The following is a 115,343-nucleotide window of genomic DNA, read 5'->3' on the forward strand; positions in this document are numbered from 1 at the left end:
GACCCTGGCCAAGACCCGTTCGCGCAATCGCTATCAGTTCTATATCGCCAGCGTCGACAGCGAAATGCGCCGTCGCCGCGAACTGGAAAAAGACCTGCGCGATGCCCTCACCCGCAATCAGTTCTATCTGGTTTATCAACCGCAGATCAGTTACCGCGATCAGCGGGTGGTCGGTGTCGAGGCGCTGATTCGCTGGCAACACCCGGAACATGGGCTGGTGCCGCCGGATCTGTTCATTCCGCTGGCCGAGCAGAACGGCACGATCATCGCCATCGGCGAATGGGTGCTGGACCAGGCCTGCCGACAACTGCGTGAATGGCACGACCAGGGGTTCAGCGACCTGCGCATGGCGGTCAACCTGTCCACTGTGCAACTGCACCACGCCGAGTTGCCGCGGGTCATCAACAACCTGATGCAAATGTATCGCCTGCCGCCGCGCAGCCTCGAGCTGGAAGTCACCGAGACCGGCTTGATGGAAGACATCAGCACCGCCGCACAACACCTGCTCAGCCTGCGCCGTTCGGGGGCCTTGATCGCTATCGACGACTTCGGGACCGGCTACTCATCGCTGAGTTATCTGAAAAGCCTGCCGCTGGACAAGATCAAGATCGACAAGAGCTTCGTTCAGGACCTGCTCGACGACGATGACGATGCAACTATCGTTCGCGCGATCATCCAGCTCGGCAAAAGCCTTGGCATGCAGGTGATCGCCGAGGGGGTGGAAACGGTCGAACAAGAGGCTTACATCATCTCTGAAGGCTGTCACGAAGGTCAGGGCTATTTCTACAGCAAACCGCTGCCTGCGCGAGAGCTGGCCGCTTATCTGAAACAGGCCCAACGCAGTAATGCGTTGATCTCGTGAGCTGACTCTATCCTGTAGCAGCTGCCGAAGGCTGCGTTCGGCTCGGTCCGCGCTCGGGCGCAGCAGTCGTAAACCCTGACGCCGCGATTAGCCTGACACAACGCATTACCTGATTTCACGACTGCTGCGCAGCCGAACGCCGGCTGCGCCAGCTGCTACAGGTGATGTGCAGGTGATTGCAGGTCATGTGCAGGCGCTACTGCGCTCCTAAACAAGACATATTTCCATCCGCGGCCCTTTACACATAATGCGAAAGATTTGCATTATGTCGCAGTTTTGCGCACCCCCGCGCCTGTCCATTATTTACCGAAGCAGGATGTTCGCCATGATTCGTATGCCTCTGGCTACCGCCAGTTTGCTGGCCATCGCTATTTCCCTCGCCGGTTGCGGCGAAGGTAAAGACAAGGCTGCTGCTCCTCAAGCGCCTACTCCGGCCACCAGCACTTCGGCACCTGCTGCGCCTGCCGCTACCGGAAAAGTCGATGAAGCCGCTGGCAAAGCCGTTGTCGCGCACTACGCCGACATGGTTTTTGCGGTCTTCAGCGATGCCGAATCCACTGCGAAAACCCTGCAAACGGCCATCGACGCCTTCCTCGCCAAACCGAATGCCGAGACCCTGAAAGCCGCTCGCGCAGCCTGGGTCGCTGCACGCGTGCCTTACCTGCAGAGTGAAGTATTCCGCTTCGGCAACACCATCATTGACGATTGGGAAGGTCAGGTTAACGCCTGGCCGCTCGACGAAGGCCTGATCGACTACGTCGACAAGAGCTACGAGCACGCATTGGGTAACCCGGGGGCCAACGCCAACATCATCGCCAACCCGATCATCCAGGTGGGCGAAGACAAGATCGACGTGACTGACATCACGCCGGAAAAACTCGCCAGCCTGAACGAACTGGGCGGTTCCGAAGCGAACGTCGCGACGGGTTATCACGCCATCGAATTCCTGCTCTGGGGCCAGGACCTGAACGGCACCGGCCCTGGTGCCGGCAACCGTCCGGCGTCGGACTACCTGGAAGGCGCCGGCGCTACCGGTGGCCACAACGATCGTCGTCGCGCTTACCTGAAAGCCGTGACCCAGTTGCTGGTCAGCGACCTGGAAGAAATGGTCGGCAACTGGAAGCCGAACGTGCCCGACAACTACCGCGCCGAGCTGGAAGCAGAACCGGCTGAAAGCGGTTTGCGCAAAATGCTCTTCGGCATGGGTAGCCTCTCGCTGGGCGAACTGGCGGGCGAGCGCATGAAAGTTTCCCTGGAAGCCAACTCCCCGGAAGACGAACAGGACTGCTTCAGCGACAACACCCACAACTCGCACTTCTACGATGCCAAAGGCATTCGTAACGTGTACCTGGGCGAATACACCCGCACCGACGGCACCAAAATGACCGGCGCCAGCCTGTCGTCGCTGGTGGCCAAAGCCGACCCGGCTGCCGATGCTGCGCTCAAGGCTGACCTGGCCACCACCGAGGCCAAAATCCAGGTCATGGTTGATCACGCCAACAAGGGTGAGCACTACGACCAGTTGATCGCTGCCGGTAATACCGCGGGCAACCAGATCGTGCGTGACGCCATTGCGGCTCTGGTCAAGCAGACCAGTGCAATCGAACTGGCTGCCGGCAAACTGGGCATCAGCGACCTGAACCCGGACAACGCCGATCACGATTTCTGATTAACGCTGACCGACCAATAAGGCGACCTTCGGGTCGCCTTTTTTATACCTGCTGCTTGCCCTGTAGGAGCAAGGCTTGCCCGCGATGAACGATAACGCGGTCAATCCGATGCACCGAGGCGCCTGCATCGCGAGCAAGCTTTGCTCCTACAAATGGGAGCAAACGATAATTCCTCTTATTCAAACTCCGCGGCCCTGTTAGACTTTGCGCCCTTGTTTGGCTCGTCTTTCAGGATTGCCGATGCCCTCGCTGCCTCTTCGCTTGTCTGCACTGCTTCTGGCCCTGGGCCTGAGTGCCTGCGATGACGCCCCGCGTTTCACCAAGGCCGAACCCGGTGAAGCCCGCTCCGGTGGCGCAGCGACCGTCAGAAAGACCGACCAGAATGCGTTCTCCCTGCCTTCAGCCAACCTCTCGCCGACCCGTCGGCTGGACTTCAGCGTCGGCAACAGTTTTTTCCGCAGCCCTTGGGTGATCGCCCCCTCGACCACCACCGCCCGCGATGGCCTCGGTCCGCTGTTCAACACCAACGCCTGCCAGAACTGCCATATCAAGGACGGTCGCGGTCATCCGCCGACGGCCGATTCCAATAATGCCGTGTCGATGCTGGTGCGTCTGTCGATCCCCAACGAGCCGGCCTATGCCAAGGTCATCGAGCACATGGGCGTGGTGCCTGAGCCGGTCTACGGCGGGCAACTCCAGGACATGGCCGTGCCCGGCGTCGCCCCCGAAGGCAAGGTTCGAGTCGACTATGATCCGCTCCCGGTGCGCTTTACCGACGGCACTGAAATCGAACTGCGTAAACCCAGGCTGCTGATCACCCAACTGGGCTACGGCCCGATGCATCCCGACACGCTTTTTTCCGCTCGGGTCGCCCCGCCGATGATTGGCCTCGGACTGCTCGAAGCCATCTCCGACGCAGATATCCTGGCCAACGCCGACGCCCAGGCTAAAGCCAAAAACGGCATCGCCGGACGTCCGAATCGGGTGTGGGATGACGCGCAACAAAAGACCGTTTTGGGGCGCTTTGGCTGGAAAGCCGGGCAACCGAATCTCAATCAGCAAAACGTTCACGCGTTTTCCGGTGATATGGGCCTTACGACCAGTCTGAGACCGTTCGATGATTGCACCCCGGCCCAGACCGACTGCCTGCAGGCGCCTAACGGCAATGGCCCGGATGGCGAGCCGGAAGTCAGCGACAACATCTTGCGCCTGGTGCTGTTCTATAGCCGTAACCTCGCCGTCCCGGCCCGCCGTGACGTCAACGGAGCGCAGGTTCTGGCCGGCAAAAACCTGTTCTATCAGGCCGGTTGCCAATCGTGCCACACGCCGAAATTCACCACCGCCGCGAATGCCGCAGAACCTGAACTGGCCAATCAAGTGATTCGCCCCTACAGCGACCTGCTGTTGCATGACATGGGCGAAGGCCTGGCCGATAACCGTAGCGAATTCCAGGCTTCAGGCCGCGACTGGCGCACCCCGCCGTTGTGGGGCATTGGCCTGACGCAAGCGGTCAGTGGCCACACGCAGTTTCTGCATGACGGCCGCGCCCGCAACCTGCTCGAAGCCGTGCTCTGGCACGGCGGTGAAGCACGCGCAGCGCAGCAGCAGGTTTTAGCGTTCAATGCCGAGCAGCGCGCTGCGTTGCTGGCCTTTTTGAATTCTCTTTGACGCATTTCCCATACGCTTTTGCCCATAAAAAGGGAGCCCGACATGTTCCGCCCCAAGCTGTTGTTCACCAGCCTTGCCGCACTCGTCCTGGGTGCCTGCTCGCCCCAGGACCCTCAAGCCGTCACCTCGGCAGCCATCGCCAAGCAAGTGATTCTGCCGACCTACAGTCGCTGGGTTGAAGCCGACCGCCAATTGGCCGCCAGTGCGCTGGCCTACTGCGAAGGCAAGGCAGACCTTGCAACAGCTCGCGCCGATTTCCTCCATGCACAAAAGGCCTGGGCACAATTGCAACCGCTGCTGGTTGGCCCACTGGCCGAAGGCAATCGCTCCTGGCAGGTGCAGTTCTGGCCGGACAAGAAAAACCTGGTCGGCCGTCAGGTCGAACAATTGGTCACCGCACAACCGCAGATCGATGCCGCTGCGCTGGCCAAATCCAGCGTCGTCGTGCAGGGCCTCTCGGCCTATGAGTACATTCTGTTCGACGAAAAAACCAACGTGGCCGACGCCGCGCAAAAAGCCCGTTACTGCCCACTGCTGACGGCCATCGGCGAGCGTCAGAAACAGCTGGCCGAAGAGATCCTCGCGAGCTGGAACAGCACCGACGGCATGCTGGCCCAGATGAGCAAATTCCCGAACCAGCGTTACGCCGACTCTCACGAAGCCATCGCCGATCTGCTCCGCGCTCAAGTGACGGCACTGGATACCCTGAAGAAAAAACTCGGCACGCCGATGGGGCGCCAGACCAAGGGCATTCCACAGCCGTTCCAGGCCGATGCATGGCGCAGTCATTCGTCGCTGCAAAGCATGCAATCGAGCCTGGCTGCCGCCCGGACGGTCTGGGTCGGTGTCGACAACAAGGGCCTGCGTGGCCTGTTGCCGGCCGAGCAAAAGCCGCTGGCGGACAAGATCGATGCCGCCTACGCCGCGTCGTTGAAACTGTTTGAAAGCAGCCAGCGCTCGCTGACCGAAATGCTCACCGACGATGCCGGTCGCCAGCAACTCAACGACCTTTACGACAGCCTCAACGTCGTCCATCGCCTGCACGAAGGTGAACTGGCCAAGGCGCTGGGCATCCAACTCGGCTTCAACGCCAACGACGGTGACTGATGAGGGGTAGCGCCATGCTGCGACGTCAGGCTCTGACATTAGGCAGTTTGTTGCTGGGCGCCGTGACGCTGGGCGGCTGGAAGCTGTTCAAGCAAAAGGACCACGGTCCTTTGCTGCTTTCGGCGCGCGACGACAGCGACGGCAAACATTACGCCGTCGGCTATCGGCTGGACGGCACTCGAGTGTTCGCCACCGAAGTCGGCCAACGCTGCCACGACATCATCAACCACCCAGCTCTGCCAATGGCCCTGTTCGTCGCGCGGCGGCCGGGCACCGAGAGTTATCTGGTCGATCTGCGTGACGGTGCGCTGCTGCAAACCGTGGTGTCGCAACCGAACCGGCACTTCTACGGTCACGCGGTTATTCATAAAAGCGGCGACTGGCTCTACGCCACCGAAAACGACACCAGCGACCCGGGTCGCGGCCTGCTCGGGGTGTACCGTTTCGAGGGTCAGCGATTGATTCACAGCGGTGAGATTTCCACCCACGGCATCGGCCCGCATCAAGTGTCATGGATGCCCGACGGTGAAACCCTGGTGGTGGCCAACGGCGGGATTCGTACCGAAGCCGAGAGCCGGGTCGAGATGAACCTCGACGCCATGCAACCCAGCCTGGTGCTGATGCAGCGCGATGGCACCCTGCTGAGCAAGGAAACCCTGGCCCAGCAGATGAACAGCGTGCGTCACATGGGGATCGCCAGCGACGGCACCATCGTCACCGGCCAGCAGTTCATGGGCGCCGCCCATGAATCATCCGAGCTGTTGGCGATCAAGCGTCCCGGCCAGCCCTTCGTCGCGTTCCCGGTCGCCGAGCACCAGTTGCAGGCCATGGGGCACTACACCGCAAGCGTCGCGGTGCACAGTGACTTGCGGCTGGTGGCGCTCACCGCACCACGCGGCAACCGTTTTTTCATCTGGGACCTGGACAGCGGCGAAGTGCGCCTCGATGCACCGCTGCCCGACTGCGCCGGTGTCGGGGCAGTGGCCGATGGCTTTGTCGTGACCTCGGGGCAAGGGCGTTGCCGTTTCTATGATTGTCGCCAGACACCGCTGCTGGCCAAGCCCCTCGAACTCCCCGCAGGGCTTTGGGATAACCACCTGCATCTGGTTTGAAACCTGCGCTGCCAAATTGATCGTTCCCACTCTCAATCTGGCCTGATACCCCTGTAGCAGCTGGCGCAGCCTGCGTTCGAGCGCGAAGCGGTCGTAAATCCTGCAGCCACGGTTGAGCCTGACACACCGCGGCGCATGATTTTACGACTGCTGCGCCCGAGCGCGGACCGAGCCGAACGCAGCCTTCGGCAGCTGCTACGGGTCAGGTGTGACCGCCGAGAGAATGCTGTCTGGAATCACCCGCATACACGGAGTAATGTCTGGTCTGTCTCGCCTGATTTTTTCCAAGGAAGTGGAATATGCTGCGTCGCCGCATGCTGATCATGTTGGGTGTCGTGCTGTTGATCATCCTGATGCTGGGAGGCTACAAGGCCTTCTCCATCTACAAGATGATCCAGACCTTCGCTGTGCCAAGACCACCGGTGAGCGTTGCCGTGGCCACGGCCACCGAACGGCCCTGGCAATCGCGCTTGCCCACGGTCGGCACACTCAAGGCGCTGCAAGGGGTCAACCTGAGCCTGGAGATTGCCGGTACGGTCAAGGACGTGCAGTTCGAATCCGGGCAGAAGGTCAAGGCCGGCCAACCGCTCGTGCAACTCGACAGCGCCGTTGAAAGCGCCCTGCTGGAAACCGCCCAGGCCGACCTGGGCCTGGCGCAACTCGATTACGGCCGCGGCAGCCAACTGGTCGGCAGTCAGGCGATCTCCAAGGGCGAGTTCGACCGGCTCACCGCGGTGCTCGCCAAGAACAAGGCCACCGTCAATCAGCTCAAGGCTGCGCTGGCGAAGAAACACATCGTTGCGCCCTTCAGCGGCACCATCGGCATTCGTCAGGTGGACGTCGGCGACTTCCTGCCCAGCGGCACGGTCATCGCCACCCTGCAGAACTTGAGTAGCCTTTACGTCGACTTCTTCGTACCGGAACAAATGGTGCCGAAAATCGCCCTCGGCCAGGCGGTTCAAGTCGCGGTCCCGGCCTACCCGACACAGAACTTCCCCGGTGCCATCAGCGCGATCAACCCCAAGGTCGAAAGCAGCACCCGCAACGTGCAGGTACGTGCCACCCTGGCCAACCCGGACGGCACATTGCTGCCGGGCATGTTCGCCAGCCTGCAGGTCATGTTGCCGGACCCGCAACCCAGAATCGTCGTACCGGAAGGCGCGATCACCTACACCCTCTATGGCAACTCTCTCTACGTGGTCGCCCAGAAGAAGGACGCGAACGGCAACGTCGAGAAAGACGACCAGGGCCAGCCGATCCTGATCGCCGAACGGCGCTTCATCGAAACCGGCGAGCGTCGCGAAGGCCTGGTGATGATCAACAAAGGCTTGCAGAACGGCGAGCAAGTGGTCAGTGCCGGTCAGATCAAACTCGACAACGGCACGCACATTGTCGTCAGCCCCGACAAGAACCTGCCAACTGAACAGACCAGCCAACCGCGCACGAACTGATCAAGGAATTCCCATGGCTTTTACCGATCCGTTCATTCGCCGCCCGGTGCTCGCCACCGTGGTCAGCCTGCTGATTGTGCTGCTGGGTTTCCAGGCCTGGAGCAAACTACCGCTGCGCCAATATCCGCAAATGGAAAACGCGCTGATCACGGTGACCACGGCCTACCCCGGCGCCAACGCCGAAACCATTCAGGGCTACATCACCCAACCCTTGCAGCAAAGCCTGGCCAGCGCCGAAGGCATCGACTACATGACTTCGGTCAGCCGCCAGAACTTCTCGGTGATTTCAATCTATGCGCGCATCGGCTCCAACAGCGACCGGTTGTTCACCGAGCTGCTGGCCAAGGCCAACGAGGTCAAGAACAAGCTGCCCAAAGACGCTGAAGACCCGGTGCTGAGCAAGGAGGCCGCAGGTGCCTCGGCGCTGATGTACATGAGTTTTTACAGCAAGGAATTGAGCAACCCGCAGATCACCGACTACCTGTCGCGGGTGATCCAGCCCAAGCTCGCCACCCTTCCCGGCATGGCTGAAGCCGCCATTCTCGGCAATCAGGTGTTTGCCATGCGCCTTTGGCTAGACCCGGTAAAACTCGCCGGTTTCGGCTTGAGCGCCAGTGATGTCGGTAATGCAGTGCGCCAGTACAACTTTCTGTCCGCTGCCGGTGAAGTCAAAGGCGAGTACGTCGTCACCAGCATCAATGCCAACACTGAATTGAAGAGCGCCGAAGCCTTCGCCGCCATTCCGCTGAAAATCGACGGCGACAGCCGGGTACTGCTCAGCGACGTGGCGCGCGTGGAAATGGGCGCCGAGAACTACAACTCCGTCAGCTCCTTTGGCGGTACGCCGTCGGTGTACATCGGGATCAAGGCCACACCAGCTGCCAACCCGCTGGACGTCATCAAGGAAGTGCGCAAGCTCATGCCGGAGCTGGAATCCCAGCTGCCCCCCACTCTCAAGGCTGAAATCGCCTACGACGCCACGTTGTTCATTCAGGCCTCGATCAACGAAGTGGTGAAAACCCTCTTCGAAGCCGTGCTGATCGTGATTGTCGTGGTGTTCCTGTTCCTTGGCGCGCTGCGTTCGGTATTGATCCCGGTGGTGACCATTCCGTTGTCGATGATCGGTGTGATGTTCTTCATGCAACTGATGGGCTACTCGATCAACCTGCTGACGTTGCTGGCGATGGTGCTGGCCATCGGCCTGGTGGTGGACGACGCCATCGTCGTGGTCGAAAACATTCACCGACACATAGAAGAAGGTAAATCGCCGCTGAGCGCTGCCCTCGAAGGCGCCCGGGAAATCGCCATGCCGGTGGTCTCGATGACCATCACCCTGGCGGCGGTCTATGCGCCCATCGGCTTTCTGACGGGCCTGACCGGTGCTCTGTTCAAGGAGTTCGCGCTGACCCTGGCCGGCGCCGTGGTGATCTCCGGGATCGTTGCCCTGACGCTGTCGCCAATGATGTGCGCACTGCTTTTGCGTCACGATGAAAACCCGTCCGGCCTGGCCCATCGCCTCGATCTGATTTTCGAAGGGCTCAAGCGTCGTTATCAAAGTGTCCTGCACGGCACGCTCAATACCCGGCCGGTGGTGCTGGTGTTCGCCGTGATCGTGCTGTGCCTGATCCCGGTACTGCTCAAGTTCACCAAGTCGGAATTGGCACCGGATGAAGACCAGGGCGTCATTTTCATGATGGCCAACGCCCCGCAAACGGCCAACCTGGATTACCTGAATACCTACACCGACGAATTCCTCGCGATATTCAAGGTGTTTCCCGAGTACTACTCGTCCTTCCAGATCAACGGATTCAATGGCGTGCAGTCAGGTATTGGCGGTTTCCTGCTCAAACCCTGGAATGAGCGCAAACGAACCCAGATGCAGATTCTGCCTGAGGTGCAGCAAAAGCTTTCGAGCATCGCCGGCCTACAAATCTTCGGCTTCAACCTGCCCTCTCTTCCGGGCACGGGTGAAGGCTTGCCGTTCCAGTTTGTGATCAACACCGCCAATGACTACGAGCCATTGCTGGAGCTGGTCAATCGGGTGAAGAAGCGTGCCCTGGAGTCCGGCAAGTTCGCGTTCCTCGACATCGACCTGGCCTTCGACAAGCCCGAAGTGGTGGTGGATATCGACCGCGCCAAGGCCGCTCAAATGGGCGTCTCGATGGAGGATCTGGGCGTGACACTGTCGACGTTGCTGGCAGAAGCCGAGATCAACCGCTTCACCATCGAGGGGCGCAGTTACAAGGTCATCGCCCAGGTCGAACGGCCTTACCGGGACAATCCCGAGTGGCTGAGCAGCTACTACGTTAAAAACACCAAGGGTGAACTGTTGCCCCTGTCGACCTTGATCAACATCAGTGACCGCGCACGACCGCGACAGCTGAATCAGTTCCAGCAACTCAACTCAGCGATTCTTTCCGGCGTTTCGACGGTCAGCATGGGTGAGGCAATCGATACCGTGCGCCAGATCGCCAAAGAGGAAGCACCACCGGGTTATGCTTTCGATTACGGCGGCGCCTCGCGGCAGTTCGTTCAGGAAGGCAGCGCCTTGTGGGTGACCTTTGCCTTGGCACTGGCGATCATTTTCCTGGTGCTGGCGGCGCAGTTCGAAAGTTTCCGCGATCCATTGGTGATTCTGGTGACCGTGCCACTGTCGATTTGCGGTGCACTGATCCCGTTGTTCCTGGGCTGGTCGAGCATGAACATCTACACCCAGGTCGGGCTGGTGACCTTGATCGGACTGATCAGCAAACACGGGATCCTGATCGTCCAGTTCGCCAACCAGTTGCGCAGGGACAAGGGCCTGACGCCCCGCGAAGCCGTGGAGCAAGCGGCAGCCATTCGCCTGCGTCCGGTATTGATGACCACGGCCGCCATGGTCTTCGGCATGGTGCCGTTGATCATCGCCACTGGCGCGGGAGCCGTCAGCCGCTACGATATCGGGATGGTGATCGCCACGGGCATGTCGATCGGGACACTGTTCACGCTGTTCGTGCTGCCCTGCATCTACACGCTGCTGGCCAAGCCCGACAAACCGTAAATACGGACTCCGCGCAGGAGATTATGCGTTACGGCGGTTGAGCCATCTCAAAAGCAAAAAGCCTCGCGCATGCGAGGCCTTTGATGTGGGCCAAGAGGTTTCAACTCTGGTGTTTCATTCCCTGAGTCATGCCAAGCATGAACAAGAACAGCTCATCATTTTCGGAGTGGGTCACTGTGGATGACTTCGTAGTCCGTGGTAGCGGACAATGCACGCCGCCATTCTTTGCACTGAGAACTTGCGTACGTGGCTGCTCCAGGCCGACCACCGCCAATGAAACAACTGCCAAGGCTCCTGCCAAAAATAGCCCCCTAGCAATTTCTAGTTTCATCGCTACAAACCTTTGATAGAGCTGCCAAACGCCTTCTTATAAAAATAGATGAGCTTCGCCCAATCCGCCGAGCCCCACGACGAGTGGCGGCGCAGCTGTTTCATGTCATGCGAAGCCGCTTGCTGGCGAGTCAGGCGCTGACGGCACTTCTCCAGATCGAGTAACGCCACTTCGGCCCTGGCGGCGTCACCTTCACCGGTCACGCGCACAAAAACATGCTTGATATACAAGCAGCTATGCTGCCAGCGCCCCTTGTGCATCCGCGCCAGGTTCTCGGCCAGGTCTTGCAGCACCCGCTCATGCAACGCCTCACCATGACGCTCGCGCCCACCGCTGGCATACCAGTCTTCAATCTCGACAAAGCCGTCCAGTGCGGCAGTCACCAACAACGCTCGCCACTGATGCACCGGATCACGCTGGGCGCCACAGAACACCAGCTCAGGCACTCGAACATTCAGCGAACGGAGGCCGTTCAGCGCATCAAGCTCACGTAACACCGTCGGACGACCAAACGGGTGCAACCAGCTACGGTAAATATGCCCTGTCTGGCGCTTGGCATAGAGCAGCCGGTCATGGGGGGCACGAATCCGCTGTACGCCACTTTCCCCGCCTCTCCGCACGTTGGGCTCTTCCACCCATTCACCGCGCTGATTCCAGAAATAATTGAAGCGGTCTGCAGGAGCGACTTCCATTTCCGATGCCTGTTCAACTGCCATCCTTCTACCTCTTTCGTAATATATAAACGCGCCGCATGCCATAGAGCGGGATACAGTCCAAATGTTCCTGAACCCGAAAATCCGCCTGCTTGAACTCCGCTTCTACGGTCGCGACCGTGGCATCAAGCGTCCGGCTTGCCCAGCTCGACATAAAAGCGGCAGCCGTTGGGCTCCATGGTGCTGAGACTGACGCTCCAGCCCTGGTTTTCACAAATTCTCTGCACCAGCGACAGGCCCAGCCCAAGCCCGTCCCCACGCTTCTCGCCACCGCGTACAAACGGCTCGAACATCGCTTCACGCTTCTCTTCGGGAATACCGACGCCGCTGTCTTCGACCAGAAAACCGCAGGGCAGAATGGTCAAGCGAATAAACCCGCTGTCGGTGTAGTGCAAGGCATTACGCAACAGGTTGCCCATGACCGCGTGCAGGAATGTCGCGTTATAGCGCGTATCCGTCGGGTTGCCGGGTTCATAAAACAGCGTGAGACCCTTGTCTTCGATCGGCTCGCGCCACAGGCCGAGCAAGTCCTCGGCCACCTGCCCCAGGGTCTGTTGCGGCGACATGCTGGCATCTTCGCGCTGGGCGCGGGCGAGCATCAGGAAGGTCTGGACCAGTTCGCGCATCTCTTCACAGGCACGAGCAATCCTCTCGACCTGGTTGCGACTGCGCTGATCGAGGTCCGGGTTCTCCAGCAACAGCTCACAGGAGCTGGCCAATACCATCAACGGGGTGCGCAGTTCGTGACTGACGTCGCTGGTGAACAGCCGTTCGCGACTCAGCGCCTGGCGCAATCGGCCCAGCGTGGCGTCGAAGGCGACGGCCAGTTCACCGACTTCATCAGCGGCATAGTCCGGCGCCAGGGGCGGTGCCAGGCCGAGCAGTTGATCGCGGTGACGCACCTGGCGCGCCAGCCGGACCACCGGCGCCATGACCTTGCGCGCGAGCACCCAGCCGAGGAACACCGCCAATGCCAGACTTAATACAAACCCCACCAGTACCACGGCAAACAGCACTCGCTCGCGCTCTTCGAAATCGCTTTGATCCTGCAGCAGGACGTAACGTCGGCCGTCAACGATCTCGACGAGCGCGTGGTATGACAGTTGCTCGCGAAATACTTCATGAAAGCCCGCATTCAGATGCCGCAGGTCCCTGGGCAAGTCAAAGTCGCCAGGGCCGCCACTGAAGTAGAACAACTGATCGGGTTCGGGACGATGACTCCAGTCGGCCATACTGTCCATCAACAGCAACCGCTGTAAATCGCCACCCAGGCCTGCTGAAATCAGCTTTTCTTCGACCAGATGCACGGTCGCCACGATGCCAATGGCGAATGCCCCCGCCACCAACGCACTCATCAAGGCAAAGGCAATAATGATCCGCTGAGCAAGGCTCTGCTTAAACTCCATCACGCCCCTCGGCCAGGCGATAGCCGACGCCGTGCACGGTTTGCAGCAAGGGTTTGGCGAACGGCTTGTCGATCACCTGACGCAACTGATGGACGTGACTGCGCAGGCTGTCGCTGTCTGGACAGTCGTCACCCCAAAGGGCTTCTTCGAGTATTTCGCGACGCAAGACGTGCGGGCTTTTCTGCATCAACACCGCCAGCAGCTTGAGGCCTACCGGGTTGAGTTTCAGCAGACGACCTTCGCGGGTCACTTCCAGCGTGTCGAGGTCGTAGCTCAGATCGCCAACCTGCAGGGCACGGCGACCGCCACCCTGGGTACGGCGCATGACCGCCTCGATGCGCGCCGCCAGTTCAGACAGGGCAAACGGTTTGACCAGGTAATCATCGGCGCCGGACTTGAAGCCCTGCAACCGGTCATCCAGTTGGTCACGGGCGGTCAGCATGATCACCGGGGTATCGCGCCGGGCATCTTCACGCAGGCGTTTGCACAGGGTGTAACCATCGATACCGGGCAGCATGATGTCGAGCACGATCAGGTCGTAATGCTCGGTGGCCGCCAGGTGCAGACCTGACAAACCGTCCTGCGCGCAATCCACGGTATAGCCTTTAAGCCCCAGGTAATCAGCCAGATTGGCGAGGATGTCGCGGTTGTCTTCAACCAATAGAATTCGCATGGGCACTTGCTCCGTACACAGTTACGGCCGTCTTGGACCGCGCAGCTTAAGGCCAAGAGTGGCTCAGGGATAGATCTGTTGATCCAAACCCTGTCAGGGAAGGTACTGCAGACCCCTGCCGATATGTTACAGCCATAAAAAAACCCCGCAGGCTTTACGCCAGCGGGGTTTTTTCGTACAGGGTAAGGCTGGCTTACATCATGCCGCCCATGCCGCCCATACCGCCCATGTCTGGCATGCCGCCGCCAGCTGGTGCGTCTTCCTTGATCTCGGCGATCATGGCTTCGGTGGTGATCATCAGGCTGGCAATCGACGAAGCCGCTTGCAGAGCCGAACGAGTCACTTTAGCCGGGTCCAGGATACCCATTTCGATCATGTCGCCGTATTCGCCGGTAGCAGCGTTGTAACCGTAGTTACCCTTGCCCTGCTTGACCTTGTCGACTACAACGCTTGGCTCGTCGCCGGAGTTGGCAACGATCTGGCGCAGTGGCGCTTCAACAGCGCGACGCAGCAACTGGATGCCGACGTTCTGGTCATCGTTGTCGCCTTTCAGCTCGGAGATCGCTTGCAGAGCGCGAACCAGTGCCACGCCACCGCCAGGTACCACGCCTTCTTCAACGGCTGCACGGGTAGCGTGCAGGGCGTCTTCAACGCGGGCTTTCTTCTCTTTCATTTCAACTTCGGAACCAGCGCCAACCTTGATCACTGCAACGCCGCCGGACAGCTTGGCCAGACGCTCTTGCAGTTTTTCACGGTCGTAGTCTGACGAAGTGTCAGCCACTTGTTGACGGATCTGCACAACGCGAGCCTGGATGTCAGCCTCAACGCCAGCACCGTCGATGATGGTGGTGTTTTCTTTGGACAGGATCACGCGCTTGGCATTACCCAGGTGTTCCAGGGTAGTGCTTTCCAGGCTCAGGCCGATCTCTTCGGAGATAACGGTACCGCCAGTCAGAACAGCGATGTCCTGCAGCATGGCCTTGCGACGGTCGCCGAAGCCTGGGGCTTTGACGGCAGCCACTTTAACGATGCCGCGCATGTTGTTCACAACCAGAGTCGCCAGGGCTTCGCCTTCAACGTCTTCGGCAACGATCAGCAGAGGACGGCCGGCTTTGGCAACGGCTTCCAGTACTGGCAGCATTTCGCGGATGTTCGAGATCTTTTTGTCGACCAGCAGGATCAGCGGACCGTCCAGTTCGGCAGTCATGGTCTCTGGCTTGTTGACGAAGTACGGGGACAGGTAGCCACGGTCGAACTGCATGCCTTCTACAACCGACAGTTCGTTTTCCAGGCCCGAGCCTTCTTCAACGGTGATCACGCCTTCTTTACCGACTTTTTCCATGGCTTCGGCAATGATGTCGCCGATGGAGCTGTCGGAGTTGGCCGAGATGGTGCCGACCTGAGCGATTGCCTTGGTGTCAGCGCATGGCTTGGACAGGGCTTTGAGCTCTTTGACGATAGCGATGGTCGCTTTGTCGATACCGCGTTTCAGGTCCATCGGGTTCATGCCGGCAGCGACGGCTTTCAGGCCTTCGTTGACGATCGACTGAGCCAGAACGGTCGCGGTGGTGGTGCCGTCGCCTGCGTCATCGTTGGCACGGGAGGCAACGTCTTTGACCAGCTGCGCGCCCATGTTTTCGAAACGGTCTTTGAGTTCGATTTCTTTGGCTACGGAAACGCCGTCCTTGGTGATGGTCGGAGCGCCGAAGCTCTTCTCGATGATCACGTTACGGCCTTTAGGGCCCAGGGTCGCTTTTACTGCGTCAGCCAGGACGTTGACACCGGCGAGCATTTTCTTACGGGCGGAATCGCCGAATTTAACTTCTTTAGCAGCCATGATCGATATTCCTTAAATACTTTTGTAGTAGCGGGAAATTGAGCGCAAATCAGCCTTCGATAACAGCGAGAATCTCGTTCTCAGCCATTACCAGCAGGTCTTCACCGTCGACTTTCACAGTGTTGCTGCCGGAGTACGGGCCGAACACAACCTTGTCACCCACTTTCACGGCCAGCGCACGCACTTCACCGTTGTCCAGCACGCGGCCGGTACCTACAGCGAGGACTTCACCGCTGTTGGCTTTTTCGGCAGCCGAACCTGGCAGAACGATACCGCCAGCGGTTTTCTTTTCTTCTTCGCTGCGACGGATGACGACGCGGTCATGCAGAGGACGAAGCTTCATTGTCGATCTCTCCTAATTGTGGTTTTCAGCGGCCGGTGTAATCCCGGCGGGTTAAATTCCGGCGTTGCCGGTTGCGGCTCGTCAAGCGAACCGCGGAAGTCTGTCTGGTGATCTTCACCAGAAACCTTGCGGTGACCGTTACATAAGGGCGCATAAGCTTATTACAAGGGCTGGGCAGTGAATTTTTTTACGGCACCGACCACAGAAACGAACACGGCACCCGAAGGTGCCGTGTCAATGAAACAGTTATTTGGAGTCGCGGTGCTCGAACTCGCCCTCGATCACGTTCGGTTCACGGCCCAACGGTTGACGCGGAGCCGGGCCGCCACGCGGTTGCAGATCATCGGCAAAGGCACGCTGACGAATTGCCTGCTCCTCGGCGCGCTTGCGCATCGCGTTGGCCAGCAACCGACGGGTGATCGGCAAGATCATGATCAGACCGATCACGCTGCTGACGAAACCTGGCAGGATCAACAGACCGCCGCCCAAGGCGAGCATCAGGCCTTCAAGCATGGTCTGCGCTGGCAACTCGCCGCGGTTCAGGCTTTCACGAGCACGCAATGCGGTAGCCAGGCCGGCGATGCGCAGCACGAACACACCGAACATCGAGCCGAGAATGATCAGCAGCAGCGCCGGGAAAAACCCGATGGCCGCGCTGACCTTGACGAATACGAACAGCTCCAACACCGGGAACAGCAGAAAGAGCAACAAAAAAGGGCGCATCAAATGGTTCCTCAACGCAAGAATGCCTTGCAAGTAGAACGTAGATGACGTCGCCGTTTCGTGATTTCAAGCGTCGGCTGTCGCATTTTTCGGCCATTGCTCGGCGTGAGCCAATAAAACCAAGGCTTCGCGTACTTGTGTCGGCGTATTACACACTTCCGGGAACGGTAACCAGTACAGCCCCTGGCCAATGCGCAGGTGCATGCCTTCGGCGTCGATGCCCGCCAACTGAGCGGGTGCGGTTTTCGGCAGGCCGGCCAGCTCGACGTAATGGGCGATGGCCTTGGCGTGGTCGGCGTTCATGTGTTCGATCATGCTCGCTTCGGCCTTGCCGGCGAATGGGTTGGCCAGGGTCAATTGGTCGACCCAGTGAATCGCACCGAAACCGCCGATGTAGCGATGCCGTATCGGTTTGAGTACCCAGAAGTCGAAATCATGCGCCTTGTGATAATTCTGCGAATCCGGGAAATAGCGGTAATAACGCTCGGCGGCGGCATCGATGGCGGCCTGATCCTGAATTTTTTCCGCTTCGGCCAGGTAGGTCAGGCGACCAACGGCCTGTACGTCTTCAGCCTCCCGCTCACCCACCAGCAATGAACATTTGGGGTCTTTTTGCAGATTGTGGGTGTGCTGGGCGATCCGGCTGATCAGGATCAGCGGCCGGCCCTGCTCGTCCAGGCAATAAGGAACCACTGAGCCGAACGGGAAACCGGGCATTGCCTTGGAGTGCGTCGAGAGCACTCCGCGGTATTCCTTGAGCAACAATTCTCGGGCATGCTTGGCAGCTTCAACGCTCAATTTATGACTCCCTATATAGAATCCGTCAAAAAAACGGACAGGCTCCTGGGACAAAGTTCCAGCAACGCCATCGGGGCAGTTCTCATGTGCAGCCAGGCCACATCAGGTGCAGATCGAGAGGCTCTCTAAAAGGAAACCACTCTGACCTGCCATTTGGGGCATGCGAATGAAACTCACTGACAAAGTAATCATTATCACCGGCGGTTGCCAGGGTTTAGGCCGTTCGATGGCCGAGTATTTCGCCGCCAAGGGCGCAAAACTGGCACTGGTCGATCTCAACCAGGAAAAGCTAGACCAGGCCGTCGCCGCCTGCAAAGCCGCCGGTGTCGAAGCTCGCGCTTATCTGTGCAACGTTGCCAATGAAGAACAGGTGACGCACATGGTCGCCCAGGTTGCCGAAGACTTCGGCGCGATCCATGGCCTGATCAACAACGCCGGGATTCTGCGCGATGGCCTGCTGATCAAGGTCAAGGATGGCGAAATGACCAAAATGAGCCTGGCCCAGTGGCAGGCCGTGATCGACGTCAACCTGACCGGCGTGTTCCTCTGCACCCGTGAAGTGGCGGCGAAAATGATCGAGCTGAAGACCGGCGGCGCGATCGTCAACATCTCCTCGATTTCCCGCGCCGGCAACGTCGGCCAGACCAACTACTCCGCCGCCAAGGCCGGGGTTGCTGCGGCCACCGTGACCTGGGCCAAGGAACTCGCGCGCTATGGCATTCGCGTGGCCGGTATTGCGCCGGGCTTCATCGAAACCGAAATGACCCTGAGCATGAAGCCTGAAGCGCTGGAGAAAATGACCTCCGGGATTCCGCTCAAACGCATGGGCAAGCCCGAAGAGATCGCCCATTCGGCGGCGTACATCTTCGAGAACGACTACTACACCGGCCGGATCCTGGAAATGGATGGCGGTTTGCGGATTTAAAGTTCAGCACAAAACCCTGTGGCGAGGGGGCTTGTCGGAACGCCGCACCGCCCCGTTCGGCTGCGAAGCAGTCGTAAACCGGTTGACGCGCTTTTACAGGGAGAGAACGCCGACCAGTATTGGGGTGGCTTCGCCACCCAACGGGGGCAAGCCCCCTCGCCACAAAAGCAGGTCCTCCATTTACCCAATCAATCGTCACTGACGGTGATGTTCGGCATCGCTGGCGTGGCGGCTTCCTGCAAGACAATCCGCGCACCGACATGACGGGCCAGTTCCTGGTAGACCATGGCGATCTGGCTGTCCGGCTCGGCAATCACTGTTGGCTTGCCGCCGTCAGCCTGCTCACGGATCAACATCGACAGCGGCAGCGATGCCAGCAGTTCGACGCCATATTGGCTGGCCAGCTTCTCGCCGCCGCCTTCACCGAACAGGTGCTCGGCATGACCGCAGTTGGAGCAGATGTGCACAGCCATGTTTTCCACCACGCCGAGCACTGGAATGTTGACCTTGCGGAACATCTCCACGCCTTTGCGGGCGTCCAGCAATGCCAGATCCTGCGGCGTGGTGACGATCACCGCCCCCGCCACCGGGACTTTTTGCGCCAGGGTCAACTGAATGTCACCGGTACCCGGCGGCATGTCGATCACCAGATAATCCAGATCGCTCCAGGCGGTCTGTGTCACCAGTTGCAGCAAGGCGCCGGAGACCATCGGGCCACGCCAGACCATCGGCGTGTTGTCGTCGGTCAAAAACGCCATGGACATGACTTCAACGCCATGCGACTCGATCGGCACGAACCACTTCTGGTCCTTGATCTTCGGTCGGGTGCCTTCCGGGATGCCGAACATGATGCCCTGGCTCGGGCCGTAGATATCGGCATCGAGGATCCCGACCTTGGCGCCTTCGCGGGCCAGCGCCAGCGCAAGGTTGGCGGCGGTGGTGGATTTGCCCACGCCGCCCTTGCCGGACGCCACCGCGACCACGTTCTTGACGTTGGCCAAACCCGGGATCTGCGCCTGCGCCTTGTGCGCGGCAATCACGGTGCTGATGTCGACTTTGGCCGAGGTCACGCCCTCCAGTCCTTCGATCGCCATTTGCAGCATTTGCGCCCAGCCACTCTTGAACAGGCCGGCGGCGTAGCCCAGTTCCAGCTGAACGCTGACGCGGTCGCCCTGAATGTCGATGCTGCGCAGGCAACCGGCGCTGACCGGATCCTGGTTCAAGTAAGGGTCGGTGTACTGACGAAGGACGGCTTCCACCGCTGCGCGATTGACGGCGCTCATGGGCAACTCCGATAACAAGGCTGGAAAATCAGACGGGTATCCTACGCCGGACACTCATTTGTGGCGAGGGAGCTTGCTCCCGCTCGGGTGCGCAGCAGCCGTAATTTTATTGACGCGGCGATGCTGTCCGCTCGGCGTCGCCTTATATGGGGCGGCTTCGCCACCCAGCGGGAGCAAGCTCCCTCGCCACAGATATTCGCAGCGACGCATCGGGAAACAGGCCTGAAGGGTGAAAAATATGCGCCGGCGCTTTATAGTGGCCGACCTCCGTTTCATCAAGTAGCCGAGCCCCATGTCCGAGCCACGCAAGATCCTCGTCACCAGCGCCCTGCCCTATGCCAATGGTTCAATCCACCTTGGCCATATGCTTGAGTACATCCAGACCGATATGTGGGTGCGCTTCCAGAAGCATCGCGGCAATCAATGCACGTATGTCTGCGCGGACGACGCCCACGGTTCGGCCATCATGCTGCGCGCAGAAAAAGAAGGCATCACCCCGGAACAACTGATCGCCAACGTCCAGGCTGAACACAGCGCCGACTTTGCCGAGTTCCTGGTGGACTTCGACAACTTCCACTCCACTCACGCTGAAGAAAACCGTGAGCTGTCGAGCCAGATCTACCTGAAGCTGCGTGACGCCGGGCACATCGCCACGCGCTCGATCACCCAGTATTTCGACCCGGAAAAGAAAATGTTCCTGGCCGACCGCTTCATCAAGGGCACCTGCCCGAAGTGCGGCACTGAAGACCAGTACGGCGACAACTGCGAAAAGTGCGGTGCCACTTACGCGCCGACCGACCTGAAAGATCCGAAGTCGGCGATCTCGGGCGCCACACCGGTGCTCAAGGATTCCCAACACTTCTTCTTCAAGCTGCCGGACTTCCAGCAGATGCTGCAGGAATGGACCCGCAGCGGCACCCTGCAAGACGCAGTCGCGAACAAGATCGCCGAATGGCTGGATGTCGGCCTGCAACAGTGGGATATCTCCCGCGATGCGCCGTATTTCGGTTTCGAAATCCCCGACGAGCCAGGCAAGTACTTCTATGTCTGGCTCGACGCGCCAATCGGCTACATGGCGAGCTTCAAGAACCTCTGCGCACGTCGTCCTGAACTGGACTTCGACGCGTACTGGGCCAAGGACTCCACCGCCGAGCTGTACCACTTCATCGGCAAGGACATCGTCAATTTCCACGCGCTGTTCTGGCCAGCCATGCTCGAAGGCGCGGGCTACCGCAAGCCGACCGGTATCAACGTACACGGCTACCTGACCGTCAATGGCCAGAAAATGTCCAAGTCCCGCGGCACCTTCATCAAGGCCCGGACCTACCTGGACCACCTGTCGCCGGAATACCTGCGTTACTACTACGCCTCCAAACTCGGCCGTGGCGTCGACGACCTGGACCTGAACCTCGAAGACTTCGTGCAGAAGGTCAACTCCGACCTGGTCGGCAAAGTCGTCAACATCGCCAGCCGCTGCGCCGGCTTCATCCACAAAGGCAACGCCGGTGTGCTGGTGGCCGGTAATGCCGCGCCAGAACTGACCGACGCGTTCCTGGCCGCCGCGCCGAGCATCGCCGAGGCCTATGAGGCTCGCGACTTCGCCCGTGCCATGCGCGAAATCATGGGCCTGGCCGACCGCGCCAACGCCTGGATCGCCGACAAGGCGCCATGGTCGCTGAACAAGCAGGAAGGCAAGCAAGACGAAGTCCAGGCGATCTGCGCCCTGGGCGTCAACCTGTTCCGCCAACTGGTGATCTTCCTCAAGCCTGTGCTGCCGTTGCTCGCCGCCGACGCCGAGGCGTTCCTCAACGTCGCACCGCTGACCTGGAACGATCACGCGACCCTGCTCAGCAACCATCAACTGAACGAGTTCAAACCGCTGATGACCCGTATCGACCCAGTCAAGGTGCAAGCCATGACCGACGCTTCGAAAGAAGACCTGGCCGCCAGCCAGACCGACACCGGCGATGCCGCCCCACAAGGGAATGGCGAACTGGCCAAGGATCCGCTGTCGCCAGAGATCGAGTTCGATACCTTTGCCGCGGTTGACCTGCGGGTGGCGCTGATCCTCAAGGCCGAAGCCGTGGAAGGCGCGGACAAGCTGCTGCGCCTGACCCTGGATATCGGTGACGAGCAACGCAACGTGTTCTCCGGCATCAAGAGCGCATATCCAGACCCGGCCAAGCTTGAAGGTCGTCTGACGATGATGATCGCCAACCTCAAGCCACGCAAAATGCGTTTCGGGATCTCCGAAGGCATGGTCATGGCGGCAGGCCCTGGCGGCGAAGAAATCTACCTGTTGAGCCCGGACAGCGGCGCCAAGCCGGGTCAGCGCATCAAGTAAGTTGCCTGACTGAACCGATCCCACCGTCGCGTTGACTCGCGGCGGTGGGATTTTCATATCTGCTTGCCGGATAATGCCTAATCTTTATGCACAGGCCCGTTCGCTCAACCCGGCACGCCCATGACCGACATTCTGCTCACGCTCATCAGCACCGCCCTGATCAATAACTTCATCGTGCACTGGCCGCTGGGTGTCGATCCGTTGATGCAATCGACGCGTGAGCCTGCCATCGAACGTCGTCAGGTTCATGCCCTGGGCATTGCAACCACCTGCCTGATGTTGCTCAGCGGCGTTCTGGGTTACGCGGCCTATTACTGGTTGCTGATACTGCTCGGGCTGACGTCCTTGTACCTGTTTGTGTTTTTGCCCTTGAGCGTACTGCTGATTACCCCGCTGCTGAATCTGCTGACGCGTGCCCTGCCGCAGTTACCGTTCAACGGCTTGTGGCCGTTATTGCTGGGCAACGCTGGCGTGCTGGGGCTGAGCCTGTTCGGCATGCAGAGTGACAAAGGCTTTGGCTATCACGTAGCGCTATGTCTTGGCGCCGGGCTGGGTTTCTGGCTGGTGCTGAGTCTGTTCAGCGACCTGCGCCAGCGCATTCTCAATAACGATGTGCCCCTGCCCTTTCGTGGCCTGCCGATCGACCTGATCAGCGCCGGACTGATCGCAGTGGCATTTCTCGGCTTCAGCGGACTGATCAAAACATGAGTCTGATTCAACGTATCGACGCACTCCTGCCGCAGACCCAATGCGGCAAATGCGGCCACCCCGGATGCAAGCCCTACGCTGAAGGCATCGCCAATGGCGAGGCAATCAACAAGTGCCCACCGGGCGGCAACGAGACCATTTCAGCGTTGGCCGAACTGCTGAAAATCCCGGTGTTGGAACTGGACACCAGCCGTGGCTCGGCACCGGCGCAAATTGCATTTATCCGTGAAGCCGAATGCATCGGCTGCACCAAGTGCATTCAGGCCTGCCCGATAGACGCAATTGTCGGCGCAGCAAAACTGATGCACACGGTGCTGATCGACGAATGCACTGGTTGCGATCTGTGCGTAGCACCCTGCCCGGTGGATTGCATCGAAATGCATCCTTTACCCTCGACCCAGGTGCTGCCGATTATCGGTGGTCTGGCGTTCACGCCCGAAGAACTGCAAGCACGCAACGCCAAACGCGATCACGCAAGGCAGCGCTTCGAACAGCGCAATGCACGCCTGCGTCGTGAGGAAGAGCAAAAGCACGCTGAACGACTGGCCCGCGCGCAAAAAGCCGCTCAACACAGCGATGCCAGCAATACCCCGCTGCAGGACGCCATTGCCCGGGTTCAGGCCCAAAAAGCCGCAGCCGCCGATGCCGCGCTGAAAAAAGCCAAGATCGATGTGGCGATGAGCCGCGCGCAACTGAACAAATCGCTGAAAGCTTTTGGGCATCCTCCGACCTTCGAACAGCAGTCGCAGCTGATCATTTTGCAGCAGCAATTCGAAGCCGCCGAGCAAGCTCTGACGCAGCTCGAAAGCACAGTCCCGTCAGCACCTGTGCAACCGACGGCGCCGGCCAACGATGCCGAACTCAAACGCGCGAAAATCCAGCTGGCGATGCGTCGCGCCGAGCTGAAAAAAGCCCAGGCCAGCGAAGCACCGGCCGAGCAACTGGAAGCGCTCAGCGCGGCCCTCGCTCAAGCGGAGCAGGCGCTGCACGCTGCCGAGGGAGCCAGCGAAAAACCGGCACCCGACCTGGTACGCGTCGAAAAACGTCCCATCGACGCTCAACTGCGGCAACTGAAAACCGAGCTGGCTTATGCCCGCGCCGATGTCAGCAAGCTCGAGCGGGGTCCTGATACACCGGCGGAGCTCCTGGCCAAGGCCCGCGAACGGCTCTGCGAAGCCGAGCGCCAGGTAAACGCCTATGTCGCCCCTTGAACCGGTCGATGATCGCCTGCAACAGGCGATGAAACGGGTGTTACTGGCCACCGTGCCGGGCATGCTGGTGTTGTTCTGGTTATCTGGCTGGGGTGTTCTGATCAATCTGCTGCTGGCCTGCGGCAGCGCGTTAGCCGTTGAAGCGCTGGTGTTGCGCTTGCGCAAGTACCCGCTCAAGCCTGCGCTAAGCGACGGCAGCGCGTTGGTCAGCGCTACCTTGCTGGCACTGGCGTTACCACCTTACTGTCCATGGTGGTTGACGGTCAGCGCTGCGGTATTCGCGATGTTTTTCGGCAAGCACCTTTATGGTGGCGTTGGCAAAAACCCGTTCAATCCGGCCATGCTCGGTTTTGCGCTGGTACTGGTGTGTTTCCCGCGACAGATGACCCACTGGCCGACGTCCCACGGGATGAATCTGCTCGCCGGCCTGCAACAGATTTTCGGTTTCAATTTCAGCGGTGCCGAGCAGCCCGACGCCTGGGTGACGGCCACGGCGCTGGATAGCCTGCGAATCAACAAAAGCCTGACCATGGACGAACTCTTCGCCGGCAACCCGGCGTTTGGCCACATGGGTGGTAAAGGTATCGAATGGGTGAATCTGGCTTTCCTCGCCGGCGGCGCGTTCCTGTTACAGCAGCGGGTGTTCAGCTGGCATGCGCCGGTCGGCATGCTCGGCAGTCTGTTCGTCATCAGCCTGTTGTGCTGGAACGGCTCAGGTTCGGACTCCCACGGCTCCCCACTCTTTCACTTGCTGACGGGTGCGAGCATGCTCGGGGCATTCTTTATCGTGACCGAACCGGTATCGGGAGCGAAAAGTCCAAAAGCCCGCCTGATGTTCGGCGCGGGCGTCGGCCTGCTGACCTACCTGATTCGAACCTGGGGCGGCTATCCCGACGGGGTGGCCTTTGCGGTGCTGCTGATGAATCTCTGCGTACCGGCCCTGGAACGCCTCGCTGCTGCACAACCAGAGCCTCGTACACCATGAAGCGGAATTTCAGTGTGCTGATGCTGGTGGTCGTGGCCGGATTGGGCGCAGGCGCTACATTTTTCCTGCAACACGCCACCGCGCCGCAGATATCGGCTGAACAGCGCTTGATCGAAAGCCGCAAGCTGTTCGACATGCTGCCAGTCGGCAGCTACGACAATCAGCCTTTGGACCAGCGACTCGCGTTCAAGGATATCGCGCTGAGCAACAGCACCTTACTGGGCGGTTACCTGGCCACAGCAGGCGGAAAACCCAGTGCAGTGATATTACGCAGCCAGGTGACGGGTTACGAAAATGCGATCGAACTGCTGATCGTGATCGACATCAACGGCAAGTTGCTGGGAGTCAAAACCCTCAAGCAATCGGAAACACCAGGGCTGGGCGGGAGAATCGCCGACCAGCCCAATCCCTGGCTTCAGGGCTTTTTCGGCAAGTCGCGCAACGACCCTGGTGACAGTGGCTGGGCGCTGAAAAAAGATCAGGGGCAATTCGACCAGTTGATCGGCGCAACCGTCACTTCCAGGGCGGTGATCAGCGCGATCCATGATGCGTTACGCTATTTCGACGAGCATCAGCCACAACTGATCGGGAGCGGACAATGAACCAGTCCTCGATGCTGCAGAACTCGCTGATATTGACCCCGTTGATCGGCGCCAGTGACTCCTTGGTAAAAGCCTTGGGTCTGTCGCTGTTATCGCTGCTGGTCATTGGTGTTTACGGCCTGAAGATGAGTGTATTGCGGCCGCGAATCGTCCCGTCCATGCAGTTGATCACCTGCATTGCACTCGCCGCCACATTGACCAGCCTGGCAACATTGGCATTACAGGCCTGGGCCTTTGAACTGCATCAGCAACTGGGAATGTATGCCGGACTGATTGCCCTGCAGTGCATTGTGCTGGAGTACAGCGGCTTTTTTACCCAGGCGAGCATGATCGACCGGACTCGCCTGTCCAGCCTGTTTTTTGGGCTGATGGTTGTACTGGGCGTGTTGCGAGAAGCCCTTGGCAATGGGTCATTCGCCAGCCATGTGTCCTGGTTGAGCGGAATTATTGATTCCAGCGGGCAAGGCTGGCTGTTTGCCGCTGATGGCGGCATACGACTGGCCATCCTCGCCCCCGGCGGATTTATCCTGCTGGGACTGCTCATAGCCGCCAAACAAGCCTGGCCCGGCGCCTCGACCTCACACTGACCGCCTTCAAGGAACTGCTCTGCCCATGAATGCTGCAAAACGCCTGGAAATTTTCCGTCGGCTTCACGAAGACAATCCGGAACCGAAAACCGAACTGGCCTACTCGTCGCCCTTCGAATTGCTGATCGCCGTGATCCTTTCCGCGCAGTCCACGGACGTAGGCGTCAACAAGGCCACCGCCAAGCTGTTTCCGGTGGCCAATACTCCGGCAGCGATGTATGCGCTGGGTGTAGAAGGATTGTCCGAGTACATCAAGACCATCGGCCTGTACAACAGCAAGGCAAAAAACGTCATAGAAACCTGCCGAATGCTGGTAGAGCTTCATGGCGGCGAAGTACCGCAAACCCGTGAGGAGCTGGAAGCGCTGCCCGGGGTCGGTAGAAAGACCGCGAACGTGGTGCTCAATACGGCTTTTCGCCAGCTGACCATGGCCGTCGACACGCACATTTTCCGGGTCAGCAACCGCACAGGGTTAGCGCCAGGCAAGAATGTCGTCGAGGTGGAAAAAAAACTGATGAAGTTTGTTCCCAAGGAGTATCTGCTCGACTCCCATCACTGGCTGATCCTCCACGGACGCTACGTTTGCCTGGCTCGCAAGCCCCGTTGTGGCAGCTGCCGTATCGAAGACCTGTGCGAATACAAGCAAAAGACCTCCGACGATTGAGGTTCTATTAGATTTATTGATTTACCGATTGAAAAAATCTTTTTTACCCGCCGGGAGAATGTCGATATAAGAAGCGCCAATGGCATTCTTAGCCTGGAGTTAACCTTATGAGCACTGGCAAAGAACAACTGGACACAGAAGACGACTTCATCTCTGTTGAGGCCGATGATGCCGAGCCTGTGGTAGAGGTAGCAAAGACCAACCTGAGCAAACGTCGCACCATCGATAATCTCCTGGAGGAGCGCCGCTTGCAAAAGCAACTGGCCGATTACGACTTTGACCTTTAACACCTGAAAGCCTCCCGAAATGGAGGCTTTTCAGCACTCCCTCAACCGCTGGGCAATGCTCTCTGATTCATCAATGAGTCCGGCGCGGCGGAGACATCAGGGCAAGCCATCCGGCGACTCAAAATCCGATCAGACTCCGCTTACCTTCAGACGCTTTCCATGCACAAAGCACTACTCGCCCGGAGAGATTCAAACCAGACCATTACGCTGCGCAAGCTCGATAAGGTCTACCAGCGAGCGGGCATTGAGCTTCAATAGCAGACGCGTTTTGTAAGTACTCACGGTTTTGTTGCTGAGGAACATTCCATCGGCAATTTCCTTGTTGGTCTTTCCTCGGGCCAACTGTTGTAAAACCATCATCTCCCTTCCTGACAGACGATCCACCATGTCGGCTTCACTCGCGTTCCCCAAACTTGAGCGAACCGAGTGCAACGCCTGATTCGGAAAGTAGCTATATCCTGACAATACAGCCTTGATTGCACTGAGCAACTCGGTGAGGTCCTGCTGTTTGCAGACATACCCGGCTGCCCCTGCCTGCATGCAACGCATTGAAAAGTGACCGGGGGCCTGCGACGTCAAGACCAGCACTTTCAAAGGCATGGTGGTCGAGGTCAAGCGTGCAATAACTTCCAGGCCATCCAGTTTCGGAATACCGATATCCAGTATCACGATATCCGGCATCTGTTCACGGGCAAGTTGCAAGGCATCGACACCATTGTCCGTTTCGGCAATGACTTCATAGCCATGACGTTCCATTAGCATACGTACAGCAAGACGAATGACGGGGTGATCATCCACGATCAGCACTTTATTCATGGGCAAGTCCAATTTCGCTGTTCGAATTTTTAGAGCCCGCACAATAGCGTAGTCGTTTCGACCTTGGGATGCTGCCCACCCCAACCACCTACACCGAGAGACAATCCCTACAAACAACAGGGATTCCCCCTACAGGATTTCATAAAAAACAATGTCGCTTAAAGTTTATTCGAGGCGCCCACCTCTCTGGTCACCGGTATTTTTTCTGTGGACATCTAAGAAACCAGCTGACAATACACACTCTATCCCGGCCATTAATTAAACATACGTCTATTATCAAAAAACAACCCGCTTTCACCCGCTTACATGAATCACGTTAAAACAAGGCTATTGATCCGTTAAAAATAGTGATAAAACTGCAAAGCAGACCGATCCATAAACCCTTTACAAAAACTAATAAATCAATACCGAACCACCACGACCACTTAACATTTTCACCCACAAGGAATCACTATAGATCACTATTTAACGAGTAATAAAAATGACAAAAATTCAAAAAAAAATATCCAACCCGATGACCATAATTGCGATATTTGCGACGCTCTCCGAAACTTCGGCAGCCGTATCGTTGCCCTTTCTCGACAACGAGGAGCGCCAGACGTACATCTGGTTTCTGATCAGCTTCCCCTTTTACCTGCTCTTTTTATTTTTTATCACACTCAACTTTAACTACAAATCACTGTATGCACCTTCTGATTTTCAAAAGAGCAAACAGTTTGTAAAAGTCATCGACGATGCTGCTCGACCAGAAAAAAACAGAAACACCGCTCTTAACGACCCCGCTGAAGAGGAGAATCAACCCAATTCAATCAAAGGACATAAACCCGACTATCTGCTTCCGAGCACGCCCGCTCCACCCGCCTATATAACCTTCATCACGAACCTTACAACCCAACAGCCAGTGTCTTTACCGGCGTCGATACATGGCATGCAGATCATTGATGCACGATGGATTCGCAAAAAGAAAGATGTCGGCAGTTTGATGAACGCGCTCTATTCAAGGAAACATCATGACCGTGAAGTGATCGTCTTCCTGACAAGCGGTGAGTCGGAACATTTGATTAACGAAAGAGCACTCAAAAAATCAGGTGCAAGATCCCTGAAGCCCAAAGAGTCTTTTTACATGAGTTATAACTTGAGTACTTTGGCAGTGACCGTCGTCAGCCAGCACTGACACAGACACAGACACAGACAGAACAGAAGGGGGGGGTACAGACAATCCAGGAAGTTAACAACCAGGACCTGGTGACGCAGATTCAGGAGACAAACCACACACGAATGCTTCGATCACATTGTGGCCCCGTTACAAACGGGGCCACAATCGTTGATCACGCCAACAACATCAGAACAGCTTGCGGCCTTTGTTTGCGGCAATGCGCATACGCAGAGCGTTCAGCTTGATGAAGCCGGCTGCATCAGCCTGGTTGTAAGCGCCGCCATCTTCTTCGAAGGTAGCAATGTTGGCGTCGAACAACGATTCGTCAGACTTGCGACCGGTAACGATCACGTTGCCTTTGTACAGCTTCAGGCGAACCACACCGTTCACATGCGCCTGGGAAGCATCGATCATCTGTTGCAGCATCAGACGCTCAGGGCTCCACCAGTAACCGGTGTAGATCAGGCTGGCATATTTAGGCATCAGCTCGTCTTTGAGGTGAGCCACTTCACGGTCCAGAGTGATCGACTCGATCGCCCGGTGAGCACGCAGCATGATGGTGCCGCCTGGGGTTTCGTAGCAACCACGGGACTTCATGCCGACGTAACGGTTCTCGACGATGTCCAGACGGCCGATGCCGTGCTCGCCACCGATACGGTTCAGGGTCGCCAGCACGGTAGCCGGAGTCATTTCGACGCCGTCCAGTGCAACGATGTCGCCGTTGCGGTAAGTCAGTTCCAGGTACTGCGGCTTGTCAGGAGCGTTCTCCGGGGAGACGGTCCAGCGCCACATATCTTCTTCGTGCTCGGTCCAGGTATCTTCCAGCACGCCGCCTTCATAGGAGATGTGCAGCAGGTTGGCGTCCATCGAGTACGGGGATTTTTTCTTGCCGTGACGTTCGATCGGGATCGCGTGCTTCGCCGCATAATCCATCAGCTTCTCGCGGGACAGCAGGTCCCACTCGCGCCAAGGGGCGATCACTTTCACGCCAGGCTTGAGTGCATAGGCACCCAGTTCAAAACGAACCTGGTCGTTGCCCTTGCCGGTCGCGCCATGGGAAATGGCGTCAGCGCCGGTTTCGTTGGCGATTTCGATCAGGCGTTTGGCGATCAACGGACGAGCGATGGAAGTACCCAGCAGGTACTCGCCTTCGTAAACGGTGTTGGCACGGAACATCGGGAAAACGAAATCACGCACGAATTCTTCGCGCAGATCGTCGATGTAGATTTCTTTTACGCCCATGGCTTGTGCCTTGGCGCGGGCCGGCTCGACCTCTTCACCCTGACCCAGGTCAGCGGTAAAGGTCACCACTTCACAGTTATAAGTATCCTGCAGCCACTTGAGGATCACCGAAGTGTCCAGGCCGCCGGAATACGCCAGAACGACCTTGTTTACGTCCGCCATGCCATCACTCCACGGGGTTCTACGGAAAGCCGAGAAGTCTACCGCTGCGAGCGGATAAATTACAGAGGCGCGACAGCTTATGATGACGAAGCGACAGATTATGTCGAGCGGGCGACGATTTCAGCCGGTTCAGGAGGTCGTCGCGGCACTGCTTGCCGAGCTGACTTGCGGAGCCGGTTTATCGGTGGGTGCAACGCGCTCAAGATGAACGTTGACCCGGCGATTCCTGGCCCGATTGGCGGTGTTGGTGTTAGGGGCCAACGGATAGCGTTCGCCGTGAAAACGCATCGTGATCTGTGATTCCTGAATGCCATTGGCCTTGAAGAAGTCCATCACCGCCAACGCCCTGCGCCGAGACAGATCACGGTTGGTCAGGCGATTGCCGCTGTTATCGGAATGGCCGTCGAGTTCGATGTGATTGACCGTCGGGTCGGCCTTCATGAAGTTCAGCATAACCTGCAGCTTGGCCTTGGCCTGCGCGTCCAGATCGATACCACCGCCCGGAAAACCAACCTCAGCCTGCTTAACCTGCTCGTAATTCATCGGCAGCAACTTGGCGACACACGCCTGATAATCGGCGTAGGCCTTGCTGAAGCTGACCGGTAACAAACGGACTTCCGACACACCGCCATCGCGCGAATAATGGCGAATCAGCGGACTGCGACCGTCCATCAAACCGCCGATAAGGCGTCCGGCCTGGAGTTGCGAGCTGTTGAACAGCACATCACCGCTGCCAACCTTGACCGCCCCCAGATTGATATCGCCGCGCCCCGGCTGCCAAGGAGCAGCGGCGGCCAGCAACGTCGCCGAGCCGCCGCTGATCATCGGGTTGTAGGCCTTCAGACGAAAGGTGGCCTGCTCGCCTGCGCGCCGCACGAACTCGCCCGAACCGAAATCGGTAATCGGCTGGCTCAGGCGACATTCGAACTTGTCGCCTTCGACCGTCCACTCGATGCTCTCCAGACGCGTCTGGAAAGTGAGCGCCATCGCAGGAAGGCTGGCAAACACGCTGAGCAAGGCTAAATAACGCTGGCGCACGGGAGGCTCCACTGGCTTCTACAACAAAAAGACCGATACATATAATTACGGCATACCTTTGTCATATCGGAAGCTTGCTGCAAAACTTGATAGCGAGTGCCTGGATGAGTCTTTTCCGGTAGCATTCCCTTGAGTTTGACCCGCCTGGAATCCCCAATGTCCGACCGCCTGACCCTGCTGCGTCCCGACGACTGGCATATTCATCTTCGCGATGGTGCTGTGTTGCCCAATACTGTCGCGGATGTCGCGCGCACCTTTGGTCGCGCGATCATCATGCCTAACCTGGTACCACCGGTGCGTAACGCCGCTGAAGCCGACGCCTATCGCCAGCGCATTCTCGCTGCGCGCCCGGCCGGCAGCCGTTTCGAACCGCTGATGGTGCTCTACCTGACCGACCGGACTACACCCGATGAAATTCGCGAGGCCAAGGCCAGCGGTTTCGTTCACGCCGCCAAGCTGTATCCGGCTGGCGCGACCACCAACTCGGACTCCGGTGTTACCAGCATCGACAAGATCTTCCCCGCGATCGAGGCCATGGCCGAGGTCGGGATGCCCTTGTTGATTCACGGTGAAATCACCCGCGGCGACGTCGATGTCTTCGACCGCGAAAAAATCTTCATCGACGAGCACATGCGTCGGGTCGTGGAGCGTTTCCCAACGCTCAAAGTGGTGTTCGAACACATCACCACCAGCGATGCCGTGCAGTTCGTCAACGAGGCTTCGGCCAACGTTGGCGCGACCATCACCGCTCACCACCTGCTGTATAACCGCAACCACATGCTGGTGGGCGGGATTCGTCCGCACTTCTATTGCTTGCCGATTCTCAAGCGCAATACGCATCAGGTCGCCCTGCTTGACGCCGCTACCAGCGGCAGCGAGAAGTTCTTCCTGGGCACGGACTCGGCTCCGCATGCCCAACACGCCAAAGAAGCCGCGTGTGGCTGTGCCGGTTGCTACACCGCTTATGCCGCGATCGAGATGTACGCCGAAGCCTTTGAACAGCGCAATGCGCTGGACAAGCTCGAAGCCTTCGCCAGCCTCAACGGCCCGCGCTTCTACGGCCTGCCGGCGAACACCGACCGCATTACCCTGGTCCGCGAAGAATGGACCGCCCCAACCAGCCTGCCGTTCGGCGAGCTGACTGTCATCCCGCTGCGCGCCGGTGAAAAACTGCGCTGGCGCCTGCTGGAGGAACACGCGTGAGTGAAGACCATTTCGACGACGAACAGGAAAGTTCAGGCGGAGGTGGTTCACGTCACCCGATGGCAGCCAGGTTCCGTGGATACTTGCCCGTTGTCGTCGACGTTGAAACCGGTGGTTTCAACTGTGCCACTGACGCCTTGCTGGAAATTGCCGCCACGACCATCAGCATGGACGAAAAAGGTTTTGTGTACCCCGATCACACCTATTTCTTCCGTGTAGAACCGTTCGAAGGCGCCAACATCGAAGCCGCGGCGCTGGAGTTCACCGGGATCAAGCTCGATCACCCACTGCGCATGGCCGTGAGTGAAGAAGCGGCACTGACCGACATCTTCCGTGGCATACGCAAAGCGCTGAAAGCCAACGGCTGCAAACGGGCGATCCTGGTCGGCCATAACAGCAGCTTTGACCTGGGCTTCCTCAATGCCGCCGTTGCGCGCCTGGACATGAAGCGCAATCCGTTTCACCCGTTCTCCAGCTTCGACACCGCGACACTGGCCGGTCTGGCGTATGGTCAAACGGTCCTGGCCAAGGCGTGCCAGGCTGCCGATATCGACTTCGACGGTCGCGAGGCCCACTCGGCTCGCTACGACACCGAGAAGACTGCCGAGCTGTTCTGCGGCATCGTCAATCGCTGGAAACAAATGGGCGGCTGGGAAGATTTCAACGACTGATTCAGTCGCAGGATTTATCCCGCCCATAAAAAAACCGGCCTCAGCGGCCGGTTTTTTTATGCCTGACGCGTGGCTTACAGCTTGCCAGCGTTCTCGGTCAGGTAAGCCGCAACGCCTTCTGGCGAAGCAGTCATGCCCTTGTCGCCTTTTTTCCAGTTGGCCGGGCAAACTTCGCCGTGCTCTTCGTGGAATTGCAGGGCGTCGACCAGGCGAATCAGCTCTTCCATGTTACGGCCCAGTGGCAGGTCGTTGACGATCTGCGAGCGAACAACACCTTTGTCGTCGATCAGGAATGCGCCACGGAAAGCCACGCCGCCTTCGGACTCAACGTCGTAGGCCTTGGCGATGTCGTGCTTCATGTCAGCAGCCATGATGTACTGAACCTGACCGATGCCGCCGGCATTGATCGGGGTGTTGCGCCAGGCGTTGTGAGTGAAGTGCGAGTCGATCGAAACAGCGATCACTTCAACGTTGCGAGCCTTGAAGTCAGCCATGCGGTGGTCCAGAGCGATCAGCTCGGACGGGCAGACGAAGGTGAAGTCCAGTGGGTAGAAGAACACCAGGCCGTATTTGCCTTTGATGGCCGAGGACAGAGTGAAGCTGTCAACGATTTCGCCATTGCCGAGTACGGCCGGTACGGTGAAGTCAGGGGCTTGTTTGCCTACGAGTACGCTCATTGGATATCTCCTGGTGTGGTGGCGTGAAGAACGGCATCGAACCAGTCTGTCGCCAATAAACGACAGGTTCATGACTCGAGTGCCCTTCGCAAAGACCGCACATCATACACCGCGTTTTTCGCCTGTCCTTAGCGCTTTTTACAACGACATCAAAAACCTCGGCGCAGGCTTGATGACACTGTCCCGGGCGCATTATGCCGTTCGTCAGGCTGTCGCTGTTCTGGCGCAAAGCGTGCCGAAACCACTTTGACAATCATTCTCGTTAACATTAAGATCCATCGCAACCGAGCCATAACCCACGACGGTTCTCAATTTATGTATGTCTGCCTTTGCACTGGTGTCACCGACGGAAAAATCCGCGATGCGATCTATGAAGGTTGCTGCAGCTACCGCGAGGTACGCCAAGCTACCGGCGTTGCCGGCCAATGTGGAAAATGCGCCTGCCTTGCCAAACAAGTGGTGCGCGAAACCCTGGCCGAGTTGCAATTAAGCCAGGCGGCGATCCCCTACCCTGTAGAATTTTCGGCAGCGTAAATAGAACATTTGAAAGAACCGGACTTAGCGTCCGGTTTTTTTATGCCTGTAATTCAATCGCTTAGCGCTAGGATGCGGAACACAAACATTCTTATTCCGATTAATTTTCATATAGTATTCAATAACTTAGGTTTGACACTAACAACTGCCCGGCTCAAACTTCGCCGCTTAATAGGGTAATTAAAGGGCAGGACCCCACATGAAAGGCGACATCACGGTTATCCAGCACCTCAACAAGATTCTTGGCAATGAGCTGGTCGCAATCAATCAGTATTTCCTGCATGCGCGCATGTATGAAGATTGGGGCCTGAACAAGCTCGGCAAGCACGAGTACCACGAATCCATCGACGAGATGAAACACGCGGACAAGCTGATCAAGCGCATCCTGTTCCTCGAAGGCCTGCCAAACGTCCAGGACCTGGGCAAGCTGCACATCGGCGAGCACACCAAGGAAATGCTTGAGTGCGACCTGAGCATCGAGCGTACCGGCCATGCCGACCTCAAAGTGGCTATCGCTCATTGCGAAACCGTCGGGGACTTCGGCAGCCGTGAACTGCTCGAAGATATTCTCGAATCCGAAGAAGAACATATCGACTGGCTGGAAACTCAACTGAGCCTGATCGATAAAGTCGGTCTTGAGAACTATCTGCAATCGCAGATGGGCGACGAATAACTTCTACAGCGCTAATCTCGACTCAATAAAAAGCCCCGCCCTCTTACGAGAGGCGGGGCTTTTTATTACCAGCAGGAGCGGCCGGACGGCCGCTTCTGCCTATAAATCAGGCTTCGGTCTTGCCAGCAGCAGCTTTGGCCGCAGCGTCTTTGATCAGGGCCTGCAACGAACCGTCAGCGGCCATTTCAGTCATGATGTCGCTACCACCGACCAGCTCACCAGCAACCCACAATTGCGGGAAGGTTGGCCAGTTGGCGTACTTTGGCAGGTTGGCACGGATTTCCGGGTTCTGCAGGATGTCCACGTAAGCGAACTTCTCACCACAGCCCATGACGGCCTGAGCGGCTTTCGCGGAGAAGCCACACTGTGGGGCATTCGGCGAGCCTTTCATGTAAAGCAGAATGGTGTTGTTAGCAATCTGCTCTTTAATAGTTTCGATGATATCCATGAAGCACCTCGGCTGAACTTTCCGACTCAGTTGTCGGCACGGTGACGCATTGTAACGGAAAGCCGAGCGCCATGCTCGGTCTCCCCGACAGACACTTACGCTGCCGCGACGGTCACCGGTACACCATTAAGCGCCGCGTTTCCTGACAACTCATCGAGCTGGCGCTCATCGGTCAGGTCATTGGCGCTGGAGCCTGGTTGGCCCATGGCAATGGTCATCTGCACGCCCGGCCGGGCATGGCCCCAACCGTGCGGCAGGCTGACCACGCCTTTCATCATCTCGACACTGCTCAGCACTTCGACTTCGATCACCCCGACCCGTGAACTGACCCGCACCCGTTGCCCATCGCTGAGCCCGCGACTGGAAAGATCGTCCGGGTGCATCAGCAACTGATGACGCGGTTTACCTTTCACCAGACGGTGGTAGTTATGCATCCACGAGTTATTGCTGCGCACATGGCGGCGGCCGATCATCAATAGCTCATCGGCAACCGGTGCCTGCAATGCGGAAAATCGTGCAAGATCAGCCAGGATCGCCGGTGGCGCCGCCTGCACGCGCTGGTTGGCGGTTTTCAGACGTGGCGCCAGGTTTGCCTGAAGAGCGCCCAGATCGACCCCGTGAGGATGATCGAACAAGGTCGCCACCGACAGTTTGTGCGGCGACGCATCACCATAGCGCCCGGCTCGCAAACCGAGGTCGATCATCTTCGCCGGGGGCATCGTCGGCTTCAGCTCTTTGCCGGTTTTCGCCGCAAAGGCCTGGGCCAGGCCGACGAAAATCTCCCAATCGTGCAGCGCACCGTCGGGCTTGGGCAGGATTGCCCGGTTGAAACGGCTGACGTTGCGCACCGCGAACATATTGAACGTGGTGTCGTAGTGATCGTTTTCCAGCGCCGAGGTCGACGGCAGAATCAAGTCGGCATAACGCGTGGTCTCGTTGATATACAGGTCGATGCTGAGCATGAATTCCAGCCCGTCCAGCGCCTGCTCCAGTTGTCGACCATTGGGTGTAGACAACACCGGGTTACCGGCCACGGTAATCAACGCCCGCACCTGCCCTTCACCTTCAGTGAGCATCTCTTCGGCCAGAGCCGACACCGGCAACTCACCGGCGTATTCCGGACGGCCAGACACGCGGCTTTGCCAGCGATTGAAATGCCCGCCCGAGGTCGACGCCACCAGGTCAACCGCAGGCTCGGTGCACAGCGCGCCGCCGACCCGATCCAGGTTGCCGGTAACCAGATTTAGCAGTTGCACCAGCCAATGACACAAGGTGCCGAACGCCTGGGTCGAAACGCCCATACGGCCATAACACACGGCAGTTTTCGCGCTGGCGAAGTCTCGCGCCAACTGACGAATCTGCTCGGCCGGCACGGCGCACAGCGGGCTCATGGCCTCGGCACTAAAGGATGCGACGGCCTGACGAACCTCCTCCAGCCCGTCTACCGGCAAATGACTGTCGCGGCTCAAGCCTTCGGCGAACACGGTATTGAGCAACCCGAATAACAGCGCCGCATCACCGCCTGGACGGACAAATATATGTTGATCGGCAATCGCTGCCGTTTCGCTGCGACGCGGATCGACCACCACCACTTTGCCGCCCCGGGCCCGAATCGCCTTCAAGCGCTTTTCGACATCCGGCACGGTCATGATGCTGCCGTTGGAGGCCAGCGGATTGCCGCCCAGGATCAGCATGAAATCGGTGTGATCGATGTCAGGAATCGGCAACAGCAAACCATGGCCGTACATCAAATGGCTGGTGAGATGCTGAGGTAACTGATCGACCGAGGTTGCAGAGAAACGGTTGCGGGTTTTCAGCAAGCCAAGGAAGTAATTGCTGTGGGTCATCAACCCATAGTTGTGCACGCTGGGATTGCCCTGATAAACCGCGACGGCGTTCTGGCCATGGCGCTCCTGAATCGCCGACAGGCGTTCGGCCACCAGTGCAAATGCCTCGTCCCAGGCGATCGCTTGCCACTCGCTGCCGACCCGCAGCATCGGCTGTCGCAGGCGGTCGGGATCGTTCTGGATATCTTGCAGCGCCACGGCCTTGGGGCAGATATGACCGCGACTGAAGCTGTCCTGCGGATCACCCTTGATCGAGGTGATTTGCACGCCAGCGTCTTCGGTTGCAGTGGTTTCGATGGTCAAGCCGCAAATGGCTTCACACAGGTGGCAGGCACGGTGATGAAGAGTCTTGGTCATGGCCATTCTCTGTTTTATTCGAGACAACCGGCATCCGGTTGCGGGAACAAAACTATGGGCTGTGACCGAGCGCTGCGCCAGCGACGTTCGTCTTGTGAATCGAGGCCCATCAGGCCCGCCGATATTAGCCTTGGGGAAGCCTGGAGGGCGCTTGAAGCTGGATTTCTTGGATGGTTTCGATCTGTTCCTGGGCAATGTGCACGCCCGTGAGTTCGCCAATCAGGCGCCAGTGCTCGTCGAGCCCGGCGCTGACGGTGGCCATGCGGTCGATCATCCGTCGACCTGCAGCCTTGGTCACCTCATCCTCGCTGCGCATCAACTCAAAGGACATTGAGGTCATGGAAGCGGTCAGGTGAGTCAGGGTGCGTGCCGTGAGGCCCAGCAGCTCTAACAATTGCTGTTCTTTCGATTCCATTCCATAGGCTTCCTCTGTCACTCGTGACTTAGTTATAACCCAGCACTTTGCATTAGCAAATGTTTCAAGCGGAGGCAGGCTGGATCCTGCCTGCAACTACCCTGTCCGACAGGTCAGAAACCGACCGAGACCGTACTTTGCCCGCCCCGCTTGATTGCCAAGGCGCGCGAGGGCAGTGTACAAAGGGGTTGCTACTGTCAGGAAACAGGCTTCAAAAGCGCTACTGCGGTTATCCCGCAGGCTCTCTTAAATCCCCTAAAAACCGTAGCCCTATTGGTAAGACGCGACATTTAATTATAAGATCGCGCCTTCCCCTATTTCGTCGCCTCGTGCGGCTTACGCCGCAGGTCTCGCCCGTTTTTCAGTTAAACAAGGCTTTGAGTATCTGCGGTCTGTTGCAAAAAGGTAGTCAATGATGAGCGCAAGGCACTTTCTCTCCCTGATGGATTGCACGCCCGAAGAGCTGGTCAGCGTGATCCGTCGAGGCATTGAGCTCAAAGACCTGCGTAACCGCGGCGTACTGTTCGAGCCGTTGAAAAATCGCGTACTCGGGATGATCTTCGAGAAATCCTCGACGCGCACCCGGCTGTCGTTTGAAGCCGGCATGATCCAGCTGGGCGGCCAGGCGATTTTCCTGTCACCCCGTGACACCCAACTGGGTCGCGGCGAACCGATCGGCGACTGCGCCATCGTCATGTCGCGCATGCTCGACGCGGTGATGATCCGTACCTTCGCCCACAGCACCCTGACCGAATTCGCCGCCAACTCGCGCGTGCCCGTCATCAACGGCCTGTCCGATGACCTGCACCCGTGCCAGTTGCTGGCCGACATGCAGACCTTTCTTGAGCATCGCGGCTCGATCCAGGGCAAGACCGTGGCCTGGATCGGCGACGGCAACAACATGTGCAACAGCTATATAGAAGCCGCCATCCAGTTCGACTTCCAGTTGCGCATCGCCTGCCCTGAAGGCTATGAGCCAAACCCTGAGTTCGTGGCCAAGGCCGGTGATCGGGTGACTATCGTCCGCGATCCTCGGGAAGCGGTACGCGGCGCTCATCTGGTCAGCACCGACGTCTGGACCTCCATGGGCCAGGAAGAGGAAACCGCCAAGCGCCTCAAGCTGTTCGCACCGTTCCAGGTTAATCGTGCCCTGCTCGATCTGGCCGCCGCGGATGTATTGTTCATGCACTGCCTGCCCGCGCACCGAGGTGAAGAAATCAGCCTCGATCTGCTCGACGACCCGCGTTCGGTTGCCTGGGATCAGGCCGAGAACCGTCTGCATGCGCAAAAAGCCCTGCTCGAGTTTCTCGTTCCGCCTTCATATCACCACGCATGAGTCATTCATTACTGCTGAACCTGCGTAATCTGGCCTGCGGCTATCAAGACCAGCGGGTCGTCCAGAACCTCAACCTGCACCTCAATGCCGGTGACATCGGTTGCCTGCTCGGCTCGTCCGGCTGCGGCAAGACCACCACTCTGCGGGCGATTGCAGGCTTTGAACCGATTCACGAAGGGGAAATCCAGCTGGCCGGTGAAACCATCTCCAGCGCCGGTTTCACCCTCGCGCCGGAAAAACGCCGAATCGGCATGGTGTTCCAGGACTATGCGCTGTTCCCGCACCTGAGCGTGGCCGAGAACATCGCCTTTGGCATTCGCAAGCATCCACAGAAGGATCGGGTCACCGAAGAGATGCTTGAACTGGTCAACCTGAAGCACCTCGGCAAGCGCTTCCCGCACGAACTTTCCGGCGGCCAGCAACAGCGCGTGGCACTGGCCCGGGCGTTGGCACCGGAGCCGCAACTGCTGTTGCTCGACGAACCGTTCTCCAACCTCGATGGCGAATTACGCCGCAAGCTCAGCCATGAAGTCCGGGACATCCTCAAGGCTCGCGGCACCAGTGCGATTCTGGTGACTCACGACCAGGAAGAAGCCTTTGCCGTCAGCGATCAGGTTGGCGTGTTCAAGGAGGGTCGACTGGAGCAGTGGGACACGCCTTACAACCTCTACCACGAACCGCAAACACCGTTTGTGGCGAGCTTTATCGGTCAGGGTTATTTCATTCGCGGTCAGTTGCAGACCCCGGAATCGGTGCAGACCGAACTGGGTGTGCTGCGCGGTAATCGCGCGTACACCTGGCCTGCCGGTGGCGCCGTGGATGTGTTGCTGCGCCCCGACGATATCGTTTACGCGCCCGACAGCCCACTGAAGGCACGGATCGTTGGCAAGACCTTTCTGGGTGCGTCGACGTTGTATCGCTTGCAGCTACCGACCGGCAGCCAACTGGAATCGATCTTTCCGAGCCATGCCGACCATCTGGTCGGCGCCGATGTCGGCATTCGCGTGGCCGCCGAACACCTGGTGCTGTTCCAGGCCTCAGGCAGCACGGCAGCGCACATTCCGGCGGTAGAGTCCGGGGTTCGTCGGTACAGCGCTGCGCATTGAACAATACGGACTAATGTGGAAGCGGCTTTTGTGGGAGCCGGGCTTGCCCGCGATGCAGGCGACTCGGTTTAGTGCCGAAACGAGTTGATGCCATCGCAGGCAAGCCAGCTCCCACAAAAGCCGGCCCGCACTCACACACTGATTGATGAGTTAACCCATCATCAACGTCCCGCTGGCCACCAGCGTCGCGTTACCCCCGATCTTCACCCGATCCCCTTCCAGGCGGCAAAACAACGCCCCGCCCCGCGCCGAACACTGATACGCCGTCAGGCTCGATTTATCCAAACGCTGCGCCCAGTACGGAATCAGACTGCAATGAGTCGAGCCGGTGACCGGGTCTTCGTTGATACCGATGGCCGGTGCGAAGTACCGCGAGACGAAATCATGCCGCGAACCCGGCGCAGTCACGATCGCGCCGGGCCAAGGCAGCTTCGCCAGCGCGGCCATGTCCGGCTGGCAATCGAGCACCGCCTGCTCCGACTCCAGCACCACGAACAATTCGTTGGAACCCAGCACATCAATTGCCTGCACGCCCAGCGCCCGCTGCACCTCGAGGGTCACGCCGACTTCGCGCAGTTCAATCGCCGGAAAGTCCAGCCACAGCCGCTCGCCTTCCCGACGCACACTCAAGGGGCCGGACTTACTGATGAAGTCCAGGCGCTCGACCGGTTCTTTATAGACCTCGAACAACACATAAGCACTGGCCAGCGTCGCATGGCCGCACAACGGTACTTCGGTGGTCGGCGTGAACCAGCGGATACGCCAGCCTTGCGCCTCACGCACCACAAACGCAGTTTCGGCAAGGTTGTGTTCAGCGGCTATTTTTTGCATCAGCTCATCAGCGAGCCAGGCGTCGAGCCGATAGACCATTGCCGGATTGCCACTGAACGGTTGGTCACTGAACGCGTCGACCTGATGAAACGCTAGCTGCATGAGTGTTCTCCTTCTTGTTAGGGCCTGTACGAAAACTCGCCGAACGGCGATCAGGCAAGGCAAAAACAGGCGAGGAAGCGGAGTTTAGGCCCCTAAATGAGCATTCCGAGCCTGTTTTTAACGCAGCCTGGTCGACGTGCAGGCAGTTTTCGTACAGGGCCTAGGCGAAGGCGAGCATGCAACGGCCATTACCCGGCTACCAGAGACAGAACCTGCCGATTTTCACCATACAGCGCGGTGGTCAGGCCCGGCCGATATCGGCGAATTTGGCTTGGGTGTGCTCGGCCAGCACCGTCGCTGCCAACTCGACCTCAAGGCCACGCCGGCCAGCGCTGACGTAAATACTCGCGAAAGGCTGCGCACTGTTATCGATGAACGTGCGCAAACGCTTCTTCTGCCCTAACGGGCTGATGCCCCCCAGCAAGTAACCGGTGGCCCGTTGCGCGGCGGCGGGATCAGCCATTTCGACTTTCTTCACCCCGGCGGCATGCGCCAGCGCTTTCAAGTCCAGACTTCCGACGACCGGTACGACGGCCACCAGCAACTCCCCCTTCTCACTCGCGGCCAACAGCGTTTTGAACACTTGCGCCGGATCCAGCCCGAGCTTTTCCGCTGCCTCCAGACCGTAGGACGCAGCCTTCGGATCATGTTCATAACTGTGCACGCGATGTTCGGCACGAACTTTTTTCAACAGATCCAATGCGGGGGTCATGGCAGCTCCAAGCCTGGCGATAGCAGAAAAATACTGCGCTGGATTCTAGGCCATCACCGAGCAAAAGGCTCTATTACCGGCCCCTACCCGCTCAGGAATAAGCAAACGCAGGACAAAATCCAGCCATCTCCCGAGCCCATCCAAATGATCATTCAGCTGACCAATAGTTTAAATATGACCGATGGTTCACTTTCGACCTTTGACATCAGCATTTCTTGTCTATATTTTTTCGAATCTGAATAATGCATAAACGTTTCTGCGTAGTACCCGGCAGTAGGCCGAGACCAGGATGGGGATCCTGCCTCGGTGAAAATCGCGCCCTGACCATTTCGAGAAGAGCGCCCAACAACAACAAAAACGAGGTTTTCAATGACAACTGCATCGCAACAACCATCGCTCTCGAGCCAATGCATGGCCGAGTTCCTGGGTACTGCCTTATTGATTTTTTTTGGTACTGGCTGTGTTGCCGCGCTCAAAGTCGCGGGTGCCAGCTTTGGACTTTGGGAAATCAGCATCATCTGGGGGATCGGCGTCAGCATGGCGATCTACCTGACCGCAGGTGTTTCCGGCGCTCACCTGAACCCGGCCGTCAGCATCGCGCTGTGCATATTCGCTGATTTCGAGAAGCGTAAACTGCCGCTCTACATCTTCTCCCAGGTCGCTGGTGCCTTCTGCGCAGCGTTGTTGGTTTACACGCTTTACAGCAACCTGTTCTTCGATTTCGAACAAACTCACCAGATGGTTCGTGGCACACAAGCCAGCCTCGAACTGGCCTCGGTGTTCTCCACGTTCCCGAACCCTGCCCTGTCGACAACCCAGGCGTTTCTGGTGGAGGTGATCATCACCGCGATCCTGATGGGCGTGATCATGTCCCTGACCGACGACAACAATGGCCTGCCTAAAGGCCCGTTGGCGCCACTGTTGATCGGCTTGCTGATCGCCGTTATTGGTAGCTCGATGGGCCCGCTGACCGGTTTTGCGATGAACCCCGCGCGAGACTTCGGTCCTAAGCTGATGACTTTCTTCGCTGGCTGGGGTGAAATTTCCTTCACTGGCGGCCGTGATATTCCGTACTTCCTGATTCCGATTTTTGCACCGATCCTGGGTGCCTGCCTCGGCGCTGCGGCCTATCGCGGGCTGATTGCCCGCCATCTACCGATCGCCATACCTGCTACAAAGGATGCAGAACCCGCCATTGACGGCAAAGCACGAATCTCCTGAAAACGGCGGCGCGCGATCCTGCCCACCATTGATCACGCGCCCCAACCCACTCCTTTATTTCGTCCAAGGCAATCGACATGACCGACATTCAGAATAAGAACTACATCATTGCCCTCGATCAGGGTACGACCAGCTCCCGGGCGATCATTTTCGACCGTGACGCCAACGTGGTCTGCACTGCGCAACGTGAATTCGCCCAGCATTACCCGCAGGCCGGCTGGGTCGAACACGACCCGATGGAAATCTTCGCCACCCAAAGCGCCGTGATGGTCGAAGCCCTGGCGCAAGCCGGCCTGCATCACGATCAGGTAGCGGCCATCGGCATCACCAACCAGCGTGAAACCACTGTGGTCTGGGACAAGACCACTGGCCGGCCGATCTACAACGCAATCGTCTGGCAGTGCCGCCGCAGCACCGAAATCTGCCAGCAACTCAAGCGCGACGGCTTTGAGCAGTACATCAGCGAAACCACTGGCCTGGTCACCGACCCGTACTTCTCCGGCACCAAACTCAAGTGGATCCTCGACAACGTCGAAGGCAGCCGCGAACGCGCACGCAAAGGCGAGCTGCTGTTCGGCACCGTCGACAGCTGGCTGATCTGGAAATTTACCGGCGGCAAGACCCACGTCACCGACTACACCAACGCCTCGCGCACCATGCTCTTCAACATCCACACCCTGGAGTGGGACGCGAAGATGCTCGAAGTGCTGGACATCCCGCGTGAGATGCTCCCGGAGGTCAAGTCGTCATCGGAAATCTATGGCCACACCAAAAGCGGCATCGCCATCGGCGGTATTGCCGGTGACCAACAGGCCGCGCTATTCGGCCAGATGTGCGTTGAACCGGGCCAGGCAAAAAACACCTACGGCACCGGCTGCTTCCTGCTGATGAACACCGGCGACAAAGCGGTTAAATCCCGGCACGGCATGCTCACCACCATCGCCTGCGGCCCACGCGGCGAAGTGGCCTACGCACTGGAAGGCGCGGTGTTCAACGGCGGCTCCACCGTTCAGTGGCTGCGCGACGAGCTGAAGATCATCAACGACGCTCACGACACCGAATACTTCGCCAACAAGGTCAAGGACAGCAACGGCGTGTACCTGGTACCCGCCTTCACCGGCCTCGGCGCCCCGTACTGGGACCCGTATGCCCGTGGCGCACTGTTCGGCCTGACTCGCGGCGTACGCGTCGATCACATCATTCGTGCCGCACTGGAGTCGATTGCCTACCAGACCCGCGACGTACTCGACGCCATGCAACACGACTCCGGCGAACGACTCAAAGCTCTGCGCGTAGACGGCGGTGCGGTCGCCAACAACTTCCTGATGCAATTCCAGGCGGACATCCTCGGCACCAAGGTCGAGCGCCCGCAAATGCGTGAAACCACTGCACTGGGCGCCGCCTACCTGGCCGGCCTGGCCTGCGGCTTCTGGGGCAGCCTGGACGAACTGCGCGGCAAGGCAGTGATCGAGCGCGAGTTCGACCCGCAACTGGACGAAACGGCAAAGGAAAAACTCTACGCCGGCTGGAAAAAAGCCGTCAGCCGCACCCGCGACTGGGAACCGCACGAAGGCGCTGAATAAGCCAAGTAGCGGATTCGTATCGGTATGTAACTGGTAGGGAGGTGATTCGTACGGCATCATGGGCAAATTTTGCACGGCAGCCCAAAGGAAGCCCTATGAATCTGCCTCCCCGTCAGCAGCAAATCCTCGAACTGGTTCGCGAACGCGGCTACGTCAGCATCGAGGAAATGGCTCAGCTATTTGTTGTTACACCACAGACCATCCGCCGCGACATCAATCAATTGGCGGAAGTGAATTTGCTGCGTCGCTATCATGGCGGCGCCGCTTACGATTCAAGTGTCGAAAACACCGCCTACGCCATGCGCGCCGATCAGATGCGCGATGAGAAACAGCGCATCGCCGAAGCTATCGCCGCACAAATCCCCGATCACGCCTCGCTGTTCATCAATATCGGTACCACCACCGAATCCATTGCCCGGGCGCTGCTCAATCACAACTATCTCAAGGTGATCACCAATAACCTGCACGTCGCCTCGATCCTCAGCGCCAAGGATGACTTCGAAGTCCTGCTGGCCGGTGGCAACGTGCGCCGTGATGGCGGCGTAGTCGGTCAGGCCTGCGTCGACTTCATCAACCAGTTCAAGGTCGACTTTGCGCTGGTCGGCATCAGTGGTATCGATGAAGACGGCAGCCTGCTCGACTTTGACTACCAGGAAGTACGGGTCTCCCAGGCGATCATCGCCAACGCCCGGCAAGTCCTGCTGGCAGCAGACTCCAGCAAGTTCGGCCGCAACGCCATGGTCCGCCTGGGACCGATCAGCCTGATCGACTGCCTGGTGACCGACCACGCGCCGGTTCCGGCATTGGCGCAACTGCTGAGCCAGCACAAGATTCGGCTGGAAGTCGTTTAAACCGCGGAACGCGGTTAAACGACTGTAGGAGCACGGCTTGCCAGCGATGGCCTACTCAAGAACGCCATCGCCGGTAAGCCGTGCCCCTACAATATCTGCGACCCACTCCCCATCGCATCTGCTTTCAATGTTCGAAAATTTTCCTTTCCCCTCTCTTCGATCAGAATTTTCAATCGAAGCCGACTGGTTGCGCCTGGATTTATGCGCTACTATTTTCGCAAATGAACATTAATGTTCGAATTCAAATATAGAAAGTACCCCGAGGCCAGCCGATGCCCACTTCAACCTTACCTATGCCCCCTCTTGCCGAGGTCTACGATATCGCCGTCATTGGTGGTGGGATAAACGGTGTGGGGATTGCAGCGGATGCCGCCGGTCGCGGTCTTTCGGTGTTCCTTTGCGAAAAGGACGATCTGGCCAGTCATACCTCGTCCGCCAGCAGCAAGCTGATCCACGGCGGCCTGCGCTACCTCGAGCACTACGAATTCCGCCTCGTGCGTGAGGCCTTGGCCGAGCGTGAAGTGCTGTTGGCCAAGGCCCCGCACATCGTCAAGCCAATGCGCTTCGTGTTGCCACACCGTCCGCACCTGCGCCCGGCGTGGATGATCCGTGCAGGCCTGTTCCTTTATGACCATCTTGGCAAGCGGGAAAAACTCGCCGGCTCCAAAAGCCTGAAGTTCGGGGCCGACAGTGCGCTGAAAAGCGAAATCACCAAAGGCTTCGAATACTCCGATTGCTGGGTCGACGACGCCCGTCTGGTGGTGCTCAATGCCATGGCTGCCCGCGAAAAAGGCGCCCACGTTCACACCCAGACCCGCTGTGTCAGCGCCCGTCGCAGCAAAGGCCTGTGGGAGTTGAACCTGGAACGCACCGATGGCCGCCTGTTCTCGATCCGCGCCAAGGCGCTGGTGAATGCTGCCGGTCCATGGGTCGCCAAGTTCATTCGTGATGACCTGAAGATGGAATCGCCTTACGGCATCCGCCTGATTCAGGGCAGCCACCTGATCGTGCCGAAGCTGTACGAAGGCGAACACGCGCATATCTTGCAGAACGAAGACCAACGCATCGTGTTCACCATTCCATACCTCAATCAATTCACCCTGATTGGTACCACGGACCGTGAGTACACCGGCGATCCAGCGAAAGTCGCCATCACCGAAGGCGAGACCGATTACCTGCTGAAAGTGGTCAACGCGCACTTCAAGAAACAAATCAGCCGCAGCGACATCCTGCACACCTATTCCGGCGTTCGTCCGCTGTGCAACGACGAATCCGACAATCCTTCGGCCGTGACCCGCGATTACACCCTGGCGCTGTCTGGCAGCGCAGAAGAAGCGCCGCTGCTGTCGGTGTTCGGTGGCAAACTGACCACCTACCGCAAACTGGCCGAGTCGGCCATGGCGCAGCTGGCACCGTACTTCAAGGGCATGAAGCCGAGCTGGACCGCGCAAGCGACCCTGCCGGGCGGCGAAGACATGACCACGCCACAGGCCTTGAGCGCGTTGATTCGCGACAAGTTCGACTGGTTGCCGACGGAAATCGCCCGACGCTGGGCCACCACCTATGGCAGCCGTACCTGGCGCCTGCTTGAAGGTGTACAGAGCCTGAAGGACATGGGCGAACACCTCGGTGGCGGTCTCTACACCCGCGAAGTCGATTACCTGTGCAGCGAAGAATGGGCCACCAGCGCTCACGACATTCTCTGGCGTCGCAGCAAACTGGGTTTGTTCACCACCCAGGCAGAGCAAGAGAACGTCCAGCTGTACCTGAACAAGCTCGAGCAGAACCGCAGCAAGATCGAAGCGGCCTGATCGGTAATCCGGCTCAACCAAAGCCCCTGAATCTCACGATTCAGGGGCTTTGGTTTAGAAGATCTTTCGACGCCATTACAAAATGTTCGAGTAATCCGCTTCGATCCGGTCCAGGCTCAGATGGTTGAGGAAGTTGGAGAAACACATCCAGGCCGACAAGGCGTTCATGTCACGGAACTGGTCCGGCAGGTACTTGGGTGGTTCCACCAGGCCCTCATCCACCAACTGACGCAGGGTGCGCATGTCTTCCAGGGTGGTCTTGCCGCAAAACAGCAAAGGGATCTGCTCAAGCTTGCCTTTACGCACGGCCAACTGAATGTAGTTGTAAACCATGATAAAGCCCTTGAGGTAGGACAAGTCCTTGGTGAATGGCAGACCAGTGGGTATCGAACCGCGGAAAACCCGACTGGCATTGCTATAGCTTTCAGCCATCTCGAAGCCTTGAGCGCGGAAGAACTCGAAGATCTGCAAGAAGTCCGCGCCCTCCTCGGCCATGTGAATCGCCCGGGTACGGTTGGTCAGTTTGCGCAAGCGACTCGGATAGGACGCAAAGGTGATGATTTCCATCAGGATCGCCAACCCCTCCTGGGTCACGGTCGACGACGGTGGACCTTTGGAAAGGAAAGTGCAGATCGGCTGATTCAGACCGTTAAGCGTGGTGCCGACATGCACCAGCCCTTCATGGACTTCCAGGGCGCGCACGTCACGTTCGTTGAACATCGCGTCAGCGCGGATCTTGATGTAGTCGGCACCAGCCGCCGCATCCGCGACAATACCGTCGGACTCGAACACCCGAATGGTTTCCTCGGCTTCGCCAAAGACCTTGTTCAAACGGGTTTGCAGCAAGTGCACGGCTTCCTTGGCGGTGAGGATCTTCGGTTCGTCCTTGAGGTCGCCCCGGCCATCGATGTTGTTCAGGTAGTCGGACATCATCAGGCCAAGGTCGGCCAGGGTCGGGTCACCGGCGTGGAACGCATCGGACGCCGCGCCGTAAAGCTCCTGGGAGATCAACCCGAAATCTTCGGTGCCACGTGCTTCGAGCATCCGCACCACCATGCGGTATTCCTTGCACATGCGACGCATGATCTGCCCGACCGGGTTGAACTGGCCGAGCTGACGGGTGATGTCGCGCTCGATGTTCTGGAATTCCAGCTTCACTTTGCTGGAGTCAAAGGACAGTGGCCGGTTGAGGTAGTAGTCGCGATCCACCGCCGGCATTTCCTTGCCTTTGGCCTTGAGGAAACCCTTGCGGATGTTGTCGTCCCACTTGACCGCATCGAGTACCCGAATCGGCGTCTGCGCCAGCACTATGCGATCGGACAACGTGCGTATCGTCTGCTGGTATTCGTCCACCCGGTGCTCCTGTTGATAACCGTTGCGTATCGCGTGTTTTGATCAGGCCGACGCCAGCACCAGGTGCATATATCGCGTCAGAATGCCGAGCATCTCTTGTTCGGCCTCGGGCTCTGCGTCGTTGAGCAGGCCCTGATATTCCATCCGGCCGATAATCGCCGTCAACACTTTGGCATCCTGCTGCGGCTCTCGCGAACCCAATACCTGGAAAAGCTGGCAAGTGCCCTGCAAGAGAATTTGCTGATGCGAGCGCACCAGCAGCGCCAGGCGCGGGTTGAGCAACGCTTCCTGGCGGAAGGCCTGCTCGGCCATCAGGTGCTCGCGGCGGTTGATCAATTGCCGGTGAACATAGTCCGCCATCAGCCGTGCGATGTCGTCAGCCAACTGTGAGCGGCACTCGGGGCTGCCGTCGCCGCTGATGACCATCTCGCGCAACAAGCCTTCGTTATTGGCCCACAACCTGGCCATGTAGGCGGCGCTACGTTCGACGTATTGAGCGAAGGTATCGGTGAGCAGGTCATCGATATCCTTGAAATAGTAAGTGGTCGCCGACAGCGGCACACCCGCTTCGGCGGCCACGGCGCGGTGACGTACCGCACGAACACCGTCGCGTACGACGATGCGCATCGCTGCATCGAGAATTTCCTGTCGACGCTGCTCGCTTCCCTGTCGGCTGGCTTTGCGTCCCTGATACTGAACGCTTTCAGCAACCGCAGTGGCGATGCCAGCTGCTCCTTCTTGAGCCAATGCACGATTCACGACAGATATTCCTCTCTAACGTCAAAAGTAACCAATTGATACGTTTGTACCAGACAGGCAATAAAAAGCCGCCTGTTATAGGCGGCTTTTTAATTGAAACATTTACGCTTGCGGCCGCATGTGCGGGAACAGGATCACATCGCGAATCGACGGTGAATTGGTCAGCAGCATCACCAGTCGGTCAATACCGATACCTTCACCGGCAGTCGGCGGCATGCCGTACTCCAGCGCGCGTACGAAGTCAGCATCGTAGTGCATGGCTTCGTCGTCACCGGCGTCCTTGTCGGCCACCTGAGCCATGAAGCGCTCGGCCTGGTCTTCCGCGTCGTTCAACTCGGAGTAGGCGTTGGCGATTTCGCGGCCACCGATGAACAGTTCGAAACGGTCGGTGACGTTCGGGTTCTCGTCGTTGCGGCGTGCCAGCGGCGACACTTCGAACGGGTACTGGGTGATGAAGTGCGGCTGCTCCAGCTTGTGCTCGACCAGCTCTTCGAAAATCATTACCTGCAGCTTGCCCAGACCTTCGAAGCCCAACACTTTGGCGCCGGCCTTCTTGGCGATGGCGCGGGCCTTGTCGATGTCAGTCAGGTCGTCAGCGGTCAGCTCGGGGTTGTACTTGAGGATCGAGTCGAACACCGAGAGACGCACGAACGGCTCACCGAAGTGGAACACCTTGTCGCCGTACGGCACGTCGGTGCTGCCCAGAACCAGCTGCGCCAGTTCGCGGAACAGTTCTTCGGTCAGGTCCATGTTGTCTTCGTAGTCGGCGTGGGCCTGGTAGAACTCCAACATGGTGAATTCAGGATTGTGACGAGTCGAAACACCTTCGTTACGGAAGTTGCGGTTGATCTCGAACACTTTCTCGAAACCACCTACCACCAGACGCTTGAGGTACAGCTCCGGCGCGATACGCAAGAACATCTGCATATCCAGCGCATTGTGGTGAGTCTCGAACGGCTTGGCCGCCGCACCGCCAGGGATGGTTTGCAGCATCGGCGTTTCGACTTCCAGGAAGTCGCGCTTCATCAGGAAGCTGCGAATGTGCGCAATCACTTGCGAACGCACGCGGAAGGTCTGGCGCACGTCTTCGTTGACGATCAGGTCAACGTAACGCTGGCGATAGCGCTGCTCGGTGTCGGACAGGCCGTGGTGCTTGTCCGGCAACGGGCGCAGGGATTTGGTCAGCAGACGTACGTTGGTCATTTCAACGTACAGGTCGCCTTTGCCCGAACGGGCCAGGGTGCCTTCGGCGGCGATGATGTCGCCCAGGTCCCAGGTTTTAACGGCGGCCAGGGTTTCTTCGGACAGGGTTTTACGGTTGACGTAAACCTGAATGCGCCCGGACATGTCCTGGATCACCATGAACGAGCCACGGTTGAGCATGAGACGACCGGCAACCTTGACCGGGATCGCAGCCTCTGCCAGCTCTTCCTTGGTTTTGTCCGCGTACTGCTTCTGCAAGTCTTCGCAGTAGGCGTCGCGGCGGAAGTCATTCGGGAAGGCCTGGCCCTTGGCGCGCTCGGCAGCAAGCTTTTCCTTGCGCAGGGCGATCAGGGAGTTTTCTTCCTGTTGCAGGGCTTGCGGATCGAGTTCTAGGTCGCTCATGTCTTTAAATTTTCCATCACAGGTTCGTTGCCCCCAGCCTTCGGCTGGGGTTCGCGGGCAAGCCTCGCTCCTACAGGGTCGTTGAATCAGTGACCACTGCAGTGCATTCGTTACAAGCCTTGCTTCAGGCTCGCCACCAGGTATTCGTCGATGTCGCCGTCGAGCACCTTGTCGCAGTCGCTGCGTTCGACGTTAGTACGCAAATCCTTGATTCGCGACTGGTCGAGCACATACGAGCGAATCTGGTGACCCCAGCCGATGTCCGACTTGGTGTCTTCCAGGGCTTGGGAAGCAGCGTTGCGTTTCTGCACTTCCTGCTCGTACAAGCGCGCCCGCAACATTTTCATCGCGGTGTCTTTGTTGGCGTGCTGGGAACGTTCGTTCTGGCAGCTGACCACGGTGTTGGTCGGTACGTGGGTGATACGTACGGCCGAGTCGGTGGTGTTTACGTGCTGACCACCGGCGCCCGAGGAGCGGTAGGTGTCGATGCGCAGGTCCGACGGGTTGATGTCGATTTCGATGTTGTCATCGATTTCCGGCGACACGAACACGGCCGAGAACGAGGTATGGCGACGGTTACCGGAGTCGTACGGGCTCTTGCGCACCAGACGGTGCACGCCGATCTCGGTCCGCAGCCAGCCAAAGGCGTATTCACCCTTGATGTGCACGGTTGCGCCCTTGATCCCGGCGACTTCACCGGCGGAGAGCTCCATGATGGTCGCGTCGAAACCGCGTTTGTCCGCCCAGCGCAGGTACATGCGCAGCAGGATGTTGGCCCAGTCCTGGGCCTCGGTACCGCCGGAGCCGGCCTGGATATCCAGGTAGGCGTTGTTGGCGTCCATCTCACCGCTGAACATGCGACGGAATTCGAGTTTTTCCAGGGCCTCGCGCAGACGCTCGACTTCGGCAGCGACGTCATCGACGGCAGCCTGGTCTTCTTCCTCTGCGGACATCAGCAGCAGGTCTTTGGCGTCGGCAAGGCCGCTGTGCATCTGGTCGAGGGTTTCGACGATCTGCGCCAGCAGGGACCGCTCGCGGCCCAGTTCCTGAGCGTACGACGGGTTGTTCCAGACATTCGGATCTTCAAGCTCGCGATTGACTTCGGTCAGACGCTCATGCTTTTGATCGTAGTCAAAGATACCCCCGAATAGTTTCGGAGCGCTCGGACAGGTCCTTGATACTGTTAAGGATCGGGTTGATTTCCATGGCGGGCAGCACTCGTTGGCGAACTTTTGAAAGCCGGCGAGTATAACGTAATCACGCTGTCACGGCAGCCCGCCTGGCGGCTTTAACGGCGAATGAACGTGCGGGTTCATTCGATGCCGACCTGATTGCGTCCATTGTTCTTCGCCAGGTACAACCCCTTGTCCGCCGCCGAGATCAATTGACGGTAATCACTGCCCGGCTGCGGGGTGATGGTCGAGAGGCCGATGCTGATGGTCAGGCTCGCACCTTCGGCCGGTACAACATGCGGGATGTTCATTCCGGCCACGGTCTGCCGGAGTTTTTCCGCGACCAGGCGTGCCCCGCCCGGCGAGGTATTGGGCAATACCAGGACGAACTCTTCACCGCCATAACGCGCCGGCAGATCGGAAGGCCGGCTGCTGGCATCGCGGATCGCCGTGGCGACTTTGCGCAGGGCTTCGTCGCCTTCCAGATGGCCGAAGCTGTCGTTGTACAACTTGAAATAGTCGACATCGATCATCAACAGCGACAGTTGCGCCTGGTCACGCATGGCCCGACGCCATTCCAACTCAAGGTATTCGTCGAAATGGCGACGGTTAGACAGCCCGGTCAGGCCATCGGAGTTCATCAGGCGTTGCAGCACCAGGTTGGTGTCGAGCAACTGTTGTTGACTGACCCGCAGCGCCCGATAGGCCGCATCGCGCTGGATCAGGGTCATGTAGGAGCGCGAGTGATAACGAATGCGCGCGACCAGTTCGATGTTGTCCGGCAGCTTGACCAGGTAATCGTTGGCCCCTGCAGCAAACGCCGCGCTCTTGATCAGCGGGTCTTCCTTGGTCGACAGCACAATGATCGGAATGTCCTTGGTCGCCGGGTGGTTGCGGTATTCGCGCACCAGCGACAGGCCGTCCAGACCGGGCATGACCAGGTCCTGCAGGATCACCGTCGGCTTGATGCGAATCGCCTGGGCGATGGCCTGGTGCGGATCGGCGCAGAAATGGAAGTCGATGTTCTCCTCGTTCGCCAGCCCGCGGCGCACGGCTTCGCCGATCATCGCCTGGTCGTCGACCAGCAGCACCATCGCGGCGTTCTCATCGGTTTTAAAGGCGTCGAGCTGTAAATCATCCATGTGCGGGCACCTGAATAAGGCAAGTACAGCTGCAATGATGAGTCATTTTGCAAAGATCTCCAGCAATCGTGGCGCTATCTTGTCCAACGGGTGAATTTCTACAGCGGCGTCGATGGCGGCGGCCGCTTTCGGCATGCCATATACCGCACTGCTGCGCTGATCCTGAGCAATGGTCAAGTAGCCTTGCTGGCGCATCGATTTAAGTCCCTGGGCGCCATCGCGCCCCATGCCGGTCAGCAGCACACCGACTGCATCTCCGTTCCAATAAGTGGCCACGCTTTCAAAAAAAACGTCGATCGAGGGTCGATAGATCTCGTTGACCGGCTCGGCGGTGTAGGCCAGCGTACCGTTCTTCAATAAACGAATGTGGTGATTGGTGCCCGCCAGCAACACCGTCCCGCTTTGCGGCGGCTCGCCTTCCTGAGCCAGGCGCACGTCCAGACCGCTGGCGCTGCCGAGCCATTCAGCCATGCCGGCCGCGAACACCTGGTCAACGTGCTGGACCAGCACGATGGCCGGCGCAAAATCGCGCGGCAGGGCCTTGAGCAAGACTTCCAGCGCCGCCGGCCCGCCAGCAGAAGAACCGATGGCCACCAGGCTCTGGCGTTGCCCGAGAACACGAGGAAGGGCCGGCGCCGATTGCACACGGTTACCGCGCTCGCCGATCAGCCAGCCGATATTCATGATCTTGCGCAGCAGCGGCGCTGCGGCTTCTTTCGGATCGCCCGCGCCGAGGGCCGGGGTATCGACCACATCCAGCGCGCCGTGGCCCATGGCCTCGAACACCCGATGGACATTCTGCTGTCGGTCCACCGTGACGATAACAATAGCGCACGGGGTCTCGGCCATGATCCGGCGTGTTGCTTCGACGCCATCCATGACCGGCATGATCAGGTCCATCAGGATCAGGTCCGGGGTGAACTCGGCGCAACGTTGCACCGCCTCGGCGCCATTACGGGCGACCCAGACCACCTCGTGCGCCGGCTCGAAGGCCAAGGCTCGACGCAGGGCCTCCACGGCCATGGGCATATCGTTGACGATAGCGATCTTCATGCTCGCGCTCCTCCTATGAGCTCAACCACTGCATCGAGCAGTGCATCGTCATGAAAGCTGGCCTTGGCTAGATAGTAGTCGGCTCCAGCGTCCAGCCCACGACGACGGTCTTCTTCACGATCCTTGTAGGACACCACCATCACCGGCAGCGATTGCAGCCGATTGTCACGGCGCAACAATGAAACCAGCTCGATCCCATCCATGCGCGGCATATCAATATCGGTAATCAGCAGGTCGAATTCCTCGGCACGCAGTGCGTTCCAGCCGTCCATGCCGTCAACCGCTACGGCCACGTCATAACCCCGATTGAGCAGCAGCTTGCGTTGCAACTCACGAACCGTCAGTGAGTCATCGACCACCAGAATACGTTTACGCGCGACGATGGCGGCCTGTTGGCTGTGCCGGGCGATCCGTTCCAGGCGACCGGTATTGAGCAGTTTGTCCACCGAGCGGAGCAGGTCTTCGACGTCGACGATCAACACCACCGACCCGTCATCGAGCAAGGCCCCGGCAGAAATGTCCTGAACCTTGCCCAGCCGCTCATCCAGCGGCAGCACCACCAACGTGCGCTCGCCGATAAAACGCTCGACGGCCACACCGTACACCGTGTCGCGGTCACGGATGACCACGACTTTAAGGGTCGCCGGGCTGTTCTGACTCGCCGGGCGATTGAGCAGCTGGCTGGCCGCGACGAGGCCAACGTGTCGACCTTCGTGCCAGAAGTGCTGACGACCTTCCACCTGGACGATGTCGTCCGCTGCCAAATCGCACATGCGCTCGATGTGCGCCAGTGGAAAGGCATACGCCTCCTCGCCCACTTCCACCACCAGACTGCGCACCACCGACAACGTCAACGGCACCTCAAGCTGGAAACGACTGCCCTCGCCGGCCTTCTGTTCCAGCACCACAGCGCCGCGTAACTGGCGGACCATGTGCTGAACCGCATCCAGGCCTACGCCACGCCCGGACACCTCGGTAACTTTGTCGCGCAGGCTGAAGCCCGGCAGGAAGAGGAACGTCAGCAGCTCTTCTTCGCTCAACTGCGCCGCGGTCTCGGCCGGCGACAATTGACGTTCGACGATACTGGCGCGCACTTGTTCCAGGTCCACGCCATGGCCATCGTCGCTCAATTCCAGCAACAGCAGCCCGGCCTGGTTGGACGCGCGCAAGCGAATCAGCCCTTCGGCAGGCTTGCCGGCCAGCAGGCGTTGCTCGGGTGTTTCGATGCCGTGGTCTACCGCATTGCGCAACAAATGGGTCAGCGGCGCTTCGAGCTTCTCCAACACATCGCGGTCGACCTGGGTCTTTTCACCCTCGATTTCCAGCCGCACCTGCTTGCCCAGACTACGTCCCAGATCGCGAACCATTCGCGCCTGCCCGGTCAGCACATCGGCAAACGGCCGCATGCGACAGGCCAGCGCCGTGTCATACAGCACCTGAGCGCGCTGACTCGCCTGCCAGGCAAACTCATCAAGCTCAGCGGTTTTCTCAGCCAGCAACTGCTGCGATTCGGCCAACAGCCGCCGCGCATCGCCGAGCGCCTCCAGGGCTTCAAGGCCCAGGTCATGCCCCTTGAGGTGCACGTTGAGGTTTTCCAGGGCGCGCAGACTGTTGCTCTGCGTGCGTTTGAGACGCTGCATTGTTGCCAGGTAAGGCTTGAGACGCAGGGTTTCCACCAGCGACTTGCTCGACAGATCGAGCAGACTGTTCAAGCGCTCGGCGGTCACCCGCAACACCCGCTCGCCACCTTCGGTGACGCGCTTGGCTTTACGCGACGCCTCGACCGAAGCCGCCAGCGACGACTCGAGTTCCGACACCAGGTCCGGCGGCTCGACGTGCGGTGCCGGTGGCTCGGACGGCAATGAGGGCTGTGCCACGGCAGGTGCTGCAACCGCCGCCAATGGATCGAGCAAACGCCCCATCAGCGCCACGTAGGCTTCGATATCGCCCGGCCCCACGTTGGCACTGCCTGGCGTGGCGATGCGCATCAGCAAGTCCGTGCCTTGCAGCAGCGCATCAATGTGTTCGGGGCGCAGAAAAAGTCGACCCTCCTGCGCGCTGACCAGGCAATCTTCCATCACATGAGAAACGCTGACTCCGGCATCCACACCGACGATCCGCGCCGCGCCCTTGAGCGAATGCGCGGCGCGCATGCAGGCTTCCAGCTGATCGGCCTGGGTCGGGTCACGTTCCAGCGCCAGCAACCCGGCGCTGAGCACCTGGGTCTGGGCCTCGGCTTCAAGACTGAAGAGTTCCAGCAATGACGCGTCGCGCATTTGATCGGGGGTCATGTCAGGCTCCGGGTCACGGCGGACAGCACCTGTTCTTCATCCAGCCAGCGCAGGCTGCGACCTCTGAATTGCAGGACGCCACGGGTGTACTTGGCACTGGCCTGCTCACCTGAGCGGGACGCGGCATCGAGAATCCGCTCATCAATGGCATGAATCCCGTCCACCTCATCCACCGGCACCACCACCGGGCCGCCGTGAGCAGCAATGATCAACATGCGCGGCATGATCCGCACGCCAGAGGCAACACCGGTGGTCGCTTCCAGCCCGAGCAATTCCACCAGCGACAGGCACGCCACCAGCGCGCCACGCACATTCGCCACCCCCAGCAGCGCCCGCGAACGCTGATGCGGCAGCGAATGAATCGCCTGCATCGGTGCCACTTCCACCAGGCTGCGGGTGGCCAGGGCGAGCCATTCTTCGCCGAGGCGGAACATCAACAGCGAGCGCGTGACCACGTCCGTTTCAACGGCAGTGGACACTTGCGCGCGGTCGTCCTGCTGCAAGGCATAGCGATCCAGCAAACGTGTCGCCGCCGCGGAATACACCGCGCAATTGCGACAGTGAATATGCTCGATCAGCAGCGGGCAGGACTTGTCGCCGTGGATACCGATACGGTTCCAGCAGTCGTCGATAGCCTGGGCATCTGCATGGGTCACGTTCAGCGAAACAGTACCGGTCATCGTTTACGCTCACTGTCAGCGGTGCGCTCATTACGAGCAGCGCGTTGCTGCAATCGACGGGCACCGGACGCATCCCCCTGGGACGCCAGTAACACCGACAGGTGCATCAGTGCTTCGGGATGCTGCGGTTGCAAATACAGTGCCTTGCGATAAAAACCCTGGGCTTCCAGCACGTTGCCGGCGACATCACTGAGCAGCCCCAGCCAGTAAAACACCTGCGCCACCGGCTCATGGTGGCGCAGGTATTCCTCACAGGCGGCCTGAGCTTCGAGGCTTTTACCTTCGTTGGCCAGGGCTGCAATGCTTGCCAGCAGCGTTGCCGCATCGGTATTCGGCGCTTTCTCAAGGCTCGCACGCGGCGCCGGTGCAACAACGGCAAACGGTCGGCTGCGCACTGGCGGTAGTGAAACGCTGCGCAGCGGCAAACTCACCGGCAACGGCGGTGCACTAAACACGGAGGGCGGCGCAGGTTCAGGCTCGCTGTGACGGCTGAAAGCGAAGGATTGTGGGATACCGATCGAACGCATCCCCAGATGCCCCAGCAAACTGCCTTCGGCCGGGCCGATAAACAGCACGCCCTCTACATGAGTCAGGCGCTTGAGCACCTGGAGAACCTGTTGCTGGGTAGGCTGATCGAAATAGATCAGCAGGTTGCGACAAAACACAAAGTCATAGGCTGGCTCATTGGCCAGCAAGGTCGGGTCCAGCAGGTTGCCCACCTGCAAACGCACCTGTTCGCGCACCCGCTCGCTGACGCGATAGCCGTCGTCTTCGGTGCTGAAGTAGCGCTCGCGGAAATCGGTTTGCTGCCCACGAAAGGAGTTCTTGCCGTACAGCGCATGCTTGGCCCGTTCGACCGACAGCGGGCTGACGTCCACCCCGTCGACCTTGAACTGGTGCGGCGCAAGCCCGCCATCGAATAGCGCCATGGCAATCGAATACGGTTCTTCGCCAGTCGAGCACGGCAGGCTGAGAATCCGCAGCGCGCGCATACCCTTGATCTCCGCCAGGCGCTTGAGCGCCAGCCTGGCCAGCGTGGCAAAGGATTCCGGGTAACGGAAAAACCAGGTTTCCGGGACGATCACGCCTTCGATCAGCGCCTGTTGTTCGTCTGCCGAGACTTGCAGCCGCAACCAGTACTCATCAGCCGTTTTCACCTGCTGCGCAGTCATGCGCTGGCGCACGGCCCGCTCGATGATCGCTGGGCCGACGGAGTTCACGTCCAGACCGATACGTTCTTTGAGGAAGTCGAAAAAGCGCTGATCACTGCTCATGGGCGCTCCTCAAGCATCGCCAGGTCCAGCGGCGGCGACGGGAACAGCAGCGCTCGTACCTGGGCATCCAGCAAGTCTGCGACACGCACCCATTGCAGCAGGCCTTGCGCGTCTTCACGCACCGGCCCCAAATACGGCGCCTGACGGTTATCCAGGCCATAGGGCTGGAAGTCCGCCGGGTTGCAACGCAGGGTGTCGGTGGCCTGCTCAAGAATCAGCCCGAGCAATTGCCCGGGCGTGGCGTCATCCGGCTGATAATGCACCAGCACCAATCGGGTGCTGGTGCGCGCCTGGGCCGGCTGACCGAACGCCAGCTCGCCGACATCGATTACCGGCACCACCGCGCCGCGATAGGCAAACACCCCCGCGACCCATGAAGGCGTCCCGGCAATCGGTTTGAGCGGCAGGCGCGGCAGCACTTCGGCCACTTCAATGGCTTGCAATGCATAACGCTCGTCACCGATACGAAACACCAGAAACAATGACTGCCTGGGCGCCATGCCTGCGCCGCGTTTCGCCACGAGTTCGCTCATCAGACTTTAAATCGCGAGACGCCGCTGCGTAGCCCAACGGCCACCTGGCTCAGCTCGTCGATGGCGGAACTGGCCTGACGCAAGGACTCGACCGTCTGGCTGCTGGCATCGCCCAACTGCACCAGCGCATGGTTGATCTGTTCGGCGCCCGTGGCCTGGGCCTGCATGCCCTCGTTAACCATCAACACCCGCGGCGCCAGCGCCTGAACCTGGTGGATGATCTGCGACAGCTGCTCACCGACCTGCTGCACTTCGGACATGCCACGGCGGACTTCTTCAGAGAATTTGTCCATGCCCATGACGCCGGCCGACACCGCCGACTGGATCTCGCGAACCATCTGCTCGATGTCGTAGGTGGCGACGGCGGTCTGGTCTGCCAGACGTCGAACTTCGGTGGCGACCACGGCAAAACCGCGACCGTATTCACCGGCCTTTTCCGCTTCGATGGCGGCGTTCAGCGACAGCAGGTTGGTCTGGTCCGCGACCTTGACGATGGTCACCACCACCTGATTGATGTTGCCGGCCTTCTCGTTGAGGATCGCCAGTTTGGCATTGACCAGGTCAGCCGCGCCCATCACCGAGTGCATGGTCTCCTCCATCCGCGCCAGCCCCTGCTGACCGGAACCGGCCAGCACCGAGGCCTGATCGGCGGCGGTGGAGACTTCGGTCATGGTCCGCACCAGGTCCCGCGAGGTGGCGGCGATTTCACGCGAGGTGGCGCCGATTTCGGTGGTAGTGGCCGCCGTTTCAGTGGCGGTCGCCTGCTGCTGTTTGGAGGTGGCGGCGATTTCGGTCACCGAGGTGGTGACCTGTACCGAGGAACGCTGCGCCTGGGACACCAGCGAGGTCAGCTCCGTCATCATGTCGTTGAAGCCGGTTTCCACCGCGCCGAATTCGTCTTTGCGATCGAGGTTCAAACGGCTGCTGAGATCGCCGGTGCGCATGATGTCGAGGATCTGCACGATGCGATTCATCGGCGCCATGATCGCGCGCATCAACAGCAGGCCACAGAGGCCGGCGGCGATGACCGCCACCAGCAAAGACACGCCCATGCTGGCTTTTGCCGCAGTAACTGCTTGGCGGATGGCCTCGGTAGCGTTAGCGGATTGATCACGATTGCTATCAATCACAGCATTCAACTGCTTGCGGCCATCGACCCACGCGGGCGTCAACTCCTGCTCCAGCGCTAGACGAGCCTGTTCGTATTGTTTTTGCTGATACAGCCCGACGACTTTAGCCAACGCTTGGTTGTACGTTTGATAACGAGCCTCGAACGCTTCGAACCCGGCCCGATCCTCGGTGGTGAAGATCGTTTTCCGATAGTTGCCCATCTCGTCTTTCAGGTGCGCCTCGGCGCCCTTGTACAGCTCCAGGTCAGCGGCACTCATGTCGCGATGTTCCGAGAGACCAACGATCCGTTGGGTCAAGACGTAAGTGTCGACCCAGGCGCCACGAATCATCGAGCTGTAATACAGCCCTGGAACGGCATCCGACTGGACCGTTTCCTCGCTGGATTCAATCTTCAGCAGACTCGAGAACGAGACCATGACCATCAGCAGCATGATGGCGATAATTACCGCAAAGCTCGCCAAAATGCGTTGGCGCAACGTCCAGTTCTTCACAGTCAGTCCTCGGGGCCGTTCAAATGGAGGGGAGTATAGCCGAGGGCACGCTGCGTTTTATAAGCGGTGCATCGCAAGTAGCAACGAAACACCTGTGGCGAGGGAGCTTGCTCCCGCTGGAGCGCGTAGCGCTCCCAATACTGGCGATGACAATTTTTCAGATGGATCTCATTCGCCGGTTTTGGGGCTGCTACGCAGCCCAGCGGGAGCAAGCTCCCTCGCCACACCGTGGTGCTGCTAAGTCTCTGGCTGATCGAAGTTATCCAGCGCCCGATTCACCGCCAACTCGGCCAGGGAAATCATCTGCTGAATTGCCAGCGCGGTATTGCGTTTGGGGCCTTCGAGTTCGAACGCCAGATCGCTGGCCATGACATTCGCCGAGGCGAGGGTTTCGCAGGCGTGGGCCAGCAGGGTTTCGCTGTCGACGTCGGGGGCAATGACGAAAATGCAGCCGGGGCGTCGGTCGGCCAACAACTGCTTGGTCTCGGGCAATACCAGGTAATGGTCGAGCGCACGGTGCGCGGCGGCGTGGAGTTCTTTTGAATCGAGGGAGGCGTAGGGAGAAACCGGATCGGTTTCGGGTGGATTGGGCGTGGCTTTGAACATTGGCTTAGCTCTCTTTGAGTGAGGCTGCAACCTGTTCGCGACTAAACGAATGGGTGGCGGCTATACGCAGGTTAGTCGACCGACGAGCTAAGAAATCGGCGCGCCCGAGGGCGCCCTGCGCACAGCCACCATCAAGTGCAGGGATGGGATACCTGACTGATCAGCACTGATGCGACTTAGCTACGGCAGGCGACTAAACCCGATCACTGATGGGCAGTGACACGGGAACAATAGAGGCGACGACCAAGACGCACAAGCCGGCGGATTCTGGCGCAGGTGTAGGCAGCGACGCAAGGCAACGTAGCCTCCGACCGAGGCTTTGGGGAAAGAATAAACAGATCAAAAATTGCGTACTGATTTGTGGCGAACGGAGCGTGCCCTCCGTTGGGCTGCGTAACGGTCAAAAAAGATCTTTTCACTTCAAAACCACATCATGCCGCACGGCGGACGACCAGAGGCTTACCGAGAGGGAGGCCTTTTTTGTGCAAAAAATCACCTGATGAAACGTATCAGCTAGCAACAAAAAACCCATAAATTCAAAAAAATGGAATTTTTCCTTGATCTTGAAAATCCACTGACTTACAGTTAAATCACTGTATGGATATACAGTCACTAACGAAGATTCATTTAAATATATTCATGGATGAGGTACTCCCTATGAAAAGCAACACTGAAAAACTTGGTCAGCTTCCCCACCAGCCCAGCTTGTGGACCCGCGCCGACGCGCTAAAAGTTCACGCGGATGATCCGACCACTACCCAGCCTCTGGTCAGTGCGGATTTCCCGGTATTGAGCAACGAGGTGTTCATCTGGGACACCATGCCGCTGCGCGATATCGACGGTAACGTGGCTTCTGTCGACGGCTGGTCGGTCATTTTCACCTTGACGGCAGATCGTCACCCGAATGATCCGGAGTACATCGACGAGAACGGTAATTACGACATCATCCGAGACTGGAACGATCGTCATGGTCGGGCAAAGATGTACTACTGGTTTTCCCGCACCGGTAAAGACTGGCAGTTTGGTGGTCGCGTGATGGCGCAAGGTGTGTCTCCAACCGCCCGTGAATGGGCTGGCTCCCCGATTCTGTTGAACGACCAGGGCGATGTGGATTTGTATTACACCGCCGTCACGCCGGGCGCCACGATCGTCAAGGTGCGTGGCCGCGTGGTGACGACTGAACATGGCGTCAGCCTGGTAGGCTTCAAAAAGGTTACGTCGCTGTTCGAGGCTGACGGCGAGATGTATCAGACCGAAGCGCAGAATCCGTACTGGGGCTTCCGTGATCCATGGCCGTTCCGCGATCCGAAAGACGGCAAGTTGTACATGCTGTTTGAGGGCAACGTGGCCGGTGAGCGTGGTTCGCACAAGGTCGGCGAAGCTGAAATCGGCGACGTACCGCCGGGCTATGAAGATGTCGGTAACTCGCGCTTCCAAACGGCCTGTGTCGGTATCGCCGTAGCAAATGACGAAGATGGCGACGACTGGGAAATGTTGCCGCCACTGCTGACTGCAGTAGGCGTCAATGACCAGACCGAACGTCCACACTTCCTGTTTCAGGACGGTAAATACTATTTGTTCACCATCAGCCATAAATTCACTTATGCCGACGGTGTGACCGGTCCGGACGGGGTGTACGGTTTCGTCGCGGATTCGCTCTTCGGCCCTTACGTGCCACTGAACGGTTCCGGTCTGGTGCTGGGCAACCCCTCTTCCCAGCCATTTCAAACCTATTCACATTACGTGATGCCTAACGGCCTGGTGACTTCGTTCATCGACACCGTACCCACAAAGGAAAGCGACACCGGAATGCAGTACCGGGTCGGCGGCACTGAAGCGCCGACAGTGGGCATCAAGGTGAAAGGGCAGCAGACTTTCGTGGTGGCCGAATATGACTATGGTTACATTCCCCCGATGATTGATGTAACGCTGAAATAGTATTGAAGTTACACAGGGCCTTCAGGCACCGAGTTTGAATTCGATAACAAACACGTTGTGGATATGATCGAGATATCCGCGCCTGACTCATTGCGACTTGATCGGGAGCCGCATTGAACAATGCGTAACATCGACCCTTCGGAACTGGCTGCATGGATGCAGCCAGTAACGGGGCTCTCCCCTCCCCCTATCCCCTATCCCCTATCCCCTATCCCCAACCAAGCCCCTGCCTGGGCATCGATTAAAAAGATATACACTCTGGCAAATCTATAAAAACCGCCCACCGGGTAATTCCCCATGATGACCTTGCGTCAGATCCGTCACTTCATCGCCGTGGCCGAGACCGGCTCGATCTCGTCTGCCGCACAAGCGGTGTACATTTCCCAGTCCACCTTGACCCTGGCGATCCAGCAGCTTGAGCAAGAAATTGGCGTCAGCCTGTTCAATCGCCACGCCAAGGGCATGACCCTCACCCACCAGGGCCATCAGTTCCTGCGTCAGGCGCACTTGATCCTGGCCACGGTCGACAACGCCAAACGCAGCCTTCAGCAAAGTACCGATCAGGTCGCCGGCCAGTTGACCATCGGCGTAACCAGCCTGGTCGCTGGTTACTACCTCGCCGATTTGCTCACCCGTTTTCAACGCGCCTACCCCAACGTCGACATTCGCGTAACGGAAGACGAGCGGCCCTACATCGAGCATTTGCTGGTCAGCGGCGAAATCGATGTCGGGGTGCTGATCCTCTCCAACCTTGAGGATCGCCATGCGCTGCAAACCGAGGTACTCACGCATTCGCCGCACCGCCTGTGGCTGCCGGCCCAGCACCCGTTGCTGGAGCACGACAGCATCAACCTCGCCGATGTCGCCCGTGAGCCGTTGATTCAATTGAACGTCGATGAAATGGACCGCAACGCCCAGCGCATGTGGTCGGCAGCCTCTTTGCAACCGCGCATCACCTTGCGCACGGCCTCCACCGAGGCCGTTCGAAGCCTGGTGGCGGCCGGCCTTGGCGTGTCGATTCAACCCGACATGACCTACCGCCCCTGGTCGCTGGAAGGCGACATCATCGAAGCGCGAGCGATCGCCGACCTCAGCCAGACCCTCGACGTCGGCCTGGCCTGGCGTCGTGGCACCGCCCGCCCGGCGTTGGTCGATCCGTTCCTGACCGTCGCCCGCGAGCAGCCTCACGGCGGGCGCAAGCCATCTATTTAATCGAACGCTGCATTCAGTATTTAGTATTTGTCGCCCACAAGCCCGACCACTAGTCTCTGTGCATCTAAATAAGACGGTCGGGCCTCCAGTCACAGGGAGCACCATGGCCACACAAGAAAAGAGAACCCGAAAAATGGCTGGCGCACAAACCCCGTTGTTCACGGCATTGCTGATCGATGGTGAATTAATCGCAGGCCAGGGCTTTGTCGAGCCGATCCTCAACCCGGCCACCGGTGAAGTGCTGACGCACATCGCCGAAGCCAGCACCGAACAAGTCGAAGCCGCCATCCTCGCCGCCCACCGCGCCTTCGCCGGTTGGTCGCGCACCACCCCGCAACAGCGCTCGAACATCCTGCTGGACATCGCCAACGCGGTGGAAAAACACGCCGACCTCCTCGCCCGTCTCGAATCGCTGAACTGCGGCAAGCCATTGCACCTGGCCCGTCAGGACGATTTGAGCGCGACGGTCGACGTGTTTCGCTTCTTTGCCGGCGCCGTGCGCTGCCAGACCGGACAGCTCAGCGGTGAATATTTGCCGGGTTACACCAGCATGGTGCGCCGCGATCCGATAGGTGTCGTAGCGTCCATCGCGCCGTGGAACTACCCGATCATGATGGCCGCGTGGAAAATCGCCCCGGCCCTGGCCGCCGGCAACACGCTGGTGTTCAAGCCGTCCGAACACACGCCGCTGTCGATCCTCGCCCTCGCACCGGCGCTGGCCGAGATTCTCCCGCGCGGGGTGATCAACATTATTTGCGGCGGCGGTGAAGGTGTCGGTAGCCATTTGGTCAGCCACCCGAAAGTGCGCATGGTCTCGCTGACCGGCGACATCGTCACCGGACAGAAAATCCTCCAGGCCGCCGCCAAAACCCTGAAACGTACACACCTCGAACTCGGTGGCAAAGCCCCGGTGATCGTCTGCAACGACGCGGATATTCAAGCGGTGATCGAAGGCGTGCGCACTTATGGCTACTACAACGCCGGGCAAGACTGCACCGCCGCCTGCCGGATTTATGCACAGGCCGGGATTCACGACAAATTGGTGGCCGAACTCGGCGCTGCGGTCAGCAGCCTGCGCTTCGCCGGTAAACGTGACGCCGACAACGAGCTCGGCCCGCTGATCAGCACTCGCCAGCGCGACCGTGTGGCCAGTTTTGTCGAACGCGCCCTCGGCCAGCCGCACATCGAGCGGGTGACCGGCGCGGCGGTGCATTCCGGCGCCGGTTTCTACTACCAGCCGACTCTGCTGGCCGGCTGCAAACAGAGTGATGAAATCGTCCAGCGCGAAGTGTTCGGGCCGGTGGCCACCGTGACCCGCTTCGATGAATTGGAACAGGCAGTGGACTGGGCCAACGACTCGGAATATGGCCTGGCGTCATCGGTCTGGACCCAGAACCTGGACAAGGCGATGCAGGTGGCAGCGCGGTTGCAGTACGGCTGCACCTGGATCAACAGCCATTTCATGCTGGTCAGCGAAATGCCCCACGGCGGCTTGAAGCGCTCGGGTTACGGCAAAGACTTATCCAGCGACTCGCTCCAGGACTACAGCGTGGTGCGGCACATCATGGCGCGTCACGGCAGCGATCTGAAATAACCGCACTACGCTAACAACGAGCCGAAAAGGCCAGCTCTGCCACGTTCAAACACTGCCCCGACGATAATTAAAGAAGAGGGAAACCCCATGTTCGTGCACAAGACCGCACTGTTCAGTGCAATCACCCCCTTACTGCTGGCCAGTGCCAGTATTCAGGCCGCCGAACCGCTGAAAGCCGTTGGCGCGGGCGAAGGCCAACTGGATATCGTCGCCTGGCCGGGCTACATCGAACGTGGCGAGAGCGATAAGGCCTACGATTGGGTCAGCGGTTTCGAGAAGGAAACCGGTTGCAAGGTCAGCGTCAAAACCGCCGCCACCTCTGATGAAATGGTCAGCCTGATGGCCAAGGGCGGTTACGACCTGGTGACCGCGTCCGGCGATGCTTCGTTGCGCTTGATCGGCGGCAAACGTGTGCAACCGATCAATACGGCATTGATCCCGAACTGGAAAAACATCGACCCGCGCCTCAAGGACGGGCCTTGGTACGTGGTCAACCAACAGGTTTACGGCACGCCTTATCAATAGGGCCCGAACGTGCTGATGTACAACACCAACGTGTTCAAGACCGCGCCTACAAGCTGGAGCGTGGTGTTCGATCCGCAAAACCTGCCGGACGGCAAGGCCAACAAGGGTCGGGTGCAAGCTTATGACGGCCCGATCTACATCGCCGACGCCGCGCTGTACCTGAAATCGACCAAGCCGGAACTGGGTATCAAGAACCCTTACGAACTGACCGAAACCCAGTACAAGGCTGTGCTCGACCTGCTGCGCGCCCAGCAACCGCTGGTGCACCGCTACTGGCATGACGCGACCGTGCAGATGAGCGACTTCAAGAACGAAGGCGTCGCGGCCTCCAGCACCTGGGGTTACATGGTCAACGGCCTGCAAGCCGATAAGCAGCCCGTAGCCTCGACCATTCCGAAAGAAGGCGTTACCGGGTGGGCCGATACCACCATGTTGCACGCCGATGCCAAGCACCCGAACTGCGCCTACAAGTGGATGGACTGGTCGCTGCAACCCAAAGTCCAGGGTGACGTAGCCGCGTGGTTCGGCTCGCTACCAGCCGTGCCGGCGGCTTGCACGGGAAGCGAATTGCTGGGCGCCGAAGGCTGCAAAACCAACGGTTTCGACCAGTTCGACAAGATCGCCTTCTGGAAAACCCCACAGGCTGAAGGTGGCAAGTTCGTACCGTATAGCCGCTGGACCCAGGACTACATCGCGATCATGGGCGGTAGATAACACACCGATCCCCTGTGGCGAGGGAGCTTGCTCCCGCTCGGCTGCGCAGCAGTCGTAAAACCTGCGACTGCGATCTGTCAGTTAGAACGCGTTGGCGAAATTGCGACCGCTTCGCGCTCGAGCGGGAGCAAGCTCCCTCGCCACAAAAGCTCACTAGCACATCGATCACGACTCAGCTTTTTCAGAAGTCCAGGCAGGGCCGCTGCGACGGCTTTGGCCTTTTTGGAGCACCGCACCATGACGCTTGCAGTCCAGTTCACCAACGTCTCCCGTCAGTTCGGCGAAGTGAAAGCCGTCGACCGGGTTTCCATCGAAATCCAGGACGGCGAGTTCTTTTCCATGCTCGGCCCTTCCGGCTCGGGCAAAACCACCTGCTTGCGGCTGATCGCCGGTTTCGAACAACCAAGCGCCGGCTCGATCCGCATTCACGGCGCTGAAGCTGCCGGTTTGCCGCCCTATCAACGTGACGTGAACACCGTGTTTCAGGATTACGCGCTGTTCCCGCATATGAACGTTCGCGACAACGTTGCTTACGGTTTGAAAGTCAAAGGCGTCGGCAAGGCCGAGCGTCTCAAGCGCGCCGAAGAAGCCCTCGACATGGTCGCCCTCGGCGGTTACGGCGAGCGTAAACCGGTGCAACTTTCCGGAGGCCAGCGCCAGCGCGTGGCCCTGGCCCGAGCGCTGGTCAATCGCCCGCGAGTGCTGCTGCTCGATGAACCGTTGGGCGCACTCGATCTGAAACTGCGCGAACAAATGCAGGGGGAATTGAAGAAGCTCCAGCGCCAACTCGGCATCACCTTCATCTTCGTCACCCACGACCAGACCGAAGCGCTGTCGATGTCCGACCGCGTGGCAGTGTTCAACAAGGGCCGCATCGAGCAGGTCGACACACCGCGCAACCTGTACATGAAACCAAACACCACCTTCGTCGCTGAATTCGTCGGCACCTCCAACGTGATTCGCGGCGAGCTGGCCCGACAGTTGAGCGGCCATCCGCAGCCGTTCTCGATCCGTCCGGAACACGTGCGTTTTGCCGAAGGCCCAAAGGCCAGCCATGAGATCGAAGTCAGCGGCCTGCTGCACGACATCCAGTACCAGGGCAGCGCCACGCGTTACGAGATGAAGCTTGAAAACGGTCAGACCCTGAGCATCAGCCACGCCAACAACCAGTGGCTGGACGTCAGTGTCCAACATCAAACCGGGCAACGCATCAGTGCTCGCTGGGCCCGCGAGGCCATGGTCCCGTTGCACGACGCCGTTGCGAGCGGGGTCTGAAATGAACAGTGCGACCTTGACCCAAACCCCGGTCGGCAGCTCGCCGCTGCACAGGTTTTCCAACCTGCTGTATCGCCGGCCCAACCTGTACCTCGCAATGCTGCTGGTGCCGCCGCTGATCTGGTTCGGCGCGATCTATCTGGGCTCGCTGCTGACGCTGCTGTGGCAGGGTTTCTACACCTTCGACGACTTCACCATGACGGTCACGCCCGAGCTGACCCTGGCGAACTTCGCAGCGCTGTTCAACCCCTCGAACTTCGACATCATCCTGCGCACCCTGAGCATGGCGATCGTGGTCTCGATTGCCAGCGCCATCGTCGCGTTTCCGATTGCCTACTACATGGCGCGTTACACCATCGGCAACACCAAAGCATTTTTCTACATCGCGGTGATGATGCCGATGTGGGCCAGTTACATCGTCAAGGCGTACGCCTGGACCCTGCTGCTGGCCAAGGGTGGCGTGGCGCAGTGGTTCGTTCAGCACCTGGGGCTGGAGCCGGTGTTGCAGTTCGTGCTGGGGATTCCCGGCGTGGGCGGCAGCACCCTGTCGACCTCCCATCTGGGCCGGTTCATGGTGTTCGTCTACATCTGGCTGCCGTTCATGATCCTGCCGATCCAGGCGTCGCTGGAACGCCTGCCGCCATCGCTGCTGCAAGCCTCCGCCGACCTAGGCGCCAAGCCGCACCAGACCTTCATGCAGGTGATTCTGCCACTGTCGATTCCGGGTATCGCGGCTGGTTCGATCTTCACCTTTTCGCTGACCCTCGGTGACTTCATCGTGCCGCAGCTGATCGGACCGCCGGGCTACTTCGTCGGCAGCATGGTCTACGCCCAGCAAGGCGCCATCGGCAACATGCCAATGGCCGCGGCCTTCACCTTGGTGCCGATCGTACTGATCGCCATCTACCTGTCCATCGTCAAACGTCTGGGGGCCTTCGATGCGCTCTGATGCCAAAAAACGTGAGCCCGGGATTCGGGGAGAGCAAGCCTCTCTCGGCCTGCGCATTGCTGCCTGGGGCGGGTTGGTGTTCCTGCACATCCCGATCCTGATCATCTTCCTGTACGCCTTCAACACTGAAGACGCGGCATTCAGCTTTCCGCCCCAGGGCTTCACCCTGAAGTGGTTCAGCGTGGCGTTCGCGCGGCCCGATGTGCTGGACGCGATCAAGCTTTCGGCGCAAATCGCTGCGATTGCGACGTTGATTGCGATGGTCCTCGGCACCCTCGCGTCGGCGGCGTTGTACCGCCGGGAGTTCTTCGGCAAGCAGGGCATCTCGCTGATGCTGATCCTGCCGATTGCGTTGCCGGGGATCATCACCGGTATTGCGCTGCTGGCGACGTTCAAGACGCTGGGCATCGAGCCGGGGATGTTCACCATCATCGTCGGCCACGCAACCTTCTGCGTGGTGATCGTCTACAACAACGTCATCGCCCGCCTGCGCCGTACCTCGTACAGCTTGATCGAAGCGTCGATGGATCTCGGCGCCGACGGTTGGCAGACCTTCCGCTACATCGTCCTGCCGAACCTTGGCTCGGCATTACTGGCTGGTGGCATGTTGGCGTTCGCGCTGTCGTTCGACGAAATCATCGTTACCACGTTCACCGCTGGCCACGAACGCACCTTGCCGTTGTGGCTGCTCAACCAGCTCAGCCGCCCACGCGACGTACCGGTGACCAACGTGGTGGCGATGCTGGTGATGCTCGTGACCATGCTGCCGATCCTTGGCGCCTATTACCTGACTCGCGGCGGCGAAAGCGTCGCGGGCAGCGGCGGTAAATAACTGACAACGACTACTCACTGTGGAACCTGGTTTTTTTGTGGGAGCGAGCCTGCTCGCGATGACTGACTGACATTCAACAGAGATGTCGACTGTAAGACCGCTATCGCGAGCAGGCTCGCTCCCACAAGGACCGGTTCCAGCAAGAAAACAAGAACTGCTTCGATGAGGACATCGCTATGCAAACCAAACTCTTGATCAACGGCCAGCTTGTCACCGGCGAAGGCCCCGCCCAAGCGGTATTCAACCCGGCGCTGGGTCGGGTACTGGTAGAAATCAACGAAGCCAGCGAAGCCCAGGTCGATGCCGCGGTGCGGGCTGCCGATGCCGCCTTCGAAGGCTGGTCGCAGACTCCACCAAAAGACCGCTCGCTGCTGTTGCTCAAACTCGCCGACGTCATCCAGGCCCACGGCGAGGAACTGGCCAAGCTGGAATCGGACAACTGCGGCAAGCCCTACAGCGCCGCGTTGAACGACGAGATCCCGGCGATTGCCGATGTATTCCGTTTCTTCGCCGGCGCCAGTCGCTGCATGAGCGGTTCGGCCGGTGGTGAATACCTGCCGGGCCACACCTCGATGATCCGCCGCGACCCGGTCGGCGTGATCGCCTCCATCGCACCGTGGAACTATCCGCTGATGATGGTCGCCTGGAAAATCGCCCCGGCGCTGGCAGCCGGTAATACCGTGGTGCTCAAGCCGTCGGAGCAAACCCCGCTGACTGCGCTGCGTCTGGCAGAACTAGCGTCGGAGGTTTTCCCGGCGGGCGTACTCAACCTGGTCTTCGGTCGTGGGCCTACAGTCGGTAGCCCGTTGGTCACCCACCCGAAAGTTCGCATGGTCTCGCTGACCGGCTCCATCGCCACCGGTTCGAACATCATTTCCAGCACCGCCGACAGCGTCAAACGCATGCACATGGAACTGGGCGGTAAAGCCCCGGTGATCATCTTCGACGACGCCGACATCGACGCCGCCGTTGAAGGTATTCGCACCTTTGGTTTCTACAATGCGGGCCAGGATTGCACCGCCGCTTGCCGCATCTACGCCCAGGCCGGCATCTACGAAAAATTCGTCGAGAAGCTTGGCGCAGCCGTCAGCAGCATCAAGTACGGCCTGCAGGATGACCCGTCCACCGAGTTGGGCCCGCTGATTACCGCCCAACATCGAGACCGTGTAGCCGGTTTCGTCGAGCGCGCCATCGCGCAACCGCACATCCGCCTGATCACTGGCGGCAAAGCAGTGGAAGGCAACGGTTTCTTCTTCGAACCAACGGTGTTGGCCGACGCCCGGCAGGACGACGAGATCGTCCGCCGCGAGGTGTTCGGGCCGGTGGTGTCGGTGACCTCATTCGCCGATGAAGCACAAGTGCTGGCGTGGGCCAACGATTCGGACTACGGCCTGGCGTCGTCGGTCTGGACGTCCGATGTCGGCCGCGCTCACCGCCTCGCCGCCCGTTTGCAGTACGGCTGCACCTGGGTGAATACGCACTTCATGCTGGTCAGCGAAATGCCCCACGGCGGTCAGAAACTGTCCGGCTATGGCAAGGACATGTCCATGTACGGACTGGAGGACTACACCACCGTGCGACATGTGATGTTCAAGCACTAACGCAGACCTTGTAGCAGCTGCCGAAGGCTGCGTTCGAGCGCGCAGCGGTCGCAAAAAGGTCCACAGTGATCTTCCTGAACGATCGGGGTGTTCAACATACGACCGCTTCGCGGCCGAACGCAGCCTTCGGCAGCTGCTACAGAAAAACGCTTCACGGTAATTCAGACCACAACAATAACCACCGATCCGGGTTGAGCCGTCATGGCCCAGCCACGGTATCGGACATCCGAAATCTGCCGATTTTCCGGAGCATCAACGCCATGACTGCACTACCTGAACTCCCTGCAATAACCGCCGACAGCGATGCCGAGCAGTTACGCAAGCTGGGCTACACCTCGAACTTCAATCGCAGCATGAGCCTATGGGAAAACTTCGCCCTGGGCTTCACCTACCTCTCCCCTGTCGTAGGGGTTTATACCCTGTTCGGCTTGTGCCTCGCCGCCGGTGGCCCGCCGATGTTCTGGGCGTATTTGCTGGTCGGTTGCGGCCAACTGCTGGTCTGCCTGATTTTCGGTGAAGTAGTGTCGCAGTTCCCGATTTCCGGTGGCGTCTACCCGTGGGCTCGCCGTTTGGTCGGCAAACGCTGGGCGTGGATGGTCGGCTGGATCTACTCCATTGCCCTGTGCGTCACCATCGCGGCCGTTGCGGTCGGTGCCGGTCCTTACCTGGCGGCGATGATGGGCTTTGAACCGAGCAACAACACCAACATCGTCATCGCCCTGGTGCTGACGCTGTTCGCCACCCTGGTGAACCTCAGCGGCACCAAAGTGCTGGCGCGCATCGCCATGTTCGGCTTTCTCTGCGAGCTGGTCGGTGCGGTGGTCGTCGGCGTGTACCTGTTGGTCTTCGAACGCCATCAGCCACTCAGCGTGCTGTTCAACACCTTTGATATCCGTGTCGACGGTTCCTACCTGCCGGCGTTCCTGACCGCCTCCCTGGCCGGGATGTTTCTGTACTACGGCTTCGAGGCCTGCGGTGACGTGGCCGAAGAAACCCCGAACCCGAGCAAGCAGATTCCGGTGGCGATGCGCATGACCATCTACATCGGCGGCATCGCGGCGATGTTCGCCTGCCTGGCGCTGATTCTTGCGGTGCCGGACATGCAAGCGGTGATCAACGGCACCGACAAGGACCCGGTAACCACCATCCTCAATAACGCCTTCGGTCCGGTCGGTTCGAAAGTGGTGATGGGCGTGGTGATGATTTCCTTCATCTCCTGCGTCATCAGCCTGCAAGCCGCGGCCAGTCGTCTGCTGTATTCCTACGCTCGTGACGAAATGGTCATTGGCAGTGCACTGCTGAAAAAGATTTCACCGACGACTCAGGTTCCGGTTGCCGCACTGTTCGTGTCTGGCGTCCTGCCAGCGCTGATCATCGCCCTCGGTTTTGTCCTGCAAGACGCCGTCGCCACCATCGTCAGCTTTGCGGCCATCGGCATCTATCTGGCGTTCCAGATGATCGTGCTCGCCGCCCTCTACGCCCGCGCTCGCGGCTGGAAACCCAGCGGCAAATTCACCCTGGGCGCCTGGGGCCTGCCGGTGAACATCGGCGCGCTGGTCTATGGCGTGGGCGCCATCATCAACATGGCCTGGCCACGTACCCCGGATGCCGCGTGGTACATCAACTACGCCATGGTCTTGAGCACTGCCATCGTGATTGGCCTGGGGCTGCTCTATATGTGGCTCGGTAAACCGTATGACCACGGCACCGCCCCTGCGGGTGATGCCTGGAAAGTCAGTCGGTATTGACTGACAACTACTAGAGGGAGCAAGCATTCGGCAACACATCGCTCACTCTCTCCAGCACCTGCCCCGCTAAGATTTCCTGACACCGAGCGCACAACGGTGATTGACTGAAATCTTGGCAGGGCCTAGGGTGTTTACGTCGTTTACAATGTATACACCTTCACAGGAGAGCCGCGATGGCCTCGCCCGTTTTGTCCTTTCGAGTCGAAGAGAATCTTGCCCAGCAACTGGATCAGCTTGCAGCAGCGACCGATCGTGACCGTCAGTACCACCTCAAGCGCGCACTGGTGCGTTATGTAGAAGCCGAATCCTGGCACCTGCAAGCAATCAGCGAAGGTATTGCCGATGCCGATGCTGGAAAACTGACCGATCTGGACGCCGTGAAGGCTAAGTGGGCAAATCGTGCCGAGAGTCGCACTGACCGAGAAAGCTGAGAGTGACCTGGACGCCATTCATGAACACTATTGCGGGCTGATTGGCACATCCGCTGCCAACGATGTGGTGACAAGCATCCTCAACACCTTTGGCCAACTTGAACTGTTCCCCGGCTCCGGGCGTCCTTCACTGGTACCGGATATACGTGAATTTGTTCTGAATCAGCTTCCATTTGTTGCACCTTATCGCCTGGTACTCGGCCAAGTGCAGATCCTGCGAATATTGCATGAACGAACCGAGCGTAATCAGGAGTGGTGACACTCAATGCAATCGGAGCTGGTGCACAAGACAAACAGCCCCCCCATAAGCGGATATGGGAGGTGCCGTCAACCCGCCTCAAAACCGCGAAACACGGTGCATCGCATCCGCCAGATAGCGCATTGCAATCCGGTCATTCTCCGATAACGCTCGATACTGCTCGACGAGTTTCGCCTCCTCTGAATTCAGCCGGCGAGACCTTCGCGAGAGGCTCAAGCCTGAGAAAATCCCTAAAAACCCGATGAAGCTTTGCGCTTTTTCCATGGACGATATCCCTCTGCACGTGAACTGAAACTTCAGATACCTCATCGCCCTGCTCCTTCTTCAGCAGCGACCGGCACCTGCCAGACTGCTGCTGAACGTTCACCGGCCTCAAGGGCAAAGGCCGGTCATGAGCCTAAGAATAGGGACAAAAAAACGTTTGCGAGCTGTTTTTAGAGTAATTAGTCAAATAAATGAAAACGCTTATTTGAAACACTAAGTCGGTTTGAACGACAGCTGAATATCCTCGGAGGGCCAGCTCATACAATTGCACGTCTGGCGTTGCAAGTAACACGCAGCCCTGGCACGGCCTGTGGGAATTTTCCAGGAAACGCACACTAATCATTTTCGAGTTATTTCGAACGCTTTATCTTATTGGGCATCTGTTTAGAATCCGACGCGTTTGGCCGAAGGCTTGTCCGAACCACACATTTTGATCCGTATCGCAGCCAGGAACGCCGCGGGATCGTCCACCACAGGTTGTCCTATGCACCGCAGGAATTTGCTCAAAGCCTCCATGGCCATCGCTGCCTACACCGGCCTTTCGGCCACTGGATTGCTGGCCGCACGGGCCTGGGCCGGGACGGCCGACGGCGAGGCCCAGACCTTCGACTTCGAGGCGTTGCAGGCACAAGCCAAGCAACTGGCCAGCAGTGGTTATGCCGACACCAAGCAGGTGTTGCCGCCGACGCTGGCGAACATGACGCCGCAGCAGTTCAACGCGATTCAGTACGACGCCAGACATTCGCTGTGGAATGACTTGAACGGGCAACTCGACGTGCAGTTCTTCCACGTCGGCATGGGCTTCAAGCAACCGGTGCGCATGTACAGCGTCGACCCCAAGACCCGTCAAGCGCGGGAGGTGCATTTCCACCCGTCCCTGTTCAATTACCAGAACAGCGGCGTCGATACCGCGCAGCTCAAGGGCGACCTGGGCTTTGCCGGGTTCAAGCTGTTCAAGGCCCCGGAGCTGGATAAACATGACGTGGTGTCGTTCCTCGGCGCCAGCTACTTCCGTGCGGTGGATAACACCGGCCAGTACGGTTTGTCGGCCCGTGGCCTGGCGATCGACACCTACGCGAAGAAGCGCGAAGAATTTCCGGACTTCACCAAGTTCTGGTTCGAAACCCCGGACAAGGACAGCACCCGTTTCGTGGTCTATGCCCTGCTCGACTCACCGAGTGCCACCGGTGCCTACCGCTTTGACATCGACTGCCAGGCCAATCAGGTGGTGATGGCCATTGATGCACACGTCAACGCGCGCACGGCCATTGAGCAACTCGGTATCGCGCCGATGACCAGCATGTTCAGTTGCGGCACTCACGAGCGGCGCATGTGCGACACCCTTCACCCGCAGATCCACGACTCGGATCGGCTGGCGATGTGGCGTGGTAATGGCGAATGGATCTGCCGCCCGCTGAATAACCCGGCGACCCTGCAATTCAACGCCTTCGCCGACACGGACCCGAAAGGCTTTGGACTGGTGCAGACCGACCATGAGTTCGACAGCTATCAGGACACCGTCGATTGGTACAGCAAGCGCCCGAGCCTGTGGGTCGAGCCGACCACCGCCTGGGGCGAAGGCTCTGTCGACCTGTTGGAAATCCCGACCACAGGCGAAACCCTGGACAACATCGTGGCCTTCTGGACCCCGAAAAAACCGGTGGCCGCAGGCGACTCGCTGAGCTACGGCTACAAGCTCTACTGGAGCGCCCTGCCGCCGGTGGGCACGCCGTTGGCACGGGTCAATGCCACGCGTTCGGGCATGGGCGGTTTCGTCGAAGGCTGGGCCCCCGGCGAGCACTATCCGAAAGTCTGGGCGCGGCGTTTTGCGGTCGACTTCACCGGCGGCGGACTGGATCGCTTGCCTGAAGGCACCGGCATCGAACCGGTGGTCACGGCGTCGAGCGGTCAGGTCAAGGATTTCAATGTGCTGGCGCTGGATGACATCAAAGGCTATCGAATCACCTTTGACTGGGTCCCGACCGATGACAGCGTGGCGCCGGTGGAACTGCGCTTGTTCATCCGCACCCATGACCGGACGTTGAGCGAAACCTGGCTGTACCAGTATTTCCCGCCAGCACCGGACAAGCGCAAGTACCCGGATTGGGCGGCGTCATAAGATAAGTGGCGTCTGGACGGGCCCCATCGCGGGCAAGCCTTGCTCCTACGGAATCTACCTCGTCGACCCCGCTCCCCCGTAGGAGCTGAGCTTGCTCGCGATGAGGCCAGTAAAGCCGATAAAAATTTCCGCCAGACAAGCAAGCCCCGGCCAAACAACCGGGGCTTTTGGTTTTTGCAGCTTCACTCAGTCCCGCAAATCCGACTCATGAATCGGCTGATCGCGGCTCGTCGCCCGTTGATACTGCGCCGGCCAGATGGCCTTGCGTCCGCCCAGGTCATCGTCGGCGTGCAGTGGCCAATAGGGATCGCGCAACAGTTCGCGAGCCAGCAGGATGATGTCGGCCTGACAGGTGCGCAGAATGTGTTCGGCTTGCGCAGGTTCGGTAATCAATCCGACGGTGCCGGTGGCAATCCCTGACTCCTTGCGCACACGCTCGGCAAACCGCGTCTGATAACCCGGCCCGGTCGGGATCTCCGCATTCGCCGCAGTGCCGCCTGATGACACGTCGATCAGATCGACCCCCAACGCTTTCAAGCGCCGCGCCAACTCTACGGTTTCATCCGGGTTCCAGCCATCTTCGACCCAATCGGTGGCCGATACCCGAACGAACAAGGGCAACTCTTCAGGCCAGACCGCGCGTACCGCCTCGGTCACTTCCAGCACCAGACGAATGCGGTTTTCGAAAGACCCGCCGTACTGATCACGGCGCTGATTGCTCAACGGCGACAGAAATTGATGCAGCAGATAGCCATGAGCCGCGTGCACTTCAACCACTTTGAAGCCTGCGGTCAGTGCACGCTTGGCCGACTCGACGAACGCCTGAATCACCTCGGCGATCTGCGCCTCGGTCAGTGGTGTGGGGGGCGTGTGTTGAGGGTCGAAGGCAATCGGCGAGGGGCCGACCGGGGTCCAGCCGCCATCCGCCGGTTTGACACTGCCATGTTTGCCCAGCCACGGCCGGTGGGTGCTGGCCTTGCGTCCGGCGTGGGCCAGTTGAATACCGGCAACGGCGCCTTGGGCGGTGATAAAGCGGGTGATGCGTTGCAGTGGTTCGATCTGTTCATCGTTCCACAGGCCCAGGTCCTGAGCGGTGATCCGACCCTCGGCGGTGACTGCCGTGGCTTCGGTAAATATCAGGCCGGCCCCACCCACGGCACGGCTACCGAGGTGGACCAGGTGCCAGTCATTGGCCAGTCCATCGACGCTGGAGTATTGGCACATCGGCGACACCGCGATGCGGTTGAGCAGGGTCAATTGGCGAAGGGTATACGGTTCAAGCAGCAGACTCATGGGGCACCTCTCAAATCAGTGGGCAGGCTCCAGGGTTCTGTTTGAATAGTCGACGAGTGACAGGAAAGGATGCGGCACCCGCCCCCGCGGGTAAAAAATGGACAAAACGTCACAAGGCCAATCAAGCAGTGATTAGAGCCTAGTCGACATCGGGGGATCAGGGAGGGTTCAAGAAATGAAAGCACATAGTTTGAGCGCAACATCAAACCTGTGGCGAGGGAGCTTGCTCCCGTCGGCCGGTCCGCGTTCGCGCGCAGCAGTCGTAAAACTATTCACCGAAATGCGTCAGACAAAACGCACTTAGGGCCGCTCCGCGCCCCAGCGGGAGCAAGCTCCCTCGCCACAAAGGCCCCATTGAAATTTCTGCTGGAACCGGGCTCAGCGCGGTTCGATGTGGGCAATCATTAGCTGGACGGTTTCCTGGCCACGGAACTCGTTGACGTCGAGCTTGTAGGCCAGTTCGACCCAGCGAATGGTCGGGTTCGGCCAGACGTCGCGGTCGATGCCAAACGCAATACCGTCGAGCTTCACCGAACCACATTCGCTTTTCAGCACTACCTTGAGGTGGCGTTCACCGACCACTCGCTGCTCGACCAACTGGAACACCCCGTGAAACAGCGGCTCCGGGAAGTGTTGGCCCCAAGGACCGGCATGGCGCAAGGCGCGGGCCAGTTCCAGGTGAAACTCTTCGACTGCCAGGGTGCCGTCCGACAGCAAACGCCCGGTCAGGTCCTCTTCACGCATTTGCCGGCGAACTTCAGCGTCGAAAGCTTCGGCGAACAATGGAAAGTTCGCTTCCGGTAACGTCAGGCCCGCCGCCATGGCGTGACCACCGTACTTGCTGATCAGCGTCGGATGTTGCGCCGCCACCACACTCAAGGCGTCACGAATGTGAAAGCCCTGCACGGAACGTCCCGAGCCCTTGAGCATGCCGTCGCCTGCATCGGCAAAGGCAATAGTCGGACGGAAATAGCGCTCTTTCATACGCGAAGCAAGGATTCCGATGACACCCTGGTGCCACTCGGCATCGAACAGGCACAAGCCGAACGGCATCGACTCCAGCGGCAAGTCCTTGAGCTGGGCCAACGCTTCGCGCTGCATGCCCTGCTCGATGGATTTGCGGTCCTGATTCATCCCATCGAGTTGCGCGGCCATTTCACGGGCCAGTGCCACGTCTTCGGTCAGCAGGCACTCGATGCCCAGGCTCATGTCGTCCAGACGCCCCGCCGCGTTCAGGCGCGGGCCGAGGATGAACCCCAGATCGGTCGAGGTGATACGCGAGTGATCACGCTTGGCCACTTCGAGAATCGCCTTGATGCCCGGCCGAGCCCGGCCGGCGCGAATCCGCTCCAGGCCCTGATGCACCAGGATCCGGTTGTTGGCATCCAGTGGCACCACGTCGGCGACGCTGCCCAGCGCCACCAGATCCAGCAATTCGCCGATGTTCGGCTGCGGCCTGCTCTCGTACCAGCCCAGGCTGCGCAAGCGTGCACGCAACGCCATCAGCACATAAAAAATCACCCCGACCCCGGCCAGCGCCTTGCTTGGGAACTCACAACCGGGCTGGTTCGGATTGACGATGGCATCGGCCAACGGCAGCTCGTCACCGGGCAAGTGGTGATCGGTGACCAGGACCTTGAGCCCGGCCTGTTTCGCCGCCGCCACGCCCTCGACGCTGGAAATGCCGTTGTCCACGGTGATCAGCAACTGCGGCTCGCGCTGCAACGCCACCGCGACGATTTCCGGGGTCAGGCCGTAGCCGTACTCGAAGCGGTTGGGCACCAGATAATCGACGTGGGCCGCGCCCAGCAGACGCAGTCCCAACAGGCCAACGGTACTCGCAGTGGCGCCATCGGCATCGAAGTCGCCAACGATCAGAATCCGCTGACGCTGCTCCAGTGCCACCACCAGCAAGTCCACCGCCGCCTCGATACCCTTGAGCTGTTGATACGGGATCAAGCGCGCCAGGCTCTTGTCCAGTTCCGCCTCAGACTGCACGCCCCGCGCCGCGTATAAACGGGTTAGCAGGGGTGGAATATCACCGAGGAATGGCAGGGTGTCAGGCAATAGGCGAGGTTCGATGCGCATGAGGTGACAGGTGCTTCTCTTGAATACGTAGGATAAAACCGGATGATGCGATCCTGCAGCGAAAAATCAGCCGCGCTCGCCGGCCAACCATTGCAGCTGGACTTCGTGTTGACCACGGTCGTCGGTGACGAAGATCGTCCCTTCGCTGATCATCACGTCCCACTTGATAACGCGGGGCATGTCCTTGGCCAGGGTTTCCAGAACTTCCTGAGGCACCGCGGCAATGTTGACGTTTTTCAGGTTTTTGACTGCTGGCACCACTTTGCCTTCCCAAACGCGCAGGCTGCCGTAAGCCAACAGGCTGGTGCGTTCGGTACGACGCGAGCACCAGGTCAGGCGATCGGCATCTGGCTGGCCGACTTCGATCCAGTGCAGAACGCGGTCATCCAGGCTCTTTTCCCACAGGGCCGGCTCGTCCACTTCCGACAGACCACGACCAAAAGACAGCTGCTCGTTGTACCAGAGGGCGTAGGCCAACAGCCGCACAGTCATGCGCTCTTCGGTTTCCGAAGGGTGGCGGGCGATGGTTTGCTTGACGCTCTCGTACACGCTGCGGTCGAGGTCGGTAAGGTTCAGTTCAAACTTGTAGGTCGTGGACGGCTGGGCCATGAACGGGCTTCTTGATACGAGGAAAGGCGGCAAGTCTAACCGATGCCGGGGTCAATCAACGAATCATGACGGCCATCAAGCGTGGGCGATGAGCTCCGGCCTATGATAAAACGATCTACTCGCTCAGCCTTTGTCCTACAGGATTGACCATGCCGCTCACCGCCAAACCCCTTGCCGGCCTGAAAATCATCGAACTCGGCACTTTGATCGCCGGCCCTTTCGCCTCGCGTATTTGTGCCGAGTTCGGCGCCGAAGTGATCAAGATCGAATCTCCGGACGGCGGTGACCCGTTGCGCAAGTGGCGCAAACTCTACGAGGGCACTTCGCTGTGGTGGTTCGTCCAGGCGCGCAACAAGAAGTCCCTGACGCTGAACCTCAAGCACCCCGACGGCCTGGCAATCCTCAAGCAATTGCTCGGCGAAGCCGACATCCTGATCGAAAACTTCCGCCCCGGCGTGCTGGAAAAACTCGGCCTGGGCTGGGAGGTGCTGCATGCGCTGAACCCGAAACTGGTGATGGTCCGTCTATCGGGCTTTGGCCAAACCGGGCCGATGAAGGATCAACCGGGCTTTGGCGCGGTGGGTGAGTCCATGGGCGGTTTGCGTTATATCACCGGGTTCGAGGATCGACCGCCGGTGCGTACCGGGATCTCCATCGGTGACTCGATTGCCGCGCTCTGGGGCGTGATCGGTGCGCTGATGGCCTTGCGTCACCGTGAGGTCAACGGTGGTCAGGGGCAAGTGGTGGACGTGGCGTTGTATGAAGCGATCTTCGCCATGATGGAAAGCATGGTCCCGGAATTCGATGTATTCGGGTTTATCCGCGAGCGCACCGGCAACATCATGCCCGGCATCACGCCCTCCTCCATCCACACCAGCGCCGACGGCAAGCACGTGCAGATTGGCGCCAATGGCGATGCGATCTTCAAGCGCTTCATGCAGACCATTGGCCGCGACGACCTGGCCAACGATCCAGCGCTTGCCAGCAACGATGGCCGCGATAGCCGTCGTGATGAACTGTATGGGGTCATTGATCGCTGGGTCAGTTCGTTGCCGCTGGATGCGGTGATCGAGCAGTTGAACCAGGCCGAAGTGCCGGCCAGTCGGATCTTCAGCGCCGAAGACATGTTCAGCGACCCGCAATTTCTTGCCCGGGAAATGTTCCTGCAAGCCAAGCTGCCCGATGGAAAAGACTTCAAGATGCCGGGCATCGTGCCGAAACTCTCGGAAACACCGGGCGCTTGCGAATGGGTTGGCGCGCAGCTCGGTGAACATAACGTGCAGGTGTTGAGCGAGCTTGGCTATGACGTGGAACAGATCGCGCAACTGCGTGCAGATGGGGCTATCTAAACTGCAGGGGTTGTCAGCCATTCGCAGAGGCGCGGCGCAGTACCTGCGTGTGCTGGGTTTCGGCACAACGCTAGCATGCCTGCTGGCAATCCCCTCGGCCGCTCAAGCCAAGGACACGTTGATCTGGTTGCTACGCGATCTGCCGCCGCTGACGATTGTCGAAGGGCCACAAAAAAACCAGGGCGTGATCGACCGGTATTTACCGCAATTGATCGCCAGCATGCCCGAGTACCAACACACAACCTTTCAGGTCAACCGCGCGCGCGGCATGCAAATGCTCCTGGAACCCAGCTTCACCTGCGACCCTTCGCTGCTCTGGAGCGCGGAACGGGCAAAACGGATCGTCTACTCCATCGCGGCCTATCGAGTCCCTGGCAACGGCATTGTGATACGCCATGCGGACCGCGAAGCGCTTGCGCCCTTCATCATCGGCAACAGCATTGATCTGGAGCGACTGCTGGCGCATCAGGACAAGAAACTGGGAGTGGTCGCCGAACGCAGTTACGGCCAGGTCGTTGACCGCCTGCTGCAACAGGCACCGAGCAACAGCCTGGCAGCCCATTACGGTAACGATGCTCTTGGCAGTCTGCTGCAAATGCAGCGCCTGGGTCGTTTGACCGCCCTGCTGGGGTACTGGTCGGAAATTCGTTATCAGGCGCAACAGCAAGGAATCTCGCCCGATGAACTGGAGTTTTTCCCGATTCGCGGCACGGACAAGTACCAGTCGACTCATATTGCTTGCTCGGATACCGAGCAGGGCCGTCAGGCCATCGCTCACATCAACAAAATATTGCGCGGATCGGGGCAGACCAGGCTGGTCGAGTTTTACGCCCAATGGCTCGACCCGAAAATGCGCAGCGAGTACCTGGAAGATGCCAAGAGGTTTTTCCAGAATGAGACACCCTGACCAAACGCCAGGCAAAAGAAACCCCGAGAAGTGGGGAGACGACTCGGGGTTAAACGTGGCCTACAAAGACCCGCCCAACAAGCGACAAGCACCGGAGCACAATGCTCGCTCTTGTTGATACAGGGTCTGACTAACCTGATTGCGCGAAGGTTCCCGCAAAAAACAAATCAGCTTCTGCCAGCCAGACGTTTGTCTTGCGCAACATTGCGCAGAGCCGCAATCACGCTGGGTTCCAGCCGTCCCTCGGCGATCAACACGTCGCGGTGCAATCCGTCGACAACATCCGTCAGCAACCGTTTATCCGTGAACTGCGCCTGATTGAACTCACGCTCAACCACGATAGCGCCAGCAGTACTCTTCAATGTCACCAGGCATTCGCCATGGGTACCTGACGGGGTCAGTGTTACCTGATACGGGCTCAATGCCTCACCCAGCAATAGGCTGATACTTTCCATCTCGATCACCATTCAATAGTCCGAAAACAAAGTGCCAAGGGCGTGATAAATGACCACTGGCCCGAGAAGAAAGTTCTGAACTCGACTGACGGTATGTCGCTTTTACCCTGAGTCTTCAGAGCATGCATGGGAAAGATGACAAGAAAAAAACAGCAGGTTAACAGCGTCAGCCAGGCACATAACGCTACCGACCATGGGTATCGGTCCAGCCGCCCACGACACCTCGCAGCAAACCTTCGGCGCTATAGAACGGCACCGTCCACTGATAAATATCCCTTACACCACTGTTGAACGTCAGTTGGCGCTCGGTAAACCGGTTTTTCCGACTGCTGAGTTGATCCATGATTTCCGCGTGCAGAAGCTCGGCCGTCGAGGCAGGCAAAACGTCGACCTCTGTCAGGCGTTTTCCCTGCATCTGGTCGAAGCGGGTCGACAAATGCTCTTCATAGCTCTTGTTGCACATGATCAACCGCCCCTCCAGATCCCGTACAAACACCGGATCGGGCATGGCATCCATCAAGGCATGCTGGAACGCCAATTGATCACCAAGCCCTTGCTCGGCTTTCAGTCGCTGCTTGATCTGCATGCTCAGCCGCTGGTTCCACAGCAGTGAAATCAGCCCAAACAAACTCGCGAAAAATACTCCCCAGCAACCCCACTGGTAAAACCGCTGCCACAGCGAGGGTGGCTGACTGGGCACTACGCCGCTGAGCCACTTGGAACGAATGGCTCGCAACTCTGCCGGAGGAAAAGCCTCGAGCGCCTTGTTGAGAATGCTCAACAGCTGTGGCTGCCCTTTGCGCAGGGCGAGATGGTCGGCCTCCCACATACCTTCGATACTTGGGCCGATCGCCAGCCGGCCTGCAGGGTACAGGTGGGCGCCCGTTTCATTTTCAATAGTGACGTCGGCTTCGCCGCTTTCGACCAGGGCGCGTGCCTCGGCGTAGGTTTTCACCGAGCGCAGCTCGATCTGTGGATAGTCACGGCGGATGCCGGCCTCCAGCGCATGCCTGGCCGGTAGCGCCAGAACCTTGCCCGAAAGGTCCTCTAACGAATCGACCGAAGCAGCTCCGGCCCGCCCGACGAACACCCAGCCAGCCCCGCCAAAGGCATGGCTGAAATCCAGAAAGCCTTTGCGTTCATCGTTCACCGACAGTGTCGTGTTCATGTCTGCCTTGCCACTTTCCAGCAGTCCGAGCAGGTGTTCGGTCGAGAACGACTCTTCATGAACAAACTCCAGCCCGGTCATCCGCGAAAGACGTTGGAGAATGTCGTTGTTCAGACCGCTCCATTGACCGTGCTCATCCTTGAACAAGTACAACGGGAACTGCACCGACCCGACGATCACTCGCCGGTGCTCGGCTATCCATTTGAGCTCGTGAGCCTCAAGCTTGAGACCGTCATGACTGTCGGCAGACCTTACGTCCAAAGCACCGAGTTGAGCCGCCAATGCACAATGCCCAAGCCCCATGGCACTCAATAAAAACACCCAGCACAAAGCCGGCTTTAATCCATTAAAAAACCACATGCCTACTTCCTTCACGTCCACTCACCCATCCTTGAGGGGCGAAACGACGACAAGTGTGCCATGCAGAAATGAGAAAGCCCGTCAGGAGACGGGCTTCAAAATGTGACAGGTAAATCCTGTCAGAGTGGCTTACCGCGGTTGCCATGCTGACTGACAAAGGCCTGCACGGCTTTCAGGTCGTTTGGCAAAACTGTGCAGCGCTCATCTCGCTCAAACAAATCAGAAAGATGGGCAGGCAGTTCAAGCGCTTTTCCTACGCCGGCTTTTTCGACGGCTTCAGGGAATTTGACCGGATGGGCCGTTCCCAGAATCACCATCGGAATATCCAGGCTACGACGGCATTCACGCGCAGCCCTGACGCCGATGGCGGTATGCGGATCGAGCAGCTCACCGGTTTGTTCGAAGACTTCAGCGATGGTCTCGCAGGTTTGCGCGTCATCCACGGCCAGCGAGTCGAACAGTTTGCGCGCTTCGGTCCAGCGCTCTTGCTCTACGCTGAAACCGCCACCTTGCTTGAAGGTGTCCATCAGGCCGGCAATCGCCGCACCATTGCGACCGTGCAGGTCGAACAGCAGGCGCTCGAAGTTCGACGAGACCATGATGTCCATCGATGGCGACAGCGTGGCGTGCAGGGTTTCCTTGACGTACTGATTGCCGCTCATGAAGCGGTGCAGGATGTCGTTGCGGTTGGTGGCGACGATCAACTGATTGATCGGCAGGCCCATGTTGCGTGCCAGGTAACCGGCGAAGATGTCGCCGAAGTTGCCGGTTGGCACCGAGAACGACACCGAGCGCGCCGGGCCGCCCAACTGCAGGGCTGCGTGGAAGTAGTAGACGATCTGGGCCATGATCCGCGCCCAGTTGATCGAGTTCACCGCCACCAGGCGCGTGCCTTTGAGGAAGCTCTGGTCGGCGAAGCTCGCCTTGACCATTTCCTGGCAGTCATCGAAGTTGCCTTCGATGGCGATGTTGTGGATGTTCTCGCCGAAGATCGTGGTCATCTGCCGACGCTGCACTTCGGACACGCGGTTGTGCGGGTGCAGGATAAAGATGTCGACGTTTTCGCAGTGCTTGCAGCCTTCGATGGCGGCCGAACCGGTATCGCCCGAAGTGGCGCCGACAATCACTACGCGCTCACCGCGTTTTTCCAGCACGTAGTCGAGCAGACGACCGAGCAATTGCAGGGCGAAGTCCTTGAACGCCAGGGTCGGGCCGTGAAACAGCTCCAGCACCCATTCGTTGCTGTTCAGCTGACGCAACGGTGCCACGGCGCTGTGAGAGAACACGCCGTACGTTTCTTCGAGGATTTTCTTGAAGTCGGCATCCGGGATGCTGCCGGTAACAAACGGGCGCATCACCCGGAAAGCCAGCTCGTGATACGGCAGGCCGGCCCAGGAAGCAATTTCCTCCTGGGTGAAACGTGGCAGGTTTTCCGGCACGTACAGGCCGCCGTCACTGGCCAGACCGGCCAGCAGCACGTCTTCGAAATTCAGGGCCGGTGCCTGGCCGCGGGTACTGATATAACGCATGACTGGCTCCACTATTCAGAGTTCGCAAACCCGGGCTCGCGCACGAGCCCGGTGAACAATAACGACTTAGTTCAGGTGCTCGACGCGGATCCGCACCACCGGACCGACCACGTCGGCCAGGGCCTCGAGGGCGGCGATCGCATCGTTCATACGCTGTTCCTGCACACGGTGGGTCAGCAGGATCATTGGCACCAGGCCGTCGTGTTCTTCGACTTCCTTTTGCATGATCGATTCGATGTTGATACCACGCTGCGACAGAATGCTCGCGACCTGAGCCAGCACGCCCGGATGATCCTTGGCCTGGATGCGCAGGTAGTAGGCGCTTTCGCAGGCTTCGATCGGCAGGATCGGGTGGGCCGACAGCGAATCCGGCTGGAAAGCCAGGTGCGGTACGCGGTTTTCCGGGTCGCTGGTCATGGCGCGAACCACATCCACCAGGTCGGCGATGACCGACGAAGCGGTCGGTTCCATACCGGCGCCCGCCCCGTAGAACAGGGTCGAACCGGCAGCGTCGCCGTTGACCATCACCGCGTTCATCACGCCGTTGACGTTGGCGATCAGGCGATCGGCCGGGATCAGCGTCGGGTGCACACGCAGTTCGATGCCGGCAGCGGTGCTACGCGCCACGCCCAGGTGCTTGATGCGATAGCCCAGCGCTTCGGCGTAGTTCACGTCAGCGGTGGTCAGCTTGGTGATGCCTTCGGTGTAGGCCTTGTCGAATTGCAGCGGGATACCGAACGCGATCGATGCCAGGATCGTCAGCTTGTGCGCCGCGTCGATGCCTTCGACGTCGAAGGTTGGATCGGCCTCGGCGTAACCCAGCGCTTGCGCCTCGGCGAGCACGTCTTCGAAGGTCCGGCCTTTCTCACGCATTTCGGTGAGGATGAAGTTGCCAGTGCCGTTGATAATCCCGGCGACCCAGTTGATGCGGTTGGCCGATAGGCCTTCACGAATCGCCTTGATCACCGGAATGCCACCGGCTACCGCTGCCTCGAACGCCACGATCACGCCTTTCTCGCGGGCCTTGGCGAAAATTTCATTACCGTGAACGGCGATCAGTGCCTTGTTCGCGGTGACCACATGCTTGCCATTCTCGATGGCTTTGAGTACCAGCTCGCGGGCAACGGTATAGCCGCCCATCAGCTCTATAACGATGTCGATCTCAGGGTTCGTGGCCACTTCGAAGACATCGTTGGTAATCGCAATACCGGTCGTCTGGAACTGAGGCTTTGGCGTGCGCATGGCAATTTGTGCCACTTCGATTCCACGCCCGGCACGACGAGCAATTTCCTCGGCGTTGCGCTGAAGTACGTTGAAGGTACCGCCACCGACGGTCCCTAACCCACAGATGCCTACTTTGACCGGTTTCACTGTGAACTCCCCATAAAACGGCCGACTCAAGGTCGGCCGTGGAAAACAGCCGCACAGCGTGCGGCTCTCTATTAATGGAGCGTCGACTGCTGCCGCCGCTCCATGATCGTCAAAGGCTTACCGTGACGACGCAGGATTATTTCGCACTCAGCGCCAGTTTGGCGACTTGTGGTGCTGGCTGGTAGCCCGGAATCACTTGGCCATCGGCCAAAACGATAGCCGGTGTACCGTTCACGCCGATCGACTGGCCCAGGGCGAACTGCTTGGAAACCGGGTTGGCGCACTTGGCAGCCTTGATTTCCTTGCCATCGACCATTTTGTCCATCGCCGCTTTTTTGTCAGCAGAGCACCACACGGCTTGCAGTTGCTCATCACCCGGCGAGCCGAGGCCCTGGCGCGGGAAAGCAACATAACGCACTTCGATGCCCATTTTGTTCAATGCAGGCACTTCGGCGTGCAATTTGTGGCAGTACGGGCAAGTGGTGTCGGTGAATACGGTGATGTGGGTCTTGGTTTCGCCAATCGCCGGGTAAACCACGGTTTCAGCAACCGGAATGCCGTTGATCAGTTTGGAGATCCCCAGACGCTCGGCCTTCTCGGTCAGGTTGACCGGTTTGCCGTCCTTGAGCTGGAACACATAGCCCTGAACGATGTACTGGCCGTCGGCGCTCGCGTACAGCACGCGGCTACCCTTGAGTTTGACTTCATAGAGACCGGTCAGCGGACTGGCACTGATGGACTCGATCGGGGTGTCGAGCTGGAGGGTTTCCAGGCTTTTACGAATGGCTTTATCAGCCGCATCATCGGCGATGGCAAAGGTGCTGACCAACGCAATGGCTGCGGCGGCGAAAATCTGGGTCAGACGCATGAGAACTCCTGAAGGCGGGCAAATGGGTCGGCTAGAACGCCGGTACTGAAACACCGGGTCATAATCGCCCATCGTGCAAACCCGCAAAGCCTACCACATAAGGCCCGCGTGGCCGAATGCGCCTGACGCAAGTCACTATGCGAAACCTGACTGACGACCATTGTGGCGAGGGGGCTTGCCCCCGTCGGCCGGTCCGCGCTCGGGCGCAGCAGTCGTAAACCGGCTGCTGCGGCTTACCGGAATAACTGCGGTGACCGGCTTGGGGGCCGCTTCGCGCCCCAACGGGAGCAAGCTCCCTCGCCACAGAATCACGCTTGCCACCGGTGTTCCGCTAGCCGCGTGGGTGGTGTTTGGCGTGCAGGTCTTGCAAACGGGCACGCGCAACGTGGGTGTAGATCTGGGTGGTCGAGAGGTCGCTATGGCCGAGCAACATCTGCACCACCCGCAAATCGGCGCCGTGGTTGAGCAAATGCGTGGCGAAGGCGTGGCGCAAGGTGTGCGGCGACAGGGACTTGCCGATCCCGGCGACTTTGGCCTGATGCTTGATGCGATGCCAGAAGGTCTGGCGGGTCATCTGCTCGCCACGCAGGCTCGGAAACAGCACATCGCTGGGCCGTCCGCCCAACAACTCGCTACGCCCGTCACGCAGGTAGCGCTCGACCCAGACAATCGCCTCCTCGCCCATCGGCACCAGTCGCTCCTTGCTGCCCTTGCCCATGACGCGAAGTACGCCCTGGCGCAGATTGATCTGCTCCAGCGTCAGGCTGATCAGCTCGGTAACCCGCAAGCCGCAGGCATACAGCACTTCCAGCATGGCGCGATCGCGCTGGCCGATCGCTTCGCTCAGGTCCGGTGCGGCGAGCAAGGCTTCCACATCCGCTTCCGACAACGACTTGGGCAATGGCCGGCCGAGTTGCGGCATGTCGACGCGCAATGTGGGGTCGACGGCAATCAGCTTTTCACGCAGCAAATAGCGATAGAACCCACGCACACCCGAAAGAAACCGCGCAGTAGACCGGGGCTTGTAGTTTTGCTCGAGGCGCCAGGCCAGATGATCGAGGATCAGCTCGCGCCCGGCATTGAGCAGTTCCAGGCCCTTCTCCTGCAACCAGCCGTTGAACAGGGCCAGGTCGCTGCGATAGGCGTCACGGGTGTTATCGGACAGGCCCTTCTCCAACCACAGGGCGTCGAGAAACTGGTCTATCAGTGGGTGATCAATGGCAGGCATAAAGGCTCAAGCAAGACAGATAACAACGAACAGTCTTTCATAGCATGGTCGCTCGCGAAACCACTGCGCTTTCAGGGAGAGGAATAAATCACGGGCAACAAAAAAGCAGCCCGTAGGCTGCTTTTTTCTGCATCGGAAGCTGGACTTAAACCAGTTTTTCCTTGATGCGAGCTGCTTTACCCGACAGGTCACGCAGGTAGTACAGCTTGGCTTTACGTACGTCACCGCGACGCTTGACAGCCATGCTGTCGATTTGCGGGCTGTAGGTCTGGAAAGTACGCTCTACGCCAACACCGTTGGAGATTTTACGAACAGTGAAAGCACTGTTCACACCACGGTTACGCTTGGCGATTACTACGCCTTCGAACGCTTGCAGACGCGAACGGTCGCCTTCCTTCACTTTCACCTGAACGACAATGGTGTCGCCCGGGGCAAAGGTAGGGATCTCTTTGGTCATCTGCTCTGCTTCGAGTGCAAGGATGATTTTGTTAGTCATGCTGTGCTCCTAAGGTAAATCGTCGGATCTACCATCGATACGTTGTTAACTATCGTCCCGCTCGCGGATGTATTCCTCGAGCAGCTTCTTCTCTTCTCCAGAAAGCGAGCGGCTTTCCAGAAGATCGGCGCGTCGTTCAAAGGTCCTACCAAGGGACTGCTGTAAACGCCAACGCCGGATATGCGCGTGATTGCCACTCAGCAACACGTCGGGAACACGCTGATCCGCATACACCTCAGGTCGGGTGTAGTGCGGGCAATCCAGCAAACCATCCGTAAAGGAATCTTCCTCGGCGGAGTCCGCATGCCCTAAAGCTCCAGGCAGCAGTCGTGTAACCGCATCGATCAGGACCATCGCCGGCAGCTCGCCGCCAGACAGTACATAGTCGCCAATCGACCACTCTTCATCGACATGAGCGTCAATAAAACGCTCGTCAATGCCTTCATAGCGGCCGGCAATCAGGATTAATGCTTCCTCATTCGCCAACTCGCGTACCGCCGACTGAGTCAGTTGACGGCCTTGGGGCGACAGGTAAATTACCTTCGCCGCCTCCCCGGCTGCTGCCTTGGCCTGAACCAGAGCATCTTCCAGGGGCTTGATCTTCATCACCATGCCCGGACCACCGCCAAATGGGCGATCATCCACAGTGTGATGTCGATCCGTTGTGTAGTCTCGCGGATTCCAACAGGTCAGCTGCAAGAGCCCCTGTTTCACCGCACGACTGGTGATGCCGTAGTCGCTGATGGCGGAAAACATCTCGGGAAACAAACTGATCACTTCGACGCGCAAGTTAGCCACGCTTAGAAGTCCGCGTCCCAATCCACCTTCATCTCGCCTGCTGCGAGGTCGACGGCCAACACGCATTGCTCCGTATAGGGCAACAGGCGTTCGCGATCATCCAGGCTGCCAGCGCAAGGCTTGACCACCATGACATCGTTCGAGCCAGTCTCCAGCAGGTGATCGATCTTCCCGAGCAATTGCCCGAGGTGGTCGATGACCTTCAGACCTTCCAGCTGGTACCAGTAGTACTCGCCGTCGGTCAGATCAGGAAACAGGTTACGCGGCACGCAGATTTCAAAACCGGCCAGAAGACGAGCTTCTTCACGGTCATCGAGACCTTTGAGCTTTGTGACCAGAAACTTGCCGCCTTGTACGCGGCCGCTGACCAGCTCTACCTGCCGTACATCGCCTTCGCGCTTGAGCGTCCAGGTTTTGTAGTCCAACAGGTTTCCAATCGGATCAGTAAAGGAAAAGACCTTCACTTCGCCGCGAACGCCATGAATAGAATAAATCTTGCCGATAACGATCAAATCATCAGCGATTGCTGGCGTCGCGTTCATATCGCTCAGGCCGCAGCCTTAGAAGCGTCCTTCAGCAACTGAGCAACGCGCTCAGAAGGTTGTGCACCAACGCTCAGCCAGTAGGCTACGCGCTCTTGGTTCACGGACAGGCGGACTTCTTGACCACGAGCGATCGGGTTGAAGAAACCAACTTGTTCTTTGTGCGAACCGTCGCGTGGGTTGCGGCTGTCGGTCACGGTCAAGTGGTAGAACGGGCGCTTTTTGGAGCCGCCAAGGGCAAGACGGATTGTTAGCATGTGAACATAGTTCCTGTAGTCGGTGCTGCAAATCTAAATGCACAGCGGGCATAGGTGCCCGAAAGGCCGCATATTCTAAGGAATATCCGGACTTTTGCAAACGTCTTTTTCCGGCACCTGTCAGTGTGCCATCCAGATTTGCTATAGAGCCGTTGCGAACAACGGCGAGTCAGCTCCCGCCAATGCGGGCTTGCTGTGGGTCCCACGTCCGTGTGGGGCCGCGCCGACATGAATGCCGACGCGAATTCTTTACATTTTCGGCATGCCGCCGCCAGGCAACATACCGCCCATGCCGCGCATCATTTTCGCCATTCCGCCTTTGGCGGAGAACTTCTTCATCATCTTCTGCATCTGCTTGTGCTGCTTGATCAAGCGCCCGATGTCCTGCACCTGGGTGCCGGAACCCATGGCGATCCGACGCTTGCGCGAACCGCTGATCAGCTCAGGGTCGCGGCGCTCGGCCGGGGTCATGGAGTTGATGATGGCTTCCATCTGCTTGAATTGCTTCTCTGCCGCACCCTGGGCATTGCCCATTTGCGCCAGATTCACTCCGCCGATGTTCGGCAGTTTGTCCATGAGCCCGCCGAGGCCGCCCATGTTCTTCATCTGTTGCAGCTGATCGCGGAAGTCTTCGAGGTCGAAGCCTTTGCCCTTCTTCAGCTTTTTGGCCAGTTTGTCGGCCTTGTCTTTGTCGAGGGTTGCTTCGGCCTGCTCGATCAGGCTGAGCACGTCGCCCATGCCGAGGATACGCGACGCAATACGCTCTGGATGGAACGGTTCGAGGGCTTCGGTCTTCTCGCCCATACCGATGAACTTGATCGGCTTGCCAGTGATCGCACGTACCGACAGCGCGGCACCGCCACGGGCGTCACCGTCGACCTTGGTCAGGATCACACCGGTCAGCGGCAGCGCGTCGCCAAAGGCCTTGGCCGTGATGGCGGCGTCCTGGCCGGTCATGGCGTCGACCACGAACAGCGTTTCGACCGGTTTGATCGCCGCGTGCAGGGCCTTGATCTCGCCCATCATCTCTTCGTCGATGTGCAGGCGACCGGCGGTATCGACGATGACCACGTCGATGAATTTCAGTCTGGCTTCTTTAATAGCCGCTTCGGCGATGTCGACCGGCTTCTGGCTCAGGTCGGACGGGAAGAACGTCACGCCGATGTCGTTGGCCAGGGTTTCCAGCTGCTTGATCGCGGCCGGGCGGTAAACGTCCGCCGACACCACCATGACCGACTTCTTCTTGCGCTCTTTAAGGAAGCGCGCCAGTTTGCCAGCGGTGGTGGTTTTACCGGCACCTTGCAGACCAGCCATCAAAATGACGGCTGGCGGCACGGCGCTCAGGTTCAAGTCTTCGTTGGCTGCGCCCATCAGGCTTTCGAGTTCGGCCTGGACGATCTTCACGAAGGCCTGGCCCGGCGTCAGGCTGCGCGACACCTCGGTGCCGACAGCGCGCTCCTTGACCGAGTTGACGAAGTCTTTGACCACCGGCAAGGCGACGTCGGCTTCGAGCAACGCCATACGCACTTCGCGCAGGGTGTCTTTGATATTGTCCTCGGTCAGCTTGGCCTTGCCGGTGACATGGCGCAGCGTCTGCGAGAGACGGTCGGTTAAGTTTTCAAACATGCGCGATCCTTTCAGGCCCTATGGAGACCGAGGTAATGGCGGCCCAGACCGTGAAAAACATGTGCTCGGCGAGCCTGCGGCGTGGGCAGGTCGCGGATTATAGCGAAGACTGCGTCTGGCGCACACCCGCCGTCTGGTTGAGTGGTCTTTCGTGTCATGTCGGTTGTATGCCAAACTCAGCCTCTTTCGGGCTTGCCTAACAGGATTTATGCTCCCTTTGTCACCCAGTTTGCTCAGCACCCTCGCCGCCGCCTGCTTATACGCCGCTGCGACTCTCTATCAAGGCACTCGTCTGGCCCAAGGCGCCAAGGCGAACAAACGCCTGCTGGTCTCGCTCGGCATCCTTGCCGTGCTGGCCCACAGCGCGAGCCTCCTGACCCACCTGATGATGCCGACTGGCCTGGGCCTGGACTTTTTCAGTGCCGCCAGCCTGATCGCCGCGGCCGTTATCGCGCTGACACTGCTGGCCTGCTCACGGATCCCGGTGGAAAACCTGCTGGTGTTGTTGTTCCCGCTGGGGATGACCACGGTGCTGCTGGCGCAGTTCGCGCCTTCGGGCACGGTGCAGGTGATCGACGAAGAACCGGGGATTCTGGCGCATATCCTGCTGTCGATCCTCGCCTACGGCATGTTCACCATCGCGGTGTTCCAGGCCTTGCTGCTGTTGGTCCAGGACCACCAGCTCAAGCACAAGCACCCGTCCGGGCTGATCAAGAACTTCCCGCCGCTGCAAACCATGGAAAGCCTGCTGTTCGGTTTCCTCTGGGCCGGCTGGACCCTGCTGTCGCTGTCGCTGATCTCCGGCTGGCTGTTCGTCGAAAACCTGTTCGCCCAGCATCTGGTGCACAAAACCCTGCTGGCATGCCTGGCCTGGATCGTGTTCAGCGTGTTGCTGTGGGGCCGCAATCGTCTTGGCTGGCGCGGCCACAAGGCCATTCGCTGGACCCTCGCCGGTTTCTGCCTGCTGATGCTGGCCTATTTCGGCAGCAAGCTGGTCCGCGAATTCATCCTGCACATCTGACGGGCGCTCGTTATGGATAACCTGCCCATAGGGCCGCTGCTCGCCGTGCTAGCCCTGCTGATCTTGTGGTCAGGGCTGTTCACCGCCATCGAAGCCGCACAGCAACATCTATTGACCCAGCGGACCGCCTCGCGCTCTGGCGACAAGCCGATGGCGAAACTCAATTTCCCGCTCAACAGCCTGATCTTCTGCAATACCCTGTGCCGCGCACTGGTAGTAGTCATCAGCACGCTGCTGGCGATTTTCGGCTGGGCTGAAAAAGGCCCATGGCTCGCCTGCCTGAGCGCCACTGCTGCGTTACTGGTATTTGCCGATTACCTGCCACGCACCCTCGCCAGCCGTTATCCGGACACCATTCTGGCGCTGGGCAACACCCTGCTCGGCGTGCCGCTGAAAATAATTTACCCGGCCGCCTGGCTGCTCGGCGGCATCAGCCAATTGCTGCTCAAGCCGTTCGCACGCAAGATCAAGGTCGTCCAGCAAAGCGAAGACGAACCACCGGCCCCGCAGAACGACGGCACCGACCACGAACACCCGACCTGCCGCCCACACGCGCTGTCGGGCATTCATGCGCTGGATAACATCACCGTCAACGACATTCTGGTGCCGCGCAGCGAAGTCGACGGGATCAATCTGGACGATTCGATAGAGGAAATCATCGAACAGCTGCGCGCTAACAAACGCACGCGCCTGCCGGTGTTTCACAGCGATATCAACCAGGTCGAAGCGGTACTCAATACCCGACAGATCCGCCATTTGCTGCCCGACGCCAGCCTGACCAAAGAAGCCTTGCTGGCGGCGTGCCACGAACCTTACTTCGTCCCGGAAAGCACCCCGCTGCAACTGCAATTGCTGAACTTTCACAAGCAGCAGCGCCGCTTGGGCATGGTGGTCGACGAATACGGTGAAGTAGAAGGCATCGTCACCCTGGAAGACATTCTCGAAGAAATCGTCGGCGAATTCGAAAGCCAGCACAGCCTCGACAACCCGCACATTCACCCGCAGGCCGACGGCCGATTGGTGATCGAGGGCGCGGCCTCGATTCGTGAGCTGAACAAGAGCCTCGGCTGGCACCTGCCGAGCGACGGCCCGAAAACCCTCAACGGGCTGGTCACCGAAGCGCTGGAAACCATTCCCGACAGCGCGGTGTGCCTGAAAATCGGGCGTTATCGCCTGGAAATCCTCGAAACCGAAGACAACCGTGTCAGCCGGGTATTGATCTGGCACGTAGCCGCTGGCGAGGCCACAAGCCTTCGTTCGGCAGCGAAACCGCTGTAAAACCCACATCCCTGGGTGTTCGACCATAATAATTCGCTCCACCGGAGCACATGACTGTCAGGGATTACCGCATGACTACCAGCACCACTTACAGCGACGCTGTGCCTGCCCAACCGACGAACTCCACCACGCGGGTCGCAACGGCCAGTTTCATTGGCACCGCCATCGAGTTCTACGACTTCTACGTCTACGCCACCGCCGCCGCACTGGTGATCGGCCCGGTGTTCTTTCCGCAGACCTCTGGCACCGCCCAGATGCTTTCGGCCTTCCTGACCTTCGGTATCGCGTTCCTGGCCCGCCCCTTGGGCTCGGCGCTGTTCGGCCACTTCGGCGACCGTATCGGGCGCAAATCCACCCTGGTCGCATCCTTGTTGCTGATGGGCGTGTGCACCACGCTGATCGGCGTGCTGCCGGGTTACGAGAGCATTGGCGCCTGGGCACCGATCCTGCTTTGCGTATTGCGCTTCGGCCAAGGCCTTGGACTGGGCGGCGAATGGGGCGGTGCAGCGTTGCTCGCCACCGAAAACGCACCAAAGGGCAAACGCGCCTGGTTCGGCATGTTCCCGCAACTCGGCCCTTCTATCGGTTTTCTCGCGGCGAACGGGCTGTTCCTGACCCTGGCGATGACCCTGAACGACGAGCAGTTTCGCTCCTGGGGCTGGCGGATTCCGTTCCTGCTCAGCGCCGTGCTGGTGATGGTCGGCCTGTACGTGCGTCTGAAACTGCATGAAACACCGGTCTTCGCCAACGCGATGGCGCGTCAGGAACGGGTGAAGATCCCGCTGGTCGAGCTGTTCAGCCAATACTGGGCGCCGATGCTGTTGGGTGCGGCGGCGATGGTCGTCTGCTACGCGCTGTTTTACATCTCGACGGTGTTTTCCCTGAGTTACGGTGTTTCGACCCTGGGTTACAGCCGCGAAACCTTTCTCGGCCTGCTGTGCTTCGCCGTGCTGTTCATGGCTGCAGCCACACCACTGTCGGCCTGGGCCAGTGACCGTTTCGGGCGCAAACCGGTGCTGATCATCGGTGGCGTGCTGGCGATTCTCTCGGGCTTCACTATGGAACCGCTGCTGACCCACGGCACGACCTGGGGCGTGGCGCTGTTCCTGTGCATCGAGCTGTTTCTGATGGGCGTGACGTTCGCCCCGATGGGCGCGCTGCTGCCAGAGCTGTTCCCCACCCGCGTGCGTTATACCGGCGCGTCGGCGGCCTACAACCTGGGCGGCATTGTTGGCGCTTCGGCGGCACCGTTCTTCGCGCAGAAGCTGGTGGCGATGGGTGGATTGAGTTGGGTTGGCGGGTATGTGTCAGCGGCAGCGGTGATCAGCCTGATCGCGGTGCTGTGCCTGAAAGAGACGCGGCATAACGACCTGAATCAGGTTGCCTGATAGATCGTCATCGCGGGCAAGCCTTGCTCCTACGGATACATGTCGAACACACCATTGTGCATTGACCCAATCCTGTAGGAGCAAGGCTTGCCCGCGATGCTTTTAGAGCTCTACAACGACGGCTTGCGAGGCACGGGTCGCTTTGGCGCGGGCGGCCTCGATCGACTCGTCACGCGCCAGGGCAACGCCCATGCGGCGCTGACCGTTGACTTCCGGCTTGCCAAACAGGCGCAGTGCCGTATCCGGCTCGGCCAGTGCGGCACCCAGATTGGCGAAAGCGGTCTGGGTCGACTGCCCTTCCACCAGAATCACTGCCGACGCCGATGGGCCGAACTGACGGATCAACGGGATCGGCAAGCCGAGAATCGCCCGTGCATGCAAGGCGAACTGCGACAGGTCCTGAGAAATCAGGGTCACCAGACCGGTGTCGTGCGGGCGCGGAGAAACTTCGCTGAACCACACCTGATCACCCTTGATGAACAGCTCAACGCCAAACAGACCACGGCCACCCAGGGCCTCGGTCACGGCTTTGGCCACGCGCTCGGACTCCGCCAGCGCAATCGGGCTCATCGCTTGCGGCTGCCAGGATTCTTGATAGTCGCCCTTCTCCTGACGATGGCCGACCGGTGCACAGAATGTGGTGCCGCCGATGTGGCGAACGGTGAGCAAGGTGATTTCGTAGTCGAAGTCGATGAAGCCTTCGATGATCACCCGACCTTTACCGGCACGACCACCTTCCTGCGCGTAATCCCAGGCTTTCTGCACGTCATCGACGCTACGCAGCAGGCTCTGGCCTTTGCCCGAGGAGCTCATGACCGGCTTGACCACGCACGGGAAGCCCAGGTCCTCGACCGCCTTGCGGTAGTCTTCGAAGGTATCGGCGAAGTGGTATGGCGAGGTCGGCAGGTCCAGCTCTTCAGCCGCCAGACGACGGATGCCTTCACGGTTCATGGTCAACTGCGCGGCGCGAGCGGTCGGGATCACGGTGAAGCCTTCGGCTTCCAGCTCAACCAGCGTGGCGGTGGCGATGGCTTCGATTTCCGGCACGATAAAGTGCGGCTTCTCGGCTTCGATCACGGCACGCAGGGCCGCGCCGTCGAGCATGTTGATCACGTGGCTGCGATGCGCCACCTGCATCGCCGGCGCGTTGGCGTAACGATCCACGGCAATCACTTCAACGCCCAGGCGTTGCAGTTCGATCACCACTTCCTTGCCCAACTCACCACAGCCACACATCAATACGCGGGTCGCGGTTGGCGACAATGGAGTTCCGATACGGGTCATCTCAGGTCCTCAAAGGAGCGGATCATCGAGGGATGCGGCGCCAGGCGCGCATCCCTTAGGGAGAAAGCGCGGCATTTTACATGAACCTGAGGGTTTGGCTCAGCTTGCCAGCGCGTTCTTGCGCAAACGCCAGGCCATGGCCAGCCAGACGATGGTCACGCCGGCGAATTTCGAGCCCAGGGCGGTGAGGATCACGCCCGGCGTCAGGGCATCGATCATGCCGAAGAAGATGAAGGTATCCAGCGGAATGCTCAGCGCCGAACTTATCCACAGACGGTCGTGCAACGGACGCTTGGTAATGCTGAAGACCAGCCAGTCAATGCACTCCGAAACGGCGAAGGCAATGGCGCTGGCCAAGGCGATGGACGGATCGGAGGTGAGGTAGGACAGAACCAGCGCCGCCAGCATCGCGACGAGCGCGCCATGACCGAAACGGGTTTGCACCATGTCGCGCAGCACAAATATCAGACCACCCCAGGCTGACCAGATGATGTCCAGGTGCGGGGCGGTGGAAAAGGCGTAGTTGATCAGCACGACACTGCTGATGTAAGCGATCAGGAAGAACATGGCGCGCGGGGATACCTGTCAATTTTGTGCACAGGGTACTTCATCTTCGATGCATGGATAACCTGTGGCGAGGGAGCTTGCTCCCGCTCAGGAAGCGAAGCGGCCCTGAAATCAGAGCATGCGGTGTGTGAGATAGAGTTCATCAGTAGGTTTGGGGCCGCTTCGCAGCCCAACGGGAGCAAGCTCCCTCGCCACAAATGCCCACAAGGCTCACTAGGTCCGCCCGGTTCAGGTACTGGACTTGGAAGGCAACATCCAAAGCACCCCGCTCGACTTCGCTCGCTCATGACACAACCCCAGCACCTTGCGGCGTTCGTCGTTGTCCATGCGGCTCCAGCGGGTAATCTCCTCCACCGTGCGTTGGCAGCCGGTGCAGATATCGTCCTCGTCCAGTGCGCAAATGTTCACGCACGGTGAGCGTACAGGTTTTTCGTTGTCGCTCATTGTTCCTGCTCGACCAGATCGCGGGCATAGCGCTGCGAGTTATGCACATAGTGGGCGGCACTGGCTTCGAGCATTTTTTTCTGCGGCTCGGTCAGTTCACGTACTACTTTGCCCGGCGAGCCCATGACCAGCGAACCGTCAGGAATTTCCTTGCCTTCGCCGATCAGCGAGTTGGCGCCGATGATGCAGTTCTTGCCGATTTTCGCGCCGTTGAGGATCACCGCGTTGATGCCGATCAGGCTGTAATCGCCCACCGTGCAGCCGTGTAACATGGCGTTATGACCAATGGTTACTCCGGTGCCGATAGTCAGCGGGTAGCCCATGTCGGTGTGCATCACCGTGCCATCCTGCACATTACTGTTCTTGCCGATCAGGATCAGCTCGTTGTCGCCGCGCAACACGGCGTTGAACCAGACGTTGGCGCCCTCTTCCAGTTTGACCTTGCCCACCAGCACGGCGTTAGGTGCGACCCAGCTCTGCGGGTGAGTTTCGACGCGGGCGTCGCCCAGGCGGTATTTCATCTTATTGTCCTCAAGGCCAGGCAGGCTCACTTGCAAAGCAGGCTTCACGCCATACGCGCGACGGTTTCAGATATTGATAAAGTTTTTCGGTGGTTGATGCAGGCTGATCTGCGCGTCATAGAGCAGGTTGATCAGCTCGACGATCATGATTGCGGTCAGGCCCCAGATTTTGTATTCGCCGAAACGGTAGCTCGGCACATACCAGCTGCGGCCCTGATAATCGATGCGGTGCGTGTGTTCACGCGGGTCCTTGCGGAAGAACTCCAGCGGTACGCTGAACACTGCGGCAATTTCAGCATCGTTGGCCCGGTACTCGACGAAGTCCGGAATCACCCCGACGTAAGGCGTGACCTTGATCCCGTGCAGGGAGATCAACGGACTCAACGGGCCGATGACTTCCACCAGACCGGGTGGCAGGCCGATTTCTTCTTCGGCTTCGCGCAATGCGGTGAAAATCAGGTCCGGGTCTTCCGGATCGCGTCGCCCGCCGGGGAAGGCCACTTCACCGCCGTGGGTCGAGAGCCCGCTGGCACGCAGGGTCAGAACCAGCTCCGGTTCATCACTGCGGGTGATAGGCACCAGGACCGCGGCCTCCGGAAAACGCAGGTCGGTTTCCAGCGTGCGCGGCGTGTGGTTGCTTACCCGATGCAGTAGCTCGTCCAGCATGAGTGCTCTCGATTTGTTAGCTACCTTGCATCATGCACCAAACACATCGACCGCCCAACCCCCCGAACCATGGCATGTCGCTAAACGACAACTTGCCGACAGACACCACCGCACGCCAAGATAGGCGTAGCATTTTCGGAAGCCCAGCATGAAATTCTGCAGCCAGTGCGGTAACCCGGTCACCCAACGCATTCCTGAAGGCGACTCGCGCCTGCGGTACGTCTGCGACCAGTGCCAGACCATTCATTATCAGAACCCGAATATTGTCGCCGGCTGCCTGCCAATCTGGGGTACTCAGGTGTTGTTATGCCGGCGCGCCATCGAGCCGCGCCGCGGTTATTGGACCTTGCCGGCCGGTTTCATGGAAAACGGTGAAACCATCGAACAGGCAGCCATTCGCGAAACCGCCGAAGAAGCGTGTGCACGGGTGCGCAACCTGAACATCTATACGCTGATCGATGTGCCGCACATCAGCCAGGTGCACGTATTCTTTCGTGCTGAACTGACGGACCTGGACTTTGCCGCGGGCGAAGAAAGCCTGGAAGTCAGGCTTTTCGATGAAGCCGACATCCCGTGGTCGGAGCTGGCTTTCCGCACGGTCGGCCGTACCCTAGAATGCTTCTTCGCTGACCGCCGGGTAGAACATTTTCCTGTGCGTTCCGAATCAATTCCTCCGCTTGCTCAGCCTGCGATCATTTAAACTATAAAAATACGCCGTACTCTCAGGGATATCGTTTTAATGCGCTGGTTGCTTGCCGCTTTCTGCCTGTCGTTTGTCATGGTTTCCCACGCTGCCACCACGGAGACCCTGGACGGCAAAATCATTGAAAAAGTGTTGGTGCTCAAATCTGCCCATCAGTTGCAGCTGATCAATGATGGCAAGCCACTGCGGACCTATCGCATCTCGCTGGGCAAAAACCCCAAGGGCCCGAAACTGATGGAGGGTGATCGACGCACTCCAGAAGGTTTGTATTGGCTGGACTGGCGCAAGGTCAGCGACCGCTTCAACCTGGCCATGCACATTTCCTACCCGAACATCAGCGATTCCGTCCGCTCGCGCCGCGAAGGTGTGCAGCCCGGTGGCATGATCATGATCCATGGCACCCCGGACACTGAAGAAAACCCTGAAGAGCTGTTCCACACCCTGGACTGGACCGACGGCTGCATTGGCATGCGCAACGTCGACATGCGCGAAGTCTGGGGTCTGGTCAAAGACGGTACGATGATCGAAATCCGCCCATAGTCCTCAAACACCCCAATACCTTGTGGCGAGGGAGCTTGCTCCCGCTGGGCTGCGAAGCGGCCCCAAACCTTGCAAACCGGTTTACCTGATAAATCTCGACAACCGACATCAGGACCGCTTCGCGCTCCAGCGGGAGCAAGCTCCCTCGCCACAAGGGCCGTTGTGCCTGAAAGATTGAAAATATATTAAAAAAATTGTCACCGTCACCAGCCCCTCGCGTGAATACCACTTCACACCACAGGCACTGACGCAGACTGCGATTTCTACTGCCACACCCCCCTCCCCTAATACCACTTAAAACCCAATACCGCCGCGCCCTCCAGCGCAGCGCTTATTCGCTCGCCCCTAGTGGACCACTGGCGTTGACATGGTATTTAAGTGGTATTAGTTTTGCGCCATGACCGGGGCAACAACACTCCACTCTCCCCATCGGACCTACACCCATGAACCACATCCTGGCCCTGCGCCCTGACGACACCCAGCCAACGCCGTTGTACCTGCAACTGGCGCGCAACCTGGAAGCGGCGATTCATGCCGGCCAGTGGAAAGCCGAGCAGGCATTGCCGTCGGAACGCAACCTCAGCGAAATGCTGAACATCTCCCGCGTGACCGCCCGCAAGGCGCTGGAAGTGCTGTTCGAACAAGGCTTGATCCGGCGCAGCCAAGGCTCCGGCACCTTCATCACTCCGCGCCTCGAGCAACCGCTGTCCCGGCTGTCCGGCTTCAGCGAAATGCTCCGCCTCAAAGGTTTCGTGCCGAGTTCGCAATGGCTGGAGCGCGAAATCACCCAGCCGACTCACGAAGAACTGATCCGCCTTGCGCTCTCGCCCTACGACAAGGTCGCGCGCCTCAAGCGACTGCGTAAAGCCGACGACACCGTGATGGCCATCGAGATGAGCACCCTGCCCGCCTCGATCATCGCCCAGCCACAAGCGGTCGGTGATTCGCTTTACGAATACCTCGACGGCATCGGCAAACCGGTGGTGCGCGCCCTGCAACACATTCAGGCGATCAACGCCTCGGACGAATTCGCCGCGCTGGTCGGCATCGCCCCCGGCACCGCCATGCTGCTGATGACCCGGGTCGGTTACCTCGAAGACAACACCCCGATCGAAGTCACCGACACCTATTGCCGCAACGACTACTACGACTTTGTCGCAGAGCTGCGTCGCTGAGCCCTGTGTCATTGAAGCCGGAGAACTACTGATGTCCGAAGAAGCACTGATGTCCGAAGACAACATCCTCACCGCCCAAGGCTGGATCCGCGGCCGCTTGATCCATGAACACGGCAAGATCGTGCGCATCGAAGGTCAGCTCTGCGACCCGGCAGATAACGACCTGCCTTACCTGCTGCCGGGTTTCATCGACCTGCACGTCCACGGCGGTGGCGGCAAGGACATCATGGAAGGCACGCCGGCCTTCGACACCATCACCAAAACCCACGTGCGTTTCGGCACCACCTCGCTGCTGGCCACCACCATGACCGCGCCACCGGAAGAAATTTCCCGGGTGCTGGCCGAGGTCGGCGAGTTCTGCGAACAGCGCCCGAAAGGCTGCGCCCGGGTACTCGGCGTGCACCTCGAAGGACCGTACATCAACCCTGGAAAACTCGGTGCACAACCGAACTTTGCCCACACCGCGCTGATGGCCGAAGTCGAAGCCTACCTGGCGCTGGCGCCGATCCGGGTGATCACCATTGCCCCGGAAATCGCCGGTCACGACAAACTGATTCGCGCCCTCAGCGACCGCGGCATTCGCATGCAGATCGGCCACACCCTGGGCAGCTACGAAGAAGGCGTCGCGGCGCTGGAGGCCGGCGCCAGCAGTTTCACCCACCTTTATAACGCCATGAGCCCGCTGCATCACCGCGAACCGGGAATCGTCGGCGCGGCACTGGCTCACGCCAAATACGCGGAACTGATTCCCGACCTGCTGCACGTGCATCCCGGCGCCATCCGCGTAGCCCTGCGCTCGATCCCGTGCCTGTATTGCGTCACCGATTCCACCGCCGCTGCCGGCATGCCGGACGGCGAATACAAGCTCGGCAGCCACACCGTGACCAAATGCCTGGGCGGCGTGCGCCTGCCTGACGGCACGCTGGCCGGCAGCACTCTGACCATGGATCAGGCGCTGCGCAACCTGGTGAAGATCGGCCTGCCACTGGCCGAGGCCTCGCAACGGCTGTCGCAATTCCCTGCCGATTATCTCGGCATCCATGAGCGCGGCCGCCTGCAACCCGGCGCCTGGGCTGACTGCGTGCGTCTGGATCGCTCACTCACACTGACCGCCGTAACGGTCGAAGGAGAAGACATTGACTTCAAAAATGCTTGAAGAGGCGCTGTCCTCGTACAAGGCCGTCGACGCTCAGTTGCAGCAACTGGATCCGCAGATGATCGAGATCGCCGGACGCCTGAACCGTCAGCCGCCGCAAGTGGCGATGACGGTTGCACGCGGCAGTTCCGATCACGCCGCCAGCTACTTCGCCTACCTGACCATGCAGCACGTGGGTATTCCGGTGGCATCGCTGCCGATGTCGGTGGTGACCATGCAGCAAGCGCCGCTGAAGGTCAGCGGTCAGGCGGTATTCGCGTTCTCGCAGTCCGGGCAAAGTCCGGATCTGGTCAACAGCCTGCGTCTGCTGCGCAAACGTGGCGCCCTGAGCATTTCGATGGTCAATGCCGAGAACTCGCCACTGGAGGCCGCCTGTGAATTCAGCCTGCCGCTGTGCGCCGGTACCGAAAGCAGCGTCGCCGCGACCAAAAGTTTCATCGCCACCCTCAGCGCCAGCGCGCGGCTGATCGCCCACTGGAAGCAGGACGCCGAGTTGCTGCAAGCCGGCCTCGCGTTGCCAGAAGGATTGCGCGACGCCGCCACGCAGGACTGGAGCCTGGCGGTCGACGTACTGCGTGACTGCCAACGCTTGATGGTGATTGGTCGCGGCGCAGGGTTTGCCATCGCCCAGGAAGCGGCACTGAAACTCAAGGAAACCTCGGCGATCCAGGCCGAAGCCTTCAGCAGCGCCGAAGTCAAACACGGGCCAATGGCACTGATCGACGATAACTACCCCCTGCTGGTGTTCGCCCCGCGCGGCGCCGAACAGGCTGGCTTGCTGAGCCTCGCAGCCGAGATGCGTCAACGTGGTGCCCGCGTATTGCTGGCCGCCCCGGATGACGTCAGCGAACGCGACCTGACGCTGAGCCGCGCCGAGCACGCGGCGCTGGACCCGATTCTCGCCATCCAGAGTTTCTACGTCATGGCGGCCGGCCTCGCGGTCGCCCGTGGCATGGACCCGGACCAGCCGCGTCACTTGAGCAAAGTGACCCGCACCCACTAACACGCCCGAATCGAGTACCGCGCCATGCATAACAACAATAAAGACCTGACCCTCAGCGCCCCGCTCAGCGGCCCGGTGCTCACGCTTGCCAAGGTTCCGGACCCGGTGTTCGCCAGCGGCGCCATGGGCGACGGGATCGCCATCGACCCGCTGAACAACACCCTGCACGCACCGTGTGCCGGGGTGGTGGTGCATGTCGCCCGCACCGGCCATGCCGTGACCCTGCGCGCCGACAATGGCGCCGAACTGTTGCTGCACCTGGGCCTGGACACCGTCGAGCTGCAAGGCGAAGGGTTCTCGATGCTGGTCAAGGAAGGCACCCGCGTCAGCAATGGCCAGGCACTGCTGCGCTTTGATCTGGACCAGGTCGCGCAAGGCTGTAAAAGCCTGGTCAGCCTGTTGGTCCTGACCAACAGCGAAGACTTCCAGGTGCTGCCGATCACCCTCAAATCGGTCAAGGTCGGCGAACCGTTGCTGCACATCGTGCCAAGAACCACCCACAGCACACAGGTCGAGGCAGACAGCTCAGGTGCCGAGGTTCACGGGCACATTCGCATCATCCATCGCGGCGGTCTGCATGCACGACCAGCGGCGCTGATCCGCCAGACCGCGCACCTGTTCAACAGTAAATCGCAGCTGCATTTCGCCGGTAAATCGGCGTCGTGCGACAGCCTGATCGGACTGATGGGCCTGGGGATTGGCGAGCAGGACGAGGTTCAAGTCAGTTGCAAGGGCGCGGACGCCAAGGCGGCGTTGCAAGCCTTGTTGAACGCCTTGTCCACGGCGGTCAACGACGACAGCCACGCGACCGCACCGACACCGATTGCCCAGCGTACCCGTACCGCCGAAGCCGGCGTGCTCAATGGTGTCTGTGCAGCGCCGGGCCTGGTCGGCGGCCCGCTGTTCCAACTGGCGGCCATCCCTCTACCGGAAGACACCGGCAAGCATAACGCCGAAGAACAACTGCAAGCCCTCGACCGTGCACTGGAACAGGTTCGCAGCGAAATCCGCGAAACGCTGTCCCACGCCAAAAAGCACAAACACACCGAAGAGGAACAGATTTTCGCCGCCCACCTGGCGCTGCTCGAAGACCCGGCGCTGCTTGAAGCGGCCATCCAGTCGATCGATCAGGGCAGCGCCGCCACCCACGCCTGGAGCCAGTCAATCGAGGTGCAATGCGAGGTATTGCAACAGCTCGGCAACCCACTGCTGGCCGAACGCGCCAACGACCTGCGCGACCTCAGGCAACGGGTACTGCGCGCCTTGCTCGGTCAGGACTGGCACTACGACGTACCGGCCGGCGCTATCGTCGCCGCGCATGAACTGACCCCTTCCGATTTGCTGCAACTGAGCCAGCAAGGCGTCGCCGGGCTGTGCATGGCCGAAGGTGGCGCGACCTCCCACGTGGCGATTCTTGCCCGTGGCAAAGGCCTGCCGTGCCTGGTTGCCCTCAGCGCCTCACTGCTCCATCTACCGCAAGGCCAGTCGGTGGTGCTGGACGCCGATGGTGGACGCCTGGAGCTGACGCCCGACAGCCAACGCCTGGAGCAAGTCGCCCAAGCCCAGCGTGAACATCTGCAACGCCGCGAACACCAACAAGCGCAAGCCCACACCCCGGCACACACCCGTGATGGTCTGCGGATCGAAGTCGCGGCCAACGTGGCCTCCAGCAATGAGGCGGCTGATGCGTTGAAAGGCGGCGCCGATGGCGTTGGCCTGCTGCGCACCGAGTTTCTGTTCGTCGATCGCCAGACCGCGCCGGATGAACAGGAACAACGCCAGGCCTATCAAGCGGTGCTGGATGCCATGGGCGACAAGTCAGTGATCATCCGTACCATCGACGTCGGCGGCGACAAACAACTCGACTACCTGCCGCTGCCGGCCGAAGCCAACCCGGTGCTCGGCCTGCGCGGCATCCGCATGGCCCAGGTGCGCCCGGAGCTGCTCGACCAACAATTGCGCGCACTGCTGCAAGTCAGCCCGTTGCAGCGCTGCCGGATTTTGCTGCCGATGGTCACCGAGGTCGACGAATTGCTGTACATCCGCCAACGCCTCGATGCCTTGTGCGCCGAGCTTGCGCTCACGCAGCGTCCAGAACTGGGGGTGATGATCGAAGTCCCGGCCGCGGCGCTGCTCGCCGAGCAATTGGCGGAACACGCGGACTTCCTGTCCATCGGCACCAACGACCTGTCCCAATACACCCTGGCCATGGACCGCGACCACGCCGGTCTCGCCGCACGGGTCGATGCCCTGCACCCGGCGCTGCTGCGGCTAATCGCCCAGACCTGCATCGGTGCCGCCAAGCATCAGCGTTGGGTCGGCGTTTGCGGTGCACTGGCCTCCGATCCACTGGCGACCCCGGTGCTGATTGGCCTGGGTATCCGCGAGCTGTCCGTCAGCCCGCCGCAAGTCGGTGAAATCAAGGAACGCGTCCGCCAACTGGACGCCGCCGACTGCCGACGCTTCAGCGCCACCCTGCTCAACCTGAGCAGCGCCACGGCGGTGCGTCACGCCTGTCATCAACATTGGCCTCTGAGCTAAAAACAACAAGAACACAGGGAGATACGCCATGTACCAACTCTTCATCGAAGGCTTGCAGCGCCTCGGACGGGCGCTGATGCTGCCCATCGCGATCCTGCCGATTGCCGGCCTGTTGCTGCGTCTGGGCGACACCGACCTTTTGAACATCGCGATCATCCACGACGCCGGGCAAGTGATCTTCGCCAACCTGGCGCTGATCTTCGCCATCGGCATCGCAGTCGGGTTCGCCCGGGACAACAACGGCACCGCCGGGCTGGCCGGGGCGATTGGTTACCTGGTGATGGTCTCCACACTGAAAGTGCTGGATGCGAGCATCAACATGGGCATGCTCGCCGGGATCATCAGCGGCTTGATGGCCGGCGCGCTGTACAACCGCTTCAAGGACATCAAGCTACCGGAATACCTGGCGTTCTTCGGCGGCCGGCGCTTCGTGCCGATTGCCACCGGGTTCAGCGCCGTTGGCCTAGGCGTAATCTTCGGTTTGATCTGGCCGCCGATCCAGCACGGCATCAACAGCTTCGGCCAACTGCTGCTGGAAAGCGGCAGCATCGGTGCCTTCGTCTTCGGCGTGTTCAACCGCTTGCTGATCATCACCGGCCTGCACCACATCCTCAACAACATGGCGTGGTTCATCTTCGGCAGCTTCACCGACCCGACCACCGGCGCCATCGTCACCGGCGACCTGGCACGCTATTTTGCCGGCGACCCGAAGGGCGGCCAGTTCATGACCGGGATGTTCCCGATGATGATCTTCGGTCTGCCCGCCGCCTGCCTGGCGATGTACCGCAACGCCCTGCCGGAACGCCGCAAAGTCATGGGCGGGATCTTCCTGTCGATGGCCCTGACCTCGTTCCTGACGGGCGTCACCGAACCGATCGAATTCGCCTTCATGTTCCTCGCACCGCTGCTGTATTTACTGCACGCGCTGCTGACTGGCATGGCGATGGCCATCACCAATGCGTTGAACATTCACTTGGGCTTCACCTTCTCTGGCGGCGCCATCGACATGGCGCTGGGCTGGGGCAAGTCCACCAACGGCTGGCTGGTGTTCCCGGTAGGCCTGGCGTACGCGGTGATCTACTACGTGGTGTTCGACTTCTGCATCCGTCGTTTCAACCTGAAGACACCGGGGCGTGAAGGTGTCGTCGGTGGTGAAAAGGTGGTGCTAAGCGAAAATCAACGCGCCGGAGCCTACATTCAAGCCTTGGGCGGTGCTGAAAACCTGATCACCGTCGGCGCTTGCACCACGCGCTTGCGCCTGGAAATGGTCGACCGCAACAAAGCCTCCGACAGCGAATTGAAAGCCCTCGGCGCCATGGCCGTGGTTCGCCCCGGCAAAGGCGGCAGCTTGCAGGTAGTGGTCGGGCCGCTGGCGGACAGCATCGCCGATGAAATTCGCCAGGCGATGCCGACTGCTGGTTCAGCTTTGGTAGCCGCTGTAGTGGTGACCGAAGAAACGCCGAAAGCAGCACCCGTGGAGACACCAGAAGCGCAGAAATGGCTTAACGCCGTGGGTGGCAGCGACAACGTGCTGCAACTGGATTGCGTGGCCATGACCCGGATTCGCCTGCAACTGGCGGACGGTAAAGCGCTGTCGGAATGTCAGCTGAAGGACTTGGGTTGCCAGGGTGTCAGCGCGTTGGACGGTGGCGTGTGGCACCTGTTGATTGGCGACAAGGCGTTGAGTTTGAGTGAGGCGCTGGAGGGGTTGGTGAATCGGAGTGAGGTCAGCGCCAAAGTCTGAAAATCGACACAACTCCTGTGGCGAGGGAGCTTGCTCCCGCTGGAGTGCGGAGCACTCCCAAAACCGGGCAACCCATATTTCCAGAAACAACGCTTAGCCGGTTTTACGACTGCTTCGCAGCCGAGCGGGAGCAAGCTCCCTCGCCACAAAGTACATCCGAACCTCGACGTTCCCCGCCCAACAAAAAACCGCTGACCGTTTCCGGTTCAGCGGTTTTTTTTGTTTTACGCCGCATGAATGACCTGCTGCGCCGCTATTCCTTGACGTAAAACTGGTCAGACTCCGACGGGTTGTAGTCATCCAGCGCCTTGTCCACCAACAACAAAGCGCCATCGACCATCCGGCAAATCGCCAGCGCCACGCTGCGTCGCGAACCTTCGATCTCGAATGCCAGGTCGGCGGCCATCACCTTGACCGAGGCCAGATCTTCCGAGGCATTGGCCAACAGGCTTTCGAGGCCCACGTCGGGTGAAACGCTGAACAAGCGGTCTGAGCGCAAGTCGCTGAAGCGCAGTTTGGCGAGGGTGGGTTTCAGGTAGTGATCGAGGGCGCGGTGCGCGGCGTCGTGGAGCTTTTTTGAATCGAGGGATTCGTAGGGGGAGACGTCGTCGTGTTCTGGAGGGATGGAGTTGTCTTTGATCATTGTGGAGCTCCTGAGAAAAATTGGAGCGACCGACATCCGTTGTAGATGCGGCGCCTGTAAGCGCCTAACAATTTTCGGGCTTGCAGTCCCGGTCGCTGAATTGGCAGCGACGATCAAAGGCTAGACGCGGTGCTTCCGAGCGGCAACCTTAAAGACTTGTCAGAGATTTCTGCGCTGCCCGTGATGCTGTCGTCGAATTCGACTCGACTCCTACAGGCATTACACAAGTGCCATCCCCACGCGCAGCATCTAACCACTCAGGCCGGCTGTCAGGCCGCCGTGCTCTTTGTAGTGGTCAACTAATTCCGGACACCTCGATAGGTGGTTTAGACGCCATTGCCGTTCGTAAACGGTCGGTGGCAGATATCCCAGTTTCGAGTGCAGCCGCTCGTTGTTGTAAAACCCAACGATGTATTCAGTGATGTCACGTATCGCTTCGGCGTGATTGGCGTAATCGCGCCGCCATACCCGCTCCATTTTCAAACTCAGGAAGAAGCGCTCCATCACTGAGTTGTCCCAGCAGTTACCTTTACGGCTCATGCTTTGCTGCATGTTATTTCTTGTCAGCAGCGCCCTGTAGCTCGCGCTGGCGTACTGGCTACCGCGATCCGAATGAGCGATCAGACCAGGTGGCGGTTGACGCTGAGCAACTGCCAGTTGCATTGCACTACACACCAGCTCAGCCGGCATGTTCGGGGCCATGGACCAACCCACGATCTTGCGTGAGAACAAGTCCAGTACCACGGCCAGATACAGCCAGCCGCTACGGGTCCGGATATAGGTAATGTCCGCTACCCAGGCCTTGTTCACCGCTTCGGGTTCGAATTGGCGATTCAACACATTTTCAGCAATCGGCAGATCATGGTTGCTATCGGTCGTGTGCACAAACTTGCGCTTCCAGGCCGAACGCAGACCGTGGGCACGCATCAAACGACGAATTTTATAAACGCCTATTTCCATGCCCTTGGCGCGTAACGCTTTACGCAACGGGCGACTGCCATAACAGCCGCCACTCGCGGCAAACGATGCCTTGAGTTGCAGAGCCATGGGACAAACTGATGCTGGCGCTTCAGCACGCTTGTTGGCTTCGTAGAAGCCGGATCGACTGATACCCAGCAGCCGACAGACATGCGCCACCGAATAAGCCTTCTGTTGCAGCTGCCGAACCAAGCGATACGTTACTTCAGCTCGCGGGCAAAGAAGGCGGTAGCTTTTTTTAATACATCGTTATCCATCTTGAGCTGGCGGTTTTCCTGCTCTAACTGTCGGATACGTTGTTGCTCAGCAGTCAAGGGTTTGCCGATTCCGGTCTCTCCCAACTGTTCAGCCTCGTACTGCTGTACCCAGCGCCGGACGGCAGTCTCACCAATATTCAGGTCGCGGCAGACCTGCGGAACGGCCAGTCCCTGGTCCTTGATCATCTTTACGACTTGCAGCTTGAAGCTGTCGTCGAATGTTCTGCGTTTGCCAGTCATGAAAAACTCCTCGATAGATGCATTCTCCACCTATCGAGGTGTCCGGGGAAATTAGACCACTACACTTGCTGTTGATCTTGATCCACCCGCCCCTTCGGGAGGCCGAGTGGAGGTGTTCATCAGGGGGTGGGCGCGCAGCGCCGTACGGCGCAGCCGGACACATCGAGAGGAGGTCGTCGCGAAGCAGACCGTAGGCGATGCCCCCTGATGGACACCGGAGCGAGGGAACGCCGAGCCTAAGCGAGGTGCCGTACGCTTGGGGCGAAGACCTTTGCTTCCTTTGGGGCGTCTGCCAAAGGGAGTCGCTGTAAGAGCGAAACCGTAAGTGGCCGTTACCGCAGGAATGGATATGTACACCTGCAAGAGATTGGTCGGCTGTCAGGCCGCCTTCGCAGGCAAGCCAGCTCCCACAGTTTTGATTGGTGTACATCTGCGGGAGATGGGTCGGCTGTCAGGCCGCCATCGCGAGCAAGCTCGGCTCGCACAGTGGAACGAGTGCATTCATGGAATCCCGGGCAATAAAAAACCCGCTGAAATCACTTCAGCGGGTTTCTTGTTAAAGCGCAGGAAGATCAGAAATCTTCCAGCCGCCACACCTCGTAAGCCGGCGTCTCATAGGGATGACTCTGCTTCAGAGCCGCCACCACAACACCAATCAACTCATCGCTGACCACCAGCTCAACCTTCCATTCCTCAACCTGCTCGACCAGCCCCGCCTGACCAATAAACGGCTGACTACCGTCCAAAGGCCGAAACTGACCCAACCCAAGCACCTGCCACGAACAGTGATCATAAGCACCGATCCGCCCACCACCGGCAGCGAACACAGCACCCTTGACCACCTCAACATGGCTCTGAGGAACAAAAAAACTGAGCTTGTACACAGCGCTTAGTTCACCCACACACGAGCATTACGGAACATACGCATCCACGGCGCATCTTCGTTCCACTCTTCCGAGCGCCACGAGTTCTGCACGGCGCGGAACACCCGCTCCGGGTGCGGCATCATGATCGTCACGCGACCGTCACGGCTGGTCAAACCGGTGATCCCGCGCGGCGAGCCGTTCGGGTTGGCCGGATAGCGCTCGGTAACCTTGCCGTGGTTGTCGACGAAACGCATCGCCACGCAACCCGACAGATCGGCTTGCAGCAACGCTTCTTCGCTGGCGAACTCGGCATGACCTTCACCGTGAGCGATGGCGATCGGCATACGCGAACCAGCCATGCCCTGCAGGAAGATCGAGTTCGATTCCTGAACCTGAACCATCGCCACACGCGCTTCGAACTGCTCGGAACGGTTGCGTACGAAGTGCGGCCAGAACTCGCTGCCCGGGATCAGCTCGTGCAGGTTGGACATCATCTGGCAACCGTTGCACACGCCGAGGGTGAAGCTGTCGGTACGCTCGAAGAAGCCCTGGAACGCATCGCGAGCACGGCTGTTGAACAGCGCCGATTTCGCCCAGCCTTCACCGGCACCCAGTACGTCACCGTAGGAGAAGCCACCGCACGCCACCAGACCTTTGAACTCGTTCAGGTCGACACGGCCAGCAAGGATGTCACTCATGTGCACGTCGATCGCATTGAAACCGGCGCGGTCGAACGCGGCCGCCATTTCCACCTGACCGTTGACGCCCTGCTCACGCAGTACGGCAACCTGTGGGCGAATGCCTTTCTTGATGTAAGGCGCGGCAACGTCCTGGTTCACGTCGTAGCTCAGCTTGACGCTCAGGCCCGGGTTGTCTTCTTCCAGCAGCACGTCGAACTCTTGTTCGGCGCAGTCGGCGTTGTCACGCAGACGCTGGATTTGATAGCTGGTTTCAGCCCACTGACGTTGCAGCAGACGACGCTGGCCTTCGAACACGGTGTCGCCGTTGAAAGTGATGCTGATCTCGCCGTTGTTCATCGGCTGGCCGATCACCGACACGCAGTCGCCCAGACCTGCGGCGCTGAATTGAGCAAGGATGTCCGGCGTCGAGTCCTGACGAACCTGGATGACAGCACCCAGTTCTTCGTTGAACAGGATCTCGGCGATGTCGGCAGAAGTTTCTGCCAGACCGTCAAGGTTCAGGCTCAGACCGCAGTGGCCGGCAAAGGCCATTTCCACCACGCTGGTCAGCAGACCACCGTCGGAACGGTCGTGGTAAGCCAGCAGGTGACCGTCGGCATTGAGGCCCTGGATCACTGCGAAGAAGGCTTTCAGGTCTTCGGCGTCATCAACGTCCGGTGCCTGCTTGCCGAGCTTGCCGTGAACCTGCGCGAGGATCGAAGCACCCATGCGGTTCTGGCCGCGGCCCAGGTCGATCAGGATCAGGTCGGTGGTGCCCTTGTCCATGCGCAGTTGCGGGGTCAGGGTCTGACGGATGTCAGTCACTGGCGCGAAACCGGTCACGATCAGGGACATTGGCGAAGTTACGGTCTTGTCGACGCCTTCGTCATTCCAGCGCGTGGCCATGGACATCGAGTCCTTGCCCACCGGAATGGTGATGCCCAGTTCCGGGCACAGTTCCATGCCGACCGCTTTCACGGTGTCGTACAGACGCGCGTCTTCGCCCGGGTGACCGGCAGCCGACATCCAGT

The 115,343-nt window shown here is 59.4% G+C and carries 104 protein-coding genes and 2 pseudogenes (2 of these 106 cut by a window edge); 51 read left to right on the plus strand and 55 right to left on the minus strand.

Going from position 1 to position 115,343, the window contains the following annotated elements:
- From AABM55_RS23285 to AABM55_RS23315, 7 genes are all read left to right on the plus strand, one after another.
- Positions 1 to 862, plus strand: partial view of an EAL domain-containing protein gene (locus AABM55_RS23285; protein ID WP_347927886.1) — the final stretch only. The gene continues 1,190 nt to the left of window position 1, outside the view; the window shows 862 of its 2,052 coding nt (coding positions 1,191-2,052); its start codon lies off the left edge, out of view; it ends in the stop codon at positions 860 to 862.
- Positions 863 to 1,187: 325 nt separating this feature from the next.
- Positions 1,188 to 2,531, plus strand: a complete 1,344-nt coding sequence (locus tag AABM55_RS23290; RefSeq protein ID WP_054593781.1) for an imelysin family protein — start codon at positions 1,188 to 1,190, stop codon at positions 2,529 to 2,531.
- A 241-nt stretch (positions 2,532 to 2,772) separates the two neighbouring features.
- Positions 2,773 to 4,200, plus strand: a complete 1,428-nt coding sequence (locus tag AABM55_RS23295; RefSeq protein WP_347927887.1) for a di-heme oxidoredictase family protein — start codon at positions 2,773 to 2,775, stop codon at positions 4,198 to 4,200.
- A 42-nt stretch (positions 4,201 to 4,242) separates the two neighbouring features.
- Complete coding sequence (locus tag AABM55_RS23300) at positions 4,243 to 5,307, plus strand: imelysin family protein (protein ID WP_054593783.1); 1,065 nt, start codon at positions 4,243 to 4,245, stop codon at positions 5,305 to 5,307.
- 14 nt (positions 5,308 to 5,321) lie between these two features.
- Positions 5,322 to 6,419, plus strand: coding sequence for a DUF1513 domain-containing protein (locus AABM55_RS23305; RefSeq protein ID WP_054593784.1), 1,098 nt, complete (start codon positions 5,322 to 5,324; stop codon positions 6,417 to 6,419).
- A 299-nt stretch (positions 6,420 to 6,718) separates the two neighbouring features.
- Positions 6,719 to 7,870: an efflux RND transporter periplasmic adaptor subunit gene (locus tag AABM55_RS23310; protein ID WP_347927888.1), complete on the plus strand. Its 1,152-nt coding sequence runs from the start codon at positions 6,719 to 6,721 to the stop codon at positions 7,868 to 7,870.
- Between the two features lie 13 nt (positions 7,871 to 7,883).
- Entirely contained in the window at positions 7,884 to 10,910 is a 3,027-nt protein-coding gene (locus AABM55_RS23315) for a multidrug efflux RND transporter permease subunit (RefSeq protein WP_103315084.1), read from the plus strand.
- Between the two features lie 100 nt (positions 10,911 to 11,010).
- Here the strand turns inward: AABM55_RS23315 and AABM55_RS23320 are convergent, their stop codons facing one another.
- The 9 genes and pseudogenes from AABM55_RS23320 to AABM55_RS23360 all read right to left on the minus strand — a co-directional run bounded on the left by AABM55_RS23320 (position 11,011) and on the right by AABM55_RS23360 (position 17,734).
- The gene (locus AABM55_RS23320) at positions 11,011 to 11,241 is read right to left on the minus strand and encodes a hypothetical protein (RefSeq protein WP_054593787.1); all 231 of its coding nucleotides are present in this window, start codon (positions 11,239 to 11,241) and stop codon (positions 11,011 to 11,013) included.
- 2 nt (positions 11,242 to 11,243) lie between these two features.
- On the minus strand, positions 11,244 to 11,957 hold the full coding sequence (locus AABM55_RS23325) for a lipopolysaccharide kinase InaA family protein (RefSeq protein WP_054593788.1): 714 nt from the start codon (positions 11,955 to 11,957) through the stop codon (positions 11,244 to 11,246).
- Positions 11,958 to 11,961: 4 nt separating this feature from the next.
- Positions 11,962 to 12,069: pseudogene (locus AABM55_RS23330) on the minus strand (SAM-dependent methyltransferase); the annotation flags it as partial.
- Positions 12,070 to 12,079: 10 nt separating this feature from the next.
- Positions 12,080 to 13,360, minus strand: coding sequence for a HAMP domain-containing sensor histidine kinase (locus AABM55_RS23335; protein ID WP_054593789.1), 1,281 nt, complete (start codon positions 13,358 to 13,360; stop codon positions 12,080 to 12,082).
- Entirely contained in the window at positions 13,350 to 14,033 is a 684-nt protein-coding gene (gene colR, locus AABM55_RS23340; RefSeq protein WP_054593790.1) for a two-component system response regulator ColR, read from the minus strand. The genes AABM55_RS23335 and colR overlap by 11 nt, the downstream gene beginning before the upstream one ends.
- Positions 14,034 to 14,226: 193 nt before the next feature.
- Positions 14,227 to 15,870 (minus strand): chaperonin GroEL, encoded by a 1,644-nt coding sequence (gene groL / locus AABM55_RS23345; protein ID WP_054593791.1) that lies wholly within the window; start codon positions 15,868 to 15,870, stop codon positions 14,227 to 14,229.
- A gap of 49 nt (positions 15,871 to 15,919) precedes the next feature.
- Complete coding sequence (locus AABM55_RS23350) at positions 15,920 to 16,213, minus strand: co-chaperone GroES (protein WP_008032125.1); 294 nt, start codon at positions 16,211 to 16,213, stop codon at positions 15,920 to 15,922.
- Positions 16,214 to 16,459: 246 nt separating this feature from the next.
- Positions 16,460 to 16,936, minus strand: coding sequence for an FxsA family protein (locus AABM55_RS23355; RefSeq protein ID WP_054593792.1), 477 nt, complete (start codon positions 16,934 to 16,936; stop codon positions 16,460 to 16,462).
- 66 nt (positions 16,937 to 17,002) lie between these two features.
- A complete protein-coding gene (locus AABM55_RS23360) occupies positions 17,003 to 17,734 on the minus strand; it encodes a HugZ family protein (RefSeq protein ID WP_054593793.1) in 732 nt (243 codons plus the stop codon).
- A 166-nt stretch (positions 17,735 to 17,900) separates the two neighbouring features.
- Between AABM55_RS23360 and AABM55_RS23365 the strand changes: the two genes are divergently transcribed.
- Positions 17,901 to 18,659 carry an SDR family oxidoreductase gene (locus AABM55_RS23365; protein ID WP_103315087.1) on the plus strand — a complete coding sequence of 253 codons (759 nt, stop codon included), beginning with the start codon at positions 17,901 to 17,903 and terminating at the stop codon, positions 18,657 to 18,659.
- A gap of 188 nt (positions 18,660 to 18,847) precedes the next feature.
- On the opposite strand, the gene apbC is transcribed toward AABM55_RS23365, so the two are convergent.
- Complete coding sequence (gene apbC, locus AABM55_RS23370) at positions 18,848 to 19,942, minus strand: iron-sulfur cluster carrier protein ApbC (RefSeq protein WP_103315088.1); 1,095 nt, start codon at positions 19,940 to 19,942, stop codon at positions 18,848 to 18,850.
- A 292-nt stretch (positions 19,943 to 20,234) separates the two neighbouring features.
- Between apbC and metG the strand changes: the two genes are divergently transcribed.
- The 8 genes from metG (at position 20,235) to AABM55_RS23410 (ending at position 27,330) form a co-directional block, all read left to right on the plus strand.
- Positions 20,235 to 22,286, plus strand: coding sequence for a methionine--tRNA ligase (gene metG, locus AABM55_RS23375; RefSeq protein ID WP_054593796.1), 2,052 nt, complete (start codon positions 20,235 to 20,237; stop codon positions 22,284 to 22,286).
- A 120-nt stretch (positions 22,287 to 22,406) separates the two neighbouring features.
- Positions 22,407 to 22,994: an Rnf-Nqr domain containing protein gene (locus tag AABM55_RS23380; protein ID WP_347927889.1), complete on the plus strand. Its 588-nt coding sequence runs from the start codon at positions 22,407 to 22,409 to the stop codon at positions 22,992 to 22,994.
- The gene (gene rsxB / locus AABM55_RS23385; protein WP_054593798.1) at positions 22,991 to 24,205 is read left to right on the plus strand and encodes an electron transport complex subunit RsxB; all 1,215 of its coding nucleotides are present in this window, start codon (positions 22,991 to 22,993) and stop codon (positions 24,203 to 24,205) included. The genes AABM55_RS23380 and rsxB overlap by 4 nt, the downstream gene beginning before the upstream one ends.
- Positions 24,192 to 25,190, plus strand: a complete 999-nt coding sequence (locus tag AABM55_RS23390; protein ID WP_347927890.1) for an RnfABCDGE type electron transport complex subunit D — start codon at positions 24,192 to 24,194, stop codon at positions 25,188 to 25,190. Before rsxB ends, AABM55_RS23390 begins: the two co-directional genes overlap by 14 nt.
- Entirely contained in the window at positions 25,187 to 25,792 is a 606-nt protein-coding gene (locus AABM55_RS23395) for an RnfABCDGE type electron transport complex subunit G (RefSeq protein WP_347927891.1), read from the plus strand. Before AABM55_RS23390 ends, AABM55_RS23395 begins: the two co-directional genes overlap by 4 nt.
- Positions 25,789 to 26,379 carry an Rnf-Nqr domain containing protein gene (locus tag AABM55_RS23400; RefSeq protein WP_054593801.1) on the plus strand — a complete coding sequence of 197 codons (591 nt, stop codon included), beginning with the start codon at positions 25,789 to 25,791 and terminating at the stop codon, positions 26,377 to 26,379. The genes AABM55_RS23395 and AABM55_RS23400 overlap by 4 nt, the downstream gene beginning before the upstream one ends.
- Positions 26,380 to 26,404: 25 nt before the next feature.
- Entirely contained in the window at positions 26,405 to 27,043 is a 639-nt protein-coding gene (gene nth / locus AABM55_RS23405; RefSeq protein ID WP_054593802.1) for an endonuclease III, read from the plus strand.
- 107 nt (positions 27,044 to 27,150) lie between these two features.
- Positions 27,151 to 27,330, plus strand: a complete 180-nt coding sequence (locus AABM55_RS23410; RefSeq protein ID WP_019693351.1) for a PA3496 family putative envelope integrity protein — start codon at positions 27,151 to 27,153, stop codon at positions 27,328 to 27,330.
- Between the two features lie 189 nt (positions 27,331 to 27,519).
- Here AABM55_RS23410 and AABM55_RS23415 read toward each other — a convergent pair whose 3' ends face one another.
- Entirely contained in the window at positions 27,520 to 28,146 is a 627-nt protein-coding gene (locus tag AABM55_RS23415; RefSeq protein WP_054593803.1) for a response regulator transcription factor, read from the minus strand.
- A 481-nt stretch (positions 28,147 to 28,627) separates the two neighbouring features.
- Here AABM55_RS23415 and AABM55_RS23420 point away from each other — a divergent pair, with 481 nt between their 5' ends.
- Positions 28,628 to 29,320 (plus strand): hypothetical protein, encoded by a 693-nt coding sequence (locus tag AABM55_RS23420; RefSeq protein ID WP_347927892.1) that lies wholly within the window; start codon positions 28,628 to 28,630, stop codon positions 29,318 to 29,320.
- 168 nt (positions 29,321 to 29,488) lie between these two features.
- Here the strand turns inward: AABM55_RS23420 and AABM55_RS23425 are convergent, their stop codons facing one another.
- On the minus strand, positions 29,489 to 30,706 hold the full coding sequence (locus AABM55_RS23425; protein WP_019693354.1) for an argininosuccinate synthase: 1,218 nt from the start codon (positions 30,704 to 30,706) through the stop codon (positions 29,489 to 29,491).
- Between the two features lie 129 nt (positions 30,707 to 30,835).
- Positions 30,836 to 31,744 carry an OmpA family protein gene (locus AABM55_RS23430; protein WP_054593805.1) on the minus strand — a complete coding sequence of 303 codons (909 nt, stop codon included), beginning with the start codon at positions 31,742 to 31,744 and terminating at the stop codon, positions 30,836 to 30,838.
- A gap of 156 nt (positions 31,745 to 31,900) precedes the next feature.
- Between AABM55_RS23430 and pyrC the strand changes: the two genes are divergently transcribed.
- Complete coding sequence (pyrC, locus tag AABM55_RS23435) at positions 31,901 to 32,947, plus strand: dihydroorotase (protein ID WP_054593806.1); 1,047 nt, start codon at positions 31,901 to 31,903, stop codon at positions 32,945 to 32,947.
- The gene (gene rnt, locus AABM55_RS23440; protein ID WP_054593807.1) at positions 32,944 to 33,618 is read left to right on the plus strand and encodes a ribonuclease T; all 675 of its coding nucleotides are present in this window, start codon (positions 32,944 to 32,946) and stop codon (positions 33,616 to 33,618) included. The genes pyrC and rnt overlap by 4 nt, the downstream gene beginning before the upstream one ends.
- A 74-nt stretch (positions 33,619 to 33,692) precedes the next feature.
- Here the strand turns inward: rnt and AABM55_RS23445 are convergent, their stop codons facing one another.
- Complete coding sequence (locus AABM55_RS23445; protein WP_019693358.1) at positions 33,693 to 34,295, minus strand: peroxiredoxin; 603 nt, start codon at positions 34,293 to 34,295, stop codon at positions 33,693 to 33,695.
- Between the two features lie 315 nt (positions 34,296 to 34,610).
- Between AABM55_RS23445 and AABM55_RS23450 the strand changes: the two genes are divergently transcribed.
- Both AABM55_RS23450 and bfr read left to right on the plus strand, forming a co-directional pair.
- Positions 34,611 to 34,829, plus strand: coding sequence for a bacterioferritin-associated ferredoxin (locus AABM55_RS23450; protein WP_019693359.1), 219 nt, complete (start codon positions 34,611 to 34,613; stop codon positions 34,827 to 34,829).
- Positions 34,830 to 35,028: 199 nt separating this feature from the next.
- A complete protein-coding gene (gene bfr, locus AABM55_RS23455; RefSeq protein WP_054593808.1) occupies positions 35,029 to 35,502 on the plus strand; it encodes a bacterioferritin in 474 nt (157 codons plus the stop codon).
- 106 nt (positions 35,503 to 35,608) lie between these two features.
- Here bfr and grxD read toward each other — a convergent pair whose 3' ends face one another.
- The 3 genes from grxD to AABM55_RS23470 form a co-directional block, all read right to left on the minus strand.
- Positions 35,609 to 35,950: a Grx4 family monothiol glutaredoxin gene (gene grxD / locus AABM55_RS23460; RefSeq protein ID WP_019693361.1), complete on the minus strand. Its 342-nt coding sequence runs from the start codon at positions 35,948 to 35,950 to the stop codon at positions 35,609 to 35,611.
- 95 nt (positions 35,951 to 36,045) lie between these two features.
- Positions 36,046 to 38,154, minus strand: coding sequence for a molybdopterin oxidoreductase family protein (locus tag AABM55_RS23465; RefSeq protein WP_347927893.1), 2,109 nt, complete (start codon positions 38,152 to 38,154; stop codon positions 36,046 to 36,048).
- Positions 38,155 to 38,278: 124 nt separating this feature from the next.
- Entirely contained in the window at positions 38,279 to 38,569 is a 291-nt protein-coding gene (locus AABM55_RS23470; protein WP_054593810.1) for a hypothetical protein, read from the minus strand.
- A 415-nt stretch (positions 38,570 to 38,984) separates the two neighbouring features.
- On the opposite strand from AABM55_RS23470, the gene argF reads away from it, so the two are divergent.
- Entirely contained in the window at positions 38,985 to 39,905 is a 921-nt protein-coding gene (gene argF / locus AABM55_RS23475) for an ornithine carbamoyltransferase (protein WP_054593811.1), read from the plus strand.
- Positions 39,902 to 41,011 carry an ABC transporter ATP-binding protein gene (locus tag AABM55_RS23480; RefSeq protein ID WP_347927894.1) on the plus strand — a complete coding sequence of 370 codons (1,110 nt, stop codon included), beginning with the start codon at positions 39,902 to 39,904 and terminating at the stop codon, positions 41,009 to 41,011. Before argF ends, AABM55_RS23480 begins: the two co-directional genes overlap by 4 nt.
- A 150-nt stretch (positions 41,012 to 41,161) precedes the next feature.
- Here AABM55_RS23480 and AABM55_RS23485 read toward each other — a convergent pair whose 3' ends face one another.
- Together AABM55_RS23485 and ybaK are read right to left on the minus strand one after the other, a co-directional pair.
- Positions 41,162 to 41,944 (minus strand): PhzF family phenazine biosynthesis protein, encoded by a 783-nt coding sequence (locus AABM55_RS23485; RefSeq protein WP_347927895.1) that lies wholly within the window; start codon positions 41,942 to 41,944, stop codon positions 41,162 to 41,164.
- 241 nt (positions 41,945 to 42,185) lie between these two features.
- Positions 42,186 to 42,656, minus strand: coding sequence for a Cys-tRNA(Pro) deacylase (gene ybaK, locus AABM55_RS23490; protein WP_054593814.1), 471 nt, complete (start codon positions 42,654 to 42,656; stop codon positions 42,186 to 42,188).
- A 369-nt stretch (positions 42,657 to 43,025) separates the two neighbouring features.
- Here ybaK and AABM55_RS23495 point away from each other — a divergent pair, with 369 nt between their 5' ends.
- The 4 genes from AABM55_RS23495 (at position 43,026) to glpD (ending at position 48,122) form a co-directional block, all read left to right on the plus strand.
- On the plus strand, positions 43,026 to 43,877 hold the full coding sequence (locus AABM55_RS23495) for an MIP/aquaporin family protein (protein WP_347927896.1): 852 nt from the start codon (positions 43,026 to 43,028) through the stop codon (positions 43,875 to 43,877).
- A 77-nt stretch (positions 43,878 to 43,954) separates the two neighbouring features.
- Positions 43,955 to 45,460: a glycerol kinase GlpK gene (gene glpK / locus AABM55_RS23500; RefSeq protein WP_054593816.1), complete on the plus strand. Its 1,506-nt coding sequence runs from the start codon at positions 43,955 to 43,957 to the stop codon at positions 45,458 to 45,460.
- Between the two features lie 95 nt (positions 45,461 to 45,555).
- The gene (locus tag AABM55_RS23505) at positions 45,556 to 46,311 is read left to right on the plus strand and encodes a DeoR/GlpR family transcriptional regulator (protein WP_347927897.1); all 756 of its coding nucleotides are present in this window, start codon (positions 45,556 to 45,558) and stop codon (positions 46,309 to 46,311) included.
- A gap of 272 nt (positions 46,312 to 46,583) precedes the next feature.
- Entirely contained in the window at positions 46,584 to 48,122 is a 1,539-nt protein-coding gene (gene glpD / locus AABM55_RS23510; RefSeq protein ID WP_347927898.1) for a glycerol-3-phosphate dehydrogenase, read from the plus strand.
- A 75-nt stretch (positions 48,123 to 48,197) separates the two neighbouring features.
- Here the strand turns inward: glpD and AABM55_RS23515 are convergent, their stop codons facing one another.
- From AABM55_RS23515 to AABM55_RS23570, 12 genes are all read right to left on the minus strand, one after another.
- Complete coding sequence (locus AABM55_RS23515) at positions 48,198 to 49,475, minus strand: flavohemoglobin expression-modulating QEGLA motif protein (protein WP_054593819.1); 1,278 nt, start codon at positions 49,473 to 49,475, stop codon at positions 48,198 to 48,200.
- Positions 49,476 to 49,517: 42 nt separating this feature from the next.
- Positions 49,518 to 50,222, minus strand: a complete 705-nt coding sequence (locus AABM55_RS23520) for a TetR/AcrR family transcriptional regulator (protein ID WP_054598170.1) — start codon at positions 50,220 to 50,222, stop codon at positions 49,518 to 49,520.
- Between the two features lie 114 nt (positions 50,223 to 50,336).
- On the minus strand, positions 50,337 to 51,839 hold the full coding sequence (gene lysS, locus AABM55_RS23525) for a lysine--tRNA ligase (RefSeq protein WP_103319564.1): 1,503 nt from the start codon (positions 51,837 to 51,839) through the stop codon (positions 50,337 to 50,339).
- A 110-nt stretch (positions 51,840 to 51,949) separates the two neighbouring features.
- A protein-coding gene (prfB, locus tag AABM55_RS23530) for a peptide chain release factor 2 (protein ID WP_102667242.1) occupies positions 51,950 to 53,045 on the minus strand; the annotation gives its coding sequence in 2 pieces (ribosomal slippage) (positions 51,950 to 52,972 and positions 52,974 to 53,045; 1,095 coding nt in all).
- Between the two features lie 106 nt (positions 53,046 to 53,151).
- Entirely contained in the window at positions 53,152 to 54,153 is a 1,002-nt protein-coding gene (locus AABM55_RS23535) for a PleD family two-component system response regulator (RefSeq protein ID WP_054593821.1), read from the minus strand.
- A 42-nt stretch (positions 54,154 to 54,195) separates the two neighbouring features.
- Positions 54,196 to 55,206, minus strand: coding sequence for a chemotaxis response regulator protein-glutamate methylesterase (locus AABM55_RS23540; RefSeq protein ID WP_054593822.1), 1,011 nt, complete (start codon positions 55,204 to 55,206; stop codon positions 54,196 to 54,198).
- Positions 55,203 to 57,497, minus strand: a complete 2,295-nt coding sequence (locus tag AABM55_RS23545) for a hybrid sensor histidine kinase/response regulator (RefSeq protein ID WP_347927899.1) — start codon at positions 57,495 to 57,497, stop codon at positions 55,203 to 55,205. Before AABM55_RS23545 ends, AABM55_RS23540 begins: the two co-directional genes overlap by 4 nt.
- A complete protein-coding gene (locus AABM55_RS23550; RefSeq protein ID WP_347927900.1) occupies positions 57,494 to 58,177 on the minus strand; it encodes a chemotaxis protein CheW in 684 nt (227 codons plus the stop codon). Before AABM55_RS23550 ends, AABM55_RS23545 begins: the two co-directional genes overlap by 4 nt.
- Positions 58,174 to 59,451 carry a CheR family methyltransferase gene (locus AABM55_RS23555; protein ID WP_347927901.1) on the minus strand — a complete coding sequence of 426 codons (1,278 nt, stop codon included), beginning with the start codon at positions 59,449 to 59,451 and terminating at the stop codon, positions 58,174 to 58,176. Before AABM55_RS23555 ends, AABM55_RS23550 begins: the two co-directional genes overlap by 4 nt.
- Positions 59,448 to 59,984 carry a chemotaxis protein CheW gene (locus AABM55_RS23560; RefSeq protein ID WP_103319577.1) on the minus strand — a complete coding sequence of 179 codons (537 nt, stop codon included), beginning with the start codon at positions 59,982 to 59,984 and terminating at the stop codon, positions 59,448 to 59,450. Before AABM55_RS23560 ends, AABM55_RS23555 begins: the two co-directional genes overlap by 4 nt.
- Complete coding sequence (locus AABM55_RS23565) at positions 59,984 to 61,606, minus strand: methyl-accepting chemotaxis protein (protein ID WP_347927902.1); 1,623 nt, start codon at positions 61,604 to 61,606, stop codon at positions 59,984 to 59,986. Before AABM55_RS23565 ends, AABM55_RS23560 begins: the two co-directional genes overlap by 1 nt.
- A gap of 237 nt (positions 61,607 to 61,843) precedes the next feature.
- Positions 61,844 to 62,212 (minus strand): DUF6124 family protein, encoded by a 369-nt coding sequence (locus tag AABM55_RS23570; protein ID WP_347927903.1) that lies wholly within the window; start codon positions 62,210 to 62,212, stop codon positions 61,844 to 61,846.
- Between the two features lie 657 nt (positions 62,213 to 62,869).
- Here AABM55_RS23570 and AABM55_RS23575 point away from each other — a divergent pair.
- From AABM55_RS23575 to AABM55_RS23625, 11 genes and pseudogenes are all read left to right on the plus strand, one after another.
- On the plus strand, positions 62,870 to 64,150 hold the full coding sequence (locus tag AABM55_RS23575) for a glycoside hydrolase family 68 protein (RefSeq protein WP_347927904.1): 1,281 nt from the start codon (positions 62,870 to 62,872) through the stop codon (positions 64,148 to 64,150).
- Between the two features lie 297 nt (positions 64,151 to 64,447).
- Positions 64,448 to 65,362 (plus strand): LysR family transcriptional regulator, encoded by a 915-nt coding sequence (locus AABM55_RS23580; protein WP_347927905.1) that lies wholly within the window; start codon positions 64,448 to 64,450, stop codon positions 65,360 to 65,362.
- A gap of 103 nt (positions 65,363 to 65,465) precedes the next feature.
- Positions 65,466 to 66,956, plus strand: a complete 1,491-nt coding sequence (locus AABM55_RS23585) for a gamma-aminobutyraldehyde dehydrogenase (protein WP_347927906.1) — start codon at positions 65,466 to 65,468, stop codon at positions 66,954 to 66,956.
- 87 nt (positions 66,957 to 67,043) lie between these two features.
- Positions 67,044 to 68,195, plus strand: a pseudogene (gene ydcS / locus AABM55_RS23590) (putative ABC transporter substrate-binding protein YdcS).
- Between the two features lie 237 nt (positions 68,196 to 68,432).
- Positions 68,433 to 69,470 carry an ABC transporter ATP-binding protein gene (locus AABM55_RS23595; protein WP_054593833.1) on the plus strand — a complete coding sequence of 346 codons (1,038 nt, stop codon included), beginning with the start codon at positions 68,433 to 68,435 and terminating at the stop codon, positions 69,468 to 69,470.
- Between the two features lies 1 nt (position 69,471).
- Positions 69,472 to 70,419 carry an ABC transporter permease gene (locus tag AABM55_RS23600; RefSeq protein ID WP_347927907.1) on the plus strand — a complete coding sequence of 316 codons (948 nt, stop codon included), beginning with the start codon at positions 69,472 to 69,474 and terminating at the stop codon, positions 70,417 to 70,419.
- Positions 70,409 to 71,251 carry an ABC transporter permease gene (locus AABM55_RS23605; RefSeq protein WP_347927908.1) on the plus strand — a complete coding sequence of 281 codons (843 nt, stop codon included), beginning with the start codon at positions 70,409 to 70,411 and terminating at the stop codon, positions 71,249 to 71,251. The genes AABM55_RS23600 and AABM55_RS23605 overlap by 11 nt, the downstream gene beginning before the upstream one ends.
- Before the next feature lie 176 nt (positions 71,252 to 71,427).
- Positions 71,428 to 72,852 (plus strand): gamma-aminobutyraldehyde dehydrogenase, encoded by a 1,425-nt coding sequence (locus tag AABM55_RS23610; protein ID WP_347927909.1) that lies wholly within the window; start codon positions 71,428 to 71,430, stop codon positions 72,850 to 72,852.
- Between the two features lie 260 nt (positions 72,853 to 73,112).
- Positions 73,113 to 74,600, plus strand: a complete 1,488-nt coding sequence (locus tag AABM55_RS23615) for an amino acid permease (RefSeq protein ID WP_347927910.1) — start codon at positions 73,113 to 73,115, stop codon at positions 74,598 to 74,600.
- 173 nt (positions 74,601 to 74,773) lie between these two features.
- Positions 74,774 to 75,031, plus strand: a complete 258-nt coding sequence (locus AABM55_RS23620; RefSeq protein WP_054593838.1) for a CopG family ribbon-helix-helix protein — start codon at positions 74,774 to 74,776, stop codon at positions 75,029 to 75,031.
- On the plus strand, positions 75,000 to 75,290 hold the full coding sequence (locus tag AABM55_RS23625; protein WP_347927911.1) for a type II toxin-antitoxin system RelE/ParE family toxin: 291 nt from the start codon (positions 75,000 to 75,002) through the stop codon (positions 75,288 to 75,290). Before AABM55_RS23620 ends, AABM55_RS23625 begins: the two co-directional genes overlap by 32 nt.
- Positions 75,291 to 75,368: 78 nt before the next feature.
- On the opposite strand, the gene AABM55_RS23630 is transcribed toward AABM55_RS23625, so the two are convergent.
- Positions 75,369 to 75,554 (minus strand): hypothetical protein, encoded by a 186-nt coding sequence (locus AABM55_RS23630; protein WP_054598171.1) that lies wholly within the window; start codon positions 75,552 to 75,554, stop codon positions 75,369 to 75,371.
- 484 nt (positions 75,555 to 76,038) lie between these two features.
- Between AABM55_RS23630 and AABM55_RS23635 the strand changes: the two genes are divergently transcribed.
- Positions 76,039 to 77,673: a glucan biosynthesis protein D gene (locus AABM55_RS23635; RefSeq protein WP_054593839.1), complete on the plus strand. Its 1,635-nt coding sequence runs from the start codon at positions 76,039 to 76,041 to the stop codon at positions 77,671 to 77,673.
- A 186-nt stretch (positions 77,674 to 77,859) separates the two neighbouring features.
- Here the strand turns inward: AABM55_RS23635 and AABM55_RS23640 are convergent, their stop codons facing one another.
- The 3 genes from AABM55_RS23640 to AABM55_RS23650 form a co-directional block, all read right to left on the minus strand.
- A complete protein-coding gene (locus tag AABM55_RS23640; RefSeq protein ID WP_054593840.1) occupies positions 77,860 to 78,966 on the minus strand; it encodes an NADH:flavin oxidoreductase/NADH oxidase in 1,107 nt (368 codons plus the stop codon).
- A gap of 378 nt (positions 78,967 to 79,344) precedes the next feature.
- Positions 79,345 to 81,054 (minus strand): single-stranded-DNA-specific exonuclease RecJ, encoded by a 1,710-nt coding sequence (gene recJ, locus AABM55_RS23645; RefSeq protein WP_054593841.1) that lies wholly within the window; start codon positions 81,052 to 81,054, stop codon positions 79,345 to 79,347.
- 66 nt (positions 81,055 to 81,120) lie between these two features.
- The gene (locus tag AABM55_RS23650) at positions 81,121 to 81,663 is read right to left on the minus strand and encodes a YaeQ family protein (protein WP_054593842.1); all 543 of its coding nucleotides are present in this window, start codon (positions 81,661 to 81,663) and stop codon (positions 81,121 to 81,123) included.
- 149 nt (positions 81,664 to 81,812) lie between these two features.
- On the opposite strand from AABM55_RS23650, the gene AABM55_RS23655 reads away from it, so the two are divergent.
- Both AABM55_RS23655 and AABM55_RS23660 read left to right on the plus strand, forming a co-directional pair.
- Positions 81,813 to 83,012, plus strand: a complete 1,200-nt coding sequence (locus AABM55_RS23655; RefSeq protein WP_054593843.1) for a CaiB/BaiF CoA-transferase family protein — start codon at positions 81,813 to 81,815, stop codon at positions 83,010 to 83,012.
- The gene (locus AABM55_RS23660; RefSeq protein ID WP_347927913.1) at positions 82,966 to 83,919 is read left to right on the plus strand and encodes a TIGR02285 family protein; all 954 of its coding nucleotides are present in this window, start codon (positions 82,966 to 82,968) and stop codon (positions 83,917 to 83,919) included. Before AABM55_RS23655 ends, AABM55_RS23660 begins: the two co-directional genes overlap by 47 nt.
- 167 nt (positions 83,920 to 84,086) lie before the next feature.
- Here the strand turns inward: AABM55_RS23660 and AABM55_RS23665 are convergent, their stop codons facing one another.
- From AABM55_RS23665 to ffh, 11 genes are all read right to left on the minus strand, one after another.
- Entirely contained in the window at positions 84,087 to 84,374 is a 288-nt protein-coding gene (locus AABM55_RS23665) for a DUF3509 domain-containing protein (protein WP_054598172.1), read from the minus strand.
- A 184-nt stretch (positions 84,375 to 84,558) separates the two neighbouring features.
- Complete coding sequence (locus AABM55_RS23670; RefSeq protein ID WP_347927914.1) at positions 84,559 to 85,902, minus strand: transporter substrate-binding domain-containing protein; 1,344 nt, start codon at positions 85,900 to 85,902, stop codon at positions 84,559 to 84,561.
- A gap of 119 nt (positions 85,903 to 86,021) precedes the next feature.
- A complete protein-coding gene (gene thrC, locus AABM55_RS23675; protein ID WP_347927915.1) occupies positions 86,022 to 87,431 on the minus strand; it encodes a threonine synthase in 1,410 nt (469 codons plus the stop codon).
- Positions 87,432 to 87,497: 66 nt separating this feature from the next.
- Positions 87,498 to 88,802: a homoserine dehydrogenase gene (locus tag AABM55_RS23680; protein ID WP_054593847.1), complete on the minus strand. Its 1,305-nt coding sequence runs from the start codon at positions 88,800 to 88,802 to the stop codon at positions 87,498 to 87,500.
- Between the two features lie 136 nt (positions 88,803 to 88,938).
- On the minus strand, positions 88,939 to 89,670 hold the full coding sequence (locus tag AABM55_RS23685) for a DsbC family protein (RefSeq protein ID WP_347927916.1): 732 nt from the start codon (positions 89,668 to 89,670) through the stop codon (positions 88,939 to 88,941).
- Between the two features lie 331 nt (positions 89,671 to 90,001).
- Complete coding sequence (gene xerD, locus AABM55_RS23690; protein WP_347927917.1) at positions 90,002 to 90,898, minus strand: site-specific tyrosine recombinase XerD; 897 nt, start codon at positions 90,896 to 90,898, stop codon at positions 90,002 to 90,004.
- 145 nt (positions 90,899 to 91,043) lie between these two features.
- Positions 91,044 to 91,394 (minus strand): 50S ribosomal protein L19, encoded by a 351-nt coding sequence (rplS, locus tag AABM55_RS23695; RefSeq protein WP_054593850.1) that lies wholly within the window; start codon positions 91,392 to 91,394, stop codon positions 91,044 to 91,046.
- A 45-nt stretch (positions 91,395 to 91,439) separates the two neighbouring features.
- A complete protein-coding gene (gene trmD / locus AABM55_RS23700; protein WP_019692017.1) occupies positions 91,440 to 92,192 on the minus strand; it encodes a tRNA (guanosine(37)-N1)-methyltransferase TrmD in 753 nt (250 codons plus the stop codon).
- A 2-nt stretch (positions 92,193 to 92,194) separates the two neighbouring features.
- Positions 92,195 to 92,734 carry a ribosome maturation factor RimM gene (rimM, locus tag AABM55_RS23705; protein WP_054593851.1) on the minus strand — a complete coding sequence of 180 codons (540 nt, stop codon included), beginning with the start codon at positions 92,732 to 92,734 and terminating at the stop codon, positions 92,195 to 92,197.
- A 5-nt stretch (positions 92,735 to 92,739) separates the two neighbouring features.
- Positions 92,740 to 92,991 carry a 30S ribosomal protein S16 gene (gene rpsP / locus AABM55_RS23710; protein ID WP_003209587.1) on the minus strand — a complete coding sequence of 84 codons (252 nt, stop codon included), beginning with the start codon at positions 92,989 to 92,991 and terminating at the stop codon, positions 92,740 to 92,742.
- A 249-nt stretch (positions 92,992 to 93,240) separates the two neighbouring features.
- Positions 93,241 to 94,617, minus strand: a complete 1,377-nt coding sequence (gene ffh, locus AABM55_RS23715; protein ID WP_019692014.1) for a signal recognition particle protein — start codon at positions 94,615 to 94,617, stop codon at positions 93,241 to 93,243.
- Positions 94,618 to 94,825: 208 nt separating this feature from the next.
- Here ffh and AABM55_RS23720 point away from each other — a divergent pair, with 208 nt between their 5' ends.
- The 3 genes from AABM55_RS23720 (at position 94,826) to AABM55_RS23730 (ending at position 98,304) form a co-directional block, all read left to right on the plus strand.
- Positions 94,826 to 95,638 (plus strand): inner membrane protein YpjD, encoded by an 813-nt coding sequence (locus tag AABM55_RS23720; protein WP_054593852.1) that lies wholly within the window; start codon positions 94,826 to 94,828, stop codon positions 95,636 to 95,638.
- 12 nt (positions 95,639 to 95,650) lie between these two features.
- Entirely contained in the window at positions 95,651 to 96,916 is a 1,266-nt protein-coding gene (locus tag AABM55_RS23725; RefSeq protein ID WP_347927918.1) for a transporter associated domain-containing protein, read from the plus strand.
- Positions 96,917 to 96,987: 71 nt separating this feature from the next.
- The gene (locus AABM55_RS23730) at positions 96,988 to 98,304 is read left to right on the plus strand and encodes an MFS transporter (RefSeq protein WP_054593854.1); all 1,317 of its coding nucleotides are present in this window, start codon (positions 96,988 to 96,990) and stop codon (positions 98,302 to 98,304) included.
- A gap of 102 nt (positions 98,305 to 98,406) precedes the next feature.
- On the opposite strand, the gene purT is transcribed toward AABM55_RS23730, so the two are convergent.
- The 5 genes from purT to AABM55_RS23755 all read right to left on the minus strand — a co-directional run bounded on the left by purT (position 98,407) and on the right by AABM55_RS23755 (position 101,786).
- On the minus strand, positions 98,407 to 99,588 hold the full coding sequence (gene purT, locus AABM55_RS23735) for a formate-dependent phosphoribosylglycinamide formyltransferase (protein ID WP_347927919.1): 1,182 nt from the start codon (positions 99,586 to 99,588) through the stop codon (positions 98,407 to 98,409).
- A 99-nt stretch (positions 99,589 to 99,687) separates the two neighbouring features.
- Positions 99,688 to 100,155 carry a preQ0 transporter gene (locus AABM55_RS23740; RefSeq protein ID WP_347927920.1) on the minus strand — a complete coding sequence of 156 codons (468 nt, stop codon included), beginning with the start codon at positions 100,153 to 100,155 and terminating at the stop codon, positions 99,688 to 99,690.
- Between the two features lie 228 nt (positions 100,156 to 100,383).
- Positions 100,384 to 100,599 carry a DUF1289 domain-containing protein gene (locus AABM55_RS23745; RefSeq protein WP_347927921.1) on the minus strand — a complete coding sequence of 72 codons (216 nt, stop codon included), beginning with the start codon at positions 100,597 to 100,599 and terminating at the stop codon, positions 100,384 to 100,386.
- Complete coding sequence (locus AABM55_RS23750; RefSeq protein WP_007936184.1) at positions 100,596 to 101,120, minus strand: gamma carbonic anhydrase family protein; 525 nt, start codon at positions 101,118 to 101,120, stop codon at positions 100,596 to 100,598. Before AABM55_RS23750 ends, AABM55_RS23745 begins: the two co-directional genes overlap by 4 nt.
- 66 nt (positions 101,121 to 101,186) lie before the next feature.
- Positions 101,187 to 101,786 carry a CoA pyrophosphatase gene (locus tag AABM55_RS23755; RefSeq protein ID WP_054593858.1) on the minus strand — a complete coding sequence of 200 codons (600 nt, stop codon included), beginning with the start codon at positions 101,784 to 101,786 and terminating at the stop codon, positions 101,187 to 101,189.
- Between the two features lie 148 nt (positions 101,787 to 101,934).
- Between AABM55_RS23755 and AABM55_RS23760 the strand changes: the two genes are divergently transcribed.
- From AABM55_RS23760 to nagE, 7 genes are all read left to right on the plus strand, one after another.
- Positions 101,935 to 102,486 carry an NUDIX hydrolase gene (locus tag AABM55_RS23760; RefSeq protein WP_054593859.1) on the plus strand — a complete coding sequence of 184 codons (552 nt, stop codon included), beginning with the start codon at positions 101,935 to 101,937 and terminating at the stop codon, positions 102,484 to 102,486.
- Between the two features lie 39 nt (positions 102,487 to 102,525).
- Positions 102,526 to 103,029 (plus strand): murein L,D-transpeptidase family protein, encoded by a 504-nt coding sequence (locus AABM55_RS23765; protein ID WP_054593860.1) that lies wholly within the window; start codon positions 102,526 to 102,528, stop codon positions 103,027 to 103,029.
- Positions 103,030 to 103,472: 443 nt separating this feature from the next.
- Positions 103,473 to 104,204, plus strand: coding sequence for a GntR family transcriptional regulator (locus AABM55_RS23770; RefSeq protein WP_071551701.1), 732 nt, complete (start codon positions 103,473 to 103,475; stop codon positions 104,202 to 104,204).
- 49 nt (positions 104,205 to 104,253) lie between these two features.
- A complete protein-coding gene (gene nagA, locus AABM55_RS23775) occupies positions 104,254 to 105,360 on the plus strand; it encodes an N-acetylglucosamine-6-phosphate deacetylase (RefSeq protein ID WP_103315688.1) in 1,107 nt (368 codons plus the stop codon).
- Positions 105,341 to 106,363 (plus strand): SIS domain-containing protein, encoded by a 1,023-nt coding sequence (locus AABM55_RS23780; protein WP_347927923.1) that lies wholly within the window; start codon positions 105,341 to 105,343, stop codon positions 106,361 to 106,363. The genes nagA and AABM55_RS23780 overlap by 20 nt, the downstream gene beginning before the upstream one ends.
- Before the next feature lie 24 nt (positions 106,364 to 106,387).
- Positions 106,388 to 108,904, plus strand: coding sequence for a phosphoenolpyruvate--protein phosphotransferase (ptsP, locus tag AABM55_RS23785; RefSeq protein ID WP_347927924.1), 2,517 nt, complete (start codon positions 106,388 to 106,390; stop codon positions 108,902 to 108,904).
- Between the two features lie 28 nt (positions 108,905 to 108,932).
- On the plus strand, positions 108,933 to 110,648 hold the full coding sequence (gene nagE / locus AABM55_RS23790; RefSeq protein ID WP_347927925.1) for an N-acetylglucosamine-specific PTS transporter subunit IIBC: 1,716 nt from the start codon (positions 108,933 to 108,935) through the stop codon (positions 110,646 to 110,648).
- Between the two features lie 253 nt (positions 110,649 to 110,901).
- Here nagE and AABM55_RS23795 read toward each other — a convergent pair whose 3' ends face one another.
- From AABM55_RS23795 to purL, 4 genes are all read right to left on the minus strand, one after another.
- Positions 110,902 to 111,291, minus strand: coding sequence for a DUF6124 family protein (locus AABM55_RS23795; protein ID WP_347927926.1), 390 nt, complete (start codon positions 111,289 to 111,291; stop codon positions 110,902 to 110,904).
- 249 nt (positions 111,292 to 111,540) lie between these two features.
- Positions 111,541 to 112,766 (minus strand): IS3 family transposase gene (locus tag AABM55_RS23800; protein ID WP_347927927.1). Its coding sequence is split into 2 segments (ribosomal slippage): positions 111,541 to 112,511 and positions 112,511 to 112,766, totalling 1,227 coding nucleotides; the frame shifts between segments, so codons are not numbered across the junction.
- Between the two features lie 572 nt (positions 112,767 to 113,338).
- The gene (locus tag AABM55_RS23805; protein ID WP_054593868.1) at positions 113,339 to 113,650 is read right to left on the minus strand and encodes a YqfO family protein; all 312 of its coding nucleotides are present in this window, start codon (positions 113,648 to 113,650) and stop codon (positions 113,339 to 113,341) included.
- 5 nt (positions 113,651 to 113,655) lie between these two features.
- Positions 113,656 to 115,343, minus strand: the final stretch of a protein-coding gene (gene purL / locus AABM55_RS23810; protein WP_347927928.1) for a phosphoribosylformylglycinamidine synthase. Its footprint extends 2,209 nt past the window's final position; only the last 1,688 of its 3,897 coding nucleotides appear in the window; its start codon lies off the right edge, out of view; the stop codon is at positions 113,656 to 113,658.

This window comes from Pseudomonas helvetica (assembly GCF_039908645.1).
Lineage (GTDB): Bacteria > Pseudomonadota > Gammaproteobacteria > Pseudomonadales > Pseudomonadaceae > Aquipseudomonas > Aquipseudomonas helvetica.

Excerpts from the sequence above, each read along its gene's own strand:
- AABM55_RS23390 (WP_347927890.1), top strand. The coding sequence starts at position 24,192 with ATGTCGCCCCTTGAACCGGTCGATGATCGCCTGCAACAGGCGATGAAA.
- pyrC (WP_054593806.1), top strand. The coding sequence starts at position 31,901 with ATGTCCGACCGCCTGACCCTGCTGCGTCCCGACGACTGGCATATTCAT.
- AABM55_RS23575 (WP_347927904.1), top strand. The coding sequence starts at position 62,870 with ATGAAAAGCAACACTGAAAAACTTGGTCAGCTTCCCCACCAGCCCAGC.
- AABM55_RS23540 (WP_054593822.1), bottom strand. The coding sequence starts at position 55,206 with ATGAAGATCGCTATCGTCAACGATATGCCCATGGCCGTGGAGGCCCTG.
- nagA (WP_103315688.1), top strand. The coding sequence starts at position 104,254 with ATGTCCGAAGACAACATCCTCACCGCCCAAGGCTGGATCCGCGGCCGC.
- nth (WP_054593802.1), top strand. The coding sequence starts at position 26,405 with ATGAATGCTGCAAAACGCCTGGAAATTTTCCGTCGGCTTCACGAAGAC.
- AABM55_RS23595 (WP_054593833.1), top strand. The coding sequence starts at position 68,433 with ATGACGCTTGCAGTCCAGTTCACCAACGTCTCCCGTCAGTTCGGCGAA.
- AABM55_RS23290 (WP_054593781.1), top strand. The coding sequence starts at position 1,188 with ATGATTCGTATGCCTCTGGCTACCGCCAGTTTGCTGGCCATCGCTATT.
- glpK (WP_054593816.1), top strand. The coding sequence starts at position 43,955 with ATGACCGACATTCAGAATAAGAACTACATCATTGCCCTCGATCAGGGT.
- AABM55_RS23685 (WP_347927916.1), bottom strand. The coding sequence starts at position 89,670 with ATGCGTCTGACCCAGATTTTCGCCGCCGCAGCCATTGCGTTGGTCAGC.
- AABM55_RS23465 (WP_347927893.1), bottom strand. The coding sequence starts at position 38,154 with ATGACCAAGACTCTTCATCACCGTGCCTGCCACCTGTGTGAAGCCATT.
- AABM55_RS23355 (WP_054593792.1), bottom strand. The coding sequence starts at position 16,936 with ATGCGCCCTTTTTTGTTGCTCTTTCTGCTGTTCCCGGTGTTGGAGCTG.
- AABM55_RS23750 (WP_007936184.1), bottom strand. The coding sequence starts at position 101,120 with ATGAAATACCGCCTGGGCGACGCCCGCGTCGAAACTCACCCGCAGAGC.
- AABM55_RS23765 (WP_054593860.1), top strand. The coding sequence starts at position 102,526 with ATGCGCTGGTTGCTTGCCGCTTTCTGCCTGTCGTTTGTCATGGTTTCC.
- AABM55_RS23650 (WP_054593842.1), bottom strand. The coding sequence starts at position 81,663 with ATGGCCCAGCCGTCCACGACCTACAAGTTTGAACTGAACCTTACCGAC.
- rsxB (WP_054593798.1), top strand. The coding sequence starts at position 22,991 with ATGAGTCTGATTCAACGTATCGACGCACTCCTGCCGCAGACCCAATGC.
- AABM55_RS23545 (WP_347927899.1), bottom strand. The coding sequence starts at position 57,497 with ATGACCCCCGATCAAATGCGCGACGCGTCATTGCTGGAACTCTTCAGT.
- colR (WP_054593790.1), bottom strand. The coding sequence starts at position 14,033 with ATGCGAATTCTATTGGTTGAAGACAACCGCGACATCCTCGCCAATCTG.
- AABM55_RS23480 (WP_347927894.1), top strand. The coding sequence starts at position 39,902 with ATGAGTCATTCATTACTGCTGAACCTGCGTAATCTGGCCTGCGGCTAT.
- rplS (WP_054593850.1), bottom strand. The coding sequence starts at position 91,394 with ATGACTAACAAAATCATCCTTGCACTCGAAGCAGAGCAGATGACCAAA.
- AABM55_RS23640 (WP_054593840.1), bottom strand. The coding sequence starts at position 78,966 with ATGAGTCTGCTGCTTGAACCGTATACCCTTCGCCAATTGACCCTGCTC.
- AABM55_RS23760 (WP_054593859.1), top strand. The coding sequence starts at position 101,935 with ATGAAATTCTGCAGCCAGTGCGGTAACCCGGTCACCCAACGCATTCCT.
- AABM55_RS23550 (WP_347927900.1), bottom strand. The coding sequence starts at position 58,177 with ATGACCGGTACTGTTTCGCTGAACGTGACCCATGCAGATGCCCAGGCT.
- AABM55_RS23610 (WP_347927909.1), top strand. The coding sequence starts at position 71,428 with ATGCAAACCAAACTCTTGATCAACGGCCAGCTTGTCACCGGCGAAGGC.
- AABM55_RS23745 (WP_347927921.1), bottom strand. The coding sequence starts at position 100,599 with ATGAGCGACAACGAAAAACCTGTACGCTCACCGTGCGTGAACATTTGC.
- AABM55_RS23445 (WP_019693358.1), bottom strand. The coding sequence starts at position 34,295 with ATGAGCGTACTCGTAGGCAAACAAGCCCCTGACTTCACCGTACCGGCC.
- apbC (WP_103315088.1), bottom strand. The coding sequence starts at position 19,942 with ATGAGCGCCGTCAATCGCGCAGCGGTGGAAGCCGTCCTTCGTCAGTAC.
- xerD (WP_347927917.1), bottom strand. The coding sequence starts at position 90,898 with ATGCCTGCCATTGATCACCCACTGATAGACCAGTTTCTCGACGCCCTG.
- AABM55_RS23730 (WP_054593854.1), top strand. The coding sequence starts at position 96,988 with ATGACTACCAGCACCACTTACAGCGACGCTGTGCCTGCCCAACCGACG.
- AABM55_RS23580 (WP_347927905.1), top strand. The coding sequence starts at position 64,448 with ATGATGACCTTGCGTCAGATCCGTCACTTCATCGCCGTGGCCGAGACC.
- AABM55_RS23555 (WP_347927901.1), bottom strand. The coding sequence starts at position 59,451 with ATGAGCAGTGATCAGCGCTTTTTCGACTTCCTCAAAGAACGTATCGGT.
- metG (WP_054593796.1), top strand. The coding sequence starts at position 20,235 with ATGTCCGAGCCACGCAAGATCCTCGTCACCAGCGCCCTGCCCTATGCC.
- argF (WP_054593811.1), top strand. The coding sequence starts at position 38,985 with ATGAGCGCAAGGCACTTTCTCTCCCTGATGGATTGCACGCCCGAAGAG.
- AABM55_RS23495 (WP_347927896.1), top strand. The coding sequence starts at position 43,026 with ATGACAACTGCATCGCAACAACCATCGCTCTCGAGCCAATGCATGGCC.
- AABM55_RS23620 (WP_054593838.1), top strand. The coding sequence starts at position 74,774 with ATGGCCTCGCCCGTTTTGTCCTTTCGAGTCGAAGAGAATCTTGCCCAG.
- AABM55_RS23725 (WP_347927918.1), top strand. The coding sequence starts at position 95,651 with ATGGATAACCTGCCCATAGGGCCGCTGCTCGCCGTGCTAGCCCTGCTG.
- nagE (WP_347927925.1), top strand. The coding sequence starts at position 108,933 with ATGTACCAACTCTTCATCGAAGGCTTGCAGCGCCTCGGACGGGCGCTG.
- AABM55_RS23660 (WP_347927913.1), top strand. The coding sequence starts at position 82,966 with ATGACGTGGAACAGATCGCGCAACTGCGTGCAGATGGGGCTATCTAAA.
- AABM55_RS23315 (WP_103315084.1), top strand. The coding sequence starts at position 7,884 with ATGGCTTTTACCGATCCGTTCATTCGCCGCCCGGTGCTCGCCACCGTG.
- AABM55_RS23395 (WP_347927891.1), top strand. The coding sequence starts at position 25,187 with ATGAAGCGGAATTTCAGTGTGCTGATGCTGGTGGTCGTGGCCGGATTG.
- AABM55_RS23615 (WP_347927910.1), top strand. The coding sequence starts at position 73,113 with ATGACTGCACTACCTGAACTCCCTGCAATAACCGCCGACAGCGATGCC.
- AABM55_RS23380 (WP_347927889.1), top strand. The coding sequence starts at position 22,407 with ATGACCGACATTCTGCTCACGCTCATCAGCACCGCCCTGATCAATAAC.
- ybaK (WP_054593814.1), bottom strand. The coding sequence starts at position 42,656 with ATGACCCCCGCATTGGATCTGTTGAAAAAAGTTCGTGCCGAACATCGC.
- AABM55_RS23585 (WP_347927906.1), top strand. The coding sequence starts at position 65,466 with ATGGCCACACAAGAAAAGAGAACCCGAAAAATGGCTGGCGCACAAACC.
- AABM55_RS23665 (WP_054598172.1), bottom strand. The coding sequence starts at position 84,374 with ATGGAAAGTATCAGCCTATTGCTGGGTGAGGCATTGAGCCCGTATCAG.
- thrC (WP_347927915.1), bottom strand. The coding sequence starts at position 87,431 with ATGCGTTATATCAGTACCCGCGGCCAGGCACCGGCCCTGAATTTCGAA.
- AABM55_RS23320 (WP_054593787.1), bottom strand. The coding sequence starts at position 11,241 with ATGAAACTAGAAATTGCTAGGGGGCTATTTTTGGCAGGAGCCTTGGCA.
- AABM55_RS23410 (WP_019693351.1), top strand. The coding sequence starts at position 27,151 with ATGAGCACTGGCAAAGAACAACTGGACACAGAAGACGACTTCATCTCT.
- glpD (WP_347927898.1), top strand. The coding sequence starts at position 46,584 with ATGCCCACTTCAACCTTACCTATGCCCCCTCTTGCCGAGGTCTACGAT.
- AABM55_RS23335 (WP_054593789.1), bottom strand. The coding sequence starts at position 13,360 with ATGGAGTTTAAGCAGAGCCTTGCTCAGCGGATCATTATTGCCTTTGCC.
- AABM55_RS23470 (WP_054593810.1), bottom strand. The coding sequence starts at position 38,569 with ATGGAATCGAAAGAACAGCAATTGTTAGAGCTGCTGGGCCTCACGGCA.
- AABM55_RS23635 (WP_054593839.1), top strand. The coding sequence starts at position 76,039 with ATGCACCGCAGGAATTTGCTCAAAGCCTCCATGGCCATCGCTGCCTAC.
- AABM55_RS23305 (WP_054593784.1), top strand. The coding sequence starts at position 5,322 with ATGCTGCGACGTCAGGCTCTGACATTAGGCAGTTTGTTGCTGGGCGCC.
- AABM55_RS23570 (WP_347927903.1), bottom strand. The coding sequence starts at position 62,212 with ATGTTCAAAGCCACGCCCAATCCACCCGAAACCGATCCGGTTTCTCCC.
- AABM55_RS23795 (WP_347927926.1), bottom strand. The coding sequence starts at position 111,291 with ATGATCAAAGACAACTCCATCCCTCCAGAACACGACGACGTCTCCCCC.
- lysS (WP_103319564.1), bottom strand. The coding sequence starts at position 51,839 with ATGAGCGACCTAGAACTCGATCCGCAAGCCCTGCAACAGGAAGAAAAC.
- AABM55_RS23325 (WP_054593788.1), bottom strand. The coding sequence starts at position 11,957 with ATGGCAGTTGAACAGGCATCGGAAATGGAAGTCGCTCCTGCAGACCGC.
- recJ (WP_054593841.1), bottom strand. The coding sequence starts at position 81,054 with ATGCGCATCGAACCTCGCCTATTGCCTGACACCCTGCCATTCCTCGGT.
- ptsP (WP_347927924.1), top strand. The coding sequence starts at position 106,388 with ATGCATAACAACAATAAAGACCTGACCCTCAGCGCCCCGCTCAGCGGC.
- AABM55_RS23420 (WP_347927892.1), top strand. The coding sequence starts at position 28,628 with ATGACAAAAATTCAAAAAAAAATATCCAACCCGATGACCATAATTGCG.
- ffh (WP_019692014.1), bottom strand. The coding sequence starts at position 94,617 with ATGTTTGAAAACTTAACCGACCGTCTCTCGCAGACGCTGCGCCATGTC.
- AABM55_RS23670 (WP_347927914.1), bottom strand. The coding sequence starts at position 85,902 with ATGTGGTTTTTTAATGGATTAAAGCCGGCTTTGTGCTGGGTGTTTTTA.
- purT (WP_347927919.1), bottom strand. The coding sequence starts at position 99,588 with ATGACCCGTATCGGAACTCCATTGTCGCCAACCGCGACCCGCGTATTG.
- grxD (WP_019693361.1), bottom strand. The coding sequence starts at position 35,950 with ATGGATATCATCGAAACTATTAAAGAGCAGATTGCTAACAACACCATT.
- AABM55_RS23295 (WP_347927887.1), top strand. The coding sequence starts at position 2,773 with ATGCCCTCGCTGCCTCTTCGCTTGTCTGCACTGCTTCTGGCCCTGGGC.
- AABM55_RS23365 (WP_103315087.1), top strand. The coding sequence starts at position 17,901 with ATGAAACTCACTGACAAAGTAATCATTATCACCGGCGGTTGCCAGGGT.
- groL (WP_054593791.1), bottom strand. The coding sequence starts at position 15,870 with ATGGCTGCTAAAGAAGTTAAATTCGGCGATTCCGCCCGTAAGAAAATG.
- AABM55_RS23740 (WP_347927920.1), bottom strand. The coding sequence starts at position 100,155 with ATGTTCTTCCTGATCGCTTACATCAGCAGTGTCGTGCTGATCAACTAC.
- AABM55_RS23485 (WP_347927895.1), bottom strand. The coding sequence starts at position 41,944 with ATGCAGCTAGCGTTTCATCAGGTCGACGCGTTCAGTGACCAACCGTTC.
- AABM55_RS23755 (WP_054593858.1), bottom strand. The coding sequence starts at position 101,786 with ATGCTGGACGAGCTACTGCATCGGGTAAGCAACCACACGCCGCGCACG.
- rpsP (WP_003209587.1), bottom strand. The coding sequence starts at position 92,991 with ATGCTAACAATCCGTCTTGCCCTTGGCGGCTCCAAAAAGCGCCCGTTC.
- bfr (WP_054593808.1), top strand. The coding sequence starts at position 35,029 with ATGAAAGGCGACATCACGGTTATCCAGCACCTCAACAAGATTCTTGGC.
- AABM55_RS23400 (WP_054593801.1), top strand. The coding sequence starts at position 25,789 with ATGAACCAGTCCTCGATGCTGCAGAACTCGCTGATATTGACCCCGTTG.
- AABM55_RS23310 (WP_347927888.1), top strand. The coding sequence starts at position 6,719 with ATGCTGCGTCGCCGCATGCTGATCATGTTGGGTGTCGTGCTGTTGATC.
- AABM55_RS23350 (WP_008032125.1), bottom strand. The coding sequence starts at position 16,213 with ATGAAGCTTCGTCCTCTGCATGACCGCGTCGTCATCCGTCGCAGCGAA.
- AABM55_RS23415 (WP_054593803.1), bottom strand. The coding sequence starts at position 28,146 with ATGAATAAAGTGCTGATCGTGGATGATCACCCCGTCATTCGTCTTGCT.
- AABM55_RS23600 (WP_347927907.1), top strand. The coding sequence starts at position 69,472 with ATGAACAGTGCGACCTTGACCCAAACCCCGGTCGGCAGCTCGCCGCTG.
- AABM55_RS23560 (WP_103319577.1), bottom strand. The coding sequence starts at position 59,984 with ATGAGCGAACTCGTGGCGAAACGCGGCGCAGGCATGGCGCCCAGGCAG.
- AABM55_RS23770 (WP_071551701.1), top strand. The coding sequence starts at position 103,473 with ATGAACCACATCCTGGCCCTGCGCCCTGACGACACCCAGCCAACGCCG.
- AABM55_RS23720 (WP_054593852.1), top strand. The coding sequence starts at position 94,826 with ATGCTCCCTTTGTCACCCAGTTTGCTCAGCACCCTCGCCGCCGCCTGC.
- AABM55_RS23505 (WP_347927897.1), top strand. The coding sequence starts at position 45,556 with ATGAATCTGCCTCCCCGTCAGCAGCAAATCCTCGAACTGGTTCGCGAA.
- rimM (WP_054593851.1), bottom strand. The coding sequence starts at position 92,734 with ATGAACGCGACGCCAGCAATCGCTGATGATTTGATCGTTATCGGCAAG.
- AABM55_RS23535 (WP_054593821.1), bottom strand. The coding sequence starts at position 54,153 with ATGGATGATTTACAGCTCGACGCCTTTAAAACCGATGAGAACGCCGCG.
- AABM55_RS23630 (WP_054598171.1), bottom strand. The coding sequence starts at position 75,554 with ATGGAAAAAGCGCAAAGCTTCATCGGGTTTTTAGGGATTTTCTCAGGC.
- AABM55_RS23655 (WP_054593843.1), top strand. The coding sequence starts at position 81,813 with ATGCCGCTCACCGCCAAACCCCTTGCCGGCCTGAAAATCATCGAACTC.
- AABM55_RS23450 (WP_019693359.1), top strand. The coding sequence starts at position 34,611 with ATGTATGTCTGCCTTTGCACTGGTGTCACCGACGGAAAAATCCGCGAT.
- AABM55_RS23605 (WP_347927908.1), top strand. The coding sequence starts at position 70,409 with ATGCGCTCTGATGCCAAAAAACGTGAGCCCGGGATTCGGGGAGAGCAA.
- AABM55_RS23425 (WP_019693354.1), bottom strand. The coding sequence starts at position 30,706 with ATGGCGGACGTAAACAAGGTCGTTCTGGCGTATTCCGGCGGCCTGGAC.
- AABM55_RS23300 (WP_054593783.1), top strand. The coding sequence starts at position 4,243 with ATGTTCCGCCCCAAGCTGTTGTTCACCAGCCTTGCCGCACTCGTCCTG.